This window comes from Citrobacter sp. RHBSTW-00986, assembly GCF_013783065.1.
Classification (GTDB): Bacteria; Pseudomonadota; Gammaproteobacteria; order Enterobacterales; family Enterobacteriaceae; genus Citrobacter; species Citrobacter braakii.
The window spans coordinates 4,431,055-4,546,397 of the sequence record NZ_CP056200.1 but is presented as its reverse complement, the minus strand read 5'-3'; the positions used below and the strand labels follow the sequence as shown (position 1 = coordinate 4,546,397).

Genomic DNA, 115,343 nt, shown 5'->3' with positions numbered 1-115,343 from the left:
GAATTTATCGCGCTGATTGTGAAGTACTTTCAGTCAGGTTTTCACTTTCCGCTGCGCTACTTTGTCTATATCGGGATCACTGCGATTGTGCGGCTGATCATTGTCGATCATAAAGCGCCGATGGATGTTCTGATCTATTCTGCGGCGATCCTGCTGCTGGTGATCACCCTGTGGCTGTGTAATTCCAAACGGCTGAAGCGAGAGTAAAAGACAACACGCCGCAATTGGGCTGCGGCGTGTTTTGGGTAAAAATTACTGCGCAGAGGCCGGCTGGGTTTTCTCCGCCGCGGGTTCCCACAGTTCTTCAAATTTATCCACCGTCATGATCGCCAATACGGTAAAGCTAAGGTTGATCACGCCGATGGCGATAACGCCTGCGCCAAACTAATTCTGTTTAATTTGTCGAGTTTCAGGCGAAAAATTGAATTGCAGTGATGGGGGCACGAAAGGAAATAATCGTAAGCGTAATGCAAAATAACATAAAAAAAGGGCGCTCCGTAGAGCGCCGAATAACAGTCACAGGTTGGGATAACATAAGTTGAGGGTTGCAGTGGCATTGCCCGTTGCCGGGCAGTTACTTCGGTAAAACTTAACCTTTCACACCACCCGCCGTCAGTCCGTTGACCAGCCAGCGCTGTGCCAGCAGGAACACCAGAGTGATCGGAATGGCTGAAAGTACAGCTGCGGCGGCAAAGTCGCCCCACAAATAGTTCTGTGGATTGAGGTACTGCTGCATACCTACCGCAAGGGTATAGCTGTTCACATCACGCAGCAGCAGTGATGCGACCGGTACTTCGGTAATCGCGGCAATGAAAGACAGAATAAACACGACCGCCAGAATCGGAACGGAAAGCGGCAGCAACACCAGGCGGAATGCCTGCCATGGCGTTGCGCCATCCAGCGCGGCCGCTTCTTCCAGCGAACCGTCGATGGTTTCGAAATAGCCCTTAATCGTCCACACATGCAGCGCAATACCGCCGAGATAGGCGAAGATCACGCCACCGTGAGTGTTCAGACCAATAAACGGAATGTACTGGCCCAGGCGGTCAAACAAAGCATACAACGCGACCAGAGACAGCACCGCCGGGAACATCTGGAATATCAGCATCCCTTTCAGCAGGGTTGCTTTGCCCGGGAAACGCATACGGGCAAAGGCGTAAGCGCAGGTGGTGGAAAGCGTCACGATACCGATCGCGGTAATGGTGGCTACTTTCACCGAGTTCCACAGCCATAACAGCACCGGGAACGGCGGCGGCGTCACGCGGCCATCCGCATGCTCAACGCTAAAGCCCAGCGCCAGTTTCCAGTGTTCCCAGGAGATGTTTTCCGGGATCAGGCTGCCGGTGGCAAAGTTACCTTCACGCAGCGAGATAGCGATAACCATCAGCAGCGGGAACATGATCGCTGCAATGAAAATCAGCAGCAGCAAGTGCGTTGTTAAGAGACGCAGTTTCTGAGATTTGGGTTGTACCATAGCCATGTTCGTTGTCTCCCTTAATCAAACTTCATACGCGTGGCTTTCAGGTTCACGATGGCCAGCGCACCGACCAGCAGGAAGATCAGCGTGGCAATCGCCGCCGCCAGACCGAAGTCCTGACCACCGCCGCCTTCGAAGGCGATACGGTAGGTGTAGCTCACGAGCAGGTCGGTATAGCCTGCTGGCGTGGTGGTACCAAGACGGTCTGGACCACCGTTGGTCAACAGTTGAATCAGCACGAAGTTGTTAAAGTTAAAGGCGAAGCTGGCGATCATCAGCGGCGTCAGCGGCTTAATCAGCAGTGGCAACGTAATCTTAAAGAAGTTCTGGAACGGACCTGCACCATCCATCGCCGACGCTTCATACAGGTCGTCAGGGATCGCTTTAAGCAGACCCATGCACAGGATCATCATGTACGGGTAACCAAGCCAGGTGTTGACGATAATAATCATCGAACGCGCGGTGGTTGGGTCGCTGAACCAGGCCGGTTTGATGCCAAACAGTGCGCTCAGCATCATGTTGATTTCACCGAAGCTCTGGTTGAACAGTCCTTTGAAAATCAGAATCGAAATAAACGACGGTACGGCATACGGCAGAATCAGCAGGACACGGTAAATCGCTTTGCCTTTGAGAGACTCCCACTGTACGAGACAGGCTAGTACCATCCCCACGGCCACGGTGAGGATCACGGTCAGAACGGAGAAGACCACCGTCCAGACAAAGATGGCGAAGAACGGTTTCTGAATGCCTTCGTCGGTAAATACGCGGGTGAAGTTGTCCCAACCGATGGCAACGGTATAGCCTGGGCTGAGTTTTTCGTTACCCCAGCTACCGTCAGCGTTAATTGCCTGATAATAACCAATATCGTTGTTGGCGCGGTATTTTACGCCGCTTTGGCTGTTGGTGAGCGTGCCGTCATCAGCGAGCGTATAGAGTGGCTGCGTGCCGGAAAACTGGCGCAGTGAACTCATAATCACTTTGCTTTCATCCGGCAGGATGGCGGTGAGTTGGGTTAACGCCTGGCGATTTTGCGTGATGATACGCAGCGTCGCACGTTCGCCCGTTGGCAGCGCCTCGGCTTCTTTCAACTGCAGTTTCTGTTCGCCGCCAAATTTAAAGGCGTCGGAGAGATAATTCTTGCCGGTTTCTCCGTCGGTGAGGGCCAGTTGCCACTCCGTACCCGCCGGATACAGGCCGAAGTTGTAGGTTTTCCCCGCCTGATAAGAACGGTCCATCAGGACTTCCTGAGCACGTTCAAAGGTCAGTTGGTTGGTGCTGCTGTAGTTGGTAAAGGCAATTGCGATAGTACAAATTAGCGGAAACAGGACAAACAGCCCCATCCCTGCAACGCCTGGGTAAACATAGCGCCAGGCGTAGGCTTTACGGTTAGCAAAAATATACAGGCCAGCAGAGCTTAAAATCAGCGTCATGATGGCAAACAGGTACTCCCCCTGAGCATACATCAAAACAACAAGGTAACCGACCAGCAGCCCAAGCAGACCCATCACTGACCATTTCAGCCGGTCGCTTTGCCACCAGTGTTTCTTTTTAATGACATCCATGGGGATCAATCCTCTTTACGCTTTATCCTTCGCACTACCTCTTTGTTGGCTGCGGAAGCTCACCCCAGTCACTTACTTATGTAAGCTCCTGGGGATTTGCCTCCTTGCCGCCTCGATGTAGCGCGAGTGATTTCGCGTAACAACGTATTCAATAAACCTGATTCCCTAAGAAATAAGGGAAACCGTATTACTTGGTGATACGACCTTGTGCATCTTTCAGCGCGGCATCGACGGTCTGACGGCCGCTGGCAGCGTTGATCACTGCGGTACGAACGGCATACCAGAATGCGGACATCTGCGGGATGTTCGGCATGATCTCGCCTTTCTGGGCGTTATCCATGGTGGCCGCGATACGCGGGTCTTTCGCTAACTGATCCTGGAAGGATTTCAGCGCAACCGCGCCCAGCGGTTTGTCCTTATTCACTTCATCCAGACCCTGATCGGTCAGCAGGTAGTTTTCGAGGAACTCTTTTGCCAGTTCTTTGTTCGGGCTGGCAGCGTTGATACCTGCGCTCAGAACGCCCACGAACGGTTTGGACGGTTTACCCTTGAAGGTTGGCAGCAGGGCAACGCCGTAATTCACCTTGCTCTTATCGATGTTGGACCACGCCCACGGACCGTTGATGGTCATCGCGGTGTCACCTTTGTTAAAGGCCGCTTCGGCGATGGAGTAATCGGTATCCGCGTTCATGTGTTTGTTCTTGATCAGATCAACCAGGAAGGTCAGACCCGCTTTTGCGCCCGCGTTGTCCACGCCCACGTCTTTCACGTCGTACTTGCCGTTTTCAAACTTGAACGCGTAACCGCCGTCGGCGGCAATCAGCGGCCAGGTGAAGTACGGTTCTTGCAGGTTGAACATCAGCGCGGATTTTCCTTTCGCCTTCAGCTCTTTATCCAGCGCAGGAATTTCTTCCCAGGTTTTTGGCGGGTTCGGAACGAGGTCTTTGTTGTAAATCAGCGACAGCGCTTCAACCGCGATCGGGTAGGCAATCAGTTTGCCGTTATAGCGTACGGCATCCCAGGTGAACGGATAGAGTTTGTCCTGGAACGCTTTATCTGGGGTGATTTCAGCCAACAGGCCAGACTGAGCGTAGCCGCCAAAACGGTCATGTGCCCAGAAGATGATGTCCGGGCCATCGCCAGTCGCGGCAACCTGTGGGAACTTCTCTTCCAGTTTGTCCGGGTGCTCAATGGTGACTTTGATACCAGTGTCTTTCTCGAATTTTTTGCCCACTTCAGCGAGGCCGTTATAGCCTTTGTCGCCGTTAATCCAGATAACCAGCTTACCTTCTTCAATCTTGGCGAGAGCCGAGGCGGAAAACATCATCGTCGTTAATGCAGACAATGCGAGGATGCGTGCGCCAGTTTTGATTTTCATAGTTCCCATCCTGTTTGGTGATTTTGCAGAGGTGGCTTAACGGTTACTAGTTTCTTTATACGACAACCTCTTTCCATCCTCCTTACCCCTACGCCCCACCCGCTCTTTATGTGATCTGTGTTACATAAATGTGAGTATTGCGTACTGGCGCACATAAAAACCCACTGATTTTTGCAGGCTGCATCACGAAATTCCTCCGCGGCGTACGGCCCGGGTCTCAGACGCTGTTCTCTCATCCTCCCGCCTCCTCCCCCATAAAAAAGCCGGGGGTGGAGGATTCACGCAGTCAAGGGATCACGCATAGTCAGCCCATCATGAATGTTGCTGTCGATGACAGGTTGTAACGAAGGGAGAAGGGCATGGCGAGCGTACAGCTGCGAAATGTAACGAAAGCCTGGGGTGACGTGGTGGTATCGAAAGATATCAATCTCGACATTCACGAAGGGGAATTCGTGGTGTTTGTCGGACCGTCAGGCTGCGGTAAGTCGACCTTGCTGCGTATGATCGCTGGACTTGAAACCATCACCAGTGGTGACCTGTTTATCGGGGAGACCCGGATGAACGACATTCCCCCCGCCGAACGCGGCGTGGGCATGGTCTTTCAGTCCTACGCGTTGTATCCCCATTTATCCGTCGCAGAAAACATGTCGTTTGGCCTCAAACTGGCTGGCGCAAAAAAAGAGGTGATGAATCAGCGCGTGAATCAGGTCGCGGAAGTTCTGCAACTGGCGCACCTGCTGGAGCGTAAACCGAAAGCGCTTTCCGGCGGACAACGTCAGCGTGTGGCGATTGGCCGAACGCTGGTTGCCGAGCCGCGCGTATTCCTGCTGGATGAACCGTTGTCGAACCTCGACGCCGCTCTGCGTGTGCAAATGCGTATTGAAATCTCCCGCCTGCATAAACGTCTTGGCCGCACGATGATTTACGTCACCCACGATCAGGTCGAAGCGATGACGCTGGCCGACAAAATTGTGGTGCTGGATGCTGGTCGCGTGGCGCAGGTCGGCAAACCGCTGGAGCTATACCACTATCCGGCCGACCGCTTTGTGGCGGGCTTTATTGGGTCGCCGAAGATGAACTTCCTGCCGGTGAAAGTCACCGGGACGGCCATCGATCAGGTGCAGGTTGAACTACCCAACCGCCAGCAAATATGGCTACCAGTGGACAGCCATGCGGTACAGGTTGGTGCCAACATGTCTTTAGGTATCCGCCCGGAACATCTGCTGCCCAGCGATATCGCCGATGTCACCCTCGAAGGTGAAGTGCAGGTGGTCGAGCAGCTTGGTCACGAAACTCAAATTCATATCCAGATCCCCGCCATCCGTCAAAACCTGGTTTACCGCCAGAATGACGTGGTGTTGGTAGAAGAGGGTGCCACATTCGCTATCGGCCTGCCGCCAGAGCGTTGCCATCTGTTCCGTGAGGATGGCACTGCATGTCGTCGGTTGCATCAAGAGCCGGGCGTTTAAGGTCCCCATAAAAAACGAAACGCAAAGCCATTCGAAGCTACATCGAGGCGGCAAGTAAATGAATCCCCGGGAGTGTACAAAGAGTACGCGACTGGGGTGAAAGAACGCAGCCAACAAAGAGGCAGCCCGAAGGGGGACGCGTTTAAAGAAAAGCAATGATCTCAGGAGATAGAACGATGATTACTCTGCGCAAACTCCCTCTGGCGGTTGCTGTAGCAGCAGGCATTATGTCTGTTCAGGCAATGGCTGTAGATTTCCACGGTTACGCTCGTTCCGGTATTGGCTGGACAGGGAGTGGCGGTGAACAACAGTGTTTCCAGGCAACCGGTGCACAAAGTAAATACCGTCTTGGTAACGAATGTGAAACCTATGCGGAAATCAAATTAGGTCAGGAAGTGTGGAAAGAAGGCGATAAGAGCTTCTACTTCGACACCAACGTTGCTTACTCCGTCGCACAGCAGAATGACTGGGAAGGCACAGACCCGGCATTCCGTGAAGCAAACGTGCAGGGTAAAAACCTGATCGAATGGCTGCCAGGCTCCACTATCTGGGCCGGTAAGCGCTTCTACCAGCGTCATGACGTACACATGATCGACTTCTACTACTGGGATATTTCAGGTCCTGGCGCCGGTATTGAAAACATCGATCTGGGCTTCGGTAAACTGTCTTTGGCGGCGAGCCGTTCACAGGAAGCGGGTGGTTCATACGCTTTCAGCAGCCAGAATATCTATGATCGTACCAAAGACACCGCGAACGATGTATTTGACGTTCGTTTAGCGCAGTTGGCAACTAACCCGGATGGGATGTTGGAACTGGGCGTTGACTATGGTCGCGCGAATACCACCGACGATTACAGGCTGGCGGACGGCGCATCTAAAGATGGTTGGATGTTCACCGCTGAACATACCCAGAGCATGCTGAAGGGCTACAACAAGTTTGTCGTTCAGTACGCCACAGATTCCATGACCACCCAGGGCAAAGGCCTGAACCAGGGTTCTTATGGTTCTTCCACTACGACCATTGAAGATCCCGTTACTGGCGTTAAAACCAACTATGCCAACAATGTTGTGAATAACAACGGTAGCCTGTTCCGCGTGCTGGACCACGGTGCAATCTCCCTGGGCGACAAGTGGGACCTGATGTACGTCGGTATGTACCAGAACCTCGACATGGATAACGACCTGGGGACCGAATGGTACACCGTTGGTATTCGCCCGATGTATAAATGGACGCCAATCATGAGCACCCTGCTGGAAGTCGGTTACGACAACGTCAAATCTCAGCAGACCAGCGATCGCAACAGCCAGTACAAAATCACCCTGGCCCAACAATGGCAGGCGGGTGACAGCATCTGGTCTCGTCCGGCAATCCGCGTCTTCGCAACCTATGCAAAATGGGATGAAGAGTGGGGTTACATCAAAAAGGGTAACGACGTAACCAAATTCGCAGCGGCAACGAACTCTGGTCTCAGCACAACCAGCCGTGGCGACAACGATGAGTGGTCCTTCGGTGCCCAGATGGAAATCTGGTGGTAATTCAGCACTAACCTGACGTAAAGACCGAAAGAGGGGCGCAAGCCCCTCTTGATTACGGTTTAGCGCGCTATTGCCTGGCCACCGCTGAACCCATGCTATCTGAGGTGATAACAATGAAAATGAAGAAAAGTCTCGTTGCCCTTTGTTTATCTGCAGGGTTATTTGCCAGCGCACCTGGCATCAGCCTGGCCGATGTGAATATTGTTCCGCAGAACACCACCGCGGCCCCATCTATTCCCACTGCGGCGCTGCAGCAGTTAACCTGGACGCCTGTTGATCAATCCAAAACCCAGTCTTCGCCGCTTGCGACAGCGGGTCAGCGTCTGGATGTCGCCGGTATTACCGGCCCGGTCGCTGCGTATAGCGTCCCGGCGAATATTGGCGAGCTCACTCTGACGCTGTCCAGTGAAGTGAATAAACAAACCAGCGTATTTGCGCCAAACGTATTAATTCTTGACCAAAACATGACGCCATCTGCGTTCTTCCCCAGCAGCTATTTTACCTACCAGGAGCCCGGCGTGATGAGTGCCGATCGTCTGGAAGGGGTAATGCGTCTGACGCCAGCGCTGGGTCAGCAAAAACTCTATGTTTTGGTCTTTACCACTGATAAAGATCTCCAGCAGACCACAACCCTGCTTGACCCGGCAAAAGCCTATGCCAAGGGCGTAGGTAACGCTATTCCGGATATTCCAGACCCGATCGCCCGTCATACCACCGACGGTTTACTGAAACTGAAAGTCAAAACCAGCTCCTCCTCCAGTGTTTTGGTCGGGCCGCTGTTTGGCTCATCCGGCCCTGGTCCTGTCACGGTGGGCAATACCGCCGCGCCAGCTGTGACCTATGCGGCTCCGGCAGCAGCCGTTGCGGCTCCAGCGCCACAACCGGTGAAGAAAAGTGAGCCGATGCTGAACGACACGGAAAGTTATTTTAACCAGGGCATTAAGGATGCCGTTGCGAAAGGCGATGTCGATAAAGCGCTGAAGCTGCTTGATGAAGCTGAGCGTCTGGGATCCAAATCTGCCCGATCCACCTTTATCAGCAGTGTAAAAGGCAAGGGGTAAACATCGCCCCGCATTGTTGATTTTGCAACAACTGGTGCGTCTCCTGGCGCACCTTTTTTTATCCTTCGGTGCTAATTGTTACACTTATGTTGCTCTGGCGATCACTTAATTGTGTTTGCTCACCCCGTAATGCATTTTCTGCGATACAATGCCTTCAAGTTATAAATCGGAGAGTAAGGCATGCCACACCCTGCGTTAACGCAACTGCGTGCGCTGCGTTATTTTGATGCGATCCCGGCGCTGGACGCCCAACTGCTCGACTGGTTGTTACTGGAAGATTCCATGACTAAACGTTTTGAGCAGCAGGGAAAACAGGTCACCGTAACGTTGATTCGCGAAGCATTCGTTGGGCAAAATGAGGTGCCTGAAGAGCTGCCGCTGCTGCCTAAAGAGTCCCGTTATTGGTTACGTGAGATCCTGTTATGCGCGGATGGTGAACCCTGGCTTGCCGGGCGGACCGTGGTGCCTGAATCAACCTTGTGCGGCCCTGAGCTGGCCTTACAAAATCTGGGGAAAACCCCGCTCGGACGTTACCTGTTTACATCATCGACATTGACCCGAGATTTTATTGAGATTGGCCGCGATGCAGCGCTGTGGGGGCGCCGTTCCCGCCTGCGGCTGAGCGGTAAGCCGCTGATGCTTACCGAGCTTTTTCTACCTGCATCGCCGTTGTACTGAGAGGAAGATAAAGATGGAGTGGAGTCTGACGCAGAATAAGCTGCTGGCATTTCACCGCTTGATGCGTACGGATAAGCCAATCGGTGCCTTACTGCTGCTCTGGCCTACGCTGTGGGCATTGTGGGTGGCAACCCCAGGCATGCCGCAATTGTGGATCCTGGCGGTTTTTGTCGCTGGCGTTTGGTTAATGCGCGCCGCCGGCTGCGTGGTGAATGATTATGCCGACAGGAAATTTGACGGACATGTTAAACGCACCGCAAATCGCCCGTTGCCGAGCGGGGCCGTCACTGAAAAAGAGGCCCGAACGCTGTTCGTCGTATTGGTACTGCTGGCCTTCCTGCTGGTTTTGACGCTCAACACGATGACCATTTTGTTGTCCGTTGCGGCGTTAGCGTTGGCGTGGGTTTACCCGTTCATGAAGCGCTATACGCACCTGCCGCAGGTGGTGCTGGGGGCGGCGTTTGGCTGGTCGATCCCGATGGCGTTCGCCGCCGTGAGCGAGTCCGTACCGCTGAGCTGCTGGCTGATGTTCCTCGCCAATATTCTCTGGGCGGTGGCCTACGACACGCAGTATGCGATGGTTGACCGCGATGATGACCTGAAGATCGGCATTAAATCGACCGCGATTCTGTTCGGTCAAAACGACAAGCTGATCATTGGTATCCTGCAGGTGGGCGTACTGGTGCTGATGGCGCTGGTGGGTTGGCTAAACGGGCTGGGACTGGGTTATTACTGGTCTCTGCTGGTGGCTGGCGCGCTGTTTGTATATCAGCAGAAACTGATCGTCAATCGCGAGCGTGATGCCTGTTTTAAAGCGTTTATGAACAATAACTACGTCGGTCTGGTGCTGTTCTTAGGGCTGGCGATGAGCTACTGGCATTTTTGAGTTTGGCTTAGCCTGCAAAATAAAAAACCGGTCATTTCATTTCGACCGGTTTTTTTATGCTTACTCGCCCTGTGTGGCGCTCTCGATGGTCAGACGCACATCTGACGTGACCAGTTCGGCCAACATCTGATAGATCTTCATCGTCTCTTCCGGTTCGGCATCTCCGGTATCGCTGATGAATCCCTCGTCACGCAGCGTCAGCACCAGAGAGCTGAACACGGCTTTATCGAAGAATTCCGGCGCGTTAATGCCGTGCAGTACGGAGAGGCGTTGCGCCACGGTACGGCTCTCTTTCTCCAGCGTGCCACGGTTGATAGACGGGTTCGCGCTCAGCAGCCAGAAGGTAATGGCGTAGCGTTGCAACGTCTCGCGAGCACCCGCCGCCAACAGCTGTAGCGTACGGGAGCGGGCCGGATTGATATGCAGTTCGTCATCGTTCAGGGCGATCAGTCCCTGGCGCTGCATTTCGCTGGCCAGTTCGTCAATCACTCCGGCGAGTTCATCACGCTCCCAACGTAAGAACAGCTCTGCTTTCAGCATCGGGTACAGCGCATCAATATGCTGCTGTAGCGCGGCGCGTGAAATACGACGATGCTGAGTCACAATGGCTGCCATCAACGAAGGCAGAACCAGCATATGCGCAATGTTGTTGCGGTAATACGTCATCAATACCGCCTGCTCGCGCGGCAGAATGATGATGTCACCGATGGTGTCTTTCTCGACCTCAAACTTATTCATCTGTAAGGCATGGTCGATCAATTCACTGGCGCTCTGCGCAGGAACCGTACAATCTGCCGCGTACGGCACGTTACGCAGCAGACTCAGATAGCAGTCGAGCTGTTCAGTCAGTTGCTCACGGGTCAGAGAGCGCTGGCGGGAGGCCAACAGCGCGGTACAGCACAGGTTCATGGCATTGGCCGCGCCTGCATTGTTAATGCGTACCATCAGATCGGCGGCAATGCTATTCACCGTCGGCGTCAGCCAGGCTGGGCGGATGGACTCGATCGGATCGATCGATTCACGCCACTCCGGTACATGCTGGTTGAGGTAAGTCATCAATGGCATCGGTTCGCCAAAGTTGACATAACCCTGGCCCAGATTACGCAGCTTGCTCAAGCCACGCAGCATTTGCGGCAAACTCTCTTTCTCTTTCGTCGCGCCACGCAGCTCTTTCGCGTACGTGCCCACTTCCATTACGTGCTCGTAGCCGATGTAGATGGGGACGAGGGTAATCGGACGCGTACCGCCGCGCAGCATCGCCTGAATGGTCATCGATAGCGTGCCGGTTTTCGGGTCGAGCAGACGCCCGGTACGTGAACGGCCTCCTTCGACAAAGTATTCAACCGAGTAGCCGCGGCTGAACAACTCGCCCAGGTATTCGCGGAAAACGGTGGAATAGAGCTTGTTGCCCTTGAAGGTACGACGAATAAAGAACGCGCCCAGACGACGGAAAATCGGACCTGCTGGCCAGAAGTTCAGGTTGATACCGGCAGCGATGTGCGGCGGAACCAGCCCCTGGTGGTACAGAACGTACGACAGCAGCATATAGTCCATATGGCTGCGGTGGCACGGAACATAGACGATTTCGTGCCCATCGTGCGCCAACTGACGTACACGCTCCGCATTGTGAACGTTAATCCCCTGATACAGACGGTTCCAGGTAAAGCCCAGAATACGGTCTGTCAGACGAATCATCTCGTAGGAGAAGTTGGCGGCAATCTCTTCCATCAGCGCAATGGCATTTTGCTGCGCTTTTTCGTGGGAGATTTTTTTACTGCGCGCTTCATCTTCTACCGCGCGAGCGATAGCTTTTGAGGCCAGCAGCTTATTAAACAGGTCCTGGCGGGCAGGGAGGCGCGGGCCGACTGCGGCCAGACGCTGACGAGCAAAGTGCATGCGCGCCACGCGAGCCAGTTTCTGAGCGATGATTTTATCCGTACCGTGTTCGTCCGCCATGCGACGCAGGGAGACCGACGGGGAGAAGCGGACAAAACTGTCGCGACCCAGCCAGGACACAGCAAAGAATTTCTGTACGCCGTTCAGCATGCGCAGCGGCGGATTGACCTCGCCTTTTTCACGCCCAGGCGCACGGCCAAACATCACCGAAACCGGCACCATTTGCACATCCAGGTCTGGATTGCTGCGATGCAAGTCGAGATAGTTATGGAACAGCTTAATGGACTCTTCTTTCGGCGTGTAATAGGTGAACACGCGCGGGCCGCCGTGAATAAACACGTAGCGCGGCAGCAGAGTTCCGTCTATCTCCAGCGGTTCCAGGGGATCCGGGAGATCGTGCACCAGACATTGGGCACGCAGCGTCAGCAAGTCTGCTTTTGAATTGTACGGTAGGACGTACATAATGGGACGCGAAGTATCGAGCCCCAATTCCGGGGCAGGTTCTGCCGGAATAGACTTGCTTTTTACCAGGACGCTTAATGGTAAATTCAGTAATTTGTAGTAAATTCGTGGCCAGCCGGACATAAACGATGTAAAGCCTCTGGTTAATAATGCAAATGCGCTGCAAGGATATCAGAAAGTTTAGTGAATTTCTGGTGTATCCGGTCATACTTCGCGCTGCTTTGCCACACCCTGAAACAAACGGGGTAACGTTACAATGACATTGACGCTAATAATGTAAAAAGGTTCTTTTTGATGGCCAATAATACCACTGGATTCACCCGAATTATCAAAGCTGCAGGCTATTCCTGGAAAGGTTTTCGCGCCGCATGGATCAATGAGGCGGCATTCCGTCAGGAAAGCGTTGCCGTACTGTTGGGCGTAGCCATCGCCTGCTGGCTGGACGTTGACGCCATTACCCGCGTGCTGTTGATTGGTTCCGTGATGCTGGTGATGATCGTTGAAATCCTCAACAGTGCGATTGAGGCGGTGGTTGACCGTATTGGCTCTGAGTATCACGAACTTTCCGGTCGGGCGAAAGATATGGGCTCGGCGGCGGTATTGCTGTCTATTTTTGTCGCTCTGATCACCTGGGGCATCCTGTTGTGGTCGCATTTGCGATAAAGATTCCACAACTGCATAAATCTCCTGTTTTTTGTGCAGTTTGCGGTTCCAAAATCACCTTTAGCTGTATATACTCACAGCATAACTGTATATACACCCAGGGGGCGGAATGAAAGCGTTAACGGCCAGGCAGCAAGAGGTGTTTGATCTCATTAGGGATCACATCAGCCAGACAGGTATGCCACCGACGCGTGCGGAGATCGCGCAGCGTTTGGGGTTCCGTTCCCCAAACGCCGCTGAAGAACACCTGAAAGCGCTTGCGCGTAAAGGCGTCCTTGAAATTGTATCCGGCGCATCGCGCGGTATTCGACTGCTGCAGGAAGAAGAAGAAGGGTTACCGCTTGTCGGACGCGTAGCGGCAGGCGAGCCACTGCTGGCGCAGCAGCACATCGAAGGCCATTATCAGGTCGATCCTTCACTGTTCAAACCGAACGCCGATTTTCTGCTGCGCGTTAGCGGTATGTCGATGAAAGACATCGGTATTATGGACGGTGATTTACTGGCTGTGCATAAAACTCAGGATGTGCGTAACGGTCAGGTCGTTGTTGCCCGTATCGACGACGAAGTCACCGTCAAGCGCCTGAAAAAGCAGGGCAACAAGGTTGAACTCCTGCCAGAAAACAGCGAATTTAAACCTATTGTTGTCGACCTGCGCGAGCAAAACTTCACTATTGAAGGGTTGGCGGTAGGCGTCATTCGTAACGGTGAATGGCTGTAATTTTCTGTTGATTCCCTGTAGGCCGGATAAGACGTTTACGTCGCTTTCCGGCAACTTGCCCGGTAGCGCTACGCTTACCGGGCCTACACAGCATCTTTTTTCAGTACATCTAACTTCTTCTCAGGCTCTCCTGTATGCCTTTCTTTACCTCTTCTGATAAAGCACTCTGGCACCTCGCCTTACCGATGATCTTCTCCAATATCACCGTTCCCCTGTTGGGACTGGTGGACACCGCGGTGATTGGTCATCTGGACAGTCCGGTCTATCTTGGCGGCGTTGCTGTTGGCGCCACGGCGACCAGCTTTCTCTTTATGCTGCTACTTTTTTTGCGCATGAGTACCACCGGCCTTACCGCGCAGGCATTTGGCGCGAAAAATCCGCAGGCGCTGGCGCGCGCGTTGGTGCAGCCGCTATTGCTGGCGCTGGGCGCGGGGCTGCTTATCGCACTGTTTCGTACGCCGATTATCGATCTGGCTCTGCATATTGTCGGCGGAAGTGAGGCGGTACTGGAGCAGGCCCGACGTTTCCTGGAAATCCGCTGGTTAAGCGCACCTGCGTCGCTGGCGAATCTGGTGCTGCTCGGCTGGTTGCTTGGCGTTCAGTATGCGCGCGCGCCAGTTATCCTGTTGATTGTCGGCAATATTCTCAACATTGTGCTCGATTTATGGCTGGTAATGGGCCTGCATATGAACGTGCAGGGGGCGGCGTTAGCGACGGTGATTGCCGAATATGCCACGCTGCTGATTGGCCTGATGATGGTACGCAAAGTCCTGCATATGCGTGGAATTTCGCTGGCAATGTTGAAGCTGGCGTGGCGTGGTAACTTCCGTCGTTTGCTGGCGCTCAACCGCGACATCATGCTGCGTTCGCTGCTGCTACAGCTCTGCTTTGGGGCCATTACGGTTCTGGGCGCGCGTTTGGGAGGCGACATCATCGCGGTTAACGCCGTTCTGATGACTCTGCTGACGTTTACCGCCTACGCGCTGGATGGATTTGCCTATGCCGTGGAAGCGCATTCGGGTCAGGCCTATGGGGCGAGGGATGGCAGCCAGTTGCTTGATGTCTGGCGGGCGGCCTGTCGACAGTCCGGTATTGTGGCTATTCTGTTTTCGCTGGTTTATGCCCTGTTTGGCGAGCAGATTGTTGCGCTGCTGACCTCGCTGCCGCAAATCCAACTTTTGGCCGATCGCTATCTTTTCTGGCAGGTGGTTTTGCCGCTAGTGGGAGTGTGGTGTTATCTGCTCGACGGTATGTTTATTGGAGCGACACGGGCTGCAGAAATGCGCAACAGTATGGCCGTTGCCGCAGCAGGGTTCGCATTAACGCTACTGGCTTTACCGTTGCTGGGAAATCATGGTTTGTGGCTGGCGTTAACCGTTTTTCTCGCGCTGCGTGGGCTGTCCCTGGCCTTTATCTGGCGGCGTCACTGGCGTAATGGAACCTGGTTTGCCTGAGCGGATGGTTAAAAATTCCGAATAGTAAATAAAACCCAGAATCCCTGACTACACTTATTCTCACGTCCAGCAAAAACAGCATGTGTCTGGACATGGCACTCTCGCTATTCACAACCTAACGATGAGGACTTGATGATGAATAAAGACGAAGTCGGCGGTAACTGGAAGCAGTTTAAAGGTAAAGTGAAAGAGCAATGGGGCAAACTGACCGATGATGATATGACGGTCATTGAAGGTAAACGTGACCAACTGGTCGGTAAAGTCCAGGAGCGTTACGGTTACGCGAAAGATCAGGCGGAGAAAGAAGTGACCGATTGGGAAAAACGTAATGATTACCGCTGGTAATTAACCCTTCCCTCCTGAGAGTACAAGGATGTACGCTCTCCCACCCGCTTAACGCCCAACTTTCTTCTTCACCTGAATCGTATGGTCATGCTGGCATTCGCCAGGGTGACGACATGACTCAACCTCCACACAGGCCGGGCACAGTCCATGGGCTTCAATAACGTTATGTCGCAGGGCAAAACCCATTTTTGCTGCCAGCGTATGCATGATGTCTTCCACGCCTTCCGCGCACTCTTCTTTTACCACACCACAGCGGTCGCAAATGAACATTGCGGAACTGTGAGTTGGCTGATCGAACAGATGGCAAAGCACATAGCTGTTGGTGGATTCCACCTTGTGCACAAACCCTTGTTCCAGCAGAAAATCGAGCGCACGATACACGGTCGGCGGCTTGGCCTGCGGCTCGGTTTCCCGCAACAGGTCGAGTAGGTCGTAAGCGCTGATTGCGCCTTCCTGCAGGCTCATCAGGCGCAGCACTTCGAGGCGTTGTGGCGTAAGCCGTACGTTGCGTTGCGCACAGAGTTTTTCAGCTTGAGCCAATAACTCCTGCGTGGTGGTTTTGTCCATTTGGCGCCTCGATTTGCGTGCAAGGTTAATCCCTTACTTTAACATGTTCTGTTTAAAACACCGAGATCCACCACGGTGTGCTATACCTGACCCATCGCAATACTGGAAAATAATCATGAAAAGACCCGATTGTATTCGTCACTGGCGTGAAGTTGAGGGGGCTGATGACTCCACCTATCCCGACAGCGATGAGCTGTTTTCCATAGGTGCGCCGCTTGCCCGCAAGCTGGGGTTAGGGCGACTCGGCATTCATCATGAGCGCCTGCCGCCGGGCCGACGCACCTCGTATCCGCACGCTGAAAGCGATGAGGAAGAGTTTATCTATGTGCTGGAAGGATATCCTGAAGCCTGGATTAACGGTTATTTATGGAAGCTGGAACCGGGCGACAGCGTCGGTTTCCCGGCGGGCACCGGCGTGTGTCACACCTTTATCAATAACACCAGTGAAGAGGTACGTCTGTTGGTCGTGGGTGAGGCAAACAAAAAATACAATCGTATTTATTATCCGCTTAATCCGGTTTATGCCGCCACGCGTGAGGACCGTTGGGTCGACCATCCGCCGCAGTTTTTTGGATCTCACGACGGAAAACCGGGGCGTAAATAGCGCTTGTCGGGGAGCAGGGAGGGGGAACCGCGAGGATGTGGCTCACTATCGTAACGGTCTATGCTATAGTAGCGCCCCTTTTTTAACCGGATGCTTGAATATTCGCCATGCTGCCTGAATCTCAGTCTACCGCTTTTCCCGCTCATCGTTTTTCTATTGCGCCGATGCTCGACTGGACGGACAGACATTGCCGCTACTTTTTGCGCTTACTGTCCCGCCAGACGCTGCTCTATACGGAGATGGTAACCACCGGCGCGATCATTCATGGTAAAGGCGATTATCTGGCGTATAGCGAAGAAGAACATCCGGTCGCTTTGCAACTGGGCGGGAGCGATCCGGCTGCGCTGGCGCAGTGCGCAAAGCTTGCTGAACAACGGGGCTATGACGAAATTAACCTCAACGTGGGTTGCCCTTCCGACCGTGTACAGAATGGAATGTTTGGTGCCTGTCTGATGGGGAATGCGCAACTGGTCGCTGATTGCGTCAAAGCGATGCGCGATGTGGTATCGATTCCGGTAACGGTGAAAACCCGTATCGGTATTGATGACCAGGACAGCTACGAATTCCTGTGCGATTTCATCAACACGGTCTCCGGTAACGGTGAATGTGAGATGTTTATCATCCACGCCCGTAAGGCCTGGCTGTCCGGGCTAAGCCCGAAAGAAAACCGCGAAATCCCACCGCTGGATTATGACCGTGTTTATCAGCTAAAGCGCGATTTTCCGCATCTGACGATGTCGATCAACGGTGGCATAAAATCGCTGGAAGAAGCGAAAATCCATCTGCAACATATGGATGGCGTGATGGTGGGGCGCGAAGCTTATCAAAACCCAGGCATTCTGGCGTCCGTTGACCGCGAGATTTTTGCTGTCACCAGCGAAGATGCCGATCCGGTCGCCGTAGTGCGTGCGATGTATCCGTATATTGAGCGTGAACTGAGTAAAGGAACCTATTTGGGGCATGTCACGCGCCATATGCTGGGACTGTTTCAGGGGATTCCAGGGGCACGGCAGTGGCGTCGCTATCTGAGCGAAAATGCGCATAAAGCCGGGGCAGATATTGAGGTTCTGGAACATGCGCTGAAGCTGGTGGCAGACAAACGTTAAGTTTTCGCCAAAAGTTAGTGAATTTCACCACGCCCTGCGCTTCGTCGCGGGGCGTTTGCTTTATAAATCAATATATTAATTTTGGCATGTTTCTTGTAAAGCTGTGGAGAGTATTTCATTTCGGGAGAGAGCCATGCTGGAACTACTTTTTGTGATTGGATTTTTTATCATGCTGATGGTCACCGGCGTATCTTTGCTGGGAGTGCTGGCCGCATTGGTGGTAGCCACTGTGGTGATGTTTTTGGGCGGACTATTTGCGTTGATGATTAAACTGTTGCCCTGGCTGTTATTGGCCGTTGCCGTGGTGTGGGTTATCAAGGCGATAAAAGCGCCAAAAGTCCCACAGTATCAGCGCAATAACCGCCGATTTTACTAAGGTATTGAGCGGTGTGTCACAACCTGCAACATTGCCTTTAGAAGCAAATAGGAATTGATTATCAAATCTGTCACTATTGCCAGGTTAACGAATTCATCGAGCTGTACCCTACATACAGCCGAACTAAAAAAAGAAAGGGCTTCCTACGGGAAGCCCTAATTCTTTCTTCCCCCTTCATAATTCAAATCGCAGGTTTGTTGGCGGCTTGAATTATTTCGCGGAAATGAGGGCGTTACGGGATCAGCAAACTCGACCCCTGTGTGGCCCGGCTTTCCAGCACTTCATGAGCACGCTGCGCGTCGTGCAGTGCGAACGTCTGGCCCGGTGCGACATCCACTTTGATCACTCCGCTGGCAATCAGCGAGAAAAGCTCATTGCTGGCTTCGGTTAATTCATGGTGGTTGGTGATGTAACCCTGGAGTGAAGGGCGAGTCACGTACAGCGAACCTTTCTGATTCAGAATGCCTAAGTTAACGCCAGTCACCGGTCCGGAAGCATTACCAAAGCTGACCATGAGCCCCCGGCGCTGCAGGCAATCCAGTGAGGCTTCCCAGGTATCTTTCCCCACCGAGTCATACACCACCCGCACTTTTTTACCGCCAGTGATCTCTTTTACACGTTCTACAATGCTCTCTTCACGATAGTTAATGACCTGCCATGCGCCGGCCTGCAGCGCAATTTGCGCTTTTTGCGCATTACCGACAGTGCCAATCAGCTTCGCACCCAATGCTTTTGCCCACTGGCAGGCAATCATACCGACGCCGCCTGCTGCCGCATGGAATAAAAATGGTTCATCGGGCTGAATTTCATAGGTCTTACGCAACAGATAAAAAACGGTGAGCCCTTTAAGAAATGAGGCTGCAGCTTGTTCAAACGAGATAGCGTTGGGCAAAATAGCGGTTTTATCAGCCGGGACGTTATGCACTGAGCTGTAGGCGCCCAGGGGAGACTGAGCGTAAACCACGCGATCGCCGGCTTTAATGTGCGTCACTTTGCTACCGACTTTACTGACCACGCCTGCGGCTTCGGTACCCAGACCGCTGGGCAGAGAAGGCGGTGGATAAAGACCACTGCGGATATAGGTGTCGATATAGTTGATCCCAATCGCTTTGTTCTCGACCTGGATTTCATTTTCCGCCGGGTCTACGGGCGTAAACTCCACAGCCTTGAGTACATCAGGGCCACCATGCTTGTGAAATTCAATACGTGTTGCCATGCTTCCTCCAAAAGAAATGTGGTAATCTTTCGACCCAATCATTATCTCGGTAACTCCATTCACTATGGCAGGAAATAAACCCTTCAACAAACAACAGACTGATGCTCGTGAGCGCGATCCCCAGGTCGCCGGGCTGAAAGTACCGCCGCACTCGATTGAAGCGGAACAGTCGGTGTTGGGCGGTTTAATGCTGGATAACGAGCGCTGGGACGATGTGGCTGAGCGTGTGGTGGCGGAAGATTTTTATACCCGACCGCACCGGCACATCTTCACCGAAATGCATCGCCTGCAGGAGATGGGAAAACCCATCGATCTGATCACGCTTGCAGAATCGCTGGAAGTTCAGGGGCAACTGGACAGCGTCGGCGGTTTTGCTTACCTGGCTGAGTTATCTAAAAATACGCCAAGTGCAGCGAACATTAGTGCCTATGCGGATATTGTCCGCGAACGTGCCGTTGTTCGTGACATGATTTCGGTGGCGAACGAGATCGCGGAAGCCGGGTTTGATCCGCAAGGCCGTTCCAGTGAAGATCTGCTGGACCTCGCGGAATCCCGCGTCTTTAAAATTGCTGAAAGTCGCGCCAATAAAGACGAAGGTCCGAAAAATATTACCGATGTGCTCGACGCTACCGTCGCGCGTATCGAACAGCTGTTCCAGCAGCCCCACGATGGTGTCACCGGGGTCAACACCGGTTATGACGACCTCAATAAAAAGACTGCTGGTTTGCAGCCGTCAGACTTAATTATCGTCGCCGCGCGTCCGTCGATGGGTAAAACGACATTTGCAATGAACCTCGTCGAAAATGCGGCGATGTTGCAAGATAAGCCGGTTCTTATCTTTAGTCTTGAAATGCCCTCAGAACAGATCATGATGCGTTCCCTGGCCTCACTCTCACGTGTAGACCAAACCAAAATCCGTACCGGTCAACTGGATGATGAAGACTGGGCGCGAATTTCCGGAACAATGGGTATTTTGCTGGAGAAACGAAACATCTATATTGATGACTCCTCCGGCCTGACGCCAACGGAAGTGCGCTCACGTGCCCGTCGTATCGCCCGCGAACACGGTGGTATCGGACTTATCATGATCGACTACCTGCAGCTGATGCGCGTGCCGTCGCTCTCCGACAACCGTACGCTGGAAATTGCTGAAATTTCCCGCTCGCTGAAAGCGTTAGCGAAAGAACTGCATGTGCCGGTGGTGGCGCTGTCGCAGCTTAACCGCTCTCTGGAACAACGCGCCGATAAGCGTCCGGTCAACTCGGATCTGCGTGAGTCCGGCTCCATCGAGCAGGATGCCGACTTAATCATGTTTATTTATCGTGATGAGGTTTATCACGATAACAGCGACTTGAAAGGCATCGCCGAGATCATTATCGGTAAACAGCGTAACGGCCCGATCGGTACGGTGCGCCTGACGTTTAACGGTCAGTGGTCGCGCTTCGATAACTATGCTGGCCCGCAGTACGACGACGAATAACAACACTGAATCAGGTTACTCAAGCAAATACTTATCAAGGAATACAAATGCAAGCGGCAACTGTAGTCATTAACCGCCGCGCTCTGCGACACAACCTGCAACGTCTGCGTGAACTGGCTCCAGCCAGTAAACTGGTTGCGGTCGTGAAAGCGAACGCTTACGGCCATGGTCTGTTAGAGACCGCGCGAACGCTCCCCGATGCGGACGCTTTTGGTGTCGCTCGTCTTGAAGAAGCCCTGCGGTTGCGAGCGGGAGGGATCACGCAGCCCATCCTGCTGCTGGAAGGATTTTTTGATGCTTCCGATCTGCCGACTATCTCCGCGCAGCGTCTGCATACTGCCGTCCACAACCAGGAGCAGCTTGAAGCTCTGGAAGCCGCGGTACTGGCTGAACCGGTCACCGTCTGGATGAAGCTCGACACGGGAATGCACCGCCTGGGCGTGCGTCCTGAGCAGGCCGAGGCGTTTTATCAGCGCTTGACGCAATGCGAAAACGTGCGCCAGCCGGTCAATATCGTCAGCCACTTTGCGCGCGCGGACGAGCCTGAGTGCGGCGCGACCGAAAAGCAGCTCGATATCTTCAATAGCTTTTGCGCAGGTAAACCGGGTCAGCGTTCGATCGCCGCGTCGGGAGGTATTCTGCTGTGGCCGCAGTCTCACTTCGACTGGGCGCGTCCGGGGCTGATTCTGTATGGCGTATCGCCGTTGGAAAACCACTCTATCGGTGCCGATTTTGGCTGCCAGCCGGTGATGTCGCTCACTTCCAGCCTGATTGCGGTGCGTGAACACAAAGCGGGCGAGCCGGTTGGCTATGGTGGAACCTGGCTGAGCGAGCGCGACACGCGTCTGGGCGTGGTGGCGATGGGCTATGGTGATGGTTATCCGCGCGCTGCGCCGTCTGGGACACCGGTACTGGTCAATGGCCGTGAAGTGCCGATCGTCGGTCGCGTCGCGATGGATATGATTTGCGTCGATTTAGGTCCCGAGGCGCAGGATAAAGCCGGCGATTCGGTTATCCTGTGGGGTGAAGGCCTGCCCGTTGAACGCATTGCTGAAATGACGAAAGTAAGTGCTTACGAACTTATCACGCGCCTGACCTCAAGGGTGGCAATGAAGTATATCGATTAAGTTCATGATGTGCCGGATAAGGCGGTTACGCCGCCATCCGGCAATATTCCTCTCAACATCCTCTCGATCTTCTCCCGCTTCCGGTTTATTGTGTTCTTAACCCCTGCCTGTAAACCCGGAGAACCACACGTGTTTCAAAAAGTTGACGCCTACGCCGGCGACCCGATTTTATCGCTCATGGAGCGTTTCAAAGAAGATTCACGTAGCGACAAAGTGAACCTCAGCATCGGTCTGTACTACAACGAAGACGGCATTATTCCTCAGCTTAAAGCGGTGGCAGAAGCGGAAGCCCGACTGAATGCTAAACCGCATGGCGCTTCGCTGTATCTGCCGATGGAAGGTCTGAACACTTATCGCCATACTATTGCGCCGCTACTGTTTGGCGCAGATCATCCGGTTCTCCAGCAGCAGCGCGTCGCAACGATTCAGACGCTGGGCGGCTCCGGTGCGCTAAAGGTTGGCGCAGACTTCCTGAAACGCTATTTCCCTGATTCTGCCGTGTGGGTCAGCGATCCGACCTGGGAAAACCACATCGCAATTTTTGAAGGTGCTGGGTTCGAAGTAAGTACTTACCCCTGGTATGACAACACCACCAATGGCGTGCGTTTCAACGACCTGCTGGCCACACTGAACACCTTACCGGCGCGCAGCATCGTACTGCTGCATCCGTGCTGCCATAACCCGACGGGTGCGGATTTAACCCCCGCGCAGTGGGATGGTGTCATTGAGATCCTGAAAGCTCGCGATCTGATCCCGTTCCTGGATATTGCTTATCAGGGTTTCGGCGGTGGAATGGAAGACGATGCCTATGCGATCCGCGCCATTGCCAGCGCCGGATTGCCTGCACTGGTCAGCAACTCATTCTCGAAGATTTTCTCTTTGTACGGCGAGCGTGTCGGCGGGCTTTCAGTGGTCTGTGAAGACGCTGATGCCGCCAGCCGCGTTCTGGGGCAGCTAAAAGCGACGGTGCGTCGTAACTATTCCAGCCCGCCAAACTTTGGTGCGCAGGTCGTGGCCGCGGTGTTGGGTGATGACGCGCTGAAAGCCAACTGGCTGGCGGAAGTCGAAGAGATGCGTACCCGTATTCTGGCGATGCGCCAGGCGCTGGTTAACGTATTGAATGCGGAGATCCCTGGTCGTAACTTTGATTACCTGCTGCAACAGCGCGGGATGTTCAGCTATACCGGGCTCAGCGCTGCTCAGGTCGATCGCCTGCGCGATGAGTTCGGTGTGTACCTGATAGCCAGCGGTCGTATGTGCGTGGCCGGGTTGAATCACGGTAACGTGCAACGCGTGGCGAAGGCATTTGCCGCCGTCATGTAACCGGGTTTTTAGGCCTGATAAGCGTCGCGCCATCAGGCATTGTATTGCCGGATAGCGGTGTAATCACCTTATCCGGCCTACTTTCTTTCACCGTGCTATTGGTCTGTTTTCCAATGTGATCATGCTCTTTTTCCAGGACAAAACCAGAGAAAATCCTTCCTTTCCCTCCCCCTAAGGGGTAAGGTCAGATAGTTTTTTGACCAGTTGTTAATAAAAAAATGATAACTAACTGACTACTTAGGGAAAAATATGCGCAAGTTTACGTTGGCACTGAGTGCCGTTTGTTTATTGTTCACGCTAAATCAGCCGGCCCAGGCGTTAGTTTCCTCTCCCTCTCAGCTTAATCCAGGCACCAACGTTGCAAAACTCGCTGAGCAGGCACCCATTCACTGGGTCTCCGTGGCACAAATTGAAAACAGCCTGACCGGACGCCCGCCGATGGCCGTCGGGTTTGATATCGATGACACCGTCCTCTTTTCCAGCCCAGGCTTCTGGCGCGGAAAAAAAACGTATTCTCCGGACAGTGAGGATTACCTGAAAAATCCGGCCTTCTGGGAAAAAATGAACAATGGCTGGGACGAATTCAGCATTCCGAAAGAAGTGGCGCGTCAGTTGATTGATATGCACGTGCGTCGCGGCGACAGCATCTTTTTCGTAACCGGGCGTAGCCAGACGAAGACCGAAACGGTGTCGAAAACGCTGTCCGATAACTTTCACATCCCGGCCGGCAATATGAACCCGGTAATTTTTGCCGGTGATAAGCCGGGTCAGAATACGAAAACGCAGTGGCTGCAGGATAAAAATATCCGCATGTTCTACGGCGACTCTGATAATGACATTACCGCCGCCCGAGATGTGGGTATTCGCGGTATTCGTATTTTACGCGCTTCTAACTCCACTTATAAACCGTTACCACAGGCCGGCGCGTTTGGTGAAGAGGTGATCGTCAACTCGGAGTATTGAGGACGTTGCTTGCGGTTGTTGTTTTTTTAAACAAATTTGCGTTACCTGCTTTTACCTTTTGCGGACTTGCTGCACACTGAATAAAAGATGTTCTCATTAGGCAATATGCTGGTAAGGGGAATTAAGATGACGAATTCGGAGTTGCTGCAATACTGCATGGCAAAAATGGGCGCCGAGCAGAGCGTACACAGTGACTGGAAGGCCACACAAATCAAAGTCGAAGATGTGCTTTTTGCCATGGTAAAAGAGGTGGAAGAACGCCCGGCGGTGTCACTGAAAACCAGCCCGGAACTGGCAGAGTTGTTACGTCAGCAGCATAGCGATGTACGGCCAAGCCGGCATCTCAATAAGGCGCACTGGAGTACGGTGTATCTGGACGGCTCGCTGCCGGATTCGCAAATCTACTACCTGGTAGACGCCTCTTATCAGCAGGCCGTAAACACGCTGCCGGAAGATAAACGCCGGATACTGGCGCAGTCCTGATCTGTTTTCCGCAATGAGGCGCCAGCGCCTTATCTGGCCTACAAGCAATGATGCATATTTTGTAGGCCTGATAAGCGTAGCGCCATCGTCATGATTACAACAGTGGTTTGAGGAAACGGGCCGTGTGTGAGGCTTCACACTCAGCGACCGTTTCTGGTGTGCCTGAAACCAGAATTTCCCCGCCGCCGCTGCCGCCTTCCGGACCGAGATCGACAATCCAGTCAGCGGTTTTTATCACGTCCAGATTGTGCTCAATCACTACGATGGTGTTGCCCTGATCCCGGAGTTGATGCAGCACGTCCAGCAGTTGCTGAATATCCGCAAAATGCAGACCGGTGGTCGGTTCATCGAGAATATACAGCGTTTGACCGGTACCGCGTTTGGACAGTTCACGCGCCAGCTTCACGCGCTGCGCTTCACCGCCCGAGAGCGTGGTGGCGGACTGACCCAGTCGGATGTACGTCAGACCCACGTCCATCAGCGTTTGCAGCTTACGCGCCAGCGCCGGAACGGCATCGAAGAACTCACGCGCCTCTTCAATCGTCATATCCAGCACTTCGTGGATAGTCTTGCCCTTGTACTTAATCTCCAGTGTTTCGCGGTTATAGCGCTTGCCTTTACACTGATCGCACGGCACGTAGATATCCGGTAAGAAGTGCATTTCGACTTTGATCACGCCGTCGCCCTGACAAGCTTCACAGCGTCCGCCGCGGACGTTAAAGCTGAAACGACCCGGAGTATAACCGCGCGCACGCGACTCCGGTACGCCGGCAAACAGTTCGCGCACTGGCGTAAACACACCGGTGTAGGTTGCCGGGTTAGAGCGCGGCGTACGGCCAATCGGGCTTTGGTCAATGTCGATCACTTTGTCGAAATGTTCCAGGCCCTGAACATCACGATATGGCGCGGGTTCAGCCAGCGTGGCGCCGTTCAGCGCCGTCTGTGCAATCGGGAACAGCGTGTCGTTAATTAGCGTCGATTTACCCGAACCGGAAACACCGGTAATGCAGGTAAATAAACCAACCGGCAGCGTCAGGGTGACATCTTTCAGGTTGTTACCGCGCGCGCCGGTCAGCTTCAACACTTTTTCCGGGTCTGCCGCCACGCGCTGTTTCGGCACTTCAATCTTGCGCTTACCGCTCATGTACTGGCCGGTCAGCGACTCAGGCACGGCCATGATATCTTTTAGCGTACCTTCGGCAACCACCTGGCCGCCGTGAACGCCCGCGCCGGGGCCGATGTCGATAACGTGGTCAGCGGCGCGAATCGCGTCTTCATCGTGCTCAACCACAATGACGGTATTGCCCAGATTACGCAGGTGGATAAGCGTACCCAACAGACGCTCGTTATCGCGCTGATGCAGACCGATAGACGGTTCATCCAGCACATACATTACGCCGACCAGACCTGCGCCGATCTGGCTTGCCAGACGAATACGCTGGGCTTCGCCGCCGGAGAGCGTTTCTGCTGAACGCGACAGCGTCAGATAGTTGAGGCCGACGTTGACCAGGAACTTCAGACGATCGCCAATCTCTTTGAGAATTTTCTCTGCAATCTTCGCTCGCTGACCCGCAAGCTTCAGGTTGTTGAAGAAATCCATGGCGTGACCGATGCTCATGTCGGAAATCGCGGGCAGCGGCGTATTTTCGACAAATACGTGGCGGGCTTCCCGGCGTAAACGCGTCCCCTCACAGCTGGCGCACGGTCGGTTGCTAATGAACTTGGCTAATTCTTCACGTACCGCGCTGGATTCCGTCTCTTTATAACGGCGCTCCATATTGTGCAATACGCCTTCGAACGGATGGCGGCGTACGGACGTATCGCCGCGATCGTTCATGTATTTAAATTCGATATTCTCTTTACCGGAACCGTACAGCACCACTTTATGCACGGCAGGGTTCAGGCTGGCCCATGGGGCTTCAACGTCGAATTTATAGTGTTCCGCCAGTGACTTAAGCATCTGGAAGTAATAGAAGTTACGGCGATCCCAGCCGCGGATAGCACCACCGGCCAGCGACAGTTCCGGATTTTGGATCACCCGGTCAGGATCGAAATACTGCTGCACGCCGAGACCGTCACAGGTCGGGCATGCACCCGCTGGGTTATTGAACGAGAACAGACGTGGTTCCAGCTCCCGCATGCTGTAGCCGCAGATCGGGCAGGCGAAGTTGGCGGAGAACAGCAACTCTTCCGCTTTCGGATCGTCCATATCGGCGACCACCGCCGTACCACCGGACAGTTCCAGCGCGGTTTCAAAGGACTCAGCCAGTCGCTGGGTGAGATCGTCGCGTACTTTAAAGCGGTCAATCACCACTTCAATAGTGTGTTTCTTTTGCAGTTCAAGCTTGGGCGGATCGGAAAGGTCGCACACTTCACCGTCGATACGGGCGCGGATATAGCCCTGGCCTGCCAGGTTTTCCAGCGTTTTAGTATGCTCGCCTTTACGCTCCTTAATCACCGGCGCCAGCAGCATCAGACGTTTGCCTTCCGGCTGCGACAGAACGTTGTCCACCATCTGGCTAACGGTCTGGGCCGCCAGGGGAACGTCGTGATCCGGGCAGCGCGGTTCGCCAACGCGGGCAAACAGCAGACGCAGATAGTCGTGAATTTCGGTAATCGTACCTACCGTGGATCGCGGGTTATGGGATGTCGATTTTTGTTCAATTGAGATGGCGGGAGACAGCCCCTCAATGTGGTCGACATCCGGCTTTTCCATCAGCGACAGAAACTGACGCGCGTACGCGGAAAGGGATTCAACGTAACGACGCTGCCCTTCGGCATACAAGGTGTCGAAAGCGAGCGAAGATTTGCCTGAGCCCGAAAGCCCGGTGACGACAATCAGCTTGTCGCGCGGGATGACGAGGTTGATGTTTTTGAGATTATGGGTGCGGGCGCCCCGAACTTCGATCTTATCCATTCATCTTTCCCGGATTAAACGCTTTTTTGCCTGGCTGCATGGTGCTACCGGCGATCACAAACGGTTAATTATGACACAACCTGACCTGAATGGATATACAGTGTTGGAATGCAAAACGCAGATGCCTGTGCAACAATGTCTGTCTGGGGTTGTTTACTGGAATCGATCTCGCAACGTAGTAAAAGCGCTATTGGAAATGCTACAATCCCGCGCTTACACTTATTCAGTAACGTTTTTCAGGAGACACGATCATGGCCAGCAGAGGCGTAAACAAGGTGATTCTCGTCGGTAATCTGGGCCAGGACCCGGAAGTACGCTATATGCCGAATGGTGGTGCAGTTGCCAACATTACGCTGGCTACTTCCGAATCCTGGCGTGATAAAGCGACCGGCGAAATGAAAGAGCAGACTGAATGGCACCGTGTGGTGCTGTTCGGCAAACTGGCGGAAGTTGCCAGCGAATATCTGCGTAAAGGTTCCCAGGTCTATATCGAAGGTCAGCTGCGTACCCGCAAATGGACCGATCAATCCGGCGTAGAAAAGTACACCACCGAAGTTGTGGTTAACGTTGGCGGCACCATGCAAATGCTGGGCGGTCGTCAGGGTGGTGGGGCTCCGGCAGGTGGCGGCCAGCAGCAGGGTGGTTGGGGTCAGCCTCAGCAGCCGCAAGGTGGCAATCAGTTCAGCGGCGGCGCGCAGTCTCGCCCGCAGCAGTCGGCTCCGGCAGCGCCGTCTAATGAGCCGCCGATGGATTTCGACGACGATATTCCGTTCTAGAGTTGACCTGAGAGTTATTTGTAAAGAATAAATACACAGCCCCCTGTTAATTCAGGGGTTTTTTATTTATTGAGCTTGGAAAATCGTCAAGCATTAATTGACAATCTTTGGTGCATCGTTCACCTTGCAATTATGTAAAGTTTGTTGGTTGTGTGCGCATGAAGAAACTCTACGGGGTTACAAAATTTGTTATGGATAGTGGTGAGCGCTACTGCATGGTGGTGGATCGTTCTTCTGGCCTTCCCCTGTATTACCCCACTCTGTTTCTAACAACTCAAATCCGCAATAGAGGGGATGCTTTTTCAACGATGTTGGCGGCGGCTAGCAACCTTGTTATGTTGTTAAGCTTTGTAGAGAGTCGAGACATTGACCTTGAGCAGCGGTTTTTGACCAAGGACTTCTTCAGACCACATGAGCTGGACGATCTGCGAGATTTTGCTCAGTGCAAACAAGGAAAGAGGCCATTAATAGCGTCCTCTACCCCTTGGTTGGCAGATGTGATGACCGATACCGTTGATAACGGGACACAGCATTCCCGGCTGACAACGTTTGCCAACTATTTACACTGGTATGCGATGCATATCTTAAAGACGGCAGAACTGGAAGTTGTCGAACAGATCAATGCTATGGCGCAGCAAATAAAGACGCGCCGACCGTCTAAAAAGCACAGAAGCAGTGAGTTGCAAGACAGGTCATTGAGTGATGTTCAATTGGATTCGCTATTTGAAGTCATCCAGCCTGGATCGGAGTCAAATCCTTTCTCAATAGATGTGCAGCGCCGGAATCGGCTGATGATCTTGCTTCTGTTTTATCTTGGTATTCGAGGTGGTGAATTATTGAATATCAGAATACAGGATGTTGATTTTAGTACTAACAGGATCCGTATCGTTAGGCGAGCAGATGAGCGGGTTGACTCTAGAACCAATCAGCCTAATGCTAAAACCAGAGAACGGCTCTTACCGTTGGCTGAATCCTTAGTTCAAGAACTGCATAGTTATATCATTCAAGACCGCCGGAAAGTCCGAAATGCGAAGAAAAATGACTACCTGTTTGTGACTTACAAGCCAGGGCCAACTGTGGGAAATCCTATCTCCAAAGGGGGATACCACAAAATTTTTTCTGTGGTCAGGACTGTATCACCGCAGTTGTATGCAGCGACAGGGCACTCGCTCCGTCACACCTGGAATCGCAAGTTTTCAGAAAGAATGGATGCCATGGATGAGCAAGTCAGCGAGGAACGCCAAGAACAACTCCGTTCGTATTTAATGGGCTGGAGGGATGGCTCAGGAACCGCAGCGACTTACAACAAACGCTTCATTCGGCAAAAAGGTTTTGAGGCCGCTCTGGCATTACAAGAAGGTAGCGGCACCCGCTTGCCAGAGGACATGAAGAATGATGACGAATAACTCCTTATCTGCATTAGCATCCGAGCAAATCCGTGCTAGCGCCAATGGCTACTCTTTTCTGCTGTATGACACATCGTGGACATTGGATAGAAATATCACTATTAACCTTGCTGATATTCACTATTACTTGCCAGATGGGTCGCTAGATGGCTGCCTGCGGACACTGGCGTTTTATGCTTCCAATCGTTCTTCTTCTCATACAAAAAATATTTTTGAACGGTTTCAGCACATGCTGCGAAAGACTGGCGCGAGAGAAATTACTGATATTGTATTGATTAATTATCGGTCGATGCTGTCGCCTGCAACAGAATGGTATCTGGCAACTATCCGTGGCTTTCTTCGATCCTGGCACGAACTGGGCTATCCCGGCATCAGTAAGGAGGTGATCCGATTGCTAGATGGCTGGACGCTAAAGGGTAATCGTAAGGGGGATGCGGTTAAGCGCATGGATCCTCGAGAGGGGCCTCTGACGGATAATGAGCTGACAGCAGTTAATGAGGGGGCTATTCGGGCTTATGAAAAGAGCTTAATTACGATAGCTGAGTTGGCTATGACACTTTGTATCAGTCATACGGGACGTCGTCCCATCCAAATATCGTTACTTCGTGTGGTCGATGTCCTTTGTGGCAAAAATGGTAAAGGAGAACCCTTCTATGTGTTGAATGTGCCGCGAGCTAAACAGCGCAGCAGCACTTTCCGAACAAACTTCAAGCCCTTCGCGATATCACTTGAACTATGGGCTATCCTGAATGCTCAGGCAAGGAATGCAATTGCACTGGTTGAGAAGCGTCTGGGGTTTGAATTGCAGGAAGATGATCGGCAGCAAATTCCTCTGTTTCCGGATCTTAATGTGTTAGCTGCCGTCCAATCTCCTTATGAATTCCGCCAACTGCTTGCTACCGACAAACTCCACATCCCCGCAGCAGAGATAACTTACACACTTCAGTACATCGTAGAAAAGTCCGATATCCGGTCGGAACGAACCGGTGAGCTATTGCATATCAATGCTCGTCGTTTTCGTTATACCACGGGCACACGAGCTGCCCGGGAAGGCTTTGGCGAGTTGGTGATTGCGGAACTGCTTGACCATACGGACACCCAAAACGCAGGCGTTTACATTAAGAATATCCCCGAACATGTGAAAAAGCTTGATGAGGCGGTTGGCTTCCAGTTGGCACCATACGCTCAGGCCTTTGTCGGGGTACTTGTCGATTCAGAGAGGGACGCGCATCGAGGTAACGATCCTACCAGTCGTATTCGGACCGAGATGGGCCAGGGTGTTGGTACTTGTGGAGAACATGGCTTTTGTGGTGCCAATATTCCTATTCCTTGCTACACCTGCATGCATTTCCAGCCTTGGCTGGATGGCCCACATGAGGAGGTCTATGAGGGTCTGCTCAACGAGCGTGAACGGGTGAAAGAGATAACTGGCGACATACAGATTGCTGCCGTACTTGATCGCAGCATTATCGCTGTGGCAGATGTGATCATACGTTGTGTAAAACGTCGCGAAGAGCTTAGTCCACAGGGGGAAATAACCAATGGCTGAGCTTTTCCTGTTCAAGCCAAAGGCTACACTGGCAGCAGCAGAAAACCTTGAAGCATTCATATCCAAGTGCCGAGATCAATTGACTGTATTCGGTTCTGATCTAAATTGGGAAGATGCTGTTTGGCCAAACATAACTGTGTTTTCCAAGTTAGGTATTATTACGCGAAAGCCCATGCAGGGAGAGGTACAAAACCCTGAGTTCATTGATTTCGCCAAAGCCTATTTCCGTTACCAGCAGGGGCATCATCCCACGGGGACAAAGAATGAAAGTAAGGCTCTCCGTTCGGTCGAAGCGGCTTTGCTTCAAGTAAACGGGAACGCAAATATTGATGGCATATCGATTTCTGTCCTGGACGAAGCAGCTGAATTGGCAAGGCAGCACTACTCCGATGGTTCAGCATATCATTGCGGCCGTGAGATTGAGCGGCTGGCTAAGTTTTTAACTGAAAACCAGCTTGTATCAAGTGCTATGCAAAATTGGGTCAATCCAATTAAGCGTGTAGAGGACAAGAACAAAACAGGCCGAGAGGCGAAGAAAAATAGGGAAGAGAAACTTCCGAGTGATATTGCTCTTAATGCGTTGGCGGAAATTTTTGCCAATGACCCAATTCATGAGCGAGACATATTTACAACATCGGTTTTTGCCATGTTGATGTCAGCACCTTCACGCATTACTGAAGTGTTAGCTCTGCCTGTGGATTGCGAGGTGTGTGAAACGGATCGTGAAGGGATAGAACGCTATGGCTGGCGTTTTTTCTCAGGAAAAGGCTACGAGGGCGATATCAAATGGATACCAACGGTGATGGTCTCAGTTGCTAAAACAGCCATCGCCAGAGCGAAAAAGTTGTCAGAGGATGCCCGTCAGCTGGCCAAGTGGATTGAGAAACACCCGAATAAGTTTTACCGACATGCTAGCTGCCCCGATATCGCTGATGATGAGCCATTGACGATGGAGCAGGCTTGTATGGCGCTAGGTTTCGCACATGACTCAAAAAAGACGTGTAGGTCGTCTCTTGGTAATCGACGTTTAGCTAAAGAAGATTATGTACATACGTTAAACAGCCTGTGGCAGCATACTATGGCGCGTTTGCCTGTTGACTTTCCGTGGTTTGATAAAGACAAGGAAATTAAGTACAGCAATGCCTTGTTTGCACTAAATGCTAATCAGCTCCACGGAAACCGAGGATGCCTACCGGTTGAATTACATAAGCCAACCAATAACTTCTGCAACAATGATCTGGTGCCTCGTGAGGCTCTGGATGGAAAACATGCCAGCATCTTTGATCGCCATGGTTATCGTGCTGAAAACGGAGAACGGGTTAAAATGACCTCGCATCAGGCACGGCACCTGCTCAACACCATTGCCCAGCGCGGCGGACTGTCAAACCTGGAAATTGCCAAGTGGTCAGGGCGGGCCGATGTTAAGCAGAATCGAACTTACAACCACATGACCGAATACGAGCTGGTTGGTATGGCTGAACGCCTAGACCCCACAAAAGCGCTATTTGGGCCTGTCGGCGAGGTGGCAAAGCATTTGCCCGTGACTATGCAGGAATTCAATACATTAGAGCATTCCTCAGTCCATGTGACGGAGTATGGCTACTGTGTACATGACTACACCATGAGCCCCTGTGAGAAGTTCCGAGATTGCGTCAATTGTATTGAGCAGGTTTGTATCAAGGGCGATGATACAGAAAAATTAGATCGAATTAAAAGACGGCTGGTGAAGTCGGAACGATTGTTTTCGCTTGCCGAAACGGCTGTGGCAAGCGGCGAGATGGGGGCTGATCGCTGGTATCAGTACCACAAGAAAACCGTCACCAGACTTCGGGAGTTAGTCGCTATTTTAGAAGAGCCAGATATTGAAAATGGTGCGCAGATTAAGCTTCGGGGCAATGATTTCAGTCAGCTTCGGCGTGTTGCAGAAAAGAAGTCCATTGAGTCCATTGAGCAGAAAGGAAAAGCAAGCGAAGAAGCTGTGATGTTAGATGATTTGACAACTTTTCTAGGAGGTGGTTTTGGCTAAACATCTGAATAATAGAGATATTGATTCCATCGTGAACCTAATTCGAGGATGGCAAGAACCAAAATTGTCTTGGTTAGCAATCTGTGAGGCGGCAGAGCCATTGGTAGGAAAGTTACCATCAAGGCAATCCCTTAATGCACATGAGGCAATAGTGACTGCCTATCAAACAAAAAAAGAGGCGCTGAAAGGCAGGGGCCGCAAAAATCCGCGCCCAGCTAGTTTGAATATTGCAGCCGCCAGGATTGTGAATCTTGGAAGTGAAATCGAAGAGCTTAAAGAAGAAAACCGGAGGTACAAACAGCAGTTTGTAATCTGGCAATACAATGCATACAAACATGGAATGACAGAACATCAACTTAATGCATCGTTGACAAAGATTGACCGTGAGCGTACTGACGGAGAAAAAAGATAGTTATTGAGTTTGTAGTGGCCATAATTAGTTGACTACTACAACCGGACGATATTTAAAAGTGAGTCGTTCTATTTACAGTGCTATCTCTGGTACGGTCTGAGGTCGCTATTGCATCTGCATTAAAAGCGGCCCCTTTAGCGGGCAGAGCATTGCGCGCTGTGGTACATATGAAAAACAGAAGAACACTGTTTCTCTTCAAGTCAAGTATCAGCTATAAAATAAGGGCTAACAACTCTCCGGTCATCGATATATATATTCATGTGATTTTTAGCGCGCGAAAATGCAACGAACATTAATCTTTTTGCGATGCTTTCTGAGTATTCAGCACCCTTTTCAACCGCCGAAGAATGGGGAACAACTTGATCATGATATCCAATAGATATTACATAATCGTATTCTTCACCCTTACAACCATGTATTGTTGTCACTTTCACAACGTTAGCCTCTTTATTTATTATTTTTCGTATTGAAATTATGTCAGCCTTTACTGGAAAAGCTGAAAGATTGGACTGACAGATCAAATAATCAGAATTTATTTTTGGAGAATGAGGTAAAGCAGATAAAAGGAACTCATAAAAATCTTTTAACCAAAGAATAAAAACAGTTCGCTTTGTATTGAATTGCTTTACTGCTTTTTTCAAGTCACTACAAGATAAACCATCAAATTCAGGAAGTTTGTCTTTTATAGAAATGCATAACGCATGTCTGGCTCTGTAATTATTAACTGACACATCAAGCAACACAAGACGAACAAGATCATTATAAATGGTATCTTTCAATGTATACAAAGGATTGGTTGAAAAAAAATCAAATACAAACTCATTTGAACGTTCATAAATACTATTGATAAGATCATTTAAGTAATATCTATTCGGACCTATTATAGCCAAACTCTCAACACTACCTTTAGACTTATTATATGCCTCAATAAGATTCATCACCCTACCGGCCAAATCAGTTTGCAATGTGTGTCTAATAATAGGTGACTTACCTAAATCCTCACGGATAGATTCTATATTCGATTTCGAATAAGAATATTTTTTATAGTAATCTACTAATGATTTTGTAGATCTGTAACATCCCGTAAGTTGCCTTACCTCCAACTCATCGAGTTTGAGTATTTTCTTAATACTAACTTCATCTTTTATAGACACACCAAGATCTTGATATATAGCTTGATCATTATCACCCACAACAAGAACTATTGTTTTATTATATCTTGTAATAAATGAAAGAACTTCCAACTGGATATAACTAGTGTCCTGAGACTCATCCAAGTAAATATAACCTATAAGTTTCGATAAATACTCTGCGATCTTCTCGTTTTGAGTCAAAAATTCCAGGCTAAGAGTTAATATGTCGTTAAAATCTATGAGGCTTGCATCTATCTTATTTTTTTCATATTCCTCACACACTATTGCCTCGTTTTTTTGAGCATCAATTATTTTTTCAGGCTCATTTAATAAACAAAATGGCTCAACATGAGGATCACCATATTCATCCCATTTAAATTTTAATCTTGTACTGGGGAATTTTTCCTTCTCAATCTTACGTATTAAGTCACGATGTTCACGCTCAGATATTAACCTTACTCCATCTTTTGTTCTAGCCATTGCCCCCGCATATTTTCTTACCACCCACTCGAGTAAAAATGAATGTATTGTTCCACACCAAACTCTATCATTTAGAATGTTTTGGTTATCTAATCGTAAATTTATTTCATCGGCGGCAGCATTAGTATGTGTAAGAACTATATGCCACTTAAACCCTGAGTCACACCTAATATTATCGCCAAGCATACCCAAAAGAAACTTAGTTTTCCCTGCGCCTGGGCAAGCAGAGACAAAAAGATTTTTTTTGATCTTTAATAATTCTTTTTTTTCATCGTCCATTATTACGCCTCCATTAAAAGATGCACTAAAGGATCATTGCTATAGTGTCCTTTGAAAATATCCAAAACTGGTTCTATATTGTCAACAATATATTCAAGGCTATCATCTGAGAAAGCCACTTCGATTATATTATCACCTAAAGTTTTAGTGTAATAATCACACCTATATTTAATCACTCTTGCGAGAGTTAACTTATTAAAATCGCTGGTAAATCCAAGTGCTTTACACAAAGCCATAGGGATAGGGAAATTGTGGTCAAGTTTCTCAACAACTTTCATTGCAAACCAACCTTTCTTATGTTTATTTGCCAATTTTAAAGCAAAGGAACCAATTTTCGTATCGTCAGAAGATTGGAAAGCATCTAAGTAAGGAGTTAAATAAAAATCTTTTTCGAACGATTCTCGTGCTATTATCTCAAAATATTTTTTTGAACCGCTTAGAGCTAAATCAATTTCAAAGGTATGTTTTGTAAAATATGCTTTGAGAAGATTATTATTTGCAGTTAATAACTTTAACGCCTCAACTCTCTCTTTCCCTGATTTTTCTGAGGAAATGGCATCATCATACATTACCTGAGTGATGTACTCCGGTTTATCTTCGTTATAGATATTAATATCATCATCCGTGAGTATTGCGCATTTTTTAGTTATTCTCGATGGATGAAAAAGCGATGAGAGTAATTCAAACCCGGTTCCTCTCACAGAAATAAGAGATACTCCTAACTCATCCAGTGTTACACCGAAAGAGTTTTTTACTAAATGAGGTATTAGAATTTCCTCTGCATCCCCCTCAATTAATATCACATTTTTAGCAAATAAAATATCTGTACGTATCGCATCAAGAAAACGCTCTATCTTATTGATCGTTGGTTCATCGAGGCCTGAGGAAGGAGAACAAGCTTGAGTGTATCCAAGTTTTTTCACCAAAACATTAGTTGATGATATATTAGAGACTGATGAGATGTGTGTTGAATGCGTGGAAATAAAAACTTGAGTTTTTTTGTTTTTTAAATTACTGAAAAGTGTTTTTTGAATATGAGTATGAATATGCGATTCAGGTTCTTCTATGATCAGGAAGTTTGACAATAGATTCTTACTCACCCCTTCTTCATACTCATACAATTTAAGAGCAAGATATATTAAATTAGCTCCACCCAAGCTCATTTCGGATAAATCAGCCGTGTACCCATCACTCAACGAATCTCCTGCTTTGAGCTGTAAAACCTTCACAAGATCTTTGACGTCACTAGGAAGTTCTGATGAAATATTTACTAAGGGGGAATAAGTAGAGCCGACAGCATTAGTAATGGATGTTAGAATACCTGTAGAAAGCTTTCTAACCTCTGATATTGTTGATATCTTATTATTTACGTCTATAATATTACTTGTGAGCTCTTCATCATTTGAAATATCTTTAGAGATGAAATCCAATAGTTTTTGGAATGGATTGAATCTATTATTTTTTAACTCACTAACAACATCCCTCAGCGCCCTTGCGTATGTGCAACTAATATGGTCTAGTAAATTATATCCACGCTGCCTATTTCCTAATAAATCTATATATTCTACAGAAGGATTTGGGAAAATGAAGTTTGAAAAATCACCAGCAATCCTGACATATTCATTTTCATCGGAGAAATCACAGGTTCCTTGATAAACAGTCCAGGCCTCGTAGGTCGTTTTATCAATAATATATTCCTTTAGCAACTTATCATATGCCTCTCTCCTTTTTTGCAAGTCTGCAATAGATGATAAATTAAAAAGTTTCTCTCTAATATGGAATTGAGGTCGATATATGTATGTTACTCGACCTGTACCACCCGCATCAACTGTCGTATTTAATTGACATAAAATTTCAGACTCCTCATCTCCAGAAATGTCACCTAACTCCAAACTGATTAATATCCATTGACCAAAAACCGGCAAACATCCTCTGTGAAAATCTCTTTCAGTAAGGAATCTTTTATAATATGGGAGAGAATCATCTAGTATTAATCTCATAGCCTCAAAAACATTTGTTTTACCTGATGAGTTCTCTCCAACTATCGTATTCACACATTCCTTCTTAAAGTTCAACTTCGTACTTTGAAAATTTCTAAAATTACGTATTGATAAGTTTTTAATATACATTTATTAATTCTTCTGGTTAATTTTATTCGAATGCCATTGCATTATATCTATTCGGCTTTCGATATAATTAGCATGGTTATATATTCTGCGGATACTATTTCTATCAACATGAGCAAACTGTAACTCTATCCAAATACGGTTGAACCCTGCTTCATGCAATACTGTTGAAAAAGTATGTCGAAACCCATGGCCGGTAGGTCGTCCACCATAACCTATTCGCTTGATTAGTTGATTAATGCTCGCTTCACTCATCGATTTGTTCGGATCATTCCGCCTCGGAAAAACATAACGATAGTTCCCTGCCATCATTTTGAGTTCATTGAGTAAATCTAACGCTTGAGTCGATAAAGGCACAAGGTGTAGCCTGCGCATTTTTATCCTTTCAGCAGGAAGCGTTACCTAGATCAAATTCCGACCATAATGCAGCACGTAATTCGATGGTTCTTACACCCGTAATCATCAGTAACCTTGGCTGTTCTGGCAACCATCTTTGACGCTTATTTTATACAAAGCTGACATCAATCAGACTGTAAGTACCCCGCTACAGCACATCAACGTCTGGTATTCAGTTTTAGTTAAAAATATATTTTAATCAATGATATGTGAGCATTATTGTACGGATGTGCTCAAGAGGGATCCTATATGACTTTTAGTCCAGTGATTCAGCTCACTGCTACACTTGCAGGATTATCGAAACTCTGTATGCGGATACCCATGAGGGGGCTATAATGGTTCTTATTATTGAAAAATGGAGGAGCAGCCCGATGGTTAGAGTCCCGGAGTTTGGTATGAAAAAATTTGGCTTAGGTGCAAATGATGTTATTGATATTAAAGACCAATATGGTTGCATCATCATTGGCCATACGGAACTGAAAATGTATTCCTTGGATACTCTCTTGGAAGGAATTTCCGCAGTTAATCTTCACCCAAAAATTGGCTTCGGTTTACCAACAGGTAAAGAGCAGCTCTGATTTTTTTTCACGCTGTTCCGAAAGGTTTTTATGTTCTTCCAACCTGCTGAAAATTTAGAAGGAGGGGCAGAGAATCCAGCGCTGAGTGTTGTCGGTGATTGTCATCATGCATTAATCATTTTATGTACAATAACATTGAACCGCGTTCATTCAGATATTCGTAGCGAAATCTTCGTTAAAGCTCTCAATATACATATTATGTGTTGGCTTACCGGGATGCTTATAATTTAATTAACTACTTTATCTGTAATGGTATTTTTCTCTCAAGACTCGATATTTTCCTTCTAATCTACAGCGGAAGTTTCTTGAAATACCTTGGTGTACGCTGGTTCATTCGAGACCCATTCTCGCTCACCTCGCGTAATGAAATCTGCGATAGCGGATTCAATGACGTCACGGCTCAAAACATCAACATCAACGATAATCTGCAAACCAATACCATTTGCATAGCCGGGTAGGATACGATAACCACTGTGAACTACTGGTGGGTTTTCTCGGGCTATTTCCTGTTCTCGCTTCTCAATATATTCCATCCATGTCAGCCCTGCGAATTCGGAGAGTGCTGGTTTATTGCACAAATCACAGAACCGTTCGCCATCATCCAGCATCGACCATGCTTCATTGAATGCGATTGATTCGACTCTATCACTAAATTCTACACTGGCCGTAATTATCTCCGCATTCCAGAAAACCGCAGAGTCTCTTCCCAAGAAAAGTATGTCGCTCCACTTCCAGTTTCCGCATGCAAATGCCTCATCTATATCGCACTCGTCATAGAATATACCACCACAGCGATGCCGTTCACGGTGGATAAGGTTTTTGATTTCTCGGGTTTTAGCGCGGCGTTTACGGCGCGAAAGGGAGGTGAATACTCTGTTTTTCCGCTTCATGTGTGCTAACTCCGCGTTTTTTCGCTGGAAAAAGCCCAGCCGGGTAGAATACATGTTTAATTAGGGCAACGGAAGTTTTATCCCGAAGAACGATTGCTTTATCTGTAAAAGGCAATTTATTCAATAAATTAATTGAGGCGGTGCTGTAATTATAGGCACTTTCTGTCCTCACGACGAGGTCTGCTCGAAGGGCCTTAGGCTGACACTACCGAGATGACTATCAAGACAAATCATGATTAATGTTAGTTAAAAAATAACACCTGATACCTGCACATAAAGCAAACAATTTTTCTATACACCGACAAATTTTATTGATATACAAATATCAAATATATTAATAATTGTAACGCGAGGTGTCTATGTCAGGCTCTGGTGGGGGTAGCTTTGGCGGCCAGTTCGGTCAGGATGATTTTGAAGTGACCTGTGAAAAACTTACGATTGATACTCAGCTAAGTTCGCCCGATCCGCAGGTCGTAGCGCAGCTGTCAGTCGGCGTGATTATGGGGATTATGCAAATCAATTCAAACGGAACTCTGCTAACGGTTGCTATGCACAACGGTTTGCAGGCTGGGGGTATCGCTTCTCCCTACATCCAGCGCCTCCGTGACTGTATGAGTAATGGTACAACCTACGTTGCCAAAGTAACCGCCATTAATGGTGGTCAGGTCAGGGTCAGTGTGTACGCGATATGAGCAACAGCAAAACGTTCAGTACGGAGATCATCACTATTGCAGGCGGTACATATCATGAAATTAGCCTTCATCCAGGAAATCACCAGGTTTACGGTTCAGCGGGAAGGGCGGCATCAGCACTGGCAACGCTCGGTGTAAACGTTGATTTGTACACCTACGCTGATGAAATAGTCAATTCGGTTCTTCGAGAACGCGCCTGTTTTGAAAACTTCACGCTTCATACGAATGAAGTACGTGAATCCGTCATATTCCATTATGAGCATGGGCTGGCGGAACCTCGAATTTTCAATTACCCGGACACCCCTTACCCGGTCATTACAGTGAAAGCGCCCTGTGTTCTACGCTATGGAATGCTGGAGGGATCCGCTGTAATAGACGCGGAATACGCAGTATATGACCCCCAGAATGTGACCAACCCGGAGCCATTCACAGCAAACGGATCCAGAGCAAAGCACCTCGCTTTGATCCTTAACCGCTATGAGGCGAAGTCCCTCAGTGGCCAGCGCGAATTATCCGACAGAGAGCATGCAGAGTTTCTTTACGAAAGCGGTCATGCCGAAGTCATCATTATCAAGCAGGGCCCAGCTGGTGCACTCATCTGCGATAAAGGTAACATATCCTATATCCCTGCCTATGAGACAAGTCGGGTCAACAAAATTGGCTCTGGTGACGCATTCGTAGCCTATTTTTCCCGTGAGTGGATGCTGAACAAAAAAACAGCCCACGATGCTGCGAATTACGCCTCACTTGCCACCGCATGTTACTGCGAAAGTGGGCTTTTTCCTTCAGCAGAAGGGCTGGCTGCTTTCAGTCCCAGCCCCATCAAGCTTTCTCAGGCGTTTATTGAGGGTGGCAACAGAAAAGTCTATCTGGCTGGCCCCTTCTTTACCTTGGCACAGCTCTGGCTTGTTGAGCAAGCGCGACGGAACCTGAGCGATCTTGGGCTGGACGTTTTTTCCCCCTATCACATGGTTGGACACGGACCCGCAGAAGAAGTAGTCGAAAAGGATCTTGATGCGATACGGCAGGCCGACATCGTTTTTGCAATAGGCGATGCGCTCGACTCCGGCACCATCTATGAAGTCGGTTACGCGCGGGCGCTAGGCACTCCGGTGGTGTTCTATGCCGAGAACGAATCGGAAGAGGATCAGAAAATGATGGAAGGATCAGGATGTATCTTGAGCAAAGATTACGTCACAGCAATTTATAAAACGCTCTGGGTGGCCGCTCAAAAATGAAAACCGCACTCTTACTTTCTGGCGGAATGGACTCCATTGCTATTGCCTGGTGGAAACGCCCGGATATAGCACTGACACTCGACTACGGTCAGCAAGCCGCCAATGCCGAAATTAAAGCTGCCACTGCCACCTGTGAGACCCTTGGAATTGAGCATCACATTATACGCATTGACTGCCGTTCGCTGGGATCAGGAGATATGGCTGGTACCGCTACGGATCCGAATGCACCATCGAGCGATTGGTGGCCGTATCGTAACCAGATGCTCATCTCTCTGGCGGCCATGAAGGCAATAACGCTTGGCGTCACGCACCTGTGGATCGGCACAGTGAAGTCAGATGAAACGCATCTAGATGGTACTATAGGCTTCATCAGCAGAATCAGTGAGCTTATGTCGTTTCAGGAAGGAGGCATGGTTGTCGAAGCTCCGGCAATTACGTTATCAACCTCTGAGCTGATCAGAATTTCAGATGTTACGCCAGGTGGCCTCGCTTGGGCCCATAGCTGCCATAAGGCAAACATCCCATGCGGCAACTGCCGGGGGTGCAATAAGTATTTTCAGGTTCTGGATGATGTCGGATATGACTTGGACCGTTCCCGCTAGTCCTGTTCCCCGTGAACAGCCACTCAGCTATCAACCCGTTAACTGGCCCGCCGGAGATCCGTTTTTTCTGCCGCCTCCTTCGGAGAATGCAGTGCTTCCCGGATTGAATGACGTGATCGAAACCCGTAGAACACAGCGAAACTTCAGCCACGTCAGTCAGGTCCAGCTATCTCACTGGCTATGGCTAACCGGCAGAGTGATGGCTGTGGGACATTCAGGCTATGGCTTTCCACTAACTCAACGCCCCGTGCCCTCCGCCGGGGCCATACATCCTATTCACATTGTTCTTTCCCTCCCTGAACGGGATGGGTGGCAGCTGTATCTGCCTGACATGCATGCGCTGGCACCGCTTCGGATCCCTGAGCAGACCCGATTCGAAATACGCGATGAGCTTTTGCCGGTAATTGATATCCAGAGCGGAATTATTGTCAGACTTATCGCTGAGCCAGGAAAAACGTCAGCAAAATATTCAGATGCTGATAGCCTTGTTTGGCGCGATTCCGGTGTTCTTGTAGGGCAGATGGCGCTTGTTGCCGAAGCGCTGGAATGCAATTTTTGCCCGCTGGGCATTACAGGCCATGACTGGTGCTCCGGATTAAAACTGGAAGGTCGTCTGGCTGGTACCGGACTGGCGGTTTTTGGCTCGCGATGAACGGGGGCGCAATTTCGCAAGAGGCTGGCCGCGCATGTTTTCGATAAGACTGAACACTGTACTGGAAGAGGCCTGCATTTCATACCAGATAAGCGCATCCAGCTCAGATGCTTTTACGCCCATAGCTTCACTGAACTTCAGAAAGATTTGTTCCAGCTTCAGGTAGTCACGTTCAACAGTAAGGTCTCCCGGGAAAAAACCTGCAAGTAGTCCCGCCCTCAGGATGTGAATGTCCAGAATAGCGACATCATCCGCACAGAGCCAGTTACGTGCTATCCATGATGCCGTTTTATGACCAATACCGGGAATGGAGGTCAGCCAGTCTCTGAGAGCACGGCCCGAATCCGTCGGCGGCATCTCTACATCCAGCCTGTTTAGCGCAACCGAGAGATAGCGCGATTTTTGCCGAGCGAAGCGGTAACGTACTGATTTTTTACCAGTTTTAATGGGCTCTGATAGCCATTCGTAAAGAGTGGCTTCAGATGGTGGCTGAGCATCAAACGCACCGCAATCCTTCAGCTTATTGAATGCGGCAAGGCCTATCGCAGCTGGTATGCCGTGTCCACCCAGCAGGCAGGCACCCACTTCCTCTTTGAGCGTTCGCCCAAGCTTGTAATTGACGGCGTTGACTTCCAGACGACGGGCGAGTATTTGATAGGCCCAGTACGCTGGCGATGGGAACGCCTCAATTCTTCCCCACTGAACACCCGGCAGGATATCCTGTTCCGGAGCCGGAAAGTCAAGATTGATAATTGTCGGTCCAATGAAGACCGCTCCGCGCTGTGTCATACAGCCTCCAGACCATAAGTTGCGTTCAGCCAGTTGATCAGTTCGTTGCGCTCTGCGGGTTCCATTCGTTCTATGCGGTCATAAAGCCGAGTGCGTCTGCGGGCCAGAGTCTGTCTTTCCCGATAACTGCTGCCCATGTATCGCGCGTCATGCAACCTGTCAGGAACATCAAAGTTCATCCATACGCATTCTTCACGCACGTTCGTATGAGTCTTGGCGTTAAATCGCTCGCAGCGCCATCCGCTGAGCATTTCGTCATAGATAGTATTTCCGTAACCGGATATCATGACCATGCAGGGCAACTTGGCAAGCACTTGCAGCAGCCGGCGATGATCGTCATCTGAATATTCATGACGATAGATTTTGCTACGTTTACGCGTGCTATGAACATAGGGTGGGTCGGCGTAAACTAGCTCACTACCCTGATACGGAAACGTACTGAGATACGCTATAGCGTCATCCTGAATGAGTTCGCAGGGAATATCCCCGCCGCGCCATACATCAATAACCTGTTGATCAATATCGATTCCAATATTACGGGCTGCGGGCCGTTTGTTGCGCATCACAGCTCCTCCACCAAGGTGGGTTTCAATATATGTCTCATGCACTGGCATCAGGTTGATGAGTCTCTGATAGCACTTGCCTTTACCACCGGGATATCTCATGCACTAATCATCGTCATTTCTGACGATGATGTCAATTTCAATCGATATTGGTGTTCGCGCTCCTTTACTACAAAGTACATAATCAATAACCTGATAGTTCGTTTTTTATAAACTCTATTGCAGAGCTGTTCACACTAACGCATAGCAACGTGATGATTTTAAAAAATAACTTTTCTCGTTACAGGAATAGATGTGATAGATAATTTATTCTGCTCAATGATGTATGCGACGGATGCATTTTCACTTCCAGAGTGCAGCACGGACGATCGCTCGCCCGGAACTCTTTAACGATGATAAAACCTGGGTAGTTTGCTGGCACAGAGGATTCATTCCGAATAACAGGGACGAAACTCAGCCCCGGGTTTACATTTCTCACGTCTGCACTTAAGCAGGCTGATTGCTATATCCTGCCCACAGGAGCCTGTATGACACACAGCAAAGAACAGATCTGGTCTGAACGCCAAGGGAGCAATACCCGTAGGCCAGATGAAATAAGGTCGGAATACGAACGCGATCTTTCCCGACTAATCCACTCTTCCGCGTTCAGGCGATTACAGTCGAAGACGCAGGTGCTGGGTCTGGGCGAGAGCGACTTCTACCGCACACGGCTGACTCACTCTATGGAGGTAGCGCAGATTGGCAGCGGCATCCTGTCGCAGCTGAATATACGCTATCCCGTTGGGATAGCGACTGAGGCGGAATTCCTGCCTCACCCAAGCCTTATGCAGGCTATCTGTCTTGCCCACGATATCGGCCATCCCCCCTTCGGTCATGGCGGTGAAGTTGCGCTTAACTACTGCATGAGAGCCTATGGAGGCTTTGAGGGTAACGGACAGACGCTGCGTATACTCACCCAACTGGATAAGTACACCGAGTCCAACGGGCTGGATCCCACGCGCAGGCTTATTCTAGGCGTGCTGAAATACCCGGCAAGCTACTCTGAGGTAGTCAACGAGAGCGCTTACGGCCAGCCACAGGCAGGAAGCCGTGAATGGCTGTTTAAATCCTCCGGCTTTAAGCCCCCGAAATGCTATCTGGACTCCGAAGCGGATACTGTCAGCTTCGCACTCCGACCTTTTGATGATGATGATGCGCTGTTATTCAGATCCGGAAGAAAGACCACCAAGCCGGTTGAGCACAGAAAAACGAAATATAAAGCGCTGGACACAACGATTATGGACTTAGCTGATGAGATTTCCTATTCACTCCATGATCTTGAGGACGCGATTTCGCTGAGAATGATCGACAAAAGCATGTGGATGGACTACTTCAGTGACAAGTCACACCTGTTTGAAGCATGCCAACGCAGCTCGTTTTACCTGACCGCTGAAGACGTAGCCGATAAGCTGTTCGGCAGAAGCTACCTTCGCAAGGAATGCATCGGAACGCTGGTCCACCTGATGATCACAAGCGTCACGCTTCAGGTGCAGCATCCTGATTTCAAGTGCGGAATGCTTCGCTATAAAGTGGCACTACCTGCCGAAGTCGAAGCCCTACGTGAGGCCATTTTCAGTCTGGTTGAGGACAAGGTGATCCGGCACGAAAACGTTCAGCTACTGGAGTTCAAAGGTCAGAAGCTGATTGTAGAACTGTTCAATGTGCTGGCAAGCGACCCCACACGTTTTCTCCCGGCTGAGACGTGCAAGAAGTATAGAGAAGCTGAAAAAGCTGACGATAAAAAAATGCGGGTCATCAGCGACTATGTTTCAGGTATGACGGACGAGTACGCGACTCGGCTGTATGAGAAAATCTTTGTTCCGCGCAAAGGATCAATCTTTGACAGACTCTGATGTTCCCTCTGCACATGGCAAACCGTGAGCACGATGAAATAGAAGTTGACCCTGGCCCTGTTTTCAGGGGGGCTCAATCCTTATCAGTATTGTCGGGTTTTATGGTTTTTTTGGATAGCATAAGCTCTATTGCTAACTCAGCATCCTGCGCGTCACTGGGCCGAAAGTCACGGTTACTGAATAAGTACCAGATACAAAAAAAGCGGGGGTAGCACCCCGCTTTGGTATTTTTGGTAAGTAGCAACCCGGAGGCGGGAAGCTTTGATTATCCTAACCTCAACTGCGCTATGTATACAAATTTTTGAGCCTGTCTGTAAGTTTGTGTAGATGTTCATTTGTTAAATGGTGATCGATCAGGAGGTTTCGGCACCGCAAGCCACTCCATTAAAAATCATTTTCCCACTACAGCACATCTGACTTTTTTCATCTGTTTTAACTTAAAATCATTTCTAATCAATTAGATACTATTTGGTTCGGACGATGTGCTGTAGCGGGATGTATCAATTATCTATTAATAAAAGATAGTTGAATTATTTTTACTAATACTGATTAGTGGAATGATGCGTACTAAATGGTTTGAAATCATGTGATATAAGTTGTTGATATATAAGTATAGTTATAGAAATGATGTGTGATGGTACTAGCGGGGGAGCTCCAATGATCCAGACAATTATTGAGAAATGCGGAGATAGCCCGGTATTCAAAATACCAGAAGCAATTATGGAAAAAGCTGGCTTCAGTATCGGCGATGCTATTGATATTGAAGTCAAAAATGGCTGTATCATTATTGGCCCAGCGGAACTGGTTAAATATTCCCTTGAAAATCTTATTGAGGGAATTTATGAGGTTAATCTTCACAACAGAGTTGACTTCAGGCTGCTAATAGGCAAAGAGTTGCTCTGATTCTCTTTTAGACTAATTCCAGAAAATTGGAATGATTGCGGTGAGCAACAGCCAAGAGAGGAAAGTAAAGTTTTTAGTCGTAATAAAGGCTATTTTTTACTAAAAACTTCACATAGTTAATAACTTATTATATAACAATATGAAATTATTATATTTTTTGTTTTATTTTCCACTATCAGGTAATTAGAACCCTTTTAATCCTTCTGCTTTTCGCTGAAAATTATGGCTACCTCAGAACTGGGGTAGCCATATGCAATTCTGTTATCAGTTCAACACCATCGGCCAGTCTGGCGGTGTATGGCTCATCACTTCAACCATTACGGTTTCAATGTTCTTCCAGATTGCGGACATATCCACCAGGGTTATGCCGAGTAATCCGGTCGCAAACCAGCAGGCAAAAACCAGCCCTAAACCGCTGCTAATGACGGCCAGGCCAATATAATCTGATTTACGAAAACGGATATTGAGCGTACTGGCTAAAAACATCAGCACTGCACTGAGTAATTGCCACCGCAGAAGAACCACGCCAGTTGTTATCGTTGCCATGAAAAACGTCCTCAGAAAGTCTGGATGCCCAGGACAGCGCGGGGGTGTTCACCGAGGGTGTAGTACTCTGGCTATCGACGGGCAATAACATGAATGAAACATCGTTTCTGTTACATGATTTTTGTGAACTATATCACATGTGCTCGTTTGTTCACCAGTTTTGGGCGTATTTTTTGCAGGATGATAACCATGTTAAATATGTGGTTATATTCAAGGAAGCAACGATACTAAATAATCAATCTTAAAGATGCATTTTTGTTACCTGTTTTATTTATCCTAAATTCATCGTTAAAAAAATCTAATGAATTTCTTAAATAAAGCCAGGATAGTGCTTATAAAAAATTACTCCTTGAGGATAATAACGTTATGAAATAAGCATAACTTTAAGTTTGCCTTACGGAAAAATAATATCATCATCAACTATTATCAGACTTTTACATAGAGAAGTCTGTTGCTAATACTGATAGATTCATGCAACTTAATCAGTCGGTGTTTATAGCATCTTGCCTTAATTGGTTCTGGCATATACGAAACAGGGAAACAGGGCTGACATGAATCACAGTGCGCGACGCAAGATACTGAAGTTCCTCGGAACATTCATGGTGGTATTGCTCCCCGTGGTGCTGGCGTTATGGTTTGCTCAAATCCGGGCAATGTCCGAAACCCGTAATCAACTTCGCTCTTTTGCGCAACTGGTGTTAAATAAAACTGAATTGGTGATCCAACAAGCCGATTTAGCGCGAGATATGGCTCTGTTGTATCAAGGTAAGATGTGTACCCCGGCACATCAGAAAAATATGCTAGATATTATTCGTGGTCGTTTATATATCAGCGAGCTAATTTATGCGCAGGGCGATCATTTTTTGTGCTCTACGTCGATGGCGCCGCCAGTCGCCTATATTATGCCGACCGCCGACTATAAACGTACGCCGGACATCTCCATCTATTACTATCGCGATACCCCCTTTTTCGCTGGCTACAGAATGACGTATATGCAACGTGGAAACTACGTTGTCGTCATCAACCCATTATCTTACAGCGAAGTTATGTCAGATGACCCGGACCTGTCCTGGGGCGTGTATGACACGGTAACGGGTACTTTTTTCTCTGCCAGCGAAGGGGCGCCTATTGCGCAGTTATTGCCGTTGGTGCGCGGTGAAGCCTCAACCTTCCAGTTGGACGATCGCTTCTACACCAAAGTGCATTCAGAAAAACGCCCGATTGCGATTATTGTGTCGACCTCGGATAAACGCATACATTCGATTTTCTATCATGAGGCTGCCTTAACGATTCCTTTCGGGATTATCTGCAGCATCCTGATGCTGTTAATGTGGTGGCGCACGCGTCAGGAATACTTATCTCCCCGCCGCTTGTTAAAACGCGCAATCAAAAAACGTCAACTGTGTCTGCACTACCAGCCGATCATTGATATCGAAAACGGTCAGTGCGTAGGGGCTGAGGCTCTGCTGCGCTGGCCGGGCTGTGATGGTGAAGTAATGAGCCCAACCGAGTTTATTCCGCTGGCTGAAAAAGAGGGAATGATTGAGCGGATCACGGATTACGTGATTGAAGAGGTATTCAACGATTTAGGATATTTTCTTTCGGCGCATCCTCAGCTTTATATCTCGATAAACCTCTCTGCTTCTGACTTTCATTCATCCCGACTTATTGCCCTGATTACCGACAAAAACCGTGAGTACTCTGTGGCGGCCCAGCAAATTAAAGTCGAGGTGACGGAACGCGGGTTTATTGATGTAGATAAAATGACCGCGGTAATCCAGGCGTTTCGTCAGGCGGGTTATGAAGTGGCGTTTGATGATTTTGGGACGGGATATTCCAATCTACACAATTTATCCGCGTTGAATATCGATATCCTGAAGATCGACAAATCATTTATTAGTACGTTGTCCACCAACAGCACCAGTCACCTGATTGCCGAACATATCATCGAAATGGCGCAAAGCTTACACCTGAAGATGATTGCGGAAGGGGTAGAGACGGTTGAGCAAATCGAGTGGCTGCGCGAACGTGGCGTACAGTATTGTCAGGGCTGGTATTTTGCGAAGGCGCTGCCGCCACAGGAGTTCATGCACTGGATACAACGGTCGCCCGCCATACTGACGCAGAGCGGGCAATAATCTTACAGGCGGTGGCGGTAATCGCTGGGGGTACGATCAAACTCGCGGCGAAACACGCGTGAGAAGGTTTGTTGTGATACGTAACCAAGATCCATCGCGATATCGAAAATAGGTCGCTCGGTCGTCCGCAGTTCAACAGCAGCCAGCAGGAGTCGACGCTGGCGGATATAGTCACCCAACGTCTGGCGCATCACCGTGCGGAACATTCTCTGTAAATACCACTTCGAGTAACCTGATTTTTTCGCCACCGCCTCAATGTTCAGCGGCTGATCGATATGGTCGTCAATCCATTCAATAAGGGTCTGAATAATCTGCTGATGGGACATAGGGCTGCCTCTTTTTCAGTATTCGATTCGTCGTTTTGTCTGTGGGCGAGTATAATTCCTCAAGTTAACTTGAGGTAAAGCGATTTATGGAAAAGAAATTACCCCGAATAAAAGCGCTGCTCACGCCAGGTGAAGTTGCAAAGCGTAGCGGCGTGGCGGTATCAACCCTGCATTTCTATGAAAGCAAAGGGTTAATCAGCAGTATGCGCAACAGCGGCAATCAGCGCCGATACAGACGTGATGTGTTGCGTTATGTGGCGATTATCAAGATTGCTCAACGCATCGGGATCCCGTTGGCAACGATCGGTGACGCGCTCGGCGTATTACCTGAAGGACATTCGCTCAGTGCTAAAGAGTGGAAGCAGCTCTCTTCGCAATGGCGTGAAGAGCTGGATCGACGCATTCATACTTTAGTGGCGCTACGCGATGAACTGGATGGATGTATTGGTTGCGGTTGTTTGTCGCGCAGCGATTGCCCATTGCGTAACCCAGGCGATCAGCTTGGCGAGAAGGGGACCGGGGCGCGTCTGCTGGAAGATGATTGATGTGAACTATCTGATGGATTGACGGATATAAAACTAAAGCGCCACAGAGGGCGCTTTAGTTTGGTTCCGGTCTTTGTCTTTCACTCTATCCCGCTGGTTCACGGGAGGGTTTCCCCCGACATCAACACCCCTCAGTCGAGCACATTAGGTGAGGTTCCGGTCTGTGTTGATAATGTAATTGTAAGCCACCTCTCTCCATTTACCAGTGAAATGGTGATTTTTTAGCCAAAAAATTTTCCGCATCTTCACCGGTTTTCTTGCGCAAGTTTGCGTGAAAAAGGCACACCGATGTTGTAATAACTCCGCAAAATTTGTTGCGAGACTGCGCATTGACGATAACGTTTGCGCATCGACTGATTATTTATTGCGCGTTATAAGAAGAAATGAGTAAAAAGCGGCAAAGTTCAGTTGAAAACCAGCGTATGATCGCTGGATAATCGTTTGCTTTTTTTTACCACCCGTTTTTTATGCGCGGAGCTAAACGTTTGCTTTTTTGCGACACCCCTATTGACGCAAACCTGGCACATGGAGAAAACGTTTAGCAGGCAGTGGATTGTCCAGCACGCATAATGACGAAAAAATAAACTCTCAGGGGATGTTTTCTATGTCTACGCCTTCAGCGCGTACCGGCGGTTCACTCGACGCCTGGTTTAAAATTTCGCTCCGCGGCAGTACCGTTCGTCAGGAAGTCGTTGCCGGATTAACGACGTTCCTGGCCATGGTCTACTCCGTTATCGTGGTTCCGGGGATGCTGGGTAAAGCCGGATTCCCGCCTGCCGCTGTATTTGTGGCAACCTGTCTGGTTGCGGGCGTCGGTTCTATTGTGATGGGCCTGTGGGCAAACCTGCCGCTGGCGATTGGTTGCGCCATTTCTTTGACGGCGTTTACCGCATTCAGCCTGGTACTGGGACAACATATCAGCGTGCCTGTTGCGCTGGGTGCGGTGTTCCTGATGGGTGTCCTGTTTACCATCATTTCCGCGACCGGTATTCGTAGCTGGATCCTGCGCAATCTACCGCAGGGTGTTGCGCACGGTACGGGGATTGGTATCGGCCTGTTCCTGCTGCTGATTGCGGCAAACGGCGTGGGTCTGGTTATTAAAAACCCGCTGGACGGCCTGCCGGTTGCGCTGGGCGATTTCGATACCTTCCCGGTGATTATGTCGCTGGTAGGTCTGGCGGTGATTATTGGCCTCGAAAAACTGAAAGTACCGGGCGGCATCCTGCTGACTATTATCGGTATTTCCGTAGTGGGTCTGATTTTCGACCCGGCCGTACATTTCTCCGGTATTTTTGCCATGCCGTCTCTGAGCGACGAAAACGGTAACTCGCTGATCGGTAGCCTGGATATTATGGGCGCACTAAACCCGATCGTACTGCCGAGCGTGCTGGCGCTGGTCATGACCGCTGTCTTCGATGCGACCGGAACCATCCGTGCGGTAGCCGGACAGGCGAATCTGCTGGATAAAGACGGACAGATTATTGACGGCGGCAAAGCGCTGACCACCGACTCCCTGAGCAGCGTGTTCTCTGGCCTGGTGGGCGCTGCACCGGCGGCGGTTTATATTGAATCCGCAGCGGGTACGGCGGCAGGCGGCAAAACTGGCCTGACGGCGATCACCGTTGGCGTACTGTTCCTGCTGATCCTGTTCCTCTCTCCGCTCTCTTATCTTGTACCCGTATATGCAACGGCACCTGCGCTGATGTATGTGGGCCTGCTGATGTTGAGCAACGTAGCGAAAATCGACTTTGCTGACTTTGTCGACGCTATGGCGGGGCTGGTAACGGCCGTATTTATCGTGCTGACCTGTAACATCGTGACCGGCATTATGATTGGCTTTGCTACCCTGGTGATTGGCCGTATCGTCTCTGGCGAATGGCGCAAACTGAACATTGGCACAGTGGTCATCGCCATCGCGCTGGTGGCCTTCTACGCTGGTGGTTGGGCTATCTAATCCTCATTTGATGAAGATTCTGAAAACGGGTGGCTTTGGCCGCCCGTTTTTATTTTCACAACACTCTCGTTGTCTTTTGCGTTACTCTCAAGTAGATAGAATTGAGGCACGACGCCTCTCATCACTGATCATAAGAAACATCGCAAACAGGGAACGCATGGAAATCTTTTTCACCATACTCATCATGACCCTTGTGGTCTCGCTGTCGGGGGTTTTTACTCGCGTATTGCCATTCCAACTCCCTTTACCCCTTATGCAGATCGCCATCGGCGCCTTGCTGGCGTGGCCGACGTTTGGTTTGCATGTGGAATTCGATCCTGAGCTTTTTCTGGTTCTGTTCATCCCGCCGCTGCTTTTCGCCGATGGCTGGAAGACGCCAACCCGTGAGTTTCTGGAGCACGGGCGAGAGATCTTCGGCCTTGCGCTGGCGCTGGTTCTGGTCACGGTGGTCGGGATTGGCTTTATGATTTACTGGCTGGTGCCGGGGATCCCTCTCATCCCAGCCTTTGCGCTGGCCGCTGTCCTGTCGCCAACCGATGCCGTGGCCCTTTCCGGCATAGTGGGCGAGGGACGCATACCGAAGAAAATCATGGGTATCCTGCAGGGCGAAGCGTTGATGAACGACGCCTCCGGTCTGGTATCACTGAAATTTGCCGTCGCCGTGGCGATGGGCACGATGGTGTTTACGGTTGGTGGCGCAACGCTTGAATTCTTCAAGGTAGCGATTGGCGGTATCCTGGCCGGTTTTGTCGTCAGTTGGCTGTACGGGCGCTCCCTGCGTTTTCTCAGCCGCTGGGGTGGTGATGAACCGGCAACGCAAATCGTTCTGCTGTTCCTGCTGCCGTTTGCGTCTTACCTGATTGCGGAACACATCGGTGTTTCCGGCATCCTCGCGGCGGTCGCAGCCGGGATGACGATTACCCGTTCCGGGGTAATGCGCCGGGCGCCGCTGGCGATGCGTTTACGTGCTAACAGCACCTGGGCGATGCTGGAGTTTGTGTTTAACGGCATGGTTTTCTTGCTGTTAGGACTGCAGTTGCCGGGGATTCTGGAGTCTTCTTTGGCGGCGGCAGAAGCCGATCCGAATGTTGAAATCTGGATGCTGTTTACCGATATCGTGCTGATTTACGTGGCGCTGATGCTGGTACGTTTTGGCTGGCTGTGGACGATGAAGAAGTTTAGCCTGCGCTTCCTGAAGAAAAAGCCGATGGAGTTTGGTTCCTGGACGACGCGTGAAATTATGATCGCCTCCTTTGCGGGCGTGCGTGGGGCCATTACTCTTGCCGGTGTGCTCTCTATTCCGTTGCTGTTACCGGATGGTAGCGGCTTCCCGGCGCGATATGAGCTGATCTTCCTTGCCGCGGGCGTGATTCTGTTCTCGCTGTTTGTTGGCGTGGTGATGCTGCCGCTTCTGCTGCAACACCTGGAAGTGGCAGACCACTCGCAGCAGCAGAAAGAGGAACGAATTGCCCGCGCTGCCACGGCCGAAGTGGCGATTGTCGCCATCCAGAAAATGGAGGAGCGTCTGGCCGCAGATACCGAAGAGAACATCGACAATCAGTTGCTCACCGAGGTGAGTTCACGCGTCATCGGTAACCTGCGTCGACGCGCCGACGGACGCAACGACGTGGAAAGCTCAATGCAGGAAGAAAACCTCGAGCGGCGTTTCCGTCTGGCGGCCCTGCGTTCCGAGCGCGCGGAACTTTATCACCTGCGCGCCACGCGGGAAATCAGCAATGAGACGCTGCAAAAACTGCTGCACGATCTGGATTTGCTGGAAGCGCTGTTGATCGAGAACGAATAAACGGTTGTGCCTGATGGCGCTACGCTTATCAGGCCTACGGAATCCAATTGTAGGTCTGATAAGCGTTAAGCCGCATCCGGCATGTTACGACTCTTGCGTTAGCCAGAACCCTTCACAGCATTTGAGCCACGCCTGGGCGCTGTGCGACAGATACACACCTTCGCGCCAAATCATGCCCAACTGCCAGCGTAAATCACTCTCCAAAGGGATCCAGCGCAGCGTCTGCTTATCCAATCGCTGGCAAATCGGCTCCGGTAAAATGGCGATCCCGACTCCGGCTTGCACCATCGCCGCCAGAAAATCCCACTGCCCACTGCGTACCGCGATGCGGGGTTTGACGTTGTGCTGGTTAAACAGCTCAAGCAACTGACGGCTCAACGCGAAATCTTCGTTATAGATAAGCAGGGGATGCTCCGCTAACGCCTCGGGGGAAATGGATTCACACGTTGTCCACTGACCGGAGCGGGGGACCAGCACACAGAGCGGATGGCTAAAAAGCGGTAAGGTCGCCAGGCCGCTCTCTTCTTCAACCGGCAGCGCGGTCATCGCGACATCCAGATCGCCATTCATCACCGCCTGCTGGACGGTTAAGCCTCCAAATTCAGATACCTTCAGCTCCACGCCGGGATAGCGCTGGCGAAACAGGCTGATAGGCCCGGCCATCAACATACCGACCATGGGCGGGATGCCGAGGCGCAGCACTCCCTTGTTGAGGTGATTAATGTCGCTGAGTTCTGCTTCGAGCTGGCGAAACTCGGCGAGGATCGCCAGGCCGCGTTCGAAAACAACCTGTCCGGTGTCGGTTAACAGCAGTCGCCGACCGTCGCGGATTAACAGCGTGCAGTTAAGCTCGTCTTCAAGGTTCTTCAACATCTTGCTGATAGTGGGCTGGGTGACAAAAAGCTTCTCCGCTGCGCGGGTAAAGCTCTGCTGACGAACCACCTCAACAAAATAGCGCAGCGTTCTGATATCCATGATTATTCCTTAAGACTATGCCTGCAATGAGTTTAATTCATTTCAGTCCTGGACGGGGGCTCTCTATACTGGCGCTCTCTATTTTTTAAGGACATACCCTCATGGCTGTGGCGATAAGCCGCGTGACGCCTGCCGTTATTCATCGACTCCAGATCCCCGTTCAGGTTCTGTTGTACGCAGGTCTATTTGTATTTGCTCAATATCTTGTCTCCTGGCTGCATCTGCCGCTTCCTGCCAACCTGGTTGGGATGGTGCTGATGTTGGCGCTGATTGTCTGTCGGGTTATCCCGCTGAACTGGATTCGCGCAGGCGCTCGCTGGTTACTGGCTGAAATGTTGCTGTTTTTTGTTCCGGCGGTGGTGGCTGTCGTCAACTATATGCAGCTGTTGTTGGTCGATGGTTGGCGCATATTTGCCGTCATTGCGCTAAGTACGTTGATGGTGCTTGGCGCAACGGCGTGGGTCGTGGATAAAGTGTATCGCTATGAAATGAGCAGGCTAAACCGTGAGTAATTTCCAGCTAAGCGTGCTTTGTCTGGTGATTACGCTGGGCATCTATTTTGCCAACAAGCGCCTGTATCGCCGTTTTCGTAAATTACCGCTGATGCCGTTAGTGTTCACTCCGGCGCTGCTGGTCCTGATGCTGGTCTTCGGGCATATCTCCTGGCAAAACTATATTGGTGAATCGCACTGGCTGCTGTGGCTGTTAGGCCCTGCGACCATCGCCTTTGCCGTTCCGGTCTATGACAACCTTGCCGTGATTAAGCGGCACTGGATGTCACTGACGGCGGGCGTGGTGACGGCAACGCTGGTGGCCGTTACCAGTTCCGTGTGGCTGGCGCGTCTGTTTATGTTGCCTGATGAAATCCAGCGTAGTCTGGCGGTGCGCTCCGTCACCACGCCATTTGCGCTGGCGGCAGCAGAGCCGTTGGGCGGGCAACCAGACCTGGTGGCATTGTTCGTGGTAGTGACCGGTGTATTCGGAATGGCGGTTGGCGATGTACTGTTTTTACGGCTTTCTATTCGGGAAGGGATGGCGAAAGGCGCAGGATTTGGCGCAGCCTCGCATGGTGCGGGCACGGCGCGCTCTTATGAGCTCGGCCAGCAGGAGGGCGTGGTCGCCAGCCTGGTGATGATGCTTTCCGGCGTGGTGATGGTGCTGGTTGCGCCGCTGGTCGCGATGGTGATGTTCTGAAAAATGCCCCGGTCGTTCAGACCGGGGATGAGTAGGTGTGGTTAGTGCGCGCGACCTTGTTCTACGCCGTACCCGGTCTGGGAACGGATGAACTGGGCACGGAACTGCTCGCGTTCGCGATTACCTTCTTCTGAGTTATCGGTAGCAGAGAAGAACCAGATCCCGAGGAACGCTACGCTGATGGAGAACAGCGCCGGATATTCATACGGGAAAATGGCTTTTTCGTGACCAAGGATCTGGACCCAAATCGTCGGGCCAAGCACCATCAGCACCACCGCCGTCAGCAGACCTAACCAGCCGCCCAACATCGCGCCACGCGTGGTCAGTCTTGACCAGTACATGGAGAGCAGAATGATCGGGAAGTTGCAGCTGGCTGCGATAGCAAACGCCAGACCTACCATGAAGGCGATATTCTGGTTCTCAAACAGCACGCCGAGCAGGATGGCAATCACGCCCAGCACCAGTACGGTGATTTTCGACACCTTCAGTTCTTCACGTTCGGTTGCGCCTTTACGGAACACGTTGGCGTACAGGTCGTGAGAAACGGCCGATGCGCCCGCCAGCGTCAGGCCTGCAACCACCGCCAGGATGGTGGCAAACGCCACGGCTGAGATGAAGCCCAGGAACAGGTTGCCGCCCACCGCATTTGCCAGGTGAACCGCCGCCATGTTGTTACCGCCGATCAGCGCGCCAGCAGCGTCTTTATACGCCGGATTAGCGCCCACCAGCATGATCGCACCAAAGCCGATGATAAAGGTCAGGATGTAGAAATAACCCATAAAACCGGTGGCATAGAACACGCTCTTACGCGCTTCGCGGGCATCGCTGACCGTAAAGAAGCGCATCAGGATGTGCGGCAAGCCTGCCGTACCAAACATCAGGCCGAGACCTAACGACAGGGCGGAGATCGGATCTTTTACCAGTCCGCCCGGGCTCATAATGGCTGAACCTTTCGGGTGTACCGCCATTGCTTCGGTGAACAGGTTGTTGAAGCTAAAGCCGACGTGCTTCATCACCATAAAGGCCATAAAGCTGGCGCCGAACAGCAGCAGAACGGCTTTGATGATCTGTACCCAGGTGGTCGCCAGCATGCCGCCAAACAGGACGTACATCATCATCAGCACGCCAACCAGTACGACGGCGATGTGATAGTTCAGACCAAACAGCAGCTCAATCAGCTTACCTGCGCCGACCATCTGGGCGATCAGATACAGCGCGACCACCACCAGAGAACCACAGGCCGACAGAATACGGATTGGTCCTTGCTTCAGACGATAAGAAGCAACATCTGCAAAGGTGTAACGACCCAGGTTACGCAGACGCTCAGCAATCAGGAACAGGATAATTGGCCAGCCGACCAGGAAGCCGAGTGAATAGATCAGCCCGTCATAACCGGAGGTAAACACCAGCGCGGAAATCCCGAGAAACGATGCCGCCGACATATAGTCGCCCGCAATCGCCAGCCCGTTCTGGAAACCAGTGATGTTACCGCCGGCGGTGTAGTAGTCATTACGCGAACGTACGCGCTTAGACGCCCAGTAAGTAATACCGAGCGTAAAGATGACGAAAATCAGGAACATGACAATCGCCTGCCAGTTGGTTGGCTGGCGTTGGACTGCACCGCTAATAGCATCCGCCGCGTTTGCGGCGAAGGGCAGCGTGGCGGCAAGCGCCGTCAGGACTCTCTTCATGATGCTTTAACCTCGTGCAGAACCGCATTGTTCAGGCGGTCGAATTCACCGTTTGCCCGCCAGATATAGATCCCGGTCAGGATGAAGGAGATGAGGATCACACCGACCCCAATCGGAATACCCCGGGTGACGCTGGTTCCCGCGTGTAGCGGCGTACCCAGCCAGCCAGGCGCAAAGGCAATCAGTAAAATAAAGCTGATGTAAACTGCCAGCATGATGATGGACAGAATGGTGGCAAACCGTTGCCTTTTTTCAACTAACTCCCTGAAACGCGCACTGTCTTCTATCCGCTGATAAATAGAGTCATTCATCACAGAGTTCTCCAGAGGCCCCCTTCGTCTTTCACGTTGCAAGTGTGTTGGCCGCACTCGCCCACCTCAGTCACATAGTGAACTATGCTCCTGGGGATGCGCTCGCTTGCCGCCTTCCTGCAACGCGAAATCCTTTGGGGTGGGTTATTATATTTTCCCTCCCGGTCAGGGGAGGGGTAGGGGTAGGATTTGTAGGCCCGATAAGCCGCGCACCATCGGGCATTTCACGGTTATGGTTATGATGGCATCGCGATGGCCTGCTTCTCTTCGAGCAGTTTCTCTACCACGCCAGGATCGGCGAGGGTCGAGGTATCGCCCAGATTGCTGGTATCGCCCGCCGCGATTTTACGCAGAATACGGCGCATGATTTTGCCGGAGCGGGTTTTCGGCAGTGAGTCGGTCCAGTGCAGCACGTCTGGCGTTGCCAGCGGACCAATTTCTTTACGTACCCAGTTGCGCACCTCGGCGTACAGCTCCGGTGACGGCTCTTCGCCGTGATTCAGCGTGACGTAGGCGTAGATCGCCTGGCCTTTAATATTATGCGGAATACCCACCACCGCGGCCTCGGCAATCTTCGGATGCGACACCAGCGCCGATTCGATTTCTGCCGTTCCCAGACGGTGGCCAGAGACGTTCAGCACATCGTCCACACGACCGGTGATCCAGTAATAGCCATCTTCGTCACGACGCGCGCCGTCGCCGCTGAAGTACATATTCTTGAAGGTAGAAAAGTAGGTCTGCTCAAAGCGTTCGTGATCGCCAAACAGCGTTCTCGCCTGGCCCGGCCACGAGTCGGTAATCACCAGGTTGCCTTCGGTCGCGCCTTCCAGCGGATTACCCTCGTTATCGACAATCGCAGGCTGTACGCCAAAGAACGGACGGGTTGCGGAACCCGCTTTCAGCTCGGTGGCGCCCGGCAGCGGGGTGATCATGAATCCACCGGTTTCGGTCTGCCACCAGGTATCGACGACCGGGCATTTTTCGTTGCCGATCTTCTTCCAGTACCACTCCCATGCTTCCGGGTTAATTGGCTCGCCAACGGAACCCAGGATACGCAGCGAGGAGCGGTCAGTGCCTTCAATCGCTTTATCACCTTCTGCCATCAGGGCGCGGATGGCGGTCGGCGCGGTATACAGAATATTGACCTGGTGCTTGTCCACAACCTGCGACATACGCGCCGGGGTTGGCCAGTTTGGCACGCCTTCGAACATCAGCGTGGTTGCGCCGCAGGCCAGCGGACCGTACAGCAGGTAGCTGTGCCCGGTTACCCAACCCACGTCAGCGGTACACCAATAAATATCGCCCTGATGGTAGTCAAACACGTACTTAAAGGTGGTTGCGGCATAGACCAGATATCCGCCGGTGGTATGCAGTACGCCTTTTGGCTTGCCGGTTGAACCGGAGGTATAGAGGATAAACAGCGGATCTTCCGCGTTCATTTCTTCTGGCTGATGTTCCGGGCTGGCTTTCTCGATAAGATCGGACCACCACAGGTCACGGCCTTCCTGCCATTCCGTTTTTCCACCGGTACGTTTGAGGACGACCACATGTTCCACGGTTTTCACGTTCGGGTTTTTCAGCGCATCATCGACGTTCTTTTTCAGCGGGATGGCGCGGCCGGCGCGCACGCCTTCGTCGGCGGTGATCACCAGACGTGAATTGGAGTCGATGATACGTCCGGCGACCGCTTCTGGTGAGAAACCACCGAAGATGACCGAATGCACCGCGCCAATGCGGGCGCAAGCCAGCATAGCAACCGCCGCTTCCGGCACCATCGGCATATAAATGGCCACTACGTCGCCTTTTTTAATGCCTAAATCCAGTAGCGTATTGGCGAAACGGCAAACATCGCGATGCAGTTCGCGATAAGTAATGTTTTTGCTTTGGGTGGCGTCATCGCCTTCCCAGATGATGGCGGTGCGATCGCCATTTGCCTGTAAATGACGGTCAAGGCAGTTTGCGGCCAGGTTCAGGGTGCCGTCTTCGTACCATTTAATCGACACGTTGCCTGGTGCGAAGGAGGTGTTCTTCACCTGGCTGTACGGCTTGATCCAATCAAGTATCTTTCCCTGCTCGCCCCAAAATGTGTCGGGTTCGTTAACGGATTGCTGGTATTTCTCTTCGTACTGCTCCGGGTTTATCAGGCAACGATCCGCAATGTTTGCGGGAATAGCGTGTTTATGTATTTGGCTCATGGCTTTTGTTCTCCTTGTAGGATGTTAATAATATGTCTCATAAACGTTAAATGTAGGGGCTTTGAGAGTTTTGTTTAGTATTTGCGCGGCAGATCACGCAATAAACGAATTGTGCAAATTAGCGGCAAACTTAATTTTGAAGGGAACTAGCAAAAATTGATTAAATCTCGCGATAACATGTAGTTATCTAAAGGATTATTGAAAAGGTGATCTATCTCTGAATTAGACAAAAGAGTGAGGAGTTAGAGGGGGCTTATAACTCTAAAGTGGTATTTTACATACACTTACAATTGATTAAAGACAACATTTTCAGTGTGGTTTCTTGTTACAAATAGGGTGGAGCAATGTCATGACAGTATTCGTGTGGTTGCTGTTATGGAAAACAATAAAAGAACCGCCATTGCAGATAATGGCGTCATCTGGATGAGACCCCTATGGCAAGGATAAAATCACGCGTACGCCGTTTCTTCAGCCTGTTATTACCTTTATTATTTATTTCTGCTGTTCACGCTGAACAAACTCCTGTACCCGCAAAAACCGTCACCGTTGAAGCGAAGAATGAAACCTTCGCTCCTCAGCATCCCGATCAATATCTCTCCTGGAAAGCCACGTCTGAGCAATCAGCCCGTGAAGATGCGCTGGCAGAAGATCCGCGTCTGGTGATCCTGTGGGCGGGATATCCATTCTCGCGCGATTACAACAAACCGCGTGGACACGCCTATGCCGTGACCGATGTGCGTGAAACCTTACGTACCGGCGCACCAAAAACGGCTGAAGACGGCCCGCTGCCGATGGCCTGCTGGAGCTGTAAAAGCCCGGACGTAGCGCGTCTGATCCAGAAAGATGGTGAAGATGGCTACTTCCACGGTAAATGGGCGCGCGGCGGTCCGGAAATTGTTAACAATCTCGGCTGTGCAGATTGCCATAACACTGCGTCACCAGACTTCGCCAAAGGCAAGCCAGAGCTGACGCTGTCGCGTCCTTATGCAGAACGCGCGATGGAAACAATCGGCAAACCGTTTGAGAAAGCCGGTCGCTTTGATCAGCAATCCATGGTCTGCGGTCAGTGCCACGTGGAATACTACTTCGACGGTAAAAACAAAGCCGTTAAGTTCCCGTGGGACGAGGGCATGAAAGTCGAGAACATGGAGAAATACTACGACACCATCGCCTTCTCTGACTGGACCAACTCCCTGTCGAAAACGCCGATGCTGAAAGCGCAGCACCCGGAATATGAAACCTGGAGCGCGGGCATTCACGGCAAGAACAACGTGACCTGTATCGACTGTCACATGCCGAAAGTGCAAAACGCGGAAGGCAAGCTCTACACCGACCATAAAATTGGTAACCCGTTCGATAACTTTGCTCAGACCTGTGCGAACTGCCACACCCAGGATAAAGCGTCCCTGCAAAAAGTGGTCGCCGAGCGTAAACAGGCTATTCATGACCTGAAAATCAAGGTCGAAGATCAGCTGGTTCATGCGCACTTCGAAGCGAAAGCCGCATGGGATGCGGGTGCGACTGAAGCGGAAATGAAGCCGATTCTGGAAGATATCCGTCACGCACAATGGCGCTGGGACCTGTCTATCGCCTCACACGGTATTCACATGCACGCTCCGGAAGAGGGTCTGCGGATGCTGGGTAGTGCGATGGATAAAGCCGCCGATGCGCGTACCAAACTGGTCCGTCTGCTGGCGACCAAAGGCATCACCCATGAAATCCCGTTACCGGATATCTCTACCAAAGAGAAAGCCCAGGCGGCGATTGGTCTGAACATGCAGCAAATCAATGCTGAGAAGCAGGACTTCATCAAAACGGTGATTCCGCAGTGGGAAGATCAGGCGCGTAAAAACGGTCTGTTAAGCCAATAACCCCATTTCGCCCCGTCAGGGGCGGATAACTCAACGGAGTGAATATGAGCGTATTAGGTTCGTTATTAACTGCTGGGGTGCTGGCGTCAGGCTTGTTCTGGAGCCTGAGTGGAATCACTGCCACGCCAACGCCGCAGGAGTCGGATCAACGCTGGACGGTTACCCAACAGCGTAATCCGGATGCCGCCTGTCTGGATTGTCACAAGCCAGATACCGAAGGCATGCATGGTAAGCATGCAGAAGTCATCAACCCGAATAACAAACTGCCGGTCACCTGCACCAACTGTCACGGCCAGCCGTCACCGAACCACCGTGAAGGGGTGAAGGATGTGATGCGCTTTAATGAGCCGATGTACAACGTTGAACAGCAGAACAGCGTCTGTATGTCCTGCCACCTGCCTGAGCAGCTACAAAAAGCGTTCTGGCCACACGATGTCCACGTAACCAAAGTGGCGTGTGCCAGCTGTCACTCACTGCATCCGAAGCAAGACACGATGCAGACGCTAAGTGATAAAGGACGGATCAAGATTTGCGTCGATTGCCACAGCGATCAGCGTAACAATCCGAACTTTAACCCGGCGTCGGTTCCGTTGCTTAAGGAGCATCCATGAGTTGCTCTCGTCGCCAGTTTATCACCCGCGTCGGCGCGCTGGTGGCAGTGAGCGGGACGGCGGGACGCGTTGTGGCGAAGACGCTGAACATCAACGGCGTACGTTACGGTATGGTACATGATGAGTCACTATGCATCGGCTGTACGGCCTGCATGGATGCTTGTCGGGAAGTAAACAACGTGCCGGAAGGGGTATCGCGTCTGACGATTTTTCGCAGCGAGCCGCAGGGGACGTTTCCTGATGTGAAGTATCGTTTTTTCCGTCATTCGTGCCAGCATTGCGACCATGCCCCCTGCGTTGACGTCTGCCCGACGGGGGCATCGTATCGCGATGCCGCCAGCGGTATTGTGGATGTGAACCCGGACCTGTGCGTTGGCTGCCAGTACTGTATCGCCGCGTGTCCTTATCGCGTGCGCTTTATCCATCCGGTTAGCAAAACGGCGGATAAATGCGATTTCTGTCGGAAAACCAATCTGAAAGCGGGCAAGCAGCCCGCCTGCGTTGAGTCGTGTCCGACGAAGGCGCTGACGTTTGGTAATCTGGACGATCCCAACAGCGATATCTCCCGCTTGTTGCTGCAGAAAACCACCTACCGTTACAAGCTGGCGTTGGGCACAAAACCGAAGGTCTACCGCGTTCCCTTTAAATTTGGGGAGGTGAGCCAATGACATCCGCTTCTGCATTTCATTTTGAATCACTGGTGTGGGACTGGCCCATTGCCATCTATCTGTTCCTGATTGGCATCTCCGCCGGACTGGTCACGCTGGCGATTCTGCTGCGTCGTTTCCATCCGGAGGCGGGCGGTTCTGACAGCACGCTGCTACGCACTACGCTGGTGTTAGGGCCGGGGGCGATTATCTTCGGTCTGCTGATTCTGGTGTTCCACCTGACGCGTCCATGGACCTTCTGGAAACTGATGTTCCACTACAGCTTCACTTCGGTGATGTCGATGGGGGTCATGTTGTTCCAGTTGTACATGGTGGTGCTGGTGCTGTGGCTGGCAAAAATCTTTGAAAAAGAGGTGATTGCTCTGCAACAGCGCTGGCTGCCGCGATTAGGGATCGTACAGAAAATGCTGACGTTGATTGCGCCGTTTCATCGCGCGCTGGAGACGTTAATGCTGGTGCTGGCGGTCCTGCTCGGGGCGTACACCGGTTTTCTGCTGTCGGCGCTGAAATCCTACCCGTTCCTGAATAACCCGATCCTGCCGGTGCTGTTCCTGTTCTCCGGGATCTCCTCCGGCGCGGCGGTGGCGCTGATCGCCATGGCGTTACGTCATCGTAGCAATCCGCACAGTACCGAAGCGCACTTTGTGCATCGCATGGAAGTCCCGGTGGTATGGCTGGAGATCTTCCTGCTGGCGGCGTTTTTCGTCGGTCTGGCGCTGGGCGATGACGGCAAAATGCGCGCGCTGGCGGCAGCACTGGGCGGCGGATTCTGGACCTGGTGGTTCTGGCTGGGCGTGGCCGGGCTTGGGCTGATACTGCCGATGCTGCTAAAACCTTGGGCCAACCGCAGTTCGACGTTTCATGGCGTGCTGGCAGTGTGCGGTGCCAGCCTGACCGGCGTACTGCTGCTGCGCTTTTTTATTCTCTATGCGGGTCAGCTAACCGTTGCGTAAGGTGATATCTGGACGTTCTCCTTCCTGAAGCCGGTTTTCTGGCACTGTTGTTAAGCCTCGGGGTCAACGTGTTGACCCCGCTTGCCGTGTTGGTGGGTGTCCGCCAGCGCTGGCAAGGCGTAATGCGCCTGGCAAGCGTGGGCATGTGGACGCAATTTTCGCTGCTGCTGCTGGCCTTTGCCATTCTGATATTCTGCTTTCTGACCAGCGACTTTTCGGTGGTCTACGTTGCTCAGCATAGCTACAGCCTGCTGCCGTGGGGATTAAAACTGGCGGCGGTGTGGGGCGGGCATGAAGGATCGCTGCTGCTGTGGGTGCTGTTTCTTTCCGGCTGGAGCGCGCTGTTCGCCTTGCGCTATCGGCGTGATTCCGACCTGCTGTTTCCGTTAACGCTCAGCGTCCTCGCTTTGATAACGGCCCTGCTGCTGCTGTTTGTGGTGGTATGGTCCGATCCGTTCGTGCGTATCTTCCCGCCAGCCATTGAAGGGCGCGATCTTAATCCGATGCTGCAACATCTCGGGTTAATCCTCCATCCGCCGCTGCTGTACCTGGGTTACGGTGGCTTGATGGTGGCGGCAGGCGTGGCGCTGGCCTCGCTGCTGCGCGGTGACTTTAATGCGCAGAGCGCCGGGGTGTGCTGGCGCTGGGCGCTGCCTGGCTGGTGTGCGCTGACGCTGGGGATTATCCTTGGCTCCTGGTGGGCCTACTGTGAGTTGGGCTGGGGCGGCTGGTGGTTCTGGGACCCGGTAGAAAATGCCTCCTTATTACCCTGGCTTTCCGCCAGTGCGCTGCTGCATAGTCTGTTCATCACGCGCCAACGTGGGATCTTCCGCCACTGGTCGCTGCTGCTGGCGATCGTCACGCTGATTTTATCGCTGCTGGGGACGCTGATTGTGCGTTCCGGCATTCTCGTTTCCGTGCACGCTTTTGCGCTGGATAACGTCCGCGCCACGCCGCTGTTCGCGCTGTTTACCGTATTGAGCCTGGCATCGCTCGGACTATACGCCTGGCGGGGACAGCAAGTCCGCCAGAATGCGCGTTTTGGCGGCTGGTCGCGCGAGATGCTGATTCTGGTCGCGCTATTACTTTTTTGCGCGGTGCTGCTGATTGTGCTGATTGGCACCCTTTACCCGATGATTTACGGGTTGTTCGGCTGGGGGCGGCTCTCCGTGGGCGCACCGTACTTTAACCGTGCTACGCTGCCCTTTGGCCTGCTGATGCTGCTGGTTATCGTGCTGGCGACGATCAGAAGCCGCAAAGTGCCTGTGCGTTGCCAGCTTCCGGCACTGCTGGCGCATGCCGGGGTGCTGGTGTTTGCGGCTGGGATCGTCTTTTCCAGCGGTAGTCGTCAGGAGATAAGCCTGAATCTCAGCCCCGGGCAGCAGGTGGAACTGGCGGGCTATATTTAATGAGATGGTCACTCCCTCCTTCCCGGTACTATGCTGAGGACAGGCTTTCATTCGGAGAACTATCATGGAAAACATTGCGCTCATTGGTATCGATCTGGGTAAAAACTCTTTCCATATTCATTGCCAGGATCGTCGCGGGAAGGCTGTTTACCGTAAAAAATTTACCCGGCCAAAGTTGATCGAATTTTTGGCGACATGCCCCGCTACAACCATCGCAATGGAAGCCTGTGGCGGTTCTCACTTTATGGCACGCAAGTTGGAAGAGTTGGGGCATTCCCCAAAGCTGATATCACCACAATTTGTCCGCCCGTTCGTTAAAAGCAATAAAAACGACTTTGTCGACGCCGAAGCTATTTGTGAAGCTGCATCGCGTCCGTCTATGCGTTTTGTGCAGCCCAGAACGGAATCTCAGCAGGCAATGCGGGCTCTGCATCGTGTCCGTGAATCCCTGGTTCAGGATAAGGTAAAAACAACCAATCAAATGCATGCTTTTCTGCTGGAATTTGGCATTAGCGTTCCCCGAGGAGCTGCCGTTATTAGCCGACTGAGTACCATTCTTGAGGATAATAGTTTGCCTCTTTACCTCAGCCAGTTATTGCTGAAATTACAACAGCATTATCACTATCTTGTTGAGCAGATTAAAGATTTGGAATCCCAGTTGAAACGAAAGTTGGACGAAGATGAGGTTGGACAGCGCTTGCTGAGCATTCCCTGCGTCGGAACACTGACAGCGAGTACTATTTCAACTGAGATTGGCGACGGGAAGCAGTACGCCAGCAGCCGTGACTTTGCGGCGGCAACAGGGCTTGTACCTCGGCAGTACAGCACGGGAGGTAGGACGACATTGCTGGGAATTAGTAAGCGAGGTAATAAAAAGATCCGAACTTTGTTGGTTCAATGTGCCAGGGTATTCATACAAAAACTGGAACACCAGTCTGGCAAATTGGCCGATTGGGTCAGGGATTTACTGTGCCGGAAAAGCAACTTTGTCGTCACTTGTGCTCTGGCAAACAAGCTGGCCAGAATAGCCTGGGCCCTAACGGCACGACAGCAAACTTATGTAGCATAACGGCAGAAATACACCGGTTTAAAGAATTACTGATCTGGTTTTGCGAATACTGATATTGATGATACTAACGGCCCACCGGCCTGTTGAGGAACCTGTAAAACGGAAAGGCTCATTGAAGCCGTATATTTTCTGGAGGTTCATCAGGCGCGGAACTCATCAAGGCGCGGGAATAAAATCCCATTCAGACGCCGGATAGATTCAAGCAAGCCAACTTGTCGTCAAAATCGGTGTTGCAAAAACGGGAGTGACCATAGATTTCGTTTTGAGCGTCTCGACCTGGAAGCGAAAGGTAACTACACCAGTGAAAAAGCGCAGATCACGCTGTGGCAGAATGAGAAACGCATTGGCAGCCTGCAGCCTGAAAGACGCTTCTATGCCGCGCGCCGTCAACAGATGATGGAGCCGGGGATCCGCTGGAATCTGATGCATGACTGGTATGCGGTAATCGGCGAAAAAACCGGACCGGACCGTTATGCCATGCGCTTGTACGTGCAGACCGGCGTGCGCTGGATTTGGGGCGGGGGACTGTTAATGGTCTGTGGTGCGCTGCTGAGCGGATGGCGAGGGAGAAAGCGCGATGCATAAACTAATCAACGCGTTGCCGGATGGCGGCGAACGGGGTGTGAAAACGGTAGGTCGGATAAGCGCAGCGCCATCCGGCAGAACATGTTTACTCTTAGCTATCATTTTGTTTTTCATCGCCTTCGCGACACATGCCCAGGTTGTGGACACATGGACTTTTGCCAACCAGCAACAACAGGAAAAAGCGTTGTCTATTGCCAGCCAACTGCGCTGTCCACAGTGTCAAAACCAAAACTTGCTGGAATCCAATGCGCCGGTAGCGGTCAGTATGCGCCACCAGGTTTATAGCATGGTGGCGGAAGGGAAAAGTGAAGCCGAGATAACGACGTGGATGACCGATCGCTACGGTGATTTTGTGCGCTACAACCCGCCGTTGAATGAGCAAACGCTGCTGCTGTGGGCGTTGCCGTGCCTGTTGTTATTGCTGGTGGGCGTGGTGGTCTGGCGGGTGAGAAGGCGTCAGCGCGTAGAGGAGGATGTGCAATGAGCCAGTCCACCCATTCCCCTGCGCCGTTACGCCCACTCCCCGTGAAGTGGCTGACCGCTGCGACGGTGCTGATGGTTGTGGCCTGCATCGGAGGTTATCTGTTGACGCCCAAATGGCAGGCGGTGCGTCAGGAACTGACGCGGCTGGCGGACCCATTACATGCGTTCGCCGATGAAAATATTCAGGAAAAACAGCTGCTTTTGCTGCAATCGCAAATTCGTGCTAATCCGCAGGACGGTGTGAAATGGGCGCAACTCGGTGAGTACTATCTTTGGCAAAACGCGTATCATAATGCGCTGCTTGCCTACGAGCAGGCGCTGCGTGTAGGGGGTGAAAATGCTGAGATCTATTCAGCGCTGGCAACGGTATTGTATTACCAGGCCGGGCAGCATATGACACCGCCCACTCGCGAGATGATTGATAAGGCTCTGGCGCTGGACCCGACAGAGGTCACTGCGCTGATGCTGTTAGCCTCAGATGCGTTTATGCAGGCAGATTACGCCCAGGCCATTTCAGTGTGGCAAAAAGTTATGGATTTAAACTCGCCGAGGGTGAACCGGGCACAGCTCATTGACTCTATTAATATGGCGAAGTTGTTGCAGAATCGGCAAAAATAAATTTGTTTCTTTTGTGATTTGTATCATTTGGCCTGTTTAAAAAACAGGCGAACGAACAAATGAGCAAAAAAAACTCACGCCATGACTTCTTCATTTTTGAACATATTAAAATTCTTTTATAACAAAAAGTTATTCATCAATACCCCGATAAAATTGCATTTTTATGCATAAATTCAGCCGAAGGCTCTGTTCCTGGAGGGTTGCGCGAGACAGTACGCAAATGATAATGATAATAAGCGTTAAAAAACTCCATAAACGAACGCAACACAATTCATACCCTTTCAGTATGTACTATTACCACACACCGCATGTGGAATAGCGCTCCATCGAGGAAGTCCGTTGTTATGAAAAATTTGAAAGTCAGCCTGGCATGGCAGATTCTGATCGCTATGGTGCTGGGCATTCTGCTGGGGAGTTACCTGCATTACCATAGTGACAGCCGTGAATGGCTGGTTGTAAACCTGCTGTCACCGGCGGGCGATATCTTTATCCATCTGATCAAAATGATCGTGGTGCCCATTGTTATCTCTACGCTGGTTGTCGGTATCGCCGGGGTCGGTGATGCAAAACAGCTGGGCCGTATTGGCGCCAAAACTATTATCTATTTCGAAGTAATCACCACCGTGGCGATTATCCTGGGTATCACGCTGGCGAATGTGTTCCAGCCAGGTACCGGGGTGGATATGTCGCAACTGGCGACCGTGGATATTTCGAAATATCAAAGCACGACCGCAGAAGTACAGAGCCACGCGCATGGCCTGATGGGGACAATTTTGTCACTGGTGCCAACCAACATCGTCGCATCGATGGCAAAAGGCGATATGCTGCCGATTATCTTCTTCTCGGTGCTGTTCGGTTTAGGTCTGTCTTCCCTGCCGGCAACTCACCGCGAGCCGTTGGTTACCGTATTCCGCTCTATTTCCGAAACCATGTTTAAAGTCACTCACATGGTTATGCGCTACGCGCCAGTCGGTGTTTTCGCGCTGATTGCCGTTACCGTCGCGAACTTCGGTTTTGCCTCCTTGTGGCCGCTGGCGAAGCTGGTGCTGTTGGTGCATTTCGCCATTCTGTTCTTCGCGCTGGTGGTGCTGGGGATCGTGGCGCGCATCTGCGGTTTGAGCATCTGGATCCTGATCCGCATTCTGAAAGACGAGCTGATTCTGGCTTACTCTACAGCCAGCTCCGAGAGCGTGCTGCCGCGCATTATTGAGAAGATGGAAGCCTATGGCGCGCCAGCTTCAATCACCAGCTTTGTGGTGCCGACCGGCTACTCATTCAACCTTGATGGTTCAACTCTGTACCAGAGTATCGCCGCTATCTTTATCGCGCAGCTGTACGGTATCGACCTGTCGCTGTGGCAGGAAATCGTGCTGGTGCTGACGCTGATGGTGACCTCGAAAGGGATTGCGGGTGTGCCGGGCGTATCATTCGTGGTGCTGCTGGCTACGCTGGGCAGCGTGGGGATCCCACTGGAAGGCCTGGCGTTTATCGCCGGTGTTGACCGTATCCTCGACATGGCGCGTACCGCGCTGAACGTGGTGGGTAATGCGCTGGCGGTACTGGTTATCGCCAAGTGGGAACACAAATTTGACCGCAAGAAAGCGCTGGCCTATGAGCGCGACGTGCTGGGTAGATTTGATAAGACCGCTAATCAGTAATTCATGACAGCTTGCCGGATAAGCGTAGCGCCATCCGGCAATGCAAATCATTACCCGTTTGTTAACTTATCAAACTCTTCGCAGCCGGTATCGAATCCTTCCATACAGCTCAGATTCAGCCAGTGCAGCGCCTTCTGTTTATTCTTCACGATAAAACCCTGTTCACCGTTTAAGAACATCATCCCTGCCCAGTATTCGGAATAACCGGTGCGGGAAATGGCTGAGCTTCGTTTGAAATACCACGTCGCTTTCTCATCATCAGCGGGTATGCCCACGCCGTTGGCGTAAATCAGGCCGAGCAGCATTTGTGCGTCGACGGCGGAGTCATTTTCCAGGTCTTCGGAGGCGTTTTGCAGCAAGGTAATGGCTTTAGGGTAATCGGTACGTCCAGCCTGGGTGTTGACCAGAATCCGCGCCAGGGTAAGTTCTCCCGCTTTACTGCCTGCTTTGGCTGCTTTTTCCGCCAGCGTTTTAGCCTGGGGGTAATCCAGACTGACCGGATTCGTAATTTTGATTTGCGCCAGTAGCGCACAGGCGTCGGCATCGCCGTTGTCGGCGGCTTTTTGCGCCCAATACTCGGCTTTGCTCAAATCGCCCGAACTGAACCAGGTATCGGCAAGAAAGTACTGTGCGCGACGGTCCCCTGCCTCAGCGGCCTGTAAGTACTGGCTTCCTGGCTCAGTATCACTGGCATGGGCAAAGAATGTCATAAAGAACATCAATGCAATGAGTTGTTTCATTTTGAGTTTTATTTAGGGTACGGAATGAACAGTATAAAGAGATCGTATGGATAAAAAAACAGCCTCCGGGCGGAGGCTGTTGCAGAACAGTTACGTAAACGGACTAACCCATCGCGCTTTCGCGCAGGCTGGCTTTCAGCTTGGTGTACTCATCAATGACATACTGCTCGGCAGCGCGCTGATCGGCAATGCGTTCAACGTTAACGGCACAGTACTTGTACTCCGGCGTTTTGGTAATCGGGCTTAAGTTCTCGGTTACCAGCTCATTACATGCGCCAATCCACCACTGGTAGGTCATGTAAATCGCGCCTTTGTTTGGACGATCGCTGACTGCTGCACGGGTAATGACCCGGCCTTTACGCGAGTTAACCCACACCAGCTCTTCATCCTGGATGCCCAGGCGTGCTGCGTCGGCGGTGTTGATCTGGGCATAGCCCGGTTCATCCGCCAGCGCGGCCAGCGCCGCACAGTTACCGGTCATCGAACGGCAAGAGTAGTGGCCGACTTCACGCACCGTAGACAGCACCATCGGGTACTCCTCAGTGAGTTTGTCGATTGGCGCTACCCAGTCGCAGGTAAAGAACTGCGCCAGGCCGTTCGGGGTATCGAACTTCTCTTTGAAGAGATAAGACGTACCCTGGTCGGTTTCTGAGGTGTCGCGGCAAGGCCACTGGATATAGCCCAGTTCGCCCATTTTCTCGTAAGTGGCACCGTAGAAATCCGGGCACAGATGACGCAACTCATCCCAGATTTCCTGGGTGTTGTTGTAGTGCATCGGGTAGCCCATACGGGTGGCGATTTCACTGATAATCTGCCAGTCCGTTTTCAGATCCCACTTCGGCTCAACGGCTTTAAAGAAGCGCTGGAAGCCACGGTCAGCCGCGGAGAAGACGCCTTCATGCTCGCCCCATGACGTAGACGGTAAAATAACGTCTGCGGCAGCGGCAGTTTTGGTCATGAAGATATCCTGCACGATGACCAGTTCCAGATCCTCAAAGCCTTTGCGCACTGCGGAGAGTTCAGCATCGGTCTGTAATGGATCTTCACCCATAATGTACGCCGCGCGGACTTCGCCATGCGCCGCACGGTGCGGCAGTTCACTGATGCGATAGCCGGTATGTGCAGGCAGACTTTCCACGCCCCAGGCTTTAGCGAACTTCTCGCGGTTAGCCGGATCTTTCACATACTGATAGCCCGGATAAGTATCCGGTAGCGCGCCCATGTCGCATGCGCCCTGAACGTTGTTCTGGCCACGAACCGGGTTAACGCCCACGCTTGGCTTACCGAGGTTGCCGGTCAGCATTGCGAGGCTGGTCAGTGAACGCACGGTTTCCACACCCTGATAGAACTGGGTAACACCCATGCCCCACAGGATGGCCGCGCTTTTTGCCGTGGCGTACATACGAGCAGCCTGACGAATATCCTGTGCGCTAACGCCAGTGATATCTTCGACGGACTCCGGCGTGTAGCCTTCGACAATCTTGCTGTACTCTTCGAATCCTTCGGTACGGGAGGCGACGAACGCCTGGTCGTACAGTTTTTCTTCGATGATGACATGACCCATAGCGTTGAGCAGCGCGATGTTCGAGCCGTTTTTCAACGCGATGTGCATATCGGCAATACGCGCGGTTTCAATTTTGCGCGGATCGCAGACGATAATTTTCGCCCCGTTACGTTTAGCGTTAATCACGTGATTCGCCACGATCGGGTGGGAATCCGCTGGGTTGTACCCGAAGATGAACACTAAATCTGTGTTATCAATTTCATTGATAGCATTACTCATTGCGCCGTTACCGACCGATTGGTGCAGACCTGCAACCGAAGGGCCGTGTCAGACGCGAGCGCAGCAGTCAACGTTATTGGTACCAATAACGGCGCGCGCGAATTTTTGCATTACATAGTTGGTTTCGTTACCCGTACCGCGAGATGAACCGGTCGTCTGAATAGCGTCCGGGCCATACTTCGCTTTGATGGCGCTCAGACGAGTGGCGACGTAATCAAGCGCTTCATCCCAGGAAACGGATTCCAGTTTGCCGCCACGCTGGCGACGGATCATTGGGGTTTTCAGACGAGGGGTCAGGATCTGGGTATCATTGATAAAATCCCAGCCATAGTAGCCCTTCAGACACAAGGTACCCTGGTTGGTTTTCCCCTGCGCCGCTTCAGCCCGGACGATTTTGCCGTTATCGACCACCAGGTTGATTTTGCAACCTGATGCGCAATATGGGCAAACCGTGACGACTTTTTTCATCGGTCTCGCTCCAGTTAATCAAATCACGCATACGCGCTTGTCGCTTGAGTTATGCATCTTTTATGCCATGTTTTTATCAGGGGCATTAGTCGATATTACGGGCGAATTTTGCGCAAAACCCTGACGAAAAACAGGCTGTCGTCATATTTGACGTGACGAATCTCCAATACGTGACGGCCCGGCAGTGTGACCGAGGTTATGTTTCCCACACATCCTTGTGCCTTATCGCTGTCACTCTGTGCAGAATCAATCACACTCATTTAAGTTGGCCAGAAATGGGGAAAAACAATGAAGCCAGCCATACTGGTTGTGGATGATGACATCGCTGTCTGCACGCTTTTACAGGATGTGCTGAGCGAACACGTCTTTGCAGTGACCGCATGTCACACCGGGCAGGAGGCGCTGCGCTGCATTGAGACTCAGCCGGAAATCGCTCTGGTATTGCTGGACATGATGTTGCCTGATATTAACGGTCTGATGGTGCTGCAGCAGGTGCAAAAGATCAGACCCGGATTACCGGTGGTGATGCTGACCGGGCTTGGCAGCGAGTCGGATGTGGTTGTCGGGTTGGAAATGGGCGCTGACGACTACATCGGTAAACCGTTCAATGCGCGGGTGCTGGTGGCGCGGGTAAAGGCGGTACTCAGACGCGTCGGCGTGTTAACGGCAGAAAGTGGCAGCCCGCAAACCACGGGGCTTTCTTTTAACGGTTGGCATCTCGATACCGCCGGTTGCCAGTTACATAATCCTCAGCAACTGAAGGTGGAGTTGACGCAGGGGGAATACAGCCTGCTGCTGGCGCTGGCCCAAAACGCCCGCCGGGTACTTAGCCGAGAACAGTTGCTGGAACTGACGCGCAGCGACAGCGTTGAGGTGTTTGACCGCACCATTGACGTGCTAATCATGCGGTTACGGCGAAAAATAGAGAACAACCCGCATCAGCCGATGCTGATCAAAACCCTGCGCGGGCTGGGCTATGTGTTTGCCGCCGACGTTCAGCATCATGATAAGGCGGCGTAAACGTCTTATCCGGCTTACAAGGACGCTATATCGGCTTTTAACTCTGCCAACGTTTTCGCGCCGTCTATCGCGTTGGCGCACAGCAAACTGGCCCGTGCGCAGGCGTGTGCCAGCCTGACGCTGTCCGTCAGCGACCAGCGTTCATGACAGCCATACAAAAATCCGGCGCAAAACGCATCTCCCGCCCCGACGCTGCCAACGATCTCCTCCGGCGCCAGATACTGTGACGGGATCCAGACGCCCGGCAGATCCGGCGCTTCACCCCAGGCGCCTTCCGGACAGTGGATAACCACCCGCTGGCGTACGCCCGCATTCAGCAGTTCGCGCGCAGCGGTGGCGATGTGCGCAATATGCAACTCCCCGTTGGGCAGGCGGATCTCCAGCCCGCTGAATTCCCCGGCTTCCAGCTCGTTAATTACCAGATAGTCGAGATGGCGCAGGGCTGGCATCACCAGCGGCTGATAGCGCGGGTCGCCCTTGCGTGAAACCAGATCCAGTGATGTTTCAAAGCCGTTGTCGCGCATTTGCGCCAGCAGCCGTGCGCTACGCGTGCCGTACTCCTCATCCGGCATGTCCAGACTGTCGAGCAGCAGCAGATAGCCAAGATGGAAGATTTTCATCGAGGTATCCAGTTGCTCAAAAGCGGGCAGATCCAGCAGCCGGTTGGCACCGGGCGAGTGGAAAAAGGTGCGCTGACCGCTGGGATCGGTCATCACCTGTGACATCGACGTGGGGGCGAAAGTCGTGCGCTGCACATGCTGGCGATTAACATGATACTGCTCCAGCATCGCCATGATGTAGTCGCCGTCGCTATCCTGACCGATTAACCCCACCGCCTGCAGCGGCAGTCCGGTGTGCATTTTCGCCAGCGTCAGCAGTACGTTCAGCGGCGCACCGCCCGTCGCGCGTTCGCTACGGATGATTTCCGCCAGCCAGCCGCGTTCCGGCCACTGCACAATTTGATGCACATGATCGACCAGCATGTTGCCTGCGGCGATAACGCCTCTGCGTTCCATCAGACCCGTCCCGCGCTGCCAAAAATACGCATCTGTTCTGAAACGGTATCGGTAATGGCCTCTTCAATGGCGAGCAGCAGTTCGGCGAATTCGTCGTACAGGGGCTGACGATTCGCTATTCTTGTCTCTACTGCCGACAGCGCCGCCTGCGACATGCCGGTATAGAAGTTGATTTTGTGAATGCCGAGTTCAATTGCGCGCTTGAAATCGTCGTTGCTAATGCCGGAACCGCCGTGCAGTACCAGCGGGATCGCCGCCTGCTGGCGAAGGGCGTCAAGACGCGGAAAGTCGAGCTCCGGTTCGCCTTTATATTTGCCGTGTGCATTACCAATGGCGACCGCCAGCGCGTCAATCCCGGTTCTGTCGACGAAATCACGCGCCATCATCGGGTCGGTAAATAGCGACTCGTCGGCATGACCATACAACGCGCCGCCCTCATCGCCTCCCACCGCGCCCAGTTCGGCTTCCACCGATACGCCGACGGCGTGACACATCTTCACCACTTCGCGGGTTTGACGAATATTTTCTTCATACTCTAGCGTGGAGCCATCAAACATCACTGAACTGAAACCTAAGCGCAGTGCCCGAACCACCGACTCAAAGTGCAGGCCGTGGTCAAGGTTCAGCACTACCGGAATGTCATGCCGCGCGGCTTCGAACTTGACCGCTTCGACCAGAGAATCCAACGAGATATATTTAAAATGCACCTCGGCGATGTTGATGATAAACGGCGAACGTTCCTGCTTTGCTGCGGCAAACAGCGCGCGCAGGAAGTGTGAGTCCAGAACGTTAAACGCCCCTAAGGCATAGCGGTGCTCGCGGGCATGGGCAAGGCCATCGGCGAGAGATATCAACGGCATAATGCGCTCCTTGGTTAGCGGAACAGGCGATACTCATTACACAGCACCAGCTGCGCCGGTTCGTCTTCTTCAATGTCGTTATAGCGGGCGATCGGTTGCAGAAAGTGGTTATCGTGGTCGTCGTCATTAACAGAAGAAACCTCGCCGACCAGCACGTCGCCAAAACCTTCTTCCGCCCAGAAGCTGTGATACAGGCCCGGCGGCAGGCAGATGCTTTCACCCGGCGTCAGGCGCAGTTGACTGCCTGCCGCATGGGTTTGCCGACAGCCGTCAATCACCACGCTCACGTCGCTGTCCTCCGTTTGTTCTCGGAGCCCCGCATTCCACAGTTCCACAATTAAATTACCGCCGCCGCGATTGATAATGTCTTCGCGTTTGCGCCAGTGAAAATGCATCGGCGTGACCTGTGCATCGCGAACATGCATGATTTTCTCGGCGTAGCATTTCTCGTAAGGCATTCCTTTCGGCGAGCCATTACGCAGGGTAAACAGCCTTAACCCTTGCGCGGCGAAATTGTTGCCGCCAAACGCGGTGACATCCCAACCGAGCTTAAGGTCGAAAACTTCGCTCCAGGCGGCGGGATCAAGCTTGCGCCATTGGGTCGGCGGGAAACTGGCGAAAGGGGGGAGATGCACGTCGTGCTGAGAGAAAAACTGGCGCGTGTGGCCCAGTATCTCGTTGATAGCGGAACGTTTCATCGGCAGAATCCTCCTTAATATCATGCCGGATGGCGCTGCGCTTATCCGGCCTACAAAATCATACCGATCTTGTAGGTCGGATAAGGCATTTTTGCCGCCATCCGGCGTTGTTGTGGCGGGTTATTTCACCGTCCAACCCTTATAGCTGCCGACGTTGTTTTTATCGATCATCGTCACCGGGATCAGTACGGGCTCTTTCGGGGCGGGTTTCCCCTGCAATATGTCATAGCCGATTTCGACCGCTTTGGCAGCCATCACCTGCGGATCTTGTGCAGGCGTCGCCACAAATAGTGAGTTTTCCCGCTTCAACGCTTCTTCAGCGTCTGGCGATCCGTCTACGCCGACAATAAAGAATTCGCTACGTTGTGCCTGTTTTGCTGCCAGATCGGCACCGATCGCTGTAGGATCGTTAATGGCGAATACGCCGTCGATCTTCGGATTCGCCGCCAGCAGCGCGGTCATGATCTCCAGTCCGCCTTCGCGACTGCCTTTGGCGTTTTGGTTATACGACAGCACCTTGATATCCGGGTGGCGTTTAAACTCGGTCTGGCAGCCTTCCACGCGGTTCTGGACGGCGGAAACCGGCGGCCCGTTGATAATGACGACGTTGCCTTTCCCTTTCAGACGGTCGGTAATGTATTTACAGGCCATTTCACCCGCCTGGGTGTTATCGGAGGTAATGGTCGCATCTGCGCCTTCCGCCGCTACGTCAACGGCAACCACTACAATCCCTGCGTCTTTCGCGCGTTTTACCGCTGGGCCGATGCCTTTGGAGTCGGCGGCGTTAAGAATAATCATGTCGACCTTGGCGGCAATAAAGTTGTCGATTTGCGACACCTGTTGTCCCAGATCGTAGCCGCTGGAAACCAGCGTCACTTTAACGCTATCACCCGCCAGTTTGCGTGCTTCCAGCTCCGCGCCTTTGGTGATCTGCACGAAGAACGGGTTGGCCAGATCGCCCACCGTAACGCCGATCGATTTCAGTTCTTTTGCCTGCACAAACGGAGCTGCAGCAAGCAGTGCGCCAGCACAGAGCGCGGTGACTAAGGGCTTCAATCTCATGCTGTATTCCTCGAAGTAAGATGTTGTTGTTATGCACTTTGATGGTGTCGGGTACGGTATTTGTCGATCAGTACCGCTATGATGATCACCGCCCCTTTGATCACCAGTTGCCAGAAATAGGAGACGCCCATCAGCGTCATGCCGTTATTGAGCGTGGCGATAATCAACGCCCCTACCAGCGTGCCGGTGATGGTACCGATCCCCCCAACAAAGCTGGTACCGCCGAGGATCACCGCCGCGATGGCGTCCAGCTCGTAACCCATGCCTAAGTTGCCGTTGGCGCTGTATAGCCGCGAGGCGCTCATCACCCCGCCAAGACCTGAGAGCACACCGCTCATACCGTAGACGAACAGCAGCACCAGCCACACTTTGATACCGGTTAAACGAGCGGCCTGCATATTGCCGCCGACCGCATAAATATGAACGCCGAGTGTGGTGCGCCTAAGAATGAACCAGCACATCACCACCACCGCCAGCGCAATGACCACTAGCCACGGAACCGGACCAAGATAGTTGTTACCGATCCACTCAAAGCTGATATTGGAATTGATCACCGTCGTGCCGTCGGCCAGCAGATAGGCCGCGCCGCGCAGCGCCGTATACGTTCCAAGCGTGACGATAAACGGTGGCAGTCCGGCAAAAGCAACCAGCGCGCCGTTAAACAACCCCAGCACCAGACCGAGCATCAGCGCCGCCGGAATCGACAGCATGGCAAACTCAGGGATCAGCGAAACGACCATAGCCGCGACGGCGGTGGTGCCGAGAATCGAGCCAACCGAGAGGTCGATCCCGCCGGTCAAAATAATGAAGGTCATGCCAGCCGCCAGCACGATGTTGATCGACGCCTGGCGGGTAATATTCAACAGGTTGCTTTCGGTAAAAAAGTTTGGCGCGATAAAGCCAAACACCGCCACTATCAGGATGAGAATCGGCAAGATGCCGACCGTTTGCATCAGATCGCTCATCAGCAATTTTTTCGCGGAGGCGGATTTCGCCACCTGCTGGGGAGTGGTTGGATTATTCATGGGACACCGCCTGATGATGGGAGTCGTTCACGCCGGTTGCCAGCGTCATAATATTTTCCTGGGTAATACTTTGCCCGTTCAGCTCACCGGCAATGCTGCCTTCCCGCATGACGTACACGCGATCGCTCATACCGACAACTTCCGGCAATTCGCTGGAGATCATCAGGATCGCCACGCCTTTGCGCGCCATGTCGTTCATGATCCGGTAGATCTCGCTTTTGGCGCCAACGTCTACGCCGCGCGTGGGTTCATCGAGGATCAAAATGCGTGGGCCGATCGCGACCCAGCGAGAAATCAGCAGCTTTTGCTGATTACCGCCGGACAGCCCGCCCGCGCGTACCTGGGCGTGCGGAACGCGGATGTTGAGCAATTGGATGGCGTCATCGGAAATAGCCTGCGCCTTTTTGCGATCGAGCATGCCCCAGTTGGCGTCACGTTCCAGCGTCGCCATGGTGATGTTCTCTGCTGCCGCCAGCTCTAAAAACAATCCCTGCTCTTTGCGGTTTTCCGTCAGAAAGCCAATGCCGTGGTCAATCGCCTCGCGAGGGGAGTGGATCACCACCGGTTCACCGTCTACTTCAATCATGCCGCCGATGGCTTTACGCACGCCAAAAATCAACTGAGCCAGTTCAGAACGCCCGGCGCCGACTAACCCGGCAAGTCCGACGATCTCCCCGGAGCGCACCAGCAAACTGCACGGCTGGACTTTATGGCCGTCGGTCAGGTGGTGGACGTTGAGGCGCGCTTTACCTAAGGGAATATCGCGCTCTTTGTTGAACAAATCGCTTAACGGTCGGCCCACCATCATGCGCACCAGCTCAGAGGCGTTGAGTTTGTCGCGGGTCAGGCTGCCAACATATTGTCCGTCGCGCAGGACGCTGACGCGGTCCGAGAGTTCATACACCTCCGCCATGCGGTGGCTAATGTAGATAATCGCCATCCCCTCATCGCGCAGGCGCATGATCAGTTCAAACAAGCGGTGGGTTTCACGTGAGGAGAGGGCGGCAGTGGGTTCATCCATCACCAGAATGCGGCTGTTACGGTGCAGGGCGCGGGCGATTTCCACCTGCTGCTGTTCGGCGATGGTCAACGTCATCACGCGATCGCTGGCCTTAAACTGGGCGCCGAGCCGGTCGATGACTTTTTGCGACTGCATCAACATCTCTTTACGTTGGACCAGACCGCCGCGCGACAGCTCGCTGCCAAGAAAGATATTTTCCGCCACCGTCAGGTTCGGCGCGAGCTGCATCTCCTGGTAAATCAGCGTGATGCCTGCGCTGAGCGCGTCTTTTGGCCCGCGAATGTGAAACGGCTGACCGTCGATCAGGATCTCACCGCTGGTGGCCGTATACGCGCCCGCAAGGATCTTCATCAGGGTGCTTTTCCCCGCGCCGTTCTCACCCATCAGGGCATGAATCTCACCCGGCCAGACCGTTAAGTCGACCCCTTTCAGCGCGTAAAATTTACCAAACGCTTTGGCAATGTTGCGCATCTCCAGAACCGGTGTCCTGCTCATAGCGGATCTCCTGTGGGGTGGCCGATATCAGCAGTCCATCACAGGAATGTAAATGCAAAATGTCAGAAGCCGTTCATATTTGTCATATTGCGATTTTTCTTCACGGAGCGTGATATGCCGCAACCAGGACGTCACTTTTTCGCCAGTGCGCGCGGACGATTGCTGTTCTTCAATCTGCTGGTGGTGACGGTCACGCTGATGGTAAGCGGTGTGGCGGTGCTGGGGTTTCAGCATGCCAGTCAAATCCAGGAACAGGTGCAGCAGCAAACCGTTGACGACATGACCGGCAGCATGAACCTGGCGCGGGATACGGCGAACGTGGCGACGGCGGCGGTGCGGCTGTCGCAGGTGGTCGGCGCGCTGGAATACAAAGGTGAAGCGGAGCGGCTGCAGGAGACGCAACGGGCGCTGAAGCATTCGCTGGAACAGCTGGCTACCGCGCCGTTGGCGCAGCAGGAGCCGGCGCTGGTCGAGCGTATTATCCAGCGCAGCCAGGAGCTACAAAGCAGCGTGGAAGGTATGCTGCAGCGCGGGCAACGGCGACATCTGGAACGTAACGCCCTGCTCAGTTCGCTGTATCAGAATCAAAGTTATTTACGTCATCTGCAAAAGCTGACCGGCGCGCAGGATGACGTGCTGCTGGGGCAGATAGACCGCTTAATTGTTGCCGCCATTGAAACACCCACGCCGCGTTCGGTGGTGAAACAACTGGACGGCGTGATGCCCGCGCTGCCTGTGCAAAATAGCAGTCCGCTGATTACCAACATCCTCACCGACTTCAACCAGGAGTTGCATAAGCTGGAGCCGCTCTCTTCTGCGCTTGAGCAGAGCGATTTGGCGATCAACTGGTATATGTTTCATATCAAAGCGCTGGTGGCGATCCTCAACAGCGATATCAACCGGTATGCTTCGCAGGTGGCGCTGATCTCCGAACAGCGGGTAGCGCAAAGCCATCAGGAACTGCAATCTGGCGCGTTGTTTATTTTGGTATTTGCGCTGTTGGCGGTGGTGATCACCGGTTTTGCCGGCTGGTATATCTACCGTAACCTCGGTTCTAACCTGACGGCCATTTCGCGGGCGATGACCCGGCTGGCGCATGGTGAATCGGACGTTAGCGTCCCGGCCCTACAGCGGCGCGATGAGCTGGGCGAGCTGGCCCGCGCCTTTAGCGTCTTCGCCCGTAATACGGCATCGCTGGAGCACACCACCCGACTGCTAAAAGAAAAAACCAGCCAGATGGAAATCGACCGCACCGAGCGCCAGGGGCTGGAGGAAGCGCTGTTGCACAGTCAGAAACTGAAGGCGGTAGGGCAACTGACGGGCGGATTAGCGCATGATTTCAATAACCTGCTGGCAGTCATTATTGGCAGCCTGGATCTGGTGAACCCAGACTCTCCTGACGCGCCACGGGTCAATCGGGCGCTAAAAGCCGCCGAGCGCGGGGCGCTCCTTACCCAGCGGCTGCTGGCCTTTTCGCGCAAACAGTCGTTGCATCCTCATGCGGTGGAGCTGAAAACGCTGCTGGAAAATTTGGGCGAACTGATGCGCCACTCTCTTCCGGCTACGTTGACGCTGGAGATTGAAGCCCAGTCTCCCGCCTGGCCCGCGTGGATTGATGTCAGCCAACTGGAGAACGCCATTATCAATCTGGTGATGAATGCCCGTGACGCCATGGACGGGCAGGCGGGCACGATTAAAATCCGTACCTGGAATCAGCGGGTCACGCGCAGCGATGGGCGTAAGCAGGATATGGTGATGCTGGAAGTTGCCGACCAGGGAGGCGGGATGTCGCAGGAGGTGAAAGCTCAGGTCTTCGAGCCGTTTTTCACCACCAAACAGACCGGCAGCGGCAGCGGGCTGGGGCTGTCTATGGTCTACGGTTTTGTGCGCCAGTCCGGTGGCCGCGTGGAGATTGAAAGCGCTCCTGGGCAGGGAACGACGGTCAGATTGCAGCTTCCTCGCGCGGTTGTGCCGGTGCAGACACCGGTGGAGACAATCGCACAGCACACTCCGACTCGCGGTGAAAAACTGGTGCTGGTTCTCGAAGATGAAGCCGATGTGCGCCAGACGTTATGTGAGCAATTACACCTGCTGGGCTACCTGACGTTAGAGGCCGCCAACGGCGAACAGGCTATGCATATGCTGGCGGCTTCATCCGAGATTGATATTTTTATCAGCGACTTAATGCTGCCCGGCGGTTTAAGCGGTGTGGATGTGGTTAATCATGCGCTGGCACATTATCCACAACTGAACATCCTGCTGATTAGTGGCCAGGATTTACGTCCGGCGCATAACCCGGCGCTGCCGGATGTGGCGTTATTGCGTAAGCCCTTCACTCGGGGAGAACTGGCGCAGGCACTGCGGCATTCGCGTAATTGAGATTCCTCCGCTACCCGCGCAAATACGCTTTGATTACCGTGGGGCGAGTTTCTTGATGAGGCTGGTTTTATGCAACGCTCCGCGACATTCTTACTTTTCACTCTGCTGATGATGACCACCGTATCGGCGCAGGCCGATATTATCGATGACGCCATCGGCAATATTCAGCAGGCAATTAACGACGCATACAAACCGGACAGCGGGCGGGATTATGACGACTCTCGTGATGAAAGCTGGCAGCGACAGATGAGTGACGATCGTCGCAGGCAGTATGATAATCGCCGCCGCCAGTTTGAAGACCGCCGCCGCCAACTGGATGACCGCCAGCGCCAGCTCGATCAGGAACGGCGTCAGTTAGAAGACGAAGAGCGCAGAATGGAAGAAGATTATGATCGTTAGCGCAATCTTTCGCTGGCAAGGTTATAGGGAGCAGAGACCTGTTAACAAGTGTTTTAGTGCGATGTAAACCTACCTCAGCACAATCTCCATTCCGTCATACCCGGCTTCAAGCCCTGTCGGTAGCGGATTCTCCATCATCCACAAATCAAACTGATGACTGATATGCGTCAGGATCACCCGTGGGCAGCGGATAACCTCGTTCAAGGCGATAACGGTATTTACATCGCTGTGATTGCGCGGCGGCTCGGTGCGCGGGGCGTGGCTGCAGTCGATGATAATCACCTGAGGCTGGTTATTGTGGAGAAACTTCAGCGTCTTGTCGGGAAGTCCGGCGGTATCGGAGAGCCACGCCACGCGGCTGTGCGCGGTCTCCAGCAGATAGCCAAACGTCAGCTTTGAATGGTTGAGCGGGAGTGGCGTCACCTGCAACCCTTGCAGGTTAAACACCACGAATGGCGCGACGGTATGGCTAAAATCGAGGATGCCAGGGTGCTTAAACAGATCGTCGCATCCCTGTTCATCCGGCGGACCGTACACCGGGATAGTCGCCCCCACGCCCCAGCGCAGCGGAAACAGCCCCTGCACGTGATCCATATGGTAGTGGGTGAGCAGAAACTGCTGGAAGCTGCCTGCTGGCCAGTCGTCCATCAGATGCGGGATCCCCGCGTCCAGCAGCGTCACCGCATTGTTAAATTTGACCACCCCGCTACAAGGGCGTCGACGGTATTGCGCCTGTAAGCGTGCTCGTTGGCAGGCCGCACAGTCACAGCCAAATGCCGGCACCAGTTGCGCGCCGCCGGTTCCCGTCAGCGTAATGGTCAGACTCATGGCTCCCCCTACAACGGTTTGGTGAAGCGAAAATGGCTCATGGTATAGCCTTCGCGCTGGTAAAAGCGGTGCGCGTCAAGGCGTTGGGTACTGGTAGAAAGCTCGGTTATTTCTGCGCCCGCTTCGCGCGCGGTGGCTTCAGCCCAGGCCAGTAACTGACTACCCACTTTTAGTCCTCGTGCCTGTGGCATCACCACCAGTTCCTGGATCTCGCCAATCCAGTTGGCGTGGTGCAGATGAAACTGCAGGTGCAGACCGATCAAGCCGATGACCTGTCCGTCGAGCAGCGCCAGCTGGTAGTGCATATTGGGATCTTGCAGATTTGCGGCGTAGCCGGCGCTAAAGGCCTGCAGGTCGAATTGGCCCTGTTTCAACTCACAGATAAGCGCGTAAACCGCATCGGTATCGTATAGCGTGGCGCGGCGTAATTCACAGACAGACATGTTTCTTCTCCTTGCGTCCCATCAGTGTGAGCAGTGTATCGACAGACTGTAGCAAACTTCCATCATTGTTCAGGACGTGGCAGTCATATGGCGTGTAGCGTGCCGCGCGTTCAAGGCGGGCAGCGATTTCCGTTTCGCTCTCCCGTCCACGTGCCTGCAGGCGCTGGCGTAAAATGGCCGGGGAAACCTGTAAGCAAATGGGAAGTAAAGAAGCGCCGTAACGGGCCTGCGCCTGGGGCAGATGCGCGCGCGAGCCGTTGACCACCACATCAAAACCGGCGTGTAGCCAAAGGTCAATCTCTACGCCGACGCCGTAATAGAAGCCGTTAGCGTGCCAGCTCAGCGCCAGCAGGTTCTGCCCGGCGCGGGTAAAAAACTCTGGTTCGCTGAGGGCAATATGGTTTTCATTCCCGGCGTTGGCGGCGCGGGTGATGTAACGGTGCGCCACCAGCAGTTGCGCAGGTTCCTGCTGGCGAAGTTCTGCCAGTAGACTGTCCTTACCGGAGCCGGACGGCCCCATCAGCCAGATCAGTTTCCCCATAGTCAGAATACCCTTTTGCCCTGACGCCAGACGTGGTCGATATGGATGTGATCGCCTTTGCGATGCGCCAGCACCAGATCCGCGCGTTTACCTTCGGCTACAACGCCACGATCGTCGAGATTTAATGCCCGCGCCGGATTGCGGGTCACCAGACGAATGGCCTGCGGCAGCGTAAAGCGGTTGGCGTCATCGTCCGCCACGCGAAATGCCGCATCGAGCAGGCTGGCGGGGTAGTAGTCGGAGGAGAGAATATCCAGCAGCCCCAGCTCAGCCAGCTTATGCGCCGCCACGTTGCCGGAGTGAGAACCGCCGCGCACGATGTTGGGCGCGCCCATCAGCACGTTCATGCCATGCTGGCGCGAGGCCTCTGCGGCGGCAAAAGTAGTAGGAAATTCGGCGATCACGCTGCCAAGTTGATGCGATTCCAGCACATGATCGCAGGTGGCATCGTCATGGCTCGCCAGCGCTATCTGGCGCTCACGACACATCTGAGCAATCGCTGTGCGGTTGGGTTGCGACCAACGTGCAGCCAGAGCTAACTGTTCTTCTTCGTAGCGGGCCATTTGCTCGTCGGTAAGTGAATACTTGCCCTGATAGTACTCGCGGTACTTCTCGCGATTGGCAAACTGACGCTGGCCGGGGGAGTGGTCCATCAGCGATACCAGCGTCACCGGCTCACGACTGACCAGTTTTTCAAACAGCGGTAGGGTGGTGTGATGCGGCAGCTCGCAGCGCAAATGCAGGCGGTGCTCGGCGCGATTGACCCCGCGCTTTTGCGTCTCTTCCACCGCGTTGATCATCTTCTCCAGATTTTCCAGACGGTCGCCACCGTCGCGCACATCGCCAATCGCCACCGCGTCCAGCACGGTGGTAATGCCGCTGGCGACCATCAGCGCGTCGTGGCTGCTCATCGCCGAGTGGGCGGGCCAGTCTACCTTCGGGCGCGGGGTGAAAAACTTGTCGAGATTGTCGGTATGCAGCTCGATAAGCCCTGGCAGCAGCCAGCCGCCTTCTCCGTCCATCGCTTGGGCCAGTTGGCTCTGACTTTCGGCAAAGGCGCGGATCGTTCCGCCCTCAATTTCCAGCGATCCTTGCACCACTTCATCTTCCAGCACCAGCTTTACATTATTGATAATCATGCTGTTGTTCCCATCAGGTGCAGGCGATCCGCGACGCGGTCGCGCACGGTTTGATCGTGAAAAATACCGACAATTGCCGCGCCGCGGGCTTTCGCTTCTTCAATCAATGCGACGACGGCGGCGCTGTTTTTGGCGTCCAGCGAGGCGGTGGGCTCATCGAGGAGTAGAATCGGGTAATCGACGATAAACCCTCGGGCGATATTGACGCGCTGCTGTTCGCCCCCGGAAAACGTCGACGGCGCCAGATGCCACAGCCGCTCCGGCACGTTCAGGCGGGTAAGCAGGTTAGCCGCTTTGGCTGCGCACTCCTCGCGTGACACGCCGAGATCCAGCAGCGGCTGCATCACCACATCCAGCGCAGAAATCCTTGGGATCACGCGCAGGAACTGGCTGACCCAGCCGATGGTTGAACGGCGAACTTCCAGCACTTTACGCGCCGGAGCCTGCACCAGATCGACCCATTCGCCGCTGTGGCGGATGTGGATGTGTCCTTCATCCGGCAGGTAGTTGGCGTACAGCGAACGCAGCAACGTGGATTTGCCGCTGCCAGAGTGACCGTGCAGCACCACGCATTCGCCGTTTTTAACTTCCAGCGTGGCGTCTTGCAGCACCGGCAGACGCACGCCGTTTTGCTGATGCAGTACAAAGGTTTTACTGACGTTTTCAACGCGAATCGCGTTCATTTTTAGCCTCTTTAAGCATTTTTGCGTTCGATTGCCTGATGGCGCTTCGCTTATCAGGCCTACAACCGATGCCGATCCGTAGGCCGGGTCGCGAAGCGCCACCCGGCAAGACAAAATCAGTTTTGCAAAACAGATGACACCAGCAACTGGGTATACGGATGATGCGGGTCGTCGAGTACGCGGTCGGTTAACCCACTTTCCACCACCTGACCCTGCTTCATCACCAGCAAACGGTCGGCCAGCAGGCGCGCTACGCCCAGATCGTGGGTGACAATAACCACTGCCAGATCCAGTTCCACCACCAGGCCGCGCAGCAGGTCCAGCAGTTTGGCCTGTACGGAAACGTCCAGACCGCCGGTGGGCTCGTCCATAAACACCAGTTTGGGATGGGTGACGAGGTTGCGGGCGATCTGCAGTCGCTGCTGCATGCCGCCGGAAAAGGTGGTTGGCAGGTCGTCGATACGCGAGGCCGGGATCTCCACTTCTTCCAGCCAACGCTGCGCGGTGGCACGGATGTCGCCGTAGTGGCGCGCCCCGGTGGCCATCAGGCGTTCGCCGATATTGCCGCCAGCGGAGACCTGACGGCGCAGGCCATCCAGCGGATGCTGATGCACCACGCCCCATTCGGTGCGCAGCAGACGGCGACGGTCGGCCTCGTTCATGCCGTACAGCGAACGGTTCTGATACAAAATCTCACCGCTCTGCGGCGTTAGCCGTGAAGAGATCGATTTCAGCAGCGTGGTTTTGCCGGAACCGGACTCGCCTACGATACCCAGCACTTCGCCAGGCCACAGGTCAAAAGAGACATCGCTGAAGCCCTTGCCCGGCGCGTAGAGATGGGTCAGGTTGTTGACTGAAAGCAGCGGTTGCGTCATTTGCTGAGGGCCTCACTCTGTTGGCGGCAGTAGTCGGTGTCGGAGCAGACAAACATGCGTTTGCCGGTGTCATCGAGCACCACTTCATCGAGATAGCTGTGGGTTGAGCCACAGATGGCGCAAGGCTCATCCCAGCTCTGCACGGTAAACGGGTGATCGTCGAAATCGAGGCTTTCCACGCGGGTGTAAGGTGGAACGGCATAGATGCGTTTTTCGCGGCCTGCGCCAAACAGTTGCAGGGCCGGCATCATGTCCATCTTCGGATTGTCGAATTTTGGAATTGGCGACGGGTCCATGACGTAGCGGTCATTGACCTTCACCGGATAGGCGTAAGTGGTGGCGATATGGCCGAAGCGGGCGATATCTTCATACAGTTTCACCTGCATGATGCCGTACTCTTCCAGCGCGTGCATGGTGCGGGTTTCCGTTTCGCGCGGCTCGATAAAGCGCAACGGCTCGGGGATCGGGACCTGGAAGATAATGATCTGGTCTTCCACCAGCGGCGTTTCCGGGATGCGGTGGCGGGTCTGGATCAGCGTCGCGTCTTCCGTGCGCTCGGTGGTGTTCACCCCGGTTACGCGTTTGAAGAAGTTGCGAATCGACACGGCGTTAGTGGTGTCATCTGCGCCCTGGTCAATTACCTTCAGCACGTCCGGCTCGCCAATCACGCTGGCGGTGAGCTGAATACCGCCGGTTCCCCAACCGTAGGGCATCGGCATTTCACGTCCGCCAAACGGCACCTGGTAACCGGGGATCGCCACCGCTTTCAGAATCGCGCGGCGAATCATGCGTTTGGTCTGCTCATCAAGATACGCAAAGTTGTAGCCGGAGAGGTTAGTGGTCACGGGTGGCCTCCTGTTGCAGGCGTTTGAGCAGTTCCAGCTCGGCCTGGAAATCGACGTAATGGGGAAGTTTGAGGTGCGAAACAAAACCCGCCGCCTCGACGTTATCCGCATGCGCCAGCACGAACTCTTCGTCCTGCGCCGGTCCCGTGACCGATTCATCGTATTCGGCTGCCTGTAGGGCGCGGTCCACCAGCGCCATCGCCATCGCTTTACGTTCGCTCATGCCGAACACCAGCCCGTAGCCGCGGGTAAAATGGGGGGATTCGTTTTCTGGCGCGACAAAACCGTTGACCATTTCACATTCGGTCATCAGCAATTCACCGACGTTCACCGCAAATCCCAGCTCTTCCGGTACGGTTTCCAGTGCCACATAGCCGCTGCGGATTTCGGCGGCAAACGGGTGATTACGCCCGTAGCCGCGTTGGGTGGAGTAGGCCAGCGCCAGCAGATATCCCTCATCGCCGCGCATCAGCTGTTGCAGACGTGAGGCTCTTGAACAGGGGTAAACCGGTGGCGTGCGGGTAATATCATCCGGCTGCGCGCCGTTATCCTCTTCACGCTTTGCCAGTCCCTGGTTGGCCAGCAGGGAAAAGACGTGCGGAGAGGCGTCCTGCGCGTCGTCTGCGCTGCGCAGGGGTGGCGTTTCGCCATTGGCCAGCAGGGTAAAATCCAGCAGGCGATGGGTGTAGTCATAAGTGGGACCTAACAACTGCCCGCCGGGAATATCCTTGTAGACCGCAGAGATTCGGCGCTCAAGGCGCATTTCTGCACTGTTAACCGGTTCGCTGACCGCCACCTTTGCCAGCGTGGTGCGGTAGGCGCGGAGCAAAAAGATGGCTTCGACGTTATCGCCGCTGGCCTGCTTCAGCGCCAGCGCGGCCAGTTCGCGGTCGGCGATGCCGCCTTCGGTCATCACCCGGTCGACGGCCAGGTTCATCTGTTGTTCGATTTGCGCCACGCTCAGTTCAGCAATGGTCTCATTGCCCCGGCGTCGGTTTTCCTGCAGGGCGTGGGCGTTGGCAATCGCCTTTTCGCCCCCTTTGACGGCGACGTACATCAGCACACCTCCACATGGGTAGTTCGCGGAATAGCCAGCAGGCGTTCGCCGCAGGTGAGGATCAGGTCGACCCCCAGCGGGAACGGATGCGGGCGTTCGGTGAGTTCGTGAATCAGGCATTCCGGTAGCTGTGGCGCGATCATGCGCTCTTCAGCGATACCGGCGCCGGTCAGACGCAGCATGCGTCCACCGCTTAAGCCAGAGACCTGCACAATCAGCGTGGCGCTGGTTTCTGGCGCGACGGCGGAACCGGCGGAGAGGGCGTTAAGCTGTTCGCTGCTGATGCGTTCGTCGGCGACGGCAAAGGCCGCCAACTGCGGCTGATCCACCAGCGGCGCGTTGGTGTGAAAACGCAGATTCTGCCGGGCGATATCATTATCCATCGACGGCGCCAGCCAGACCGGCGTGTCGCCATCGACCAGGGTCAGTAGCACGCTGGTGGTTGCCAGGCCCAGTGGCTGCCAGCCGTGTTTCAGTTGATGCAGGGCGACGATCACGCCCGGCTCACTCATGGCCTTCAGCAGGCGACGAAAGCTCTGCTGAGCATCCTGAACGGGTAAATTAAAAGCGGTTTGTAAGGTCATGCGTTATCTCCGCGTACCAGCGTGAAGAAGTCGACCCGGCTGGCGTTGACTTCGGCACGGCGCGCGCTAATCAGCGCATCGCGTTCCGCTTCCAGCGGGGCAATTAAGGTTTCCATTAGGCTCTGGAAATGCGTTTGTTCCTGCAGCAGTGCGTCAATGACCGCACACTGCTCGGCGTGTTGTTTGTTGCGGCCCAGCAGGTAGCTGTAGCCCAGCGTGCCGCTCTTCAGGCGTACCACTGCGCGGGTAAGCGTGGTATCACCGGCAAAGAAGCGGTTGCCGGTGCCGCCCATGCGAGCCTGGAGCTGCATCAGTCCGCTTTCCGGTGCGCGGATAAGTTCATAGTCTGGCGTCAGTTTGAGCGCGTGGATGCGGGCGTTCAGGGCATCGGCATTGCTGTAAGCCAGCGCGCGCATCCAGCGCTGGCGGGTCGCGGTCTCGAAATGCATTCAGTGCTCCATAGTGAATTCGATCATGTCGGCGCGGGTCAGGCTGACGGAGTATTCCGCCGCGTGTTCTTCGCCTTCACGGTGGTTCAGGGTGCGCACGCACAGCAGCGGCGCCATATTGGGGATTTCCAGCACTTTGCTCTCTTTAGCCTGTGCGCGGCGGGCGCTGATGCGCGTTTGTGTGCGCAGGAGCGTCAGACCGGACTGTTCGCGCAGGTAGTCGTGCAGTGAGCCGTTGTTAAAGCCCTGCAGCAGCGGCCATAGCGTGAGGTCGGAAAAATAGTGGTCGATCTGGCACAGTGCGATACCGTTTACCCGACGCAGGGTGCGCAGATGAATCACGTTATCGCCCTCGTTAATGCTGAGCGCATCGGCAATGTGGCTGGAGGCCGGGCGCAGCACCGCCAGCAGTTTTTCGCTGGTGGGGTGGCTGCCCTGGTCCAGCAGGTTCTGGCTAAAGCGCGCCTGGGCATTAAGCGGGTAATCGAATGGGCGCATCAGCACCAGTACGCCGACGCCCTGGCGACGCTGGACCCAACCACGCTCAACCAACTGGTCAATAGCGCGGCGCAGGGTGTGGCGGTTTACCTCGTAGCGCGCGGCAAGCTGATGCTCGGCGGGCAGATAGTCACCGCAGCGATAATGATGACGAAGCTCCTGCTCAAGTCTCGCGGCAATTTCCTGATAACGCGTTGGATAACTGGTCGGATGTGTAGACAAGTGCATAGCAATCAATGCCTCGCTAATCAGATAAAGTGCTTACGCAAACGCTGGGAAAGGAAATCCAGCAGGCTGACGGTGACGATGATTAACACCATCAGGGCGCAGGTTTGCTGGAACTGAAAGCCGCGAATCGCCTCCCATAAAGTCACGCCAATACCGCCCGCACCCACCATTCCGACCACCGTGGCCGAGCGGACGTTGGATTCAAAGCGATATAGCGAGTAGGAGATAAGCAGCGGCATGACCTGTGGCAGAACGCCGTACAGAATCTCTTCAATTTTGTTGGCCCCAGTGGCGCGAATGCCTTCTACTGGACCAGGCTCAATGGCTTCTACCGCTTCCGAAAGCAGCTTGGAGAGCACCCCGGTGGTGTGGATAAACAGTGCCATTACCCCGGCGAACGGACCTAAACCCACGGCGACCACGAACAGCATGGCGAAGACCATTTCATTGATGGCGCGGCAGGCGTCCATCAGGCGACGCATCGGCTGGTAAATCCACCACGGTACGAGGTTATCGGCGCACATCAGGCCAAAGGGAATCGACAGCACAACGGCGAGGGCGGTACCCCAGACGGCAATTTGCAGGGTGACGGCCATTTCACCGAGATAGTCCTGCCACTGACTGAAGTCTGGCGGAAAGAAGTCGGCGGCGAAGGTCGCCATATTGCCGGAATCCTGGATCAGCGTGAGCGGAGCCATTTCGGCACCTTTCCACGAGACCACCAGCACGGCGAGAAGAATGGCCCAGCTCAGTAGTGAGAACCAGCTACGTTTGGGCGGGGCGACGGTGATGGTTTGCATGTTTAGCTCCGTGCGTAGGTTTATCGCCGGATGGCAGCTCTTGCGCCTTATCCGGCCTACAGAACATCGTCTGCCCGGTAAGCGAAACGCCACCGGGCATCAGGTTTACTGCACCGCTTTAGTCACGCTGGTCATGGCGCCCAGGGCGGCGGTCAAACGGTCAAGGTCGTCGAGCTGCGCTTTCAGCGCCGAGGTTTTGCTGGTTTTCTCTTCCTCGTTCAACCCTTTGTTGCCCTTCACGCCCTGCATCTCTTTAAACAGCGCCAGTTGGCGAATCGGTACCAGTTGCAGGTCGCTGGAGGCACGGAACGGTGCCCATCCCAGGCGTTCCAGGACGGTTTTCTGTTCCGGCGTTTTGCCGTAATTCATAAAGAAGTCGTACACCTTGTCCTTGGTGGTTTCGGAGAGGTTTTTGCGCCAGACGATCGGATCGCCCGGGATCAGCGGTGACTTCCAGATAACCTTCAGCTCTTTCAGTTTTTCCGGCGCGGAGGTTTTCAGCTTGTCGAGGTTTTCGGTGTTGTTGGTGGCGACATCGACCTGTTTGTTGGCGACGGCCAGCGCGTTGGTTTCGTGTCCGGCGTTAACGGTGCGTTTGAAGTCGCTGGCGGAGATGTTGTTTTTGGCGAAGACGTAGTAACCGGGGACGAGGAAGCCTGACGTTGAGTTGGGATCGCCGTTGCCGAATGTCAGATCCTTACGTTTGGCGATCAGATCGTTCAGGTTGTTGATCGGACTGTCTTTGTTAACGATCAACACGCTCCAGTATCCCGGGGAGCCGTCGGCAGCGACGGTTTGGGCAAACACTTGTCCATTAGCGCGATCTACCGCTTCCATTGCCGAGAGGTTGCCGTACCAGGCGATATCAACTTTGTTAAAACGCATTCCCTGAATGATCCCGGCGTAGTCCGGGGCGAAGAAGGCGTTCACTTTCACGCCCAACGATTTTTCCATGTCCTTCAGGAACGGTTCCCACTGTGGCTTCAGGTTTTGCTGTGATTCGGTCGAAATAATGCCAAAGTTCAGCGCTTTTTCTTGCTCTTCGGCCTGCGCCGGGCTGAACAAGGTGCTGATGCTGAACATGCTGGTAAAGGCCAGCGCGGCAACGGTCTTATAGCTCATGTTGTTTCCTTAATTAGTCTTTGTTCCAGGTTATTTCACTTGCCAGCCTGGCTGCGCCAATAACGCCTGGTTTTTTAGAACTATGCAGCCTGCGCGCTATGTTCGACGCGGTTCATGCTGCGGTAGAGATGGTCAAAACGATCGTTATCAAAATGCTGGCTGCTGCCATCAAAGAAGACGTTGCCCTGACGAAGCGCGACAATGCGTTCGCAGTAGCGCAGGGCGTAATCCACCTGATGCAGCGTGACGACCACGGTGATGCCGTCGGTCTGGTTAATGTCGCGTAGGGTGTCCATCACGATGCGTGCGGATTCCGGGTCCAGCGAGGCTATCGGCTCGTCGGCAAGGATCACTTTGGCTTGCTGCATCAGCGCGCGGGCAATCGCCACGCGCTGCTGTTGCCCGCCCGAAAGCGTGGAAACGCGCTGGTATGCAAAGTGCGCCATGCCAACGCGGGTCAGCGCCTGTAATGCACGCTGTTTCTGTTCCTGGCTAAACCAGCTAAAACAGGTGCGCCAAAACGGCGTGCTGCCGAGTGCGCCAATCAGGACGTTTTCCAGTACCGTCAGGCGGTTAACCAGATTGAACTGCTGGAAGATGTAGCCGGTGTGGGCGCGGCTTTTGCGGATATCGCGCGCCAGGCGGCCTTCATGTTGAACGGTGCGACCCAGCAGTTCGACGTGGCTACCCGGGGATTTATCACCGACGATCAAACCGCTTAAATGACGTAAAAGGGTGGATTTGCCGGAGCCAGACGGCCCAAGCAGAGCCACCATCTCACCGGAACAGATGTTCAGATCAACCGCATTGAGCGCCTGATGTTGATTGAAGGACTTGGAGAGTTTTTCGACGCGAATAATCGTTTGCATGATGCGGCCTCCCTTAAAAAGTGGCCCCATCGTGGCGGATTAATGTGACGTTTTCGTTAAGGGATGGTTACTTGGTGATGAAGAGTTGAGCGATTTTTGATGACAGTACGGGAGGGCTGGCCTCCCGTTGGATTACTCTGTAGGTTGCTGCTGTTTGACGACGTTGATCATCCACGGTACGCCATACCGATCGCTCACTTTACCGAAACCATGAGCCCAGAAGGTTTCCTGCCAGTCCATTTCGATTTTTCCGTTTGCTGCCAGGTTATCAAACCAGCGTTTGCCTTCGTCGACGTTTTGCGTGTCGAGTACCAGTGTAAAGCCAGAGTAGTGGGCATTTCCGTCGGGGGCGCTATCGCTCATCATGATGTCGCTGCCCGCAACGCGCAGGTTGGCGTGGGCAATGGCGGTATCGGGGAATTTCATGCCTGAAGGGCAACCCTCTTCGCTGTTCTGCGCCGGTTTGGGCATTTCACCGAAGTTGATTTTGTAGAGTAGCTCAGCGCCTAATGTTTTTTGGTAGTAGGCGATAGCATCAGCGCAGTTGCCTGCGAAGGAGATATAGGGACTTAACGGCATAATCTTTACCTCAGGTAAAAGAAACCAGTTAAGTGTAGTTATCGTCTGCAAAAATAAGCCAGGCGGGAAGTATGAGCTTCCCGCCTGGCAGATGAGCTGGCGTCGGCCTGATTGACGTATAGCGCCATCAGGCAATTTGCATCAGTTCTTTTTCACAAACTCAGATTTCAGCTTCATTGGGCCAAAGCCATCGATTTTGCAATCGATGTTGTGGTCGCCTTCAACCAGACGGATGTTCTTCACTTTGGTCCCGATCTTCAACATGGAAGAGCTACCTTTTACCTTCAGGTCTTTCACTACGGTAACGCTGTCGCCGTCAGCCAGCAGGTTGCCGTTGGCATCTTTAACGATCAGTTCGTCGCTGTCCTGAGCCGGTTCAGCATCGTTCCATTCGTGAGCGCATTCCGGGCAGATGAACATGCCGTTATCTTCGTAAGTGTATTCGGAGTTGCATTGTGGGCAGTGTGGTAATGACATGTGGATTTCCTCAAAAGTCAGCAGGGGCAAATGCGCCCAAAAATGGCAGATTGCCGAAAAAGGCCGCAATTATACATAAAATCCCTGCTTTTGTCGGGACTACTGCGCGATTATGCAAAATGATCTGCTGTAAAGACCCTTTGCTTTTACCTCAATGAAAGTATGGCGGAATATTTTTTAAGGGAAATTGCTACGCTTAGGTATTTAAGATAAGGTGAGGCGAAATATCTGATATTCATAGGTAACGTTGCTTACGGATGCCTAAGCCATTGTGATTGAATATCATTGACCCCCTTAATTTTAGTAGGGGGATTACGCGGGTATTTTTTAAAACTGAACTACGCTGTTTATCTTTCTTACTTATTACATAAGTGAGAGGCATCAGGCCAGCGGTTATACGCCAAATTTATTTTAATAATATCAGTTGGTTGTTTTGATTTTAATTATTTCTACACGTAATTATAAAAGCCAAAAAATCTATAAATAAAACGATTGGGCTAAATAAAAGTAATGCCATTTGCGTTAAGGAAGAATTTTCCATGCACACACAGACAATATATGAATTAAGTCAGGAAGCGGAACGCTTGCTGATGCTCTCGCTTGAACATCTCAGGCAATTGCAAAAATTGCCTATGACGTCGTTGGATGATGTCGCGCTAAAACAAGGAGAGCATAGCAGACAGGTGGTTCAGCCTCTGCATTTCAGCGCGCGTGGCATGGATGTCCAGCAGGCAACGCTCAATAATGAACTGCGTAAGATTACGCGTCTGGAAATGGTGCTGGCGATTGTCGGTACCATGAAAGCGGGAAAATCGACGACGATTAACGCGATTGTAGGGACCGAAGTTTTACCTAATCGTAATCGTCCCATGACGGCGCTACCAACGTTAATTCGCCATACGCCGGGGCAGAAAGAGCCGGTGTTGCATTTTTCACATGTCACGCCTATCGATGCCTTAATGAAGGTTTTACAGCAGCGCGTGCGCGAGTGCGATCGCCAGCGTCTTACGCAGACCCTGGAAATTGATAAGGATATGAATGTCCTGCTGCAGCATATTGAAAACGGCGTGGCATTTGAGCGGTATTACCTTGGCGCACAGCCTATTTTCCATTGCCTTAAAAGTCTGAATGACCTGGTGCGTTTGTCAAAAGCACTTGAGGTGGATTTTCCTTTTGCCGCCTATGCCGCGATTGAGCATATTCCGGTTATCGAGGTCGAATTTGTCCATTTGGCCGGTCAGGCGAGCTATCCTGGGCAATTAACCCTGCTGGATACGCCGGGGCCGAATGAGGCTGGGCAACCGCATCTACAAAAGATGCTGAATGAACAGCTGGCGCGGGCTTCTGCGGTACTGGTGGTGATGGATTACACCCAACTGAAATCGATTTCCGATGAAGAAGTGCGCCACGCGATCATGGCGGTCGGCAAGTCAGTGCCGCTGTATGCGCTGGTGAACAAATTCGATCAGAAAGACCGCAACAGTGACGATGAAGAGCAGGTGCGGGCATTAATTTCCGGCACGCTGATGCAAGGTGGGATTGCCCCGGAGCGAATCTATCCGGTTTCTTCGATGTGGGGGTATCTGGCGAACAGGGCGCGTCATGAGCTGATGGCTCGCGGGCGGCTGCCGGATCACCAGGTGCAACGTTGGGTACAGGATTTTGCCGAAGCGGCGCTTGGCCGACGCTGGTGCACCAACGATCTTGAGGATACGGAGCACATCCGCCATGCAGCCGATCTGTTGTGGGAGGATTCGCTGTTTGAGCAGCCGATCCAGAAAGTGATTCATGCCGCTTACGCCAATGCTTCGCTGTATGCGCTACGCTCAGCGTCGCATAAGTTATTGAACTATGCGCAAAGCGCGCACGAATATCTGGAGTTTCGCGCCCATGGGTTAACGGTTGCCTATGAAAAACTGCGGCTGAACATCACGCATATTGAAGAGGATATGCAGCAGTTAGAAGTGAGTCAGGGGCGGGTGAGTGATGAAGTCAGTCATGAGGTCGAGCTGGCGCTGGAGGCTGCCGCGGCCTATCTCAATGAGCAACAGACTGAGATTCTGTGCGGCATCAACACGTTCTTTATCAAAGAAAATGTCCTGATGATGTCACAACATGGCCAGGGGGCTGGCGTTTCCTCGGCAGAAATGGCCGGAGAAATGCTGGTGTTGCACGATGAAGGGCAGGCGAAAATCGTGCTGGATAAAATGCGCTCGTCCTGTGAAGTTGTCTTGCTGGCAGCGCAGGAAAGCATCAGTCGGGATTTAGCTCTGCGCTTTGAACAGCTTGAGTCGACGCTGTCCCGGGCGCTAAATGACGCCATGCGCCCCATTGAGCAGCGGGTGAAAGAGGAGCTGAACCACGCTGGTTTTCGTGCGCGGATCCGTTTTCCGGCGTTTCATGCGGCGATGTTTAACTTCAACACCCGCCAGTTGTTCAACGAGGCCATTGAGCAGGATATTCCGGCGGAAAATGCGCCGTCAACTGGCGGTGTGGTGCGTGATACCTTCTCTCGCTGGTTGAATCAGCCCAACTGGGGATGGAATGAGTACGTCGAAACAAAAACGCGTTATCTCATTGATATGGGCGCACTGCATAAGAACCTTGTGCACTATGTCACCCAGTTTTGCCAACAAATTCGTAAAGCTTTAGCTGCGCAGGTCGATATTTCCGTTACGGCAGGCATGGCCACGTTTTTTGCTGATTTTTCACTGTGTTTGACGCAATTACAGGCGAGCCTGCGTGAGAGTCTGACCCTGCGCCAGCAAAATGAATCTGCGGTGAATGCCTTGAACGAACAACTGCAGCATCGCATTACGACTGCGGCATGGCTTTATGAAGATTCCCGCTTGCTGCGCGACGATATCAATACCCTTTTTGCAACCGAGCACACATGACTAACGTGTTACTGGAAGGCCCCGGGCGGACGCTGGAGTGTGTCTACCCGAAGTTTATGGTCGATCTGGTTCAGGGAGATGAAACCAAACGTTCCGGTGGTTTTCTGCAACAGCAGCAGCGGCTGCGTGCGCGCCTGACGCAGGAGGTGCTATCCCAGACGCAGCTGCGAGCATGGGTGTTGGCAGGCGTGTCCAGCGAGCATCTGGTGATGCGTCTAAAACTGGTGGAAAAACTGGCGGGCATGATCGATCCGGGCCATCTGGCGCTGGTACGGATCGCCGAAGGGTTGATGTTTTTACAACAAACCGAACACCCGCGTGGACTCTCCACGCCTGGTCTTCAGCAGCAGATAAATTCACTCGCTGACTGGTTTACCCAGCGCGGCGCTTATAAAGAGAAGGCGGTAACGCAACGCGGCCTGACGGTGCAAGCGGGCGAACATAGCGAGCAAATTTTTACCCGCTGGCGGGCTGGCGCGTATGACGGCTGGTCGTTACCTGGACGCTGTTTTGTGGCGTTAGAGGAGCTGCGTTGGGGAGCCTTTGGTGACGCCTGCCGGTTAGCAAATGCCGATGTGGTATCAATGCTAAAAGACAACCTGCGAACGATGGCTGCTCAGGCGCTGGCAGACAGCGTGAATGCGGCCCCCGCCACGCGTCATTACTATCATCATTGGCTCAGCACGCCGGTGGTTGGCGGCTCGGGTGAGCACAACGATATGTTGAGCTGGCTCGGGGACTGGTGCGACGCGCAGCGTCATCCGGTGAGCTGGTCGGTGACGCAGCGTTGGCAAAATGTGGCGTTGGGCATGCCGAGATTGTGTTCGGCGAAGCGGCTGGTTGATGCGATGGTTGAGGAGATTTTTGCACCGTCCCCGCTCATCAATTGAGCAGGAACGGTGAGTGGGATAAAGGCAGGTTTAGTGGTGCAGGGAGTCTGCCGGGGTAGCCGCCGTCTCATTGACGACCGGGTTTTTATTAAAACGTTTGGCATACAGCGCGGTGATAATCGGCACCAGAATCGCGGTGACTATCACGCTGGCGGCAACCAGCGCCGTAGCGGATGCGGCAACCGGTTCAAATGCCGGGTTAATCTGGGCGATAATCACCGGGTTTGCCACTGCAGCGCCTGCCGCAGAAGAGGCTGCTACGCCTGCCGTACCGTTCCCGCCACCAATAACGCGGTCAGCAATAATCAGCGGAATACCGGTGATGACGATAACCGCGACGCCCAGCAGGATGCCCAGCAGACCCGTATCAACGATGACGCTCAGGTTAATCGTGTTGCCCAGCGCGAAGCCGAAGAACGGGATCAGCACCGGCGTGGCTTTGCTGAAGAAGGAACGCAGATCGTGATCCAGGTTACCCAACGCAAAACCAATCAGGAACGGTAATACCGCGCCGACAAAATGGTGTGGTTCGAAGGAAGCCAGACCCGCGGAGCCGAGGATCACCATGGTCATTAACGGACCGGATTCCAGAGACATCAACACAAATGCGCCAGACTCTTCTTTGGTTCCGTACTGGTTCATCAGGCTGGCGTACAAACCGCCGTTGGTCATGTCCATCGCTGAAACAATTGCCAGTACCGAAAGACCGGCAAAGAACCCGGTTTGAATACCGGTATCAGGAATAAATGAAGCAGCAATCATTGCCACTACCCATGCCACGGCTATTTTAGTTAATACCAGTGTGCCGGATTTGCGTAATACCGTGCCGGTTGCCCGTAAATCAATAGATGCACCGATACAAAAAAACCACACTGCCAGAATCGGCACCGTTCCGCTGATCATTCCTTTGGTAAACGAACCGAAATACGCGCCGGTATCCGGAGCTAACGTATTTAACACTGCGCCTAATAACAGAGGAATCAACATCATTCCGCCAGGGATGCGTTCAATCGTGGCTTTAATTTTCATAAGCGTCCTCATCTCTTGTCGCAGGTAATACACGCGCAAGGAAATAAAAATTAATAAATTCAAGTGTTTACTGGTGTTTCTTAACAAAGAAAACAGCTATCTCTTTGTTTTATAAAATCTAACGCGGCATACGTTGAGCGTGTTGCTGCTCCCAGGGATATTGCGTCTGGAATTAGTTTGCATTCATGGGAACATTGATTCAATCAAAATAAAACGATGTTTTAGTTATCTTCATCACATATTCCGAGCAAAAGTTCCTGAGTGCTCTGATTATTAAAAAAGCTGTGATCTTTTTGTGAAGAGATTAGGTGGGTTTTTGGCTAGCAGAATAATAGTGACTGTTGTGATTGTTGGTGCAACAAAGCGATTTATTCTTGTATTTAATTGCCAGAAAATCGCAAGCATTACATGTAAAAAAGTTGACTAAGAATGACCTGATTTACGCATGTTGACGAAATGGAAATCTATATGTGAAGTTGATCACAAATTTAAACACTGTTAGGGTAAAGAGGTCATTAACCGCCCAATCAGGCGTCAACAGGTTCGGTTGTACTGCTCGTTTCTCGTCAGTGTAAGTAAACCTGCTACGCTTGTTACAGGGAATGCGTCTGTGCATTCCCCGCTCGGTGATGACCTTGACGCAGGGGCGTTGAGGGACTCGATCTGTAGCGTGACAGGGCTAAGTCTATGAGGACGAGTATGCTAAAAAGGAAAAAAATAAAACCAATTACGCTGCGCGACGTTACCATCATTGATGACGGTAAACTGCGAAAAGCCATTACCGCGGCGTCGTTAGGTAATGCGATGGAGTGGTTTGATTTTGGTGTTTATGGGTTTGTTGCTTACGCATTAGGTAAAGTGTTCTTCCCGGGGGCTGACCCCAGCGTACAGATGGTTGCTGCACTTGCCACCTTCTCTGTTCCCTTTCTGATTCGACCGCTTGGCGGATTGTTCTTCGGTATGCTTGGCGATAAATACGGTCGTCAGAAGATCCTCGCTATCACCATTGTGATTATGTCGATAAGTACCTTCTGTATCGGTCTTATTCCCTCGTATGCCTCGATTGGTATCTGGGCGCCGATTCTGCTGTTGCTGTGTAAAATGGCGCAGGGGTTCTCGGTCGGCGGAGAGTATACCGGGGCGTCGATTTTTGTCGCAGAGTACTCGCCAGACCGTAAGCGCGGATTTATGGGCAGCTGGCTGGACTTCGGCTCGATTGCCGGGTTTGTGCTGGGTGCGGGCGTGGTAGTCCTGATCTCAACTATCGTCGGCGAAGAAAACTTCCTTGAGTGGGGCTGGCGTATTCCGTTCTTCCTGGCGCTACCGTTAGGGCTTATTGGCCTGTACCTGCGTCATGCACTGGAAGAGACTCCGGCGTTCCAGCAGCACGTGGATAAACTGGAGCAGGGCGATCGTCAGGGACTGCAGGACGGTCCGAAGGTGTCGTTTAAAGAGATTGCGACCAGGCACTGGCGCAGCCTGCTGGCATGTATTGGTCTGGTGATTGCCACCAACGTCACCTACTACATGCTGCTCACCTATATGCCGAGCTACCTGTCGCATAACCTGCATTACTCTGAAGACCACGGCGTGCTGATTATTATCGCCATCATGATTGGTATGCTGTTTGTGCAGCCGGTGATGGGTCTGCTCAGCGACCGCTTCGGGCGCCGTCCGTTTGTGATTATGGGTAGTATTGCGCTGTTTGTGCTGGCTATTCCGGCATTTATTCTGATTAACAGTAACGTCATCGGCCTGATTTTCGCCGGGTTGCTGATGCTGGCGGTGATCCTCAACTGCTTTACCGGGGTGATGGCGTCAACGTTACCAGCGATGTTCCCGACGCATATTCGCTACAGTGCCTTGGCCGCAGCGTTTAATATCTCGGTATTGGTCGCCGGTCTGACACCGACGTTGGCCGCATGGCTGGTGGAAAGCTCGCAGAATCTGATGATGCCTGCTTATTATCTGATGGTGATTGCGGTGATAGGTTTAATTACCGGCGTGACCATGAAAGAGACGGCTAATCAGCCGCTGAAGGGGGCTACGCCTGCCGCTTCGGATATTCATGAAGCGAAAGAGCTCCTCGGCGAGCACTACGATAATATTGAGCATAAAATCGAAGATATCGATCAGGAAATTGCTGAGCTGCAGCTTAAGCGTACGCGCCTGGTGCAGCAGCATCCGCGGATTGATGAGTAATCATGTGATTTATCATATCCACTTAAGGTTGGCTTAATCTTTGTCAGGCAAACTCTCCTCCAGAGTATCGGAGGAGAGTGTCATGAAAAACCGCATTTATGAAAGTTTGACCACCGTGTGCAGCGTGCTGATTGTCAGCAGCTTTTTGTACGTTTGGGTGAGTTCTTACTGACCTTTCGCTAATTCCACCCAAGCGCGAGTGCCGGCGGTTCCCTGACGATTTTGCAAATAGAAATGCCCGTGATGTAACTGGGTGATACGACTGACAATGCTCAGCCCCAGCCCAATCCCGCCAAAACGGCTGTCCATACGCACAAACGCTTTACTCAGCTCCCCGCATTTACTCTCATCAATGCCAGGGCCTTCATCTTCGACGGCGATAACGGCATCATGCTCTGTATTCAGGCTAATCGTAATATGGGTGCCTTCCGGGCTGTAACGATGCGCGTTCTCCACCAGATTTCGCAGCAGCATTCGTAATAGCGTCGCATCGCCACGTACGACAACGTCCGCCGTGCTTTGCGGTAGGAGCAGCGTCTGCTGACGCTGGTCCAGCATGGTGCTGAGTTCATCGTAGGAGGGCAAAATCACGTCCTCCAGCAGTTTGACGTGCTGGTAGCTCCCGGCCGAGAACGACTGTCCAACGCGGGCGAGTTGCAGCAGTTGCGACACGCTGTCCATCATTTGGTCAAGGCGGGCAATTAACGGTGAAACGTCGACCTTATGGGTTTTGGACAGTAATTCCAGATGCAGGCGAACGCCTGACAGTGGGGTGCGCAGTTCGTGGGCGACATCGGCGGTAAATAAGCGTTCGTTTTCAATGGTGCTCGTCAGCCGCGTCACCAGCTCGTTGAGCGCTGAGACGACCGCCTGGATCTCAACGGTTGAACTGTGAACTTCAATCGGAGCAAGGTTATCGGCTGCCCGCGTTTCTAACTCTTTTTGCAGATCCGCCAGCGGGCGAGTAATACGCCGCACTGCCTGGTAGCAAATCAGCAGCGTCAGGCTGACCATAAAGATACCGGGGACGATCAGGCTGGCGATGGCCTCGCGGATTTCATGCAGGATGTGGCGATCGTTGTTACGATTTTCGCGTAACGCCTGTTCGAATAGCTGTATTTGTTCGGTGCTTTCGTGCCACAACCAGAAGGTGCTAATCAACTGGAAGACCAGCAGAATAAGACCGATGGTCAGCATCAGGCGATGACGCAGCGGGAGCGGTTTTTTTAGATATTGCAGTAGCTTCACTTAGCTTTCCTCAGTGGCAACCAGCATATAGCCAAATCCCCTGACTGTGCGGATACGTGATTTACCCACTTTGTCCCGCAGGTTGTGAATGTGCACTTCCAGCGTATTGGTCGACGGTTCGTTATCCCAGCTGTAGATGTCGTTATACAGGATCTCCCGGTGTACCGGGCTGCCCGCTTTAAGCATCAGGCGCGACAGGAGTGCGTATTCTTTCGGCGTTAAGATAACCTCTTGTCCATCCATCCACACCTGGCGACGACCGATATTCAGCGTCAGGTTACTGACAATGAGTTCACTTTCACCCTGATTGTTATGACGACGCAGCAGCGCCCGGATGCGGGCATGCAGTTCTTCCAGTGCGAACGGTTTGACCAGATAGTCATCGGCGCCAACGTCCAGCCCGCTGACCCGGTCTTTCACCGTATCGCGGGCGGTGAGGATAAGCACCGGCACGGTGTATTTTTTCTGTCTGATGCGGTTCAGGAAGTGCAGGCCGTCTTCATCCGGTAAGCCCAGGTCCAGAACCACCAGACTGTAATGGCCGGTCTCCAGACACTGCTCCGCTGCACGGGCCGTTGATACGCCGTCGCAGGCATAGCCTTCTGTTTGCGCGGCGAGTATCAGTCCCTGTAATAACAACGTATCGTCTTCAACAATCAGAATTTTCATTCGTTTAGCCTCCCCGGCAGGGTTGCAGAATATCATCTGCTGCCTGATATTTCTGTGTTTGCACGCCTGTTAATCCCAGCAGGGTTGAGAAGAGATTATCCTGTGAGAAGTCCTCTGAGCCTGCCCGTTTTTGCAAACATGCCTGAGAGACTTGATAGCGTTGCTGATAATCTTCTGAGAGCCACAGCAGCATCGGCACATGTTTTTGCGTATCTGGCGCAATCGAATACGGCAGGCCGTGTAAATAGATGCCATTTTCCCCTAAGGATTCACCGTGATCGGAAAGGTAGACCAGGCTGGTGGTGAAATTATCCTGATGCTCTTTCAGTATATTGATTGCTTTATCAACAATATAGTCGACGTAAAGAATGGTGTTGTCATAGGTATTGACCAACTGTTGCTGTGAACAGGTCTGGATTTCGTTGGTGTCACAGGTTGGCGTAAATTTCTTGAACTGCGCAGGATAGCGGTTGTAATAGGTCGGACCGTGGCTGCCGATGGTGTGCAGCACAATCACGCCGTCGCCTTGCAGGTTATTAATGTACTCTTCCAGCCCGTGGAACAGCACGTCATCGTAGCATTCCCCGTCAATACACTGCCCTGGCAGGTTCAGCTTAGTCATATTCTGGTGCGGTACCCGGTCGCATGCCCCTTTGCAGCCGCCGTCGTTATCGTTCCACAGAACGTTAATTCCCGCCCGCTGAATAATGTCGAGCACGCCTTCCTGATGCTGCGCCAGTTCTTCATCGTAGTGCGCGCGTGGCATACCCGAGAACATGCAGGGGACAGATACTGCCGTTGCCGTTCCGCAGGATGTGGTGCGGGGGAAATAGACTACATCATCTTTTTCCAGCAACGGGTTGGTCTGGCGCGAATAGCCTGACAGCGAGAAGTTATCGCCGCGTGAGGTCTCGCCGAGCACCACAATCGTCAGGTTCTTACGCTTTTCTTTCACCATCAACGGATTGCGATGGGCGTCTTCACCAATGCGTACCAGCGGCAGGTGGGCCAGCCTCTGGTGTGAATACCAGGAAGAGGTCGCCACAATGCTGTTGGATGGGCTGAGGGATTTCACCAGTTCTTTATTGTTGCGAAACAGTGAGGCGTAATCTTTGTAGAAGAACGTGGCGACCAGCACGATCAGCAGCGCGGAGATCAGAATATTCGCGCTACGGAACAGTACGCTGCGCATGGCCGGGGCGATCGGTTTGATTCTTACCCAGCAGGCAATGAGCGCGGCGAGAATGCCGCTTACTCCGAGCGTGATGAGCATTTGCGGTGTCAGCAAAGCAAAGGTTTCGGCGGGTGTGGTGTCCATCATATTGGCGATCATCGAACGGTCAATGATGATGCCGTAGGTCATGATGAAATATTGGGCCGATGCGCCAACCAGAATGAAAACGCAGGCCACCAGGCGATTAAGCCACAGGAATGAGGCCAGCGTCAGCACAATGTTCATGACGCTGAAAGCGACGACCGGCATCGACAAAAACACCAGCACGTTACGCACGGAATCCAGGGGCAGTTCTTGCAGCACTTGTTTATAGAACGCAATGTTCAGGAAAGTCGCAAGATAAAATGAGATCAGGAGAAGCCAGCTGATTAGCCCGAGAGTGGGTCTTTTAAACAGGTGCTTTAACATTAAGGGGGTTCCATCGACTAAGTGCTACAAATCCTCTCAAAGTAAAATTAAGCCAACCTTAAGTTCTTAATGTTGATTTCAGGAATCGCGGGGGCGGCGTTGGCCCGATGGCCTTACACCATCGGGCAACGACGACTGTTTGTGTTAGTTATTGTTTACCGGAGCATCCAGTGGATATGGGTTTTTATGGATCCGATTGTAGTTCAGTGCATACAGCGCGGTGATGATCATCAGTGTGACGAATGACCACATCACCTCTTTGGCACCGGAACCGACAACGGCCCAAATGCAGTAAACAAAAGCGATAAAGGTCACCAGTAAGTACATCGGACGCGCTTTACCAAAGTGACCATGGCCGAGCAGCAGCAGCGCGGCGCAGGTGTACAGATACGGCACCAGCGTGAAGATAACGGAGACCGAAGAGACCAGACCAAACTCTTTCGCAGCGTTTGGCGACATGCTGCTGAACTGGAAGATGGTCATCAGAACGCCGACGATAATTAACCCGGCTACCGGCGTACCGGCTTTGTTAACGCGGGCAAAAATCGGTGGGAACAGGCCGTCATCGGCTGCCGCTTTGGCGGTTTGCCCGGCAAGCAGCGTCCAGCCGCCCAAGGAACCAAGGCACCCGGCCGCAGCACAGAAGGAGACAATCGCCCCAGCGGTGTCACCCAGCGCCATGCGTGCGGCATCACCGAACGGGGAGGCTGAAACACGCAGCGCCGCGTTAGGGATCATACCCATAATCGCCGTGGTGGAGAGCACATAGCAAACGGCGGCAATCAGCACGCCGCCCATGGTGGCGATAGGCACGTTACGTTTGGGATTTTTAACCACACCTGCCGCGACGGAGGCGCTTTCCACGCCGATAAATGACCACAAAGTTACGTTCAGAGTGCTTTGAATCGCACCGAAGGTGTTCATGCCGCTGACGTTCCATGCCGCCATATAGGTTTCACCCCGGAACCAGAACCAGCCGAAGACGGCAATACCGACAATTGGCACCAGCGCCAGTACCGTTGCGACGGCCTGTACACGGGTGATCATTTTTGGTCCGACAATGTTCAGCAATACGAAGATCCACAGTACCACGACGCAGGTCAACGTCAGGACCAGCGGATCTTTTAAGATGGGGAAGAAGTAGCTCAGGTAACCGACGCCAATAACCACCATGGCGATGTTACCAATCCAGCAAGCCAGCCAGTACAGGACGTTGGTCTGGTAGCCCAAAAAAGGACCGAAACAGCGGCGGGCATAAGCGTAAGAACCACCGGGACTGGAGTCTAAGGACGACATTTTCGCGTACACCATCGACAGCGCCAAAGCACCGATAATAGTGACCAACCATCCGTAGATTGCAATCCCGCCAGTTGACGCAAGGTTTGCGGGTAGCAGGAATACACCGGAACCCATAATATTCCCCGACACCATAAGGGTGACGGGGATTAAGCCCACTTTGTGAGCATCAGCATCCGTCGACATATTTAGTAACTCCTGATAAGGATAAATGACGTCTTATCATACCTCTTCAGAAGACTATTTTATGATGGCGGACTGGGGGTATCGCTAATGCTGATATTATTATGGCTTATCGCTAACTGATTAAAAATCAGGCAGCGGATGGCTCCCTATGTTGACTGACATAATGCAGAGGCGTCATCCCATAGAACTCTTTGAATACGGAAATAAAGTACGAGGTACTGTTATATCCGCACAGTTGAGAGACCTGGGAAATGTTTTTGCCGTCCATCAATAATTTATTGACGGCATAACGCATGCGACACGTGGTAATTATTTGGCTGTAACTTGTATTTTCACTTTTGAGCTTTTTCTTTAACAAACTGGGGCTCAGGCATAAGCAACTGGCAACCATGCTTAAATTCCAGTCTTTATGTATATCGCTCTCAATAATGTGATAAACGCTGTCGCTGATACGACTGCGTAGTATATGCATGAGCAGAGAAATAAACTTTTTGCTGCCGAGAAAGCGTGATAACACCGTGAACAGTAGCGATCGCGTGCGCACACTTTCACCTTCGTCCATTGTGTCCATTACGCTATATTGGGCAGCCACCCGGAAGACATCCGGCGTCAGACAGACGGCGGTCATCACTGGGTTGGCACTGCGTTGCCAGAGTGGGATCTGTGAAAGGTCTTTATTTAAAAAACGTAGATAGTCTTTAATGATATCACGGCTGATATGTACGACCATTGCGTTATTAAGTGATGAGAAATCGATAATATTATTATCGCATGCTACCAGCGCCATATGATTAGCTTTTAAGCTGATGGCTTCTTTACCGTTAATCCTTAACCAAACATCCTTCTCCGTTAATACAACAACACAAGCTGCTCTGCTGCAAACCCTCATACCCAAACTCCAGGAATATGAACATAAAACACCGTAGCTCACCATCAGATGAACCATATCGGCTAAATTGAAATTGTATGATGAATCCAGGACCGCATTAAAATAACGTGTCTGAAATTAATTACAATGTTTGGTGGGAATTTTCTTATGTACACTTTTTTTTACGCAAGTGGAAACGTGATATTTGCGTATAAAAAAAGCGCGGGGTGGTCCCGCGCAAAAAGGTATGACAATGTTATTGTTTTGCAGCAATACTCAGGAATTACTCAAGCATGACATGTCTACCTTAAAAATCGGACTATCTATAAAATGACATTATGCTTTCACGCACATGACGTGATATACACCGTCAATAATTTCCGTTCCTTCGGTTTCATGTTCAAATCCAGGGAAGTGGTGGTCCCAGGACTGCAACGAACGTAGATAACTAATCTGCGGGCTATTGGCGTCGCCAAAGTTTTCCCCGGACAGCAGCATTGGAATTCCCGGTGGGTAAGGAATTACGGAATTCGCAGCTATACGACCCGGCAGATTTTCAATGGCCACCATCTCAACGTTATCGCTGACTATCGCGTTATAGGCTTCACGCGGGGTGATTTCAGCAACAGGCAGGCCGGAGTAGGCCGCGTTGAGTCGGCTGCCAGGGTTGTTCTCTTTCAGCCAGGCAAACATGGTGTCGCCCAGATCGTGAATGCCCATGTTGGCGTAAGTGTCAGGATGTTCCTCAACCAGTTCTGGCATCACCTGCGCCAGCGGTGTATTGGCATCGTAATGGTGTTTGAATGAGCACAGGGTATTGATCAGCGTGCCCCATTTCCCACGGGTAATCCCCATTGAGAACAGGAACATAATCTGGAAATCGGTGGTACGGGTCGGCACGATACCGTGGCGGCCAAGCCAGGCGGTGACCAGCGCTGCCGGTACGCCGCTCTCTTCCAGTTCGCCATCATCGCCCATCCCCGGAGCCAGAATACTGACTTTGATTGGGTCCAGCATGCTCCAGTTATCCGGCAGGTCTTTAAACCCGTGCCAGGATTCACCCGGACGCATCACCCAGCAGTTCTGGTCAGTGGTCAGGAGTTGGGTTGGCGCATCGGCAAAGTCATAAGTTTTGCCGGTTTGCGGGTCAGTCACCACTTCTTTGTTCCACGGTTTGAAGAACCAGTCGCCTTCGGCGGAAAATTCTTTGTACAAACGCGCCATGGCCTGACGGAAATCGACCGCTTCGTCGATCACTTCCTGGGTGAGCGACAGACCGCTGTTGCCGTCCATCATGGAGACCGCCACGTCGTTTGATGCGCAGATGGCATACAGCGGGGAGGTGGTGGCGTGCATCATGTACGCCTGGTTAAAGCGGGAGAAGTTCACGGCCCCACGACCTTCACGGACGTGAATGTAAGACGCCTGAGAGAGCGCGTTCAGCAGTTTGTGGGTCGAGTGGGTCGCAAAAACGGTAGGACCGTTATGATCGCCCGGCGCGCCACGCATAGCGTAGTGATCGGCATAAATTGGGTTAAAGCGGGCATAGCCGTACCAGGCCTCATCGAAGTGGATGCGATCGCTGGTTTGCGCGAGCAGGTCCTGGGCCTCTTTGGCGTTGTAGCAAACACCGTCATAAGTACAGTTGGTCACAACGCTGTAAGACGGTTTTTGCCCGGCCTTGCCCTTAGTCAGCGGGCTTTCGCTGATTTTTTTCTGCAATGTTTCAGGTTGCATTTCTTGCGGGTAGATAGGGCCGATAATGCCGTACCGGTTGCGACTTGGCACCATGTACACCGGTTTTGCGCCGGTGAGGATCAACCCCTGCTCGATAGATTTGTGGCAGTTACGATCCAGCACCACGACGTCGTTGTCGGTCATACAAGCCTGCATGATGGTGCGGTTAGAGCCGGAAGTCCCGACCACTACGGACCAGGAGCGGTCAGCGCCAAACACGCGGGCGGCATATTTTTCGCTCTCGCCAAATGCGCCGGTATGATCCAGCAGTGAGCCGAGCGATGCGCGTTCAATACCCATGTCGCTACGGAATAAGTTTTCACCGTAGTAATCATGGTAAAAACGACCCGCCGGCGTTTTGGTAAATCCGACACCGCCCTGGTGACCAGGCGCTGCCCAGGAGTATTCATGGATGTCGCCGTACTTCATCAGCGCGCTGAACAGTGGCGGCAGAAGCTGCTGGCGGTAACGGGTCATCGCCGCAACGGCACGTCCGGCAATAAAGTCTGCGGTATCTTCCATAATCCAGGCGAATTCATCGACAAGCTCCAGCAGGTCGCGATCCAGCGATGCGGTGGCTTTTTCGCGATCGCCCAGCAGGAAAACGGGAACGTTTTGCTGGCGCTCGTGGAGCTTGCCGATCAATTGCCTGACGTTCAGGTGCTCGTCTTGTTGTTCCATTTGATAGCTAAACATCAGGCAATCAATGGCTTCATTAGCGGCGAGGATTGCGTAACCATCGTCGAATGAGGTGGACTTAATGACGGTAACATTTTGGCGGCTTAATGCGTCAGCCAGACGTTCGACAGCGCTACCGACCCAGGTGTCCTGATGCAGAAACTCACTTTCAACAATTAATACTTTCATCATCTTTTACCCGGTTGTGGAAAGGTTGCAATTTATGGATTGCAGACACACCGTATGAATGTGACGCAGGCAAGTATTATCCTGACAAAATGGGCTGTAAAGCGGGTGATAAATAGCCTGATTTGTGTTTAATTTGTTTTTAAACAAATAGTTATGTTTGCTTATTGGCGATTTTTCATCGCTGTTTATCGACAGGGGGAATATTTTTTTGGCTGATACTGATATCGGCGAACGATAGGCATCGTAGGCCGGGGTAACGCCGGTGGTTTATGGCTGCTCAGCCAGCCATTGTTTGCCGGCGCTGCTGGCTCAGTTTGCGGTACTGCTGCGGCGACATGCCGACAAACTTGCTGAAGGTGTCATAAAAACGGCTGCTGGATCGGAATCCCGCGGTCAACGCGACGTCAAGAATGGTTTTATCGGTATCGCTAAGCAATGCGCGGACGTGATTGATCCGCATTGCGGTGATGTACTGCTTCATGGTGAGTTGCATCACGCGCTGGAAAATCCCCATCGCGTAGTTGGCGTTGAGCTTCACGTGTTCCGCGACGTCGTTGATAGTGAGCACCTGATCGTAGTTATCGGCAATAAAACTCAGCATCTGGCTTACGTAAAACTGGGCGTGCCGCGAAACGCTGTTTTTGTGCGTCCGCGAAGTTTTATTGACCAGGATTGGCTGCCAGCCGGAAAGGCTAAACCGCTTGAGCATCAGACCAATTTCATCAATGGCGAGCTGGCGAATTTGCTCGTTCGGGTTGCTCAGCTCCTGTTGCCAGCGCTGAACTTCAAAGGTGCTTAGCTGCTGCGACGCCAGCGATTTGATGACCATGCCATGGGTAACGTGGTTGATCAGTTCGCGATCCAGCGGCCAGGAAAGGAAAAGGTGCATCGGTAAATTGAAGATAGCCATGCTTTGGCAGCTGCCCGGACGCGTGAGCTGATGCGGCGTACAGGCCCAGAAAAGCGTAATGTGCCCCTGTTTTATCTGCACCACTTCGTTGTTGATAAGGTACTCAACGTCGCCATCAAACGGCACATTAATCTCCACCTGCCCATGCCAGTGGCTGGCAGGCATAGCATGCGGTGAGCGCAGCTCAATATCCATCCGTTGATATTCTGAGTACAGCGACAATGGGCTGCGGGTTTGCTCTTCATCGCTGCTGCACATGTGCGGATCGGGGGGAAGAGGCGATGTCGGTAATGTACTCATGGTTGCTCCATTTCCTGAATTATCAGAATCATGTCATTTGCTGCGCATTAAGGCTGAGAATCAGGACACAAATCGGACCGATATCATTGAGCATAGTGAGATTTTGGGGCCGCATACTCTGCTTTTTGTGCAATTTTGTCCCATAAACTCAGATCCAGTATGGGACAAAGAGGCGATCTGAGTTTATGGGAATGCTCGCCAGGGAAGTCGGAAGTTTTCATCAATGCGCTGTGCCACCATGACTGTGTTCACTAATGTTCTGGAGAGTCATGATGTCTGCACCCAAAATTACCTTTATCGGCGCCGGTTCCACGATTTTCGTTAAAAATATCCTCGGGGACGTCTTTCATCGCGATGCGCTGAAATCTGCGCATATCGCCTTGATGGACGTCAATCCTACTCGGCTGGAAGAGTCACACATTGTGGTGCGTAAGTTGATGGACTCAGCGGGCGCGTCCGGGCGTATCACCTGCTATACCGATCAAAAAGCGGCATTGCAGGATGCTGATTTTGTGGTGGTCGCTTTCCAGATTGGTGGCTATGAACCTTGTACCGTTACCGATTTTGCGGTGTGTAAACGTCATGGTCTGGAGCAGACGATTGCCGATACGTTGGGGCCAGGCGGCATTATGCGCGCGCTGCGCACTATCCCGCATTTATGGCAGATTTGTGAGGATATGACCGAAGTCTGCCCGCAGGCCACGATGCTTAACTACGTTAACCCGATGGCGATGAACACCTGGGCAATGTATGCGCGCTATCCGCATATTAAGCAGGTTGGATTGTGTCACTCGGTGCAAGGGACAGCGGAGGAGCTGGCCCGCGATTTGAACATCGACCCGGCCTCTTTGCGCTATCGCTGCGCCGGGATCAACCATATGGCGTTTTATCTGGAACTTGAGCGTAAAACGGCTGACGGTGCTTATGTGAATCTCTATCCGGAGCTGCTGGCGGCCTATGAATCTGGTCAGGCGCCGAAACCGAATCTTCACGGTAATACCCGTTGTCAGAACATTGTGCGCTATGAAATGTTCAAAAAGCTGGGCTATTTCGTCACTGAGTCGTCGGAGCATTTCGCGGAATATACGCCGTGGTTTATCAAACCAGGGCGTGAGGATCTGATTGAGCGCTATAAGGTTCCACTGGATGAGTATCCAAAACGCTGTGTGGAACAGCTGGCGAACTGGAACAAAGAGCTGGAAGAGTACAAAACGGCGGCGCGGATCGAGATTAAACCGTCACGTGAATATGCCAGCACTATCATGAACGCTATCTGGACCGGTGAACCGAGCGTGGTGTATGGCAACGTTCGCAATGACCATCTGATCGATAACCTGCCGCAAGGCTGTTGCGTGGAGGTGGCTTGCCTGGTCGATGCGAATGGTATCCAGCCAACGAAGGTGGGTACTCTCCCGTCACATTTGGCGGCCATGATGCAAACCAATATCAATGTTCAGACCCTGCTAACGGAAGCCATTCTGACGGAAAATCGCGATCGCGTTTATCACGCGGCGATGATGGATCCGCATACCGCCGCGGTATTGGGGATTGAGGAGATTTATGCGCTGGTGGACGACCTGATCGCGTCTCATGGCGACTGGTTGCCGGCCTGGTTACACCGTTAACACACCATTACGCCGGACAGAGCATCCGGCGTTTAACCTCTGACGTTTCCTCTAACAGAAGGCGGGCGCTGGTAACGGCGACCCGATACCCTATGAGCATCTCTCTGAAAACAAAACTCAGTTACGGATTTGGAGCGTTTGGTAAGGATTTCGCCATCGGTATTGTGTACATGTACCTGATGTATTACTACACCGACGTGGTGGGATTATCGGTGGGGCTGGTCGGAACGTTGTTCCTGGCGGCAAGGGTCTGGGATGCGGTAAACGATCCCATCATGGGCTGGATTGTGAACGCCACCCGGTCGCGGTGGGGAAAATTTAAACCCTGGATCTTACTCGGTACGCTGGCGAACTCATTGGTGCTGTTTTTGCTTTTTAGCGCACATTTGTTTGAGGGCACTGCGCAAGTCGTATTTGTGTGCGTGACGTATATATTATGGGGAATGACCTACACCATTATGGATATTCCATTCTGGTCGCTGGTGCCAACTATTACGCTGGATAAACGCGAGCGTGAACAACTGGTGCCGTTCCCTCGTTTCTTCGCAAGCCTGGCTGGGTTTGTCACCGCGGGGGTAACGCTGCCCTTTGTGAGCTATGTTGGCGGGGCCGATCGCGGCTTTGGTTTCCAGATGTTTACGCTGGTGCTGATTGCATTCTTTATCGTTTCTACCGCTGTTACGCTGCGTAATGTGCATGAGGTTTATTCGTCAGATAGCGAGGCAACGGCGGACAGCAGTCGTCTTGGGCTGAAAGCGATCGTTGGGCTCATCTATAAAAACGACCAGTTATCCTGCCTGCTAGGCATGGCGCTGGCTTACAACATTGCCGCCAATATCATTGCAGGCTTTGCCATTTACTATTTTACTTATGTGATTGGCGATGCAAGCCTCTTCCCGTACTACATGTCTTACGCAGGAGCGGCAAACCTGCTGACGCTGATTTTCTTTCCTCGATTGGTAAAAGCGTTGTCACGACGGATCCTGTGGGCTGGGGCATCAGTGCTGCCGGTGCTCAGCTGTATCGTGCTGCTGGTGATGGCGTTAGCCGGTTTCCATAACATCTTACTCATTGTTATTGCTGGTATTTTACTGAATATTGGTTCAGCGCTTTTCTGGGTGTTGCAGGTCATTATGGTGGCGGATACCGTTGATTACGGCGAATACAAACTGAATGTACGTTGTGAAAGTATCGCTTATTCAGTGCAGACGATGGTGGTAAAAGGAGGCTCTGCGTTTGCCGCTTTCTTTATCGCAGTGATA

General features: G+C 52.4%; 102 protein-coding genes and 3 pseudogenes (2 of these 105 only partly in view). 54 read left to right on the top strand and 51 right to left on the bottom strand.

Features of this window, described 5'->3' with window-relative positions:
- Positions 1–207, top strand: partial view of a phosphate-starvation-inducible protein PsiE gene (psiE, locus tag HV345_RS21910; RefSeq protein ID WP_003031674.1) — the 3' portion only. The gene continues 204 nt to the left of window position 1, outside the view; only the last 207 of its 411 coding nucleotides appear in the window; its start codon lies beyond the left edge, outside the window; its stop codon occupies positions 205–207.
- Between the two features lie 382 nt (positions 208–589).
- On the opposite strand, the gene malG is transcribed toward psiE, so the two are convergent.
- The 3 genes from malG to malE all read right to left on the bottom strand — a co-directional run bounded on the left by malG (position 590) and on the right by malE (position 4,417).
- Positions 590–1,480 (bottom strand): maltose ABC transporter permease MalG, encoded by an 891-nt coding sequence (malG, locus tag HV345_RS21905; RefSeq protein WP_016155340.1) that lies wholly within the window; start codon positions 1,478–1,480, stop codon positions 590–592.
- A 14-nt stretch (positions 1,481–1,494) separates the two neighbouring features.
- Positions 1,495–3,039 (bottom strand): maltose ABC transporter permease MalF, encoded by a 1,545-nt coding sequence (malF, locus tag HV345_RS21900; protein ID WP_181636050.1) that lies wholly within the window; start codon positions 3,037–3,039, stop codon positions 1,495–1,497.
- Between the two features lie 187 nt (positions 3,040–3,226).
- Positions 3,227–4,417 (bottom strand): maltose/maltodextrin ABC transporter substrate-binding protein MalE, encoded by a 1,191-nt coding sequence (malE, locus tag HV345_RS21895; protein ID WP_016155342.1) that lies wholly within the window; start codon positions 4,415–4,417, stop codon positions 3,227–3,229.
- A 359-nt stretch (positions 4,418–4,776) separates the two neighbouring features.
- Between malE and malK the strand changes: the two genes are divergently transcribed.
- The 5 genes from malK (at position 4,777) to ubiA (ending at position 10,046) form a co-directional block, all read left to right on the top strand.
- Entirely contained in the window at positions 4,777–5,886 is a 1,110-nt protein-coding gene (gene malK / locus HV345_RS21890; RefSeq protein WP_016155343.1) for a maltose/maltodextrin ABC transporter ATP-binding protein MalK, read from the top strand.
- 176 nt (positions 5,887–6,062) lie between these two features.
- The gene (locus HV345_RS21885) at positions 6,063–7,421 is read left to right on the top strand and encodes a maltoporin (protein ID WP_181636049.1); all 1,359 of its coding nucleotides are present in this window, start codon (positions 6,063–6,065) and stop codon (positions 7,419–7,421) included.
- A gap of 113 nt (positions 7,422–7,534) precedes the next feature.
- The gene (gene malM / locus HV345_RS21880; RefSeq protein WP_016155345.1) at positions 7,535–8,482 is read left to right on the top strand and encodes a maltose operon protein MalM; all 948 of its coding nucleotides are present in this window, start codon (positions 7,535–7,537) and stop codon (positions 8,480–8,482) included.
- Positions 8,483–8,662: 180 nt separating this feature from the next.
- Positions 8,663–9,160, top strand: coding sequence for a chorismate lyase (gene ubiC, locus HV345_RS21875; RefSeq protein WP_016155346.1), 498 nt, complete (start codon positions 8,663–8,665; stop codon positions 9,158–9,160).
- 13 nt (positions 9,161–9,173) lie between these two features.
- Positions 9,174–10,046: a 4-hydroxybenzoate octaprenyltransferase gene (ubiA, locus tag HV345_RS21870; RefSeq protein ID WP_003826589.1), complete on the top strand. Its 873-nt coding sequence runs from the start codon at positions 9,174–9,176 to the stop codon at positions 10,044–10,046.
- A 60-nt stretch (positions 10,047–10,106) separates the two neighbouring features.
- On the opposite strand, the gene plsB is transcribed toward ubiA, so the two are convergent.
- On the bottom strand, positions 10,107–12,527 hold the full coding sequence (plsB, locus tag HV345_RS21865) for a glycerol-3-phosphate 1-O-acyltransferase PlsB (RefSeq protein WP_016155442.1): 2,421 nt from the start codon (positions 12,525–12,527) through the stop codon (positions 10,107–10,109).
- A gap of 171 nt (positions 12,528–12,698) precedes the next feature.
- Between plsB and HV345_RS21860 the strand changes: the two genes are divergently transcribed.
- The 4 genes from HV345_RS21860 to HV345_RS21845 all read left to right on the top strand — a co-directional run bounded on the left by HV345_RS21860 (position 12,699) and on the right by HV345_RS21845 (position 15,584).
- Entirely contained in the window at positions 12,699–13,067 is a 369-nt protein-coding gene (locus HV345_RS21860) for a diacylglycerol kinase (RefSeq protein WP_003826594.1), read from the top strand.
- 109 nt (positions 13,068–13,176) lie between these two features.
- Positions 13,177–13,785: a transcriptional repressor LexA gene (gene lexA / locus HV345_RS21855; protein ID WP_003826596.1), complete on the top strand. Its 609-nt coding sequence runs from the start codon at positions 13,177–13,179 to the stop codon at positions 13,783–13,785.
- A 134-nt stretch (positions 13,786–13,919) separates the two neighbouring features.
- Complete coding sequence (dinF, locus tag HV345_RS21850; RefSeq protein ID WP_049041229.1) at positions 13,920–15,239, top strand: MATE family efflux transporter DinF; 1,320 nt, start codon at positions 13,920–13,922, stop codon at positions 15,237–15,239.
- A gap of 135 nt (positions 15,240–15,374) precedes the next feature.
- Positions 15,375–15,584, top strand: a complete 210-nt coding sequence (locus tag HV345_RS21845) for a CsbD family protein (RefSeq protein WP_019077869.1) — start codon at positions 15,375–15,377, stop codon at positions 15,582–15,584.
- Between the two features lie 48 nt (positions 15,585–15,632).
- Here the strand turns inward: HV345_RS21845 and zur are convergent, their stop codons facing one another.
- On the bottom strand, positions 15,633–16,151 hold the full coding sequence (zur, locus tag HV345_RS21840; RefSeq protein ID WP_003031709.1) for a zinc uptake transcriptional repressor Zur: 519 nt from the start codon (positions 16,149–16,151) through the stop codon (positions 15,633–15,635).
- Between the two features lie 115 nt (positions 16,152–16,266).
- On the opposite strand from zur, the gene HV345_RS21835 reads away from it, so the two are divergent.
- The 3 genes from HV345_RS21835 to pspG all read left to right on the top strand — a co-directional run bounded on the left by HV345_RS21835 (position 16,267) and on the right by pspG (position 18,237).
- Positions 16,267–16,755: a cupin domain-containing protein gene (locus tag HV345_RS21835; RefSeq protein ID WP_016155350.1), complete on the top strand. Its 489-nt coding sequence runs from the start codon at positions 16,267–16,269 to the stop codon at positions 16,753–16,755.
- A gap of 107 nt (positions 16,756–16,862) precedes the next feature.
- Positions 16,863–17,861 (top strand): tRNA dihydrouridine(20/20a) synthase DusA, encoded by a 999-nt coding sequence (gene dusA / locus HV345_RS21830; protein ID WP_137367691.1) that lies wholly within the window; start codon positions 16,863–16,865, stop codon positions 17,859–17,861.
- Positions 17,862–17,994: 133 nt separating this feature from the next.
- Complete coding sequence (gene pspG, locus HV345_RS21825) at positions 17,995–18,237, top strand: envelope stress response protein PspG (protein WP_016155352.1); 243 nt, start codon at positions 17,995–17,997, stop codon at positions 18,235–18,237.
- A 232-nt stretch (positions 18,238–18,469) separates the two neighbouring features.
- Here the strand turns inward: pspG and HV345_RS21820 are convergent, their stop codons facing one another.
- A complete protein-coding gene (locus HV345_RS21820) occupies positions 18,470–19,453 on the bottom strand; it encodes a quinone oxidoreductase (RefSeq protein WP_016155445.1) in 984 nt (327 codons plus the stop codon).
- A gap of 64 nt (positions 19,454–19,517) precedes the next feature.
- Between HV345_RS21820 and dnaB the strand changes: the two genes are divergently transcribed.
- The 5 genes from dnaB (at position 19,518) to HV345_RS21795 (ending at position 24,829) form a co-directional block, all read left to right on the top strand.
- Entirely contained in the window at positions 19,518–20,933 is a 1,416-nt protein-coding gene (gene dnaB, locus HV345_RS21815; protein WP_181636048.1) for a replicative DNA helicase, read from the top strand.
- Between the two features lie 47 nt (positions 20,934–20,980).
- The gene (alr, locus tag HV345_RS21810; RefSeq protein ID WP_016155354.1) at positions 20,981–22,060 is read left to right on the top strand and encodes an alanine racemase; all 1,080 of its coding nucleotides are present in this window, start codon (positions 20,981–20,983) and stop codon (positions 22,058–22,060) included.
- 129 nt (positions 22,061–22,189) lie between these two features.
- Entirely contained in the window at positions 22,190–23,383 is a 1,194-nt protein-coding gene (tyrB, locus tag HV345_RS21805; RefSeq protein WP_181636047.1) for an aromatic amino acid transaminase, read from the top strand.
- Positions 23,384–23,632: 249 nt separating this feature from the next.
- Positions 23,633–24,346, top strand: coding sequence for an acid phosphatase AphA (gene aphA / locus HV345_RS21800; RefSeq protein ID WP_003826615.1), 714 nt, complete (start codon positions 23,633–23,635; stop codon positions 24,344–24,346).
- A 126-nt stretch (positions 24,347–24,472) separates the two neighbouring features.
- Positions 24,473–24,829 carry an MmcQ/YjbR family DNA-binding protein gene (locus HV345_RS21795; protein WP_016155357.1) on the top strand — a complete coding sequence of 119 codons (357 nt, stop codon included), beginning with the start codon at positions 24,473–24,475 and terminating at the stop codon, positions 24,827–24,829.
- Positions 24,830–24,923: 94 nt separating this feature from the next.
- Here the strand turns inward: HV345_RS21795 and uvrA are convergent, their stop codons facing one another.
- Positions 24,924–27,746, bottom strand: coding sequence for an excinuclease ABC subunit UvrA (gene uvrA, locus HV345_RS21790; protein WP_016155358.1), 2,823 nt, complete (start codon positions 27,744–27,746; stop codon positions 24,924–24,926).
- A gap of 251 nt (positions 27,747–27,997) precedes the next feature.
- Between uvrA and ssb1 the strand changes: the two genes are divergently transcribed.
- The 5 genes from ssb1 (at position 27,998) to HV345_RS21765 (ending at position 33,915) form a co-directional block, all read left to right on the top strand.
- A complete protein-coding gene (ssb1, locus tag HV345_RS21785; RefSeq protein ID WP_003826621.1) occupies positions 27,998–28,522 on the top strand; it encodes a single-stranded DNA-binding protein SSB1 in 525 nt (174 codons plus the stop codon).
- A 158-nt stretch (positions 28,523–28,680) separates the two neighbouring features.
- Complete coding sequence (locus tag HV345_RS21780; protein ID WP_048216965.1) at positions 28,681–29,928, top strand: site-specific integrase; 1,248 nt, start codon at positions 28,681–28,683, stop codon at positions 29,926–29,928.
- Entirely contained in the window at positions 29,915–31,477 is a 1,563-nt protein-coding gene (locus HV345_RS21775) for a site-specific integrase (protein WP_048216964.1), read from the top strand. Before HV345_RS21780 ends, HV345_RS21775 begins: the two co-directional genes overlap by 14 nt.
- A complete protein-coding gene (locus tag HV345_RS21770) occupies positions 31,470–33,503 on the top strand; it encodes an integrase (RefSeq protein WP_048216963.1) in 2,034 nt (677 codons plus the stop codon). Before HV345_RS21775 ends, HV345_RS21770 begins: the two co-directional genes overlap by 8 nt.
- Positions 33,496–33,915, top strand: a complete 420-nt coding sequence (locus HV345_RS21765; RefSeq protein WP_048216962.1) for a hypothetical protein — start codon at positions 33,496–33,498, stop codon at positions 33,913–33,915. The genes HV345_RS21770 and HV345_RS21765 overlap by 8 nt, the downstream gene beginning before the upstream one ends.
- Before the next feature lie 200 nt (positions 33,916–34,115).
- On the opposite strand, the gene HV345_RS21760 is transcribed toward HV345_RS21765, so the two are convergent.
- From HV345_RS21760 to HV345_RS21750, 3 genes and pseudogenes are all read right to left on the bottom strand, one after another.
- The gene (locus HV345_RS21760) at positions 34,116–35,807 is read right to left on the bottom strand and encodes a UvrD-helicase domain-containing protein (protein WP_048216961.1); all 1,692 of its coding nucleotides are present in this window, start codon (positions 35,805–35,807) and stop codon (positions 34,116–34,118) included.
- A gap of 2 nt (positions 35,808–35,809) precedes the next feature.
- Positions 35,810–37,936 (bottom strand): ATP-dependent endonuclease, encoded by a 2,127-nt coding sequence (locus HV345_RS21755; protein WP_059347289.1) that lies wholly within the window; start codon positions 37,934–37,936, stop codon positions 35,810–35,812.
- A 3-nt stretch (positions 37,937–37,939) separates the two neighbouring features.
- Positions 37,940–38,405, bottom strand: a pseudogene (locus HV345_RS21750) (tyrosine-type recombinase/integrase); the annotation flags it as partial.
- Between the two features lie 259 nt (positions 38,406–38,664).
- Between HV345_RS21750 and HV345_RS21745 the strand changes: the two are divergent.
- Entirely contained in the window at positions 38,665–38,907 is a 243-nt protein-coding gene (locus HV345_RS21745) for a hypothetical protein (protein ID WP_048216959.1), read from the top strand.
- Positions 38,908–39,191: 284 nt separating this feature from the next.
- Here HV345_RS21745 and HV345_RS21740 read toward each other — a convergent pair whose 3' ends face one another.
- A complete protein-coding gene (locus tag HV345_RS21740) occupies positions 39,192–39,797 on the bottom strand; it encodes a hypothetical protein (RefSeq protein ID WP_048216958.1) in 606 nt (201 codons plus the stop codon).
- 359 nt (positions 39,798–40,156) lie between these two features.
- On the opposite strand from HV345_RS21740, the gene HV345_RS21735 reads away from it, so the two are divergent.
- From HV345_RS21735 to HV345_RS21720, 4 genes are read left to right on the top strand one after another with little or no spacing between them, the layout of a single operon-like run.
- On the top strand, positions 40,157–40,489 hold the full coding sequence (locus HV345_RS21735) for a hypothetical protein (RefSeq protein ID WP_048216957.1): 333 nt from the start codon (positions 40,157–40,159) through the stop codon (positions 40,487–40,489).
- Complete coding sequence (locus HV345_RS21730) at positions 40,486–41,727, top strand: PfkB family carbohydrate kinase (protein WP_081051438.1); 1,242 nt, start codon at positions 40,486–40,488, stop codon at positions 41,725–41,727. Before HV345_RS21735 ends, HV345_RS21730 begins: the two co-directional genes overlap by 4 nt.
- The gene (locus HV345_RS21725) at positions 41,724–42,329 is read left to right on the top strand and encodes a 7-cyano-7-deazaguanine synthase (protein WP_048216956.1); all 606 of its coding nucleotides are present in this window, start codon (positions 41,724–41,726) and stop codon (positions 42,327–42,329) included. Before HV345_RS21730 ends, HV345_RS21725 begins: the two co-directional genes overlap by 4 nt.
- Positions 42,307–42,981 carry a dehydrogenase gene (locus tag HV345_RS21720; protein WP_223862018.1) on the top strand — a complete coding sequence of 225 codons (675 nt, stop codon included), beginning with the start codon at positions 42,307–42,309 and terminating at the stop codon, positions 42,979–42,981. Before HV345_RS21725 ends, HV345_RS21720 begins: the two co-directional genes overlap by 23 nt.
- Here HV345_RS21720 and HV345_RS21715 read toward each other — a convergent pair.
- Together HV345_RS21715 and HV345_RS21710 are read right to left on the bottom strand one after the other, a co-directional pair.
- Positions 42,925–43,770: an 8-oxoguanine DNA glycosylase gene (locus HV345_RS21715; RefSeq protein ID WP_048216955.1), complete on the bottom strand. Its 846-nt coding sequence runs from the start codon at positions 43,768–43,770 to the stop codon at positions 42,925–42,927. The two genes, HV345_RS21720 and HV345_RS21715, sit on opposite strands and share 57 nt — an antisense overlap.
- Entirely contained in the window at positions 43,767–44,333 is a 567-nt protein-coding gene (locus HV345_RS21710; protein WP_081051437.1) for a DNA adenine methylase, read from the bottom strand. The genes HV345_RS21715 and HV345_RS21710 overlap by 4 nt, the downstream gene beginning before the upstream one ends.
- A gap of 527 nt (positions 44,334–44,860) precedes the next feature.
- Here HV345_RS21710 and HV345_RS21705 point away from each other — a divergent pair.
- Both HV345_RS21705 and HV345_RS21700 read left to right on the top strand, forming a co-directional pair.
- Positions 44,861–46,225 carry an anti-phage deoxyguanosine triphosphatase gene (locus HV345_RS21705; RefSeq protein ID WP_048216953.1) on the top strand — a complete coding sequence of 455 codons (1,365 nt, stop codon included), beginning with the start codon at positions 44,861–44,863 and terminating at the stop codon, positions 46,223–46,225.
- A 657-nt stretch (positions 46,226–46,882) separates the two neighbouring features.
- The gene (locus HV345_RS21700) at positions 46,883–47,128 is read left to right on the top strand and encodes a hypothetical protein (protein ID WP_048216952.1); all 246 of its coding nucleotides are present in this window, start codon (positions 46,883–46,885) and stop codon (positions 47,126–47,128) included.
- Positions 47,129–47,392: 264 nt separating this feature from the next.
- On the opposite strand, the gene HV345_RS21695 is transcribed toward HV345_RS21700, so the two are convergent.
- Positions 47,393–47,674, bottom strand: a complete 282-nt coding sequence (locus HV345_RS21695) for a YjcB family protein (RefSeq protein WP_016155360.1) — start codon at positions 47,672–47,674, stop codon at positions 47,393–47,395.
- 551 nt (positions 47,675–48,225) lie between these two features.
- Here HV345_RS21695 and HV345_RS21690 point away from each other — a divergent pair.
- A complete protein-coding gene (locus tag HV345_RS21690) occupies positions 48,226–49,812 on the top strand; it encodes an EAL domain-containing protein (RefSeq protein ID WP_080860345.1) in 1,587 nt (528 codons plus the stop codon).
- Positions 49,813–49,814: 2 nt separating this feature from the next.
- Here HV345_RS21690 and soxS read toward each other — a convergent pair whose 3' ends face one another.
- Complete coding sequence (gene soxS, locus HV345_RS21685; RefSeq protein WP_016155362.1) at positions 49,815–50,138, bottom strand: superoxide response transcriptional regulator SoxS; 324 nt, start codon at positions 50,136–50,138, stop codon at positions 49,815–49,817.
- Positions 50,139–50,224: 86 nt separating this feature from the next.
- Between soxS and soxR the strand changes: the two genes are divergently transcribed.
- The 3 genes from soxR (at position 50,225) to HV345_RS21670 (ending at position 54,441) form a co-directional block, all read left to right on the top strand.
- Positions 50,225–50,683: a redox-sensitive transcriptional activator SoxR gene (gene soxR / locus HV345_RS21680; RefSeq protein ID WP_016155363.1), complete on the top strand. Its 459-nt coding sequence runs from the start codon at positions 50,225–50,227 to the stop codon at positions 50,681–50,683.
- A gap of 604 nt (positions 50,684–51,287) precedes the next feature.
- Positions 51,288–52,637 carry a guanine/hypoxanthine transporter GhxP gene (ghxP, locus tag HV345_RS21675; RefSeq protein ID WP_016155449.1) on the top strand — a complete coding sequence of 450 codons (1,350 nt, stop codon included), beginning with the start codon at positions 51,288–51,290 and terminating at the stop codon, positions 52,635–52,637.
- A gap of 157 nt (positions 52,638–52,794) precedes the next feature.
- Positions 52,795–54,441 carry a Na+/H+ antiporter gene (locus HV345_RS21670; protein WP_016155450.1) on the top strand — a complete coding sequence of 549 codons (1,647 nt, stop codon included), beginning with the start codon at positions 52,795–52,797 and terminating at the stop codon, positions 54,439–54,441.
- An 84-nt stretch (positions 54,442–54,525) separates the two neighbouring features.
- Here the strand turns inward: HV345_RS21670 and HV345_RS21665 are convergent, their stop codons facing one another.
- Positions 54,526–55,416: a LysR family transcriptional regulator gene (locus HV345_RS21665; RefSeq protein WP_016155366.1), complete on the bottom strand. Its 891-nt coding sequence runs from the start codon at positions 55,414–55,416 to the stop codon at positions 54,526–54,528.
- A 101-nt stretch (positions 55,417–55,517) separates the two neighbouring features.
- On the opposite strand from HV345_RS21665, the gene HV345_RS21660 reads away from it, so the two are divergent.
- A complete protein-coding gene (locus HV345_RS21660; RefSeq protein WP_181636046.1) occupies positions 55,518–55,928 on the top strand; it encodes a CidA/LrgA family protein in 411 nt (136 codons plus the stop codon).
- Positions 55,921–56,610: an LrgB family protein gene (locus HV345_RS21655; protein ID WP_016155368.1), complete on the top strand. Its 690-nt coding sequence runs from the start codon at positions 55,921–55,923 to the stop codon at positions 56,608–56,610. The genes HV345_RS21660 and HV345_RS21655 overlap by 8 nt, the downstream gene beginning before the upstream one ends.
- A 41-nt stretch (positions 56,611–56,651) precedes the next feature.
- Here HV345_RS21655 and actP read toward each other — a convergent pair whose 3' ends face one another.
- The 3 genes from actP to acs form a co-directional block, all read right to left on the bottom strand.
- A complete protein-coding gene (gene actP, locus HV345_RS21650) occupies positions 56,652–58,301 on the bottom strand; it encodes a cation/acetate symporter ActP (RefSeq protein ID WP_016155369.1) in 1,650 nt (549 codons plus the stop codon).
- Positions 58,298–58,612, bottom strand: coding sequence for a DUF485 domain-containing protein (locus HV345_RS21645; protein WP_016155370.1), 315 nt, complete (start codon positions 58,610–58,612; stop codon positions 58,298–58,300). Before HV345_RS21645 ends, actP begins: the two co-directional genes overlap by 4 nt.
- A 236-nt stretch (positions 58,613–58,848) precedes the next feature.
- Positions 58,849–60,807, bottom strand: coding sequence for an acetate--CoA ligase (acs, locus tag HV345_RS21640; protein ID WP_016155371.1), 1,959 nt, complete (start codon positions 60,805–60,807; stop codon positions 58,849–58,851).
- Between the two features lie 434 nt (positions 60,808–61,241).
- On the opposite strand from acs, the gene nrfA reads away from it, so the two are divergent.
- The 9 genes and pseudogenes from nrfA to gltP all read left to right on the top strand — a co-directional run bounded on the left by nrfA (position 61,242) and on the right by gltP (position 70,732).
- Positions 61,242–62,678 (top strand): ammonia-forming nitrite reductase cytochrome c552 subunit, encoded by a 1,437-nt coding sequence (gene nrfA, locus HV345_RS21635; RefSeq protein WP_181636045.1) that lies wholly within the window; start codon positions 61,242–61,244, stop codon positions 62,676–62,678.
- Between the two features lie 44 nt (positions 62,679–62,722).
- Positions 62,723–63,289: a cytochrome c nitrite reductase pentaheme subunit gene (nrfB, locus tag HV345_RS21630; protein WP_181636044.1), complete on the top strand. Its 567-nt coding sequence runs from the start codon at positions 62,723–62,725 to the stop codon at positions 63,287–63,289.
- Entirely contained in the window at positions 63,286–63,957 is a 672-nt protein-coding gene (gene nrfC, locus HV345_RS21625; protein ID WP_181636043.1) for a cytochrome c nitrite reductase Fe-S protein, read from the top strand. The genes nrfB and nrfC overlap by 4 nt, the downstream gene beginning before the upstream one ends.
- Complete coding sequence (gene nrfD / locus HV345_RS21620) at positions 63,954–64,910, top strand: cytochrome c nitrite reductase subunit NrfD (RefSeq protein ID WP_016155452.1); 957 nt, start codon at positions 63,954–63,956, stop codon at positions 64,908–64,910. Before nrfC ends, nrfD begins: the two co-directional genes overlap by 4 nt.
- A gap of 8 nt (positions 64,911–64,918) precedes the next feature.
- Positions 64,919–66,313, top strand: a pseudogene (locus HV345_RS21615) (heme lyase CcmF/NrfE family subunit); the annotation flags it as partial.
- Positions 66,314–66,383: 70 nt separating this feature from the next.
- Positions 66,384–67,388 carry an IS110-like element IS4321 family transposase gene (locus HV345_RS21610; protein WP_000427623.1) on the top strand — a complete coding sequence of 335 codons (1,005 nt, stop codon included), beginning with the start codon at positions 66,384–66,386 and terminating at the stop codon, positions 67,386–67,388.
- Positions 67,389–67,637: 249 nt separating this feature from the next.
- Positions 67,638–68,457 (top strand): annotated as a pseudogene (gene nrfF / locus HV345_RS26520) (heme lyase NrfEFG subunit NrfF); the annotation flags it as partial.
- A complete protein-coding gene (nrfG, locus tag HV345_RS21595) occupies positions 68,454–69,074 on the top strand; it encodes a heme lyase NrfEFG subunit NrfG (protein WP_181626612.1) in 621 nt (206 codons plus the stop codon). The pseudogene nrfF and the gene nrfG, both read left to right, overlap by 4 nt.
- A gap of 344 nt (positions 69,075–69,418) precedes the next feature.
- The gene (gene gltP, locus HV345_RS21590) at positions 69,419–70,732 is read left to right on the top strand and encodes a glutamate/aspartate:proton symporter GltP (RefSeq protein WP_016155378.1); all 1,314 of its coding nucleotides are present in this window, start codon (positions 69,419–69,421) and stop codon (positions 70,730–70,732) included.
- 50 nt (positions 70,733–70,782) lie between these two features.
- Here the strand turns inward: gltP and yjcO are convergent, their stop codons facing one another.
- Together yjcO and fdhF are read right to left on the bottom strand one after the other, a co-directional pair.
- Complete coding sequence (gene yjcO, locus HV345_RS21585) at positions 70,783–71,472, bottom strand: Sel1 family TPR-like repeat protein YjcO (RefSeq protein ID WP_016155379.1); 690 nt, start codon at positions 71,470–71,472, stop codon at positions 70,783–70,785.
- Between the two features lie 103 nt (positions 71,473–71,575).
- Positions 71,576–73,723 (bottom strand): formate dehydrogenase subunit alpha, encoded by a 2,148-nt coding sequence (gene fdhF / locus HV345_RS21580; protein ID WP_081000494.1) that lies wholly within the window; start codon positions 73,721–73,723, stop codon positions 71,576–71,578.
- A gap of 288 nt (positions 73,724–74,011) precedes the next feature.
- Here fdhF and HV345_RS21575 point away from each other — a divergent pair, with 288 nt between their 5' ends.
- A complete protein-coding gene (locus HV345_RS21575) occupies positions 74,012–74,743 on the top strand; it encodes a response regulator (protein ID WP_016155458.1) in 732 nt (243 codons plus the stop codon).
- 14 nt (positions 74,744–74,757) lie between these two features.
- Here the strand turns inward: HV345_RS21575 and HV345_RS21570 are convergent, their stop codons facing one another.
- From HV345_RS21570 to HV345_RS21545, 6 genes are all read right to left on the bottom strand, one after another.
- Positions 74,758–75,762 (bottom strand): carbohydrate kinase family protein, encoded by a 1,005-nt coding sequence (locus HV345_RS21570; protein ID WP_085951088.1) that lies wholly within the window; start codon positions 75,760–75,762, stop codon positions 74,758–74,760.
- Positions 75,759–76,619: a ketose 1,6-bisphosphate aldolase gene (locus HV345_RS21565; RefSeq protein ID WP_181636042.1), complete on the bottom strand. Its 861-nt coding sequence runs from the start codon at positions 76,617–76,619 to the stop codon at positions 75,759–75,761. The genes HV345_RS21570 and HV345_RS21565 overlap by 4 nt, the downstream gene beginning before the upstream one ends.
- Before the next feature lie 14 nt (positions 76,620–76,633).
- Positions 76,634–77,317, bottom strand: a complete 684-nt coding sequence (locus HV345_RS21560) for a D-lyxose/D-mannose family sugar isomerase (RefSeq protein WP_181636041.1) — start codon at positions 77,315–77,317, stop codon at positions 76,634–76,636.
- A gap of 120 nt (positions 77,318–77,437) precedes the next feature.
- Positions 77,438–78,379 (bottom strand): ABC transporter substrate-binding protein, encoded by a 942-nt coding sequence (locus HV345_RS21555; RefSeq protein ID WP_019077849.1) that lies wholly within the window; start codon positions 78,377–78,379, stop codon positions 77,438–77,440.
- 29 nt (positions 78,380–78,408) lie between these two features.
- Entirely contained in the window at positions 78,409–79,404 is a 996-nt protein-coding gene (locus tag HV345_RS21550) for a hypothetical protein (protein WP_016155386.1), read from the bottom strand.
- The gene (locus HV345_RS21545; RefSeq protein WP_181636040.1) at positions 79,397–80,920 is read right to left on the bottom strand and encodes a sugar ABC transporter ATP-binding protein; all 1,524 of its coding nucleotides are present in this window, start codon (positions 80,918–80,920) and stop codon (positions 79,397–79,399) included. The genes HV345_RS21550 and HV345_RS21545 overlap by 8 nt, the downstream gene beginning before the upstream one ends.
- Positions 80,921–81,034: 114 nt before the next feature.
- Here HV345_RS21545 and HV345_RS21540 point away from each other — a divergent pair, with 114 nt between their 5' ends.
- Complete coding sequence (locus HV345_RS21540; protein ID WP_181636039.1) at positions 81,035–83,299, top strand: hybrid sensor histidine kinase/response regulator; 2,265 nt, start codon at positions 81,035–81,037, stop codon at positions 83,297–83,299.
- Between the two features lie 69 nt (positions 83,300–83,368).
- Positions 83,369–83,698, top strand: a complete 330-nt coding sequence (gene yjdP / locus HV345_RS21535) for a DDRRRQL repeat protein YjdP (protein WP_016155470.1) — start codon at positions 83,369–83,371, stop codon at positions 83,696–83,698.
- Positions 83,699–83,767: 69 nt separating this feature from the next.
- Here the strand turns inward: yjdP and phnP are convergent, their stop codons facing one another.
- From phnP to HV345_RS21455, 16 genes are all read right to left on the bottom strand, one after another.
- Complete coding sequence (phnP, locus tag HV345_RS21530; RefSeq protein WP_181636038.1) at positions 83,768–84,526, bottom strand: phosphonate metabolism protein PhnP; 759 nt, start codon at positions 84,524–84,526, stop codon at positions 83,768–83,770.
- A gap of 8 nt (positions 84,527–84,534) precedes the next feature.
- On the bottom strand, positions 84,535–84,969 hold the full coding sequence (gene phnO, locus HV345_RS21525; RefSeq protein ID WP_181636037.1) for an aminoalkylphosphonate N-acetyltransferase: 435 nt from the start codon (positions 84,967–84,969) through the stop codon (positions 84,535–84,537).
- Positions 84,956–85,510, bottom strand: coding sequence for a ribose 1,5-bisphosphokinase (gene phnN / locus HV345_RS21520; RefSeq protein ID WP_016155392.1), 555 nt, complete (start codon positions 85,508–85,510; stop codon positions 84,956–84,958). Before phnN ends, phnO begins: the two co-directional genes overlap by 14 nt.
- 2 nt (positions 85,511–85,512) lie before the next feature.
- Positions 85,513–86,649, bottom strand: a complete 1,137-nt coding sequence (gene phnM / locus HV345_RS21515) for an alpha-D-ribose 1-methylphosphonate 5-triphosphate diphosphatase (RefSeq protein ID WP_016155393.1) — start codon at positions 86,647–86,649, stop codon at positions 85,513–85,515.
- Positions 86,646–87,332 (bottom strand): phosphonate C-P lyase system protein PhnL, encoded by a 687-nt coding sequence (phnL, locus tag HV345_RS21510; RefSeq protein ID WP_047499592.1) that lies wholly within the window; start codon positions 87,330–87,332, stop codon positions 86,646–86,648. The genes phnM and phnL overlap by 4 nt, the downstream gene beginning before the upstream one ends.
- Before the next feature lie 116 nt (positions 87,333–87,448).
- Positions 87,449–88,207 carry a phosphonate C-P lyase system protein PhnK gene (gene phnK, locus HV345_RS21505; RefSeq protein WP_003844769.1) on the bottom strand — a complete coding sequence of 253 codons (759 nt, stop codon included), beginning with the start codon at positions 88,205–88,207 and terminating at the stop codon, positions 87,449–87,451.
- Positions 88,204–88,995 carry an alpha-D-ribose 1-methylphosphonate 5-phosphate C-P-lyase PhnJ gene (gene phnJ / locus HV345_RS21500; protein WP_049259807.1) on the bottom strand — a complete coding sequence of 264 codons (792 nt, stop codon included), beginning with the start codon at positions 88,993–88,995 and terminating at the stop codon, positions 88,204–88,206. The genes phnK and phnJ overlap by 4 nt, the downstream gene beginning before the upstream one ends.
- Positions 88,996–89,041: 46 nt before the next feature.
- Positions 89,042–90,109 (bottom strand): carbon-phosphorus lyase complex subunit PhnI, encoded by a 1,068-nt coding sequence (locus HV345_RS21495; protein ID WP_181636036.1) that lies wholly within the window; start codon positions 90,107–90,109, stop codon positions 89,042–89,044.
- On the bottom strand, positions 90,109–90,693 hold the full coding sequence (gene phnH / locus HV345_RS21490; protein ID WP_003031824.1) for a phosphonate C-P lyase system protein PhnH: 585 nt from the start codon (positions 90,691–90,693) through the stop codon (positions 90,109–90,111). The genes HV345_RS21495 and phnH overlap by 1 nt, the downstream gene beginning before the upstream one ends.
- A complete protein-coding gene (gene phnG, locus HV345_RS21485) occupies positions 90,690–91,142 on the bottom strand; it encodes a phosphonate C-P lyase system protein PhnG (RefSeq protein WP_181636035.1) in 453 nt (150 codons plus the stop codon). The genes phnH and phnG overlap by 4 nt, the downstream gene beginning before the upstream one ends.
- Positions 91,143–91,868 carry a phosphonate metabolism transcriptional regulator PhnF gene (gene phnF, locus HV345_RS21480; RefSeq protein ID WP_016155477.1) on the bottom strand — a complete coding sequence of 242 codons (726 nt, stop codon included), beginning with the start codon at positions 91,866–91,868 and terminating at the stop codon, positions 91,143–91,145.
- A 20-nt stretch (positions 91,869–91,888) separates the two neighbouring features.
- On the bottom strand, positions 91,889–92,668 hold the full coding sequence (gene phnE / locus HV345_RS21475) for a phosphonate ABC transporter, permease protein PhnE (RefSeq protein WP_016155398.1): 780 nt from the start codon (positions 92,666–92,668) through the stop codon (positions 91,889–91,891).
- Between the two features lie 105 nt (positions 92,669–92,773).
- On the bottom strand, positions 92,774–93,790 hold the full coding sequence (gene phnD, locus HV345_RS21470; RefSeq protein WP_016155399.1) for a phosphonate ABC transporter substrate-binding protein: 1,017 nt from the start codon (positions 93,788–93,790) through the stop codon (positions 92,774–92,776).
- 80 nt (positions 93,791–93,870) lie between these two features.
- Entirely contained in the window at positions 93,871–94,659 is a 789-nt protein-coding gene (phnC, locus tag HV345_RS21465) for a phosphonate ABC transporter ATP-binding protein (RefSeq protein ID WP_181636034.1), read from the bottom strand.
- A gap of 132 nt (positions 94,660–94,791) precedes the next feature.
- Entirely contained in the window at positions 94,792–95,238 is a 447-nt protein-coding gene (gene yjdN, locus HV345_RS21460; RefSeq protein ID WP_016155401.1) for a VOC family metalloprotein YjdN, read from the bottom strand.
- Between the two features lie 141 nt (positions 95,239–95,379).
- Positions 95,380–95,715 (bottom strand): zinc ribbon domain-containing protein YjdM, encoded by a 336-nt coding sequence (locus HV345_RS21455; RefSeq protein ID WP_003031835.1) that lies wholly within the window; start codon positions 95,713–95,715, stop codon positions 95,380–95,382.
- A 539-nt stretch (positions 95,716–96,254) separates the two neighbouring features.
- Here HV345_RS21455 and crfC point away from each other — a divergent pair.
- Both crfC and HV345_RS21445 read left to right on the top strand, forming a co-directional pair.
- Positions 96,255–98,612: a clamp-binding protein CrfC gene (gene crfC / locus HV345_RS21450; protein ID WP_109017806.1), complete on the top strand. Its 2,358-nt coding sequence runs from the start codon at positions 96,255–96,257 to the stop codon at positions 98,610–98,612.
- A complete protein-coding gene (locus HV345_RS21445) occupies positions 98,609–99,502 on the top strand; it encodes a diguanylate cyclase regulator RdcB family protein (protein WP_104652209.1) in 894 nt (297 codons plus the stop codon). The genes crfC and HV345_RS21445 overlap by 4 nt, the downstream gene beginning before the upstream one ends.
- Positions 99,503–99,532: 30 nt before the next feature.
- Here HV345_RS21445 and kdgT read toward each other — a convergent pair whose 3' ends face one another.
- Positions 99,533–100,531: a 2-keto-3-deoxygluconate transporter gene (kdgT, locus tag HV345_RS21440; protein WP_016155482.1), complete on the bottom strand. Its 999-nt coding sequence runs from the start codon at positions 100,529–100,531 to the stop codon at positions 99,533–99,535.
- 699 nt (positions 100,532–101,230) lie between these two features.
- Between kdgT and proP the strand changes: the two genes are divergently transcribed.
- Together proP and pmrR are read left to right on the top strand one after the other, a co-directional pair.
- Entirely contained in the window at positions 101,231–102,733 is a 1,503-nt protein-coding gene (proP, locus tag HV345_RS21435) for a glycine betaine/L-proline transporter ProP (RefSeq protein WP_016155405.1), read from the top strand.
- An 82-nt stretch (positions 102,734–102,815) separates the two neighbouring features.
- Complete coding sequence (gene pmrR / locus HV345_RS21430) at positions 102,816–102,905, top strand: LpxT activity modulator PmrR (RefSeq protein ID WP_016155406.1); 90 nt, start codon at positions 102,816–102,818, stop codon at positions 102,903–102,905.
- On the opposite strand, the gene pmrB is transcribed toward pmrR, so the two are convergent.
- The 7 genes from pmrB to melR form a co-directional block, all read right to left on the bottom strand.
- Positions 102,899–103,930 carry a two-component system sensor histidine kinase PmrB gene (pmrB, locus tag HV345_RS21425; protein ID WP_370468760.1) on the bottom strand — a complete coding sequence of 344 codons (1,032 nt, stop codon included), beginning with the start codon at positions 103,928–103,930 and terminating at the stop codon, positions 102,899–102,901. The genes pmrR and pmrB overlap by 7 nt on opposite strands.
- Positions 103,931–103,981: 51 nt before the next feature.
- Positions 103,982–104,650, bottom strand: coding sequence for a two-component system response regulator PmrA (gene pmrA / locus HV345_RS21420; RefSeq protein WP_016155408.1), 669 nt, complete (start codon positions 104,648–104,650; stop codon positions 103,982–103,984).
- Between the two features lie 4 nt (positions 104,651–104,654).
- Positions 104,655–106,292: a phosphoethanolamine transferase EptA gene (gene eptA, locus HV345_RS21415; protein ID WP_181636033.1), complete on the bottom strand. Its 1,638-nt coding sequence runs from the start codon at positions 106,290–106,292 to the stop codon at positions 104,655–104,657.
- Positions 106,293–106,436: 144 nt separating this feature from the next.
- Positions 106,437–107,774, bottom strand: coding sequence for an arginine/agmatine antiporter (adiC, locus tag HV345_RS21410; protein ID WP_016155410.1), 1,338 nt, complete (start codon positions 107,772–107,774; stop codon positions 106,437–106,439).
- 127 nt (positions 107,775–107,901) lie between these two features.
- Positions 107,902–108,663 carry an AraC family transcriptional regulator gene (locus HV345_RS21405; protein WP_181636032.1) on the bottom strand — a complete coding sequence of 254 codons (762 nt, stop codon included), beginning with the start codon at positions 108,661–108,663 and terminating at the stop codon, positions 107,902–107,904.
- 315 nt (positions 108,664–108,978) lie between these two features.
- The gene (gene adiA / locus HV345_RS21400) at positions 108,979–111,246 is read right to left on the bottom strand and encodes an arginine decarboxylase (protein WP_016155412.1); all 2,268 of its coding nucleotides are present in this window, start codon (positions 111,244–111,246) and stop codon (positions 108,979–108,981) included.
- A 277-nt stretch (positions 111,247–111,523) separates the two neighbouring features.
- Entirely contained in the window at positions 111,524–112,456 is a 933-nt protein-coding gene (gene melR / locus HV345_RS21395; RefSeq protein ID WP_016155413.1) for a transcriptional regulator MelR, read from the bottom strand.
- 269 nt (positions 112,457–112,725) lie between these two features.
- On the opposite strand from melR, the gene melA reads away from it, so the two are divergent.
- Positions 112,726–114,081: an alpha-galactosidase gene (gene melA / locus HV345_RS21390; protein WP_049259806.1), complete on the top strand. Its 1,356-nt coding sequence runs from the start codon at positions 112,726–112,728 to the stop codon at positions 114,079–114,081.
- A gap of 92 nt (positions 114,082–114,173) precedes the next feature.
- Positions 114,174–115,343, top strand: the 5' portion of a protein-coding gene (gene melB / locus HV345_RS21385) for a melibiose:sodium transporter MelB (protein WP_181636031.1). It continues 261 nt past the right edge of the window; the window shows 1,170 of its 1,431 coding nt (coding positions 1–1,170); it begins with the start codon at positions 114,174–114,176; its stop codon lies beyond the right edge, outside the window.

Bases quoted from the DNA above. Each gene is read 5' to 3' on its own strand.
- malG (WP_016155340.1), bottom strand. From the start codon at position 1,480: ATGGCTATGGTACAACCCAAATCTCAGAAACTGCGTCTCTTAACAACG.
- malF (WP_181636050.1), bottom strand. From the start codon at position 3,039: ATGGATGTCATTAAAAAGAAACACTGGTGGCAAAGCGACCGGCTGAAA.
- malE (WP_016155342.1), bottom strand. From the start codon at position 4,417: ATGAAAATCAAAACTGGCGCACGCATCCTCGCATTGTCTGCATTAACG.
- malK (WP_016155343.1), top strand. From the start codon at position 4,777: ATGGCGAGCGTACAGCTGCGAAATGTAACGAAAGCCTGGGGTGACGTG.
- HV345_RS21885 (WP_181636049.1), top strand. From the start codon at position 6,063: ATGATTACTCTGCGCAAACTCCCTCTGGCGGTTGCTGTAGCAGCAGGC.
- malM (WP_016155345.1), top strand. From the start codon at position 7,535: ATGAAAATGAAGAAAAGTCTCGTTGCCCTTTGTTTATCTGCAGGGTTA.
- ubiC (WP_016155346.1), top strand. From the start codon at position 8,663: ATGCCACACCCTGCGTTAACGCAACTGCGTGCGCTGCGTTATTTTGAT.
- ubiA (WP_003826589.1), top strand. From the start codon at position 9,174: ATGGAGTGGAGTCTGACGCAGAATAAGCTGCTGGCATTTCACCGCTTG.
- plsB (WP_016155442.1), bottom strand. From the start codon at position 12,527: ATGTCCGGCTGGCCACGAATTTACTACAAATTACTGAATTTACCATTA.
- HV345_RS21860 (WP_003826594.1), top strand. From the start codon at position 12,699: ATGGCCAATAATACCACTGGATTCACCCGAATTATCAAAGCTGCAGGC.
- lexA (WP_003826596.1), top strand. From the start codon at position 13,177: ATGAAAGCGTTAACGGCCAGGCAGCAAGAGGTGTTTGATCTCATTAGG.
- dinF (WP_049041229.1), top strand. From the start codon at position 13,920: ATGCCTTTCTTTACCTCTTCTGATAAAGCACTCTGGCACCTCGCCTTA.
- HV345_RS21845 (WP_019077869.1), top strand. From the start codon at position 15,375: ATGAATAAAGACGAAGTCGGCGGTAACTGGAAGCAGTTTAAAGGTAAA.
- zur (WP_003031709.1), bottom strand. From the start codon at position 16,151: ATGGACAAAACCACCACGCAGGAGTTATTGGCTCAAGCTGAAAAACTC.
- HV345_RS21835 (WP_016155350.1), top strand. From the start codon at position 16,267: ATGAAAAGACCCGATTGTATTCGTCACTGGCGTGAAGTTGAGGGGGCT.
- dusA (WP_137367691.1), top strand. From the start codon at position 16,863: ATGCTGCCTGAATCTCAGTCTACCGCTTTTCCCGCTCATCGTTTTTCT.
- pspG (WP_016155352.1), top strand. From the start codon at position 17,995: ATGCTGGAACTACTTTTTGTGATTGGATTTTTTATCATGCTGATGGTC.
- HV345_RS21820 (WP_016155445.1), bottom strand. From the start codon at position 19,453: ATGGCAACACGTATTGAATTTCACAAGCATGGTGGCCCTGATGTACTC.
- dnaB (WP_181636048.1), top strand. From the start codon at position 19,518: ATGGCAGGAAATAAACCCTTCAACAAACAACAGACTGATGCTCGTGAG.
- alr (WP_016155354.1), top strand. From the start codon at position 20,981: ATGCAAGCGGCAACTGTAGTCATTAACCGCCGCGCTCTGCGACACAAC.
- aphA (WP_003826615.1), top strand. From the start codon at position 23,633: ATGCGCAAGTTTACGTTGGCACTGAGTGCCGTTTGTTTATTGTTCACG.
- HV345_RS21795 (WP_016155357.1), top strand. From the start codon at position 24,473: ATGACGAATTCGGAGTTGCTGCAATACTGCATGGCAAAAATGGGCGCC.
- uvrA (WP_016155358.1), bottom strand. From the start codon at position 27,746: ATGGATAAGATCGAAGTTCGGGGCGCCCGCACCCATAATCTCAAAAAC.
- ssb1 (WP_003826621.1), top strand. From the start codon at position 27,998: ATGGCCAGCAGAGGCGTAAACAAGGTGATTCTCGTCGGTAATCTGGGC.
- HV345_RS21780 (WP_048216965.1), top strand. From the start codon at position 28,681: ATGAAGAAACTCTACGGGGTTACAAAATTTGTTATGGATAGTGGTGAG.
- HV345_RS21775 (WP_048216964.1), top strand. From the start codon at position 29,915: ATGATGACGAATAACTCCTTATCTGCATTAGCATCCGAGCAAATCCGT.
- HV345_RS21770 (WP_048216963.1), top strand. From the start codon at position 31,470: ATGGCTGAGCTTTTCCTGTTCAAGCCAAAGGCTACACTGGCAGCAGCA.
- HV345_RS21760 (WP_048216961.1), bottom strand. From the start codon at position 35,807: ATGGACGATGAAAAAAAAGAATTATTAAAGATCAAAAAAAATCTTTTT.
- HV345_RS21755 (WP_059347289.1), bottom strand. From the start codon at position 37,936: ATGTATATTAAAAACTTATCAATACGTAATTTTAGAAATTTTCAAAGT.
- HV345_RS21745 (WP_048216959.1), top strand. From the start codon at position 38,665: ATGGTTCTTATTATTGAAAAATGGAGGAGCAGCCCGATGGTTAGAGTC.
- HV345_RS21740 (WP_048216958.1), bottom strand. From the start codon at position 39,797: ATGAAGCGGAAAAACAGAGTATTCACCTCCCTTTCGCGCCGTAAACGC.
- HV345_RS21735 (WP_048216957.1), top strand. From the start codon at position 40,157: ATGTCAGGCTCTGGTGGGGGTAGCTTTGGCGGCCAGTTCGGTCAGGAT.
- HV345_RS21730 (WP_081051438.1), top strand. From the start codon at position 40,486: ATGAGCAACAGCAAAACGTTCAGTACGGAGATCATCACTATTGCAGGC.
- HV345_RS21725 (WP_048216956.1), top strand. From the start codon at position 41,724: ATGAAAACCGCACTCTTACTTTCTGGCGGAATGGACTCCATTGCTATT.
- HV345_RS21720 (WP_223862018.1), top strand. From the start codon at position 42,307: ATGACTTGGACCGTTCCCGCTAGTCCTGTTCCCCGTGAACAGCCACTC.
- HV345_RS21715 (WP_048216955.1), bottom strand. From the start codon at position 43,770: ATGACACAGCGCGGAGCGGTCTTCATTGGACCGACAATTATCAATCTT.
- HV345_RS21710 (WP_081051437.1), bottom strand. From the start codon at position 44,333: ATGCGCAACAAACGGCCCGCAGCCCGTAATATTGGAATCGATATTGAT.
- HV345_RS21705 (WP_048216953.1), top strand. From the start codon at position 44,861: ATGACACACAGCAAAGAACAGATCTGGTCTGAACGCCAAGGGAGCAAT.
- HV345_RS21700 (WP_048216952.1), top strand. From the start codon at position 46,883: ATGATCCAGACAATTATTGAGAAATGCGGAGATAGCCCGGTATTCAAA.
- HV345_RS21695 (WP_016155360.1), bottom strand. From the start codon at position 47,674: ATGGCAACGATAACAACTGGCGTGGTTCTTCTGCGGTGGCAATTACTC.
- HV345_RS21690 (WP_080860345.1), top strand. From the start codon at position 48,226: ATGAATCACAGTGCGCGACGCAAGATACTGAAGTTCCTCGGAACATTC.
- soxS (WP_016155362.1), bottom strand. From the start codon at position 50,138: ATGTCCCATCAGCAGATTATTCAGACCCTTATTGAATGGATTGACGAC.
- soxR (WP_016155363.1), top strand. From the start codon at position 50,225: ATGGAAAAGAAATTACCCCGAATAAAAGCGCTGCTCACGCCAGGTGAA.
- ghxP (WP_016155449.1), top strand. From the start codon at position 51,288: ATGTCTACGCCTTCAGCGCGTACCGGCGGTTCACTCGACGCCTGGTTT.
- HV345_RS21670 (WP_016155450.1), top strand. From the start codon at position 52,795: ATGGAAATCTTTTTCACCATACTCATCATGACCCTTGTGGTCTCGCTG.
- HV345_RS21665 (WP_016155366.1), bottom strand. From the start codon at position 55,416: ATGGATATCAGAACGCTGCGCTATTTTGTTGAGGTGGTTCGTCAGCAG.
- HV345_RS21660 (WP_181636046.1), top strand. From the start codon at position 55,518: ATGGCTGTGGCGATAAGCCGCGTGACGCCTGCCGTTATTCATCGACTC.
- actP (WP_016155369.1), bottom strand. From the start codon at position 58,301: ATGAAGAGAGTCCTGACGGCGCTTGCCGCCACGCTGCCCTTCGCCGCA.
- HV345_RS21645 (WP_016155370.1), bottom strand. From the start codon at position 58,612: ATGAATGACTCTATTTATCAGCGGATAGAAGACAGTGCGCGTTTCAGG.
- acs (WP_016155371.1), bottom strand. From the start codon at position 60,807: ATGAGCCAAATACATAAACACGCTATTCCCGCAAACATTGCGGATCGT.
- nrfA (WP_181636045.1), top strand. From the start codon at position 61,242: ATGGCAAGGATAAAATCACGCGTACGCCGTTTCTTCAGCCTGTTATTA.
- nrfB (WP_181636044.1), top strand. From the start codon at position 62,723: ATGAGCGTATTAGGTTCGTTATTAACTGCTGGGGTGCTGGCGTCAGGC.
- nrfC (WP_181636043.1), top strand. From the start codon at position 63,286: ATGAGTTGCTCTCGTCGCCAGTTTATCACCCGCGTCGGCGCGCTGGTG.
- nrfD (WP_016155452.1), top strand. From the start codon at position 63,954: ATGACATCCGCTTCTGCATTTCATTTTGAATCACTGGTGTGGGACTGG.
- HV345_RS21610 (WP_000427623.1), top strand. From the start codon at position 66,384: ATGGAAAACATTGCGCTCATTGGTATCGATCTGGGTAAAAACTCTTTC.
- nrfG (WP_181626612.1), top strand. From the start codon at position 68,454: ATGAGCCAGTCCACCCATTCCCCTGCGCCGTTACGCCCACTCCCCGTG.
- gltP (WP_016155378.1), top strand. From the start codon at position 69,419: ATGAAAAATTTGAAAGTCAGCCTGGCATGGCAGATTCTGATCGCTATG.
- yjcO (WP_016155379.1), bottom strand. From the start codon at position 71,472: ATGAAACAACTCATTGCATTGATGTTCTTTATGACATTCTTTGCCCAT.
- HV345_RS21575 (WP_016155458.1), top strand. From the start codon at position 74,012: ATGAAGCCAGCCATACTGGTTGTGGATGATGACATCGCTGTCTGCACG.
- HV345_RS21565 (WP_181636042.1), bottom strand. From the start codon at position 76,619: ATGCCGTTGATATCTCTCGCCGATGGCCTTGCCCATGCCCGCGAGCAC.
- HV345_RS21560 (WP_181636041.1), bottom strand. From the start codon at position 77,317: ATGAAACGTTCCGCTATCAACGAGATACTGGGCCACACGCGCCAGTTT.
- HV345_RS21555 (WP_019077849.1), bottom strand. From the start codon at position 78,379: ATGAGATTGAAGCCCTTAGTCACCGCGCTCTGTGCTGGCGCACTGCTT.
- HV345_RS21550 (WP_016155386.1), bottom strand. From the start codon at position 79,404: ATGAATAATCCAACCACTCCCCAGCAGGTGGCGAAATCCGCCTCCGCG.
- HV345_RS21545 (WP_181636040.1), bottom strand. From the start codon at position 80,920: ATGAGCAGGACACCGGTTCTGGAGATGCGCAACATTGCCAAAGCGTTT.
- HV345_RS21540 (WP_181636039.1), top strand. From the start codon at position 81,035: ATGCCGCAACCAGGACGTCACTTTTTCGCCAGTGCGCGCGGACGATTG.
- yjdP (WP_016155470.1), top strand. From the start codon at position 83,369: ATGCAACGCTCCGCGACATTCTTACTTTTCACTCTGCTGATGATGACC.
- phnP (WP_181636038.1), bottom strand. From the start codon at position 84,526: ATGAGTCTGACCATTACGCTGACGGGAACCGGCGGCGCGCAACTGGTG.
- phnO (WP_181636037.1), bottom strand. From the start codon at position 84,969: ATGTCTGTCTGTGAATTACGCCGCGCCACGCTATACGATACCGATGCG.
- phnN (WP_016155392.1), bottom strand. From the start codon at position 85,510: ATGGGGAAACTGATCTGGCTGATGGGGCCGTCCGGCTCCGGTAAGGAC.
- phnM (WP_016155393.1), bottom strand. From the start codon at position 86,649: ATGATTATCAATAATGTAAAGCTGGTGCTGGAAGATGAAGTGGTGCAA.
- phnL (WP_047499592.1), bottom strand. From the start codon at position 87,332: ATGAACGCGATTCGCGTTGAAAACGTCAGTAAAACCTTTGTACTGCAT.
- phnK (WP_003844769.1), bottom strand. From the start codon at position 88,207: ATGACGCAACCGCTGCTTTCAGTCAACAACCTGACCCATCTCTACGCG.
- phnJ (WP_049259807.1), bottom strand. From the start codon at position 88,995: ATGATTCGCCGCGCGATTCTGAAAGCGGTGGCGATCCCCGGTTACCAG.
- HV345_RS21495 (WP_181636036.1), bottom strand. From the start codon at position 90,109: ATGTACGTCGCCGTCAAAGGGGGCGAAAAGGCGATTGCCAACGCCCAC.
- phnH (WP_003031824.1), bottom strand. From the start codon at position 90,693: ATGACCTTACAAACCGCTTTTAATTTACCCGTTCAGGATGCTCAGCAG.
- phnG (WP_181636035.1), bottom strand. From the start codon at position 91,142: ATGCATTTCGAGACCGCGACCCGCCAGCGCTGGATGCGCGCGCTGGCT.
- phnF (WP_016155477.1), bottom strand. From the start codon at position 91,868: ATGCACTTGTCTACACATCCGACCAGTTATCCAACGCGTTATCAGGAA.
- phnE (WP_016155398.1), bottom strand. From the start codon at position 92,668: ATGCAAACCATCACCGTCGCCCCGCCCAAACGTAGCTGGTTCTCACTA.
- phnD (WP_016155399.1), bottom strand. From the start codon at position 93,790: ATGAGCTATAAGACCGTTGCCGCGCTGGCCTTTACCAGCATGTTCAGC.
- phnC (WP_181636034.1), bottom strand. From the start codon at position 94,659: ATGCAAACGATTATTCGCGTCGAAAAACTCTCCAAGTCCTTCAATCAA.
- yjdN (WP_016155401.1), bottom strand. From the start codon at position 95,238: ATGCCGTTAAGTCCCTATATCTCCTTCGCAGGCAACTGCGCTGATGCT.
- HV345_RS21455 (WP_003031835.1), bottom strand. From the start codon at position 95,715: ATGTCATTACCACACTGCCCACAATGCAACTCCGAATACACTTACGAA.
- crfC (WP_109017806.1), top strand. From the start codon at position 96,255: ATGCACACACAGACAATATATGAATTAAGTCAGGAAGCGGAACGCTTG.
- HV345_RS21445 (WP_104652209.1), top strand. From the start codon at position 98,609: ATGACTAACGTGTTACTGGAAGGCCCCGGGCGGACGCTGGAGTGTGTC.
- kdgT (WP_016155482.1), bottom strand. From the start codon at position 100,531: ATGAAAATTAAAGCCACGATTGAACGCATCCCTGGCGGAATGATGTTG.
- proP (WP_016155405.1), top strand. From the start codon at position 101,231: ATGCTAAAAAGGAAAAAAATAAAACCAATTACGCTGCGCGACGTTACC.
- pmrR (WP_016155406.1), top strand. From the start codon at position 102,816: ATGAAAAACCGCATTTATGAAAGTTTGACCACCGTGTGCAGCGTGCTG.
- pmrB (WP_370468760.1), bottom strand. From the start codon at position 103,930: ATGCTGACCATCGGTCTTATTCTGCTGGTCTTCCAGTTGATTAGCACC.
- pmrA (WP_016155408.1), bottom strand. From the start codon at position 104,650: ATGAAAATTCTGATTGTTGAAGACGATACGTTGTTATTACAGGGACTG.
- eptA (WP_181636033.1), bottom strand. From the start codon at position 106,292: ATGTTAAAGCACCTGTTTAAAAGACCCACTCTCGGGCTAATCAGCTGG.
- adiC (WP_016155410.1), bottom strand. From the start codon at position 107,774: ATGTCGACGGATGCTGATGCTCACAAAGTGGGCTTAATCCCCGTCACC.
- HV345_RS21405 (WP_181636032.1), bottom strand. From the start codon at position 108,663: ATGAGGGTTTGCAGCAGAGCAGCTTGTGTTGTTGTATTAACGGAGAAG.
- adiA (WP_016155412.1), bottom strand. From the start codon at position 111,246: ATGAAAGTATTAATTGTTGAAAGTGAGTTTCTGCATCAGGACACCTGG.
- melR (WP_016155413.1), bottom strand. From the start codon at position 112,456: ATGAGTACATTACCGACATCGCCTCTTCCCCCCGATCCGCACATGTGC.
- melA (WP_049259806.1), top strand. From the start codon at position 112,726: ATGATGTCTGCACCCAAAATTACCTTTATCGGCGCCGGTTCCACGATT.